Origin of the sequence: Noviherbaspirillum sp. (genome assembly GCF_036563305.1) — a bacterium.
Taxonomy (GTDB): domain Bacteria; phylum Pseudomonadota; class Gammaproteobacteria; order Burkholderiales; family Burkholderiaceae_D; genus Noviherbaspirillum.
Genome location: NZ_DATCMQ010000017.1, coordinates 225,545 through 340,887, shown reverse-complemented (window position 1 = coordinate 340,887; position 115,343 = coordinate 225,545). Strand labels below are relative to the sequence as shown.

The following is a 115,343-nucleotide window of genomic DNA, read 5'->3' as shown; positions in this document are numbered from 1 at the left end:
CGGCGCTGAAGGGCTACACCTATGCCGGTCACCACGATCGGGATGGCAAATATGCCGGTCACGTGTACTTTGTGCCCGGCGACACGCTGACCAGCGTGCACGACGCGCACCGGATCGGCGTGCACGGGGAACACGACCTGTTCGGCGGCGTCGTTCCCCATCCTCACGTCGCAACCAAGACCATCACGCATCCGCTGGCGGGCAACGACGCGGTCGCACCGGCGGGATGGTCGTCGCGATTCGCGGACGCCGTTGCCGGCGTCGTGCTGCCGGGATTCTCCGCCTTTGCCCTTGCCGACGCACGCCTCGCCGGCGCCGCCCTGCTGCAGCAGGGGGCGGTGCGGATCAAGAAGGCCGATGGGATCGGTGGCGCCGGCCAGTCCGTCGCGCGGGATGACGACCAGCTCGAGCAGCAGTTGCAGGAGATCGATGCGGCCGCTGGTTTTGCCGGCGGCGTCGTGCTGGAGCGTAACCTGACCGAGGTGTCGACCCTGAGCGTCGGGCAGGTCCGGCTGGGCGAATACCTGGCGACCTATTATGGCCGGCAGCGGCTGACCCGCAACAACCTGGGCGAGGAGGTGTACGGCGGGTCCGACCTCGTCGTGGTGCGTGGCGGCCACGATGCCCTGCTGCGCCTCGACCTGGCGCCGGAAGTGCGGCTGGCCGTCGAGCAGGCGAACGTCTACCACGCCGCGGCGCTGGCCTGCTATCCGGGGATGTTCGTCTCGCGCAGCAATTACGACATCGCGCAGGGCAGGGATTGCCGGGGTGAGTGGCGTTCCGGCGTGCTGGAGCAGTCCTGGCGCGCGGGCGGCGCGAGCGGCGCCGAGATCGCGGCGCTGGAGGCGTTCTGCCGGGAGCCGGGCCTGCGAGCCGCGCGCGCATCGACGGTGGAAGTCTACGGCGACGGCGAGGCGCCGCCGAAGGATGCAGTCATCTACTTCCGCGGCCATGATGCCGCGGTCGGGCACATCACAAAATACGCGAGGTTGGAGCCCCATGCCCATACATGACGACAAGGTAAGCATCGCCGTAGATGGAGAACATATCGAGGGAACGATCGTGACGCCGGGAACGCGCCTGCCCGGCGTGCTTTTCGTGCACGGCTGGAACGGCAGCCAGGAACAGTACCTGGCGCGCGCGAGGGAAATCGCGGCCCTTGGCTGCATCTGCCTGACTTTCGACCTGCGCGGGCACGCGGGTACGAAGCCGCTGAAGGATACCGTCTCGCGCGAGAACAACCTGCGCGACGTGCTGGCGGCCTACGACCTGCTGGCCGGCCAGCGCCACGTCGATCCGGACGCGATCGCGGTGGTCGGCAGCAGCTACGGCGGCTACCTGGCTGCCATCCTGACGACGCTGCGGCCGGTACGCTGGCTGGCGTTGCGCGTGCCGGCACTCTATATGGACAACAACTGGGAAACGCCCAAGCTCCAGCTGCACAAGGACCAGGATCTGGCCAGCTACCGGCAGTCGCTGGTCAGCGCAAACGACAACCGGGCGCTGCGCGCGTGCGCGGACTACGAGGGCGACGTGCTGGTCGTCGAGTCGGAACGCGACACGGTCATTCCGCACGCGGTGATTTCCAATTATCTCGAAGCATGCGTCAAGCCGCGTTCGCTTACCTACCGGGTGCTCAAGGGGGCTGACCACGGCCTGACCGAGGTGGCAGCGCAGCGCGCCTACACCGCCTTGCTGGTCAACTGGTTCACCGAGATGGTGTTCGGCGAGCGGGAAGGGCAGGGCCACCTCACGCAGACCGCCACCATGCCAGGCACTGCCTTGCCTGAAGCACCGCCGACGCCGGCCTGAAGCGCAGCGCCCGAATAAAAAACGCCGGAGAGCAAGGCCCTCCGGCGTTCATTCTTCCTCGACGCCGCTGGCGCGGCGTGGCGTCGCTCAGGCAGCGTCGCGCTGCAGCAGCTGCACGTTGTCGGTCTTGCCGATCTCGATCTTGCGCGGCTTGAGCGCTTCCGGGATTTCCCGGGCCAGCTCGATGTTCAGCAGGCCGTTGTCGAGACGGGCGCCGACGACACGGACATGATCCGCAAGCTGGAAGCGGTGCTCGAAGTCGCGGGCCGCGATGCCGCGATGCAGGAAGGTGCGCTTGCCTTCTTCCTTCTGCTTGCGGCCGACCACTTTCAGCTGGTCGCGTTCGGTCTCGATCTCCAGTTCCGAGCGGTCGAAGCCGGCGACAGCCATCGTGATCTGGTACTTGTCCTCGCCGACGAGCTCGATGTTGTACGGCGGGTAGCTCGGCTGGGCGTCGCTGCGCAGGGCCTCGTCAAACAGGTGCGCAAGGCGGTCGAAACCGATGGCCGAACGGTAAAGGGGGGTGAAGTCGTAAGTACGCATGGCTATATCCTCACAAGTAAGCGATAAAGTGGTTTCGCGGACCTCCGTTGAGCATCCGCTGATCCGGATATAGGAACGCCGATTTCGGATTTCAAGAGTCCCCGGTTGTGGAAGACGCAGGCTGGCTGGCCGGACAAGATCGCCGACTTTAGTTTCATTCCAGAACTTTTTTGCCGAATCCCGCTCTCAGTCGGTTCATCGGCCCGCGGCGCCGCCGCGATGCCTTTCCACACACCCCTCCGATCTGTAGCAATGCAAAACGACTTTCACTTTCTCGTCGTGGACGATTTTTCAACAATGCGCCGCATCGTGTCGAATCTGTTGCGGGAGATCGGCTACACCAGGATCAGCGAAGCAGACGACGGCCTCAACGCGCTGAAGATCCTGATGGCGGACGACGCGGTGATTCCGCCGAACTTCATCGTGACCGACTGGAACATGCCGAACATGGACGGCTTGACAATGCTGCAGAAAATCCGCGCAACGGAGCGTCTCAAGCATCTTCCCGTGCTGATGGTGACGGCCGAGGCCAAAAAGGAAAACATCATTGCCGCCGCCCAGGCCGGTGCCGACGGCTATATCGTCAAGCCGTTCAATGCCAATACCCTGAAAGAGAAGATCGACAAGATCGTCGCCAAGCGCAAGGCGGGCTGATTGCCCACATTTGCTGTGTGCAATCCTGTGGATAAGGCCGGCGCATGGGTTGTAGGTCTTTGAAGAACAAGGAAATTTTCCGGTTGATGAAAATCAAGGCAGCGCGGCCGGCGCGAGCGGCGCGACATGGGCGGTGTACGCTGGTGGCTGCGGCAGGGAGTCCTGCCTGATCCTGACGCTTCCCGCCATGTCACCGACGATCCGCATCTTCATCATCACGTTCCTGCTTGCCGCCTGTTCCTCTCCCGGTGTGCGCGACGACCCCAGGCGGTTGTACGGCAGCGCTGCCCCCGGAATCGAGGGCCGCCTTATCATCATCCGGCCCGAGACGCGTTACGTGAACGTCGAAGGGGGCGAACTGGTGCGTTTCCAGGTCGACGGGCAAGAATTCGGATGGCACTTTCTCGTCGCCCGCACCGTCCACGCGTTCGATCTGAACGATGTCGCTCCCCAGGGCCTGCTGAAGCACCGGGTGCGTGCCTTCGTGACCCCCGATCCCCGCTACATCGCCAGCCAGTGAAATGGCGCCTCCCTATTTCATGGGAGGCGCGACGCCGCCGGAACGCATAATATTTGCCTTACGGCAACTTGCGGGCGATTTTCTTCCGCGGGCGGGCAGGATCAAACAGGCAGCAGGAACAGCATGCGCAAAGCAGGGTGGTCGAAGGGGATGGAAATAAAATCGTCGCGCCTCGGTATCGAGATGGGGCTGGTGCTCTACCGGGTCTGCCTGGTGCTGATGTTCTCGCTGTTCCTGGTCGCCGCGCACCTGTCCGGCCGCTGGCTTGTCCGGCCAGAGCTGGTAACGCTCGTCGCCGCCTATGCGGCTTCGTCCGTCATCTGGGTGGCAATCGTGCGGCGGCGGCTGCTGCGGCTGAAGTGGCGCGTGCGCTGCACGATTGCGTTCGACCAGAGTGTCATCGCGCTCGCCCTGTGGCTTGGGGGACAAGTCATGGCGCCGGTGTTCTGGGCGCCCATCGCGGTCGCGCTCGGCTGTGGCCTTCTCGCCGGGACCTACTACGCAAAACTCGCGTCCGCGTATGCTGCGGTGGTGCTTGCCGCCGTCTTCTACGCATCGCCGTTCTGGAGCACGATTCCCTTGGTCGCCGCCGGCATCGTGCTCGCGACCGTTCTCATACCATGGCATGCCGCCTTGCTCGCCGACCATATCTCGCGGAGCCGCCGGGACATGCAGCGCAGGGCCGCAGCGTTCGAGCAGGCGTCCAAGACCGACTCGCTGACCGGCGTGCTCAATCGTGCAGGCTTCCTGGCCGCCCTGCAGGAACAACTGGGCAGACGAGCATCGAACGGTGCCGATGCGGTGTTGATGCTGCTCGATCTCGACGGCTTCAAGGCGGTCAACGATGTCGGCGGCCATGCGGGTGGCGATACCGTACTGAAGGAGGTCACGCGCTGCCTGCAGCAGTCGCTCCGCGGCTCGGACAGGATTGGCCGGATCGGCGGAGACGAGTTCGGCATCATTGCGTGCAACCTGGGCAACGGTGGCGATGCCGAGTGGCTGGCCGCCAAGCTGCTGCGGGCCATCGAATCGATCCGGCTGGACGGGCATCCGGGGCTGCGCATCACCGGGAGTATCGGCATCCACCCGCTTGTCGACGAGATGGGGGACGGTATCGATGCGCTTCTGGAATCCGCCGACCGACTGATGTACGAGGCCAAGCGCGCCGGCAAGAACCAGTACCGCAGCGCGTTCGACCGGGAAGATGCGCTCCCGCAGCTATAAGCCAGGTCGATAACACATATCACTACTTGAAAGCGGACACTGCCGGCCGATGCCCTTAAGATTCAAAACGTCTCCTCCAACTCTTCTTGAATTGGATTCAGCCCGCAACCGCAAGGTTTGCGGGCTTTTTTTTTCTGCGGGCATTGTCGGAGGGCCCGTGCCCGTCGCCATCGCGGAACCGCCGCAGGCGAACCGCGCCTAACAGAAGCAAATACACGCGGACCATGCCAGAAGACCTCACCAACCCGAACCCGACCCTTCAGCCCGCCGCCGAGCGCGACATCCAGGACGTGGATGCCGCCCGCTACGTCGAGCAGGCGGGCGCCGCGCTCGTCAAGCTCGAAGGCAGGGTGATGGTGCGCTACGCCGGCATTGCCGATGCCGGCGGCCGCGCCGTTCCGTACGACCTGATTCCTGCGGACGGCGTGCTCGCCAAGGCGTCCAAGTGGCGGAACCTCGGACCGGAAAAACAGTTGCAGCTCGTGACGGAACGCGTGCACGGGCAGGCCATGCAGGCGCTGGACCGGGATGTCGCCGTCTTTGCGTCTGCCTTGCTGGCGCGCGCCGACGAGCACGGGTTGGATCCGGCGCCGTTTCTGGAAAGCCTGGCGCTGAAGGAGTCGGTGCTGCCGGCCCCCTTTGTCTTCGAGCGCATCGAGCAACGCTTCGAACACGCGCTGGAGCGCGCCGAGGAAGCGGCGCACGCCGCCCGCACCCGCGAGAGCATCAACCTGGCGGAATATCCCGATTCTTTCGAGCTGGCGCGGCGCCTGCCGCGGCGCTTCATTGCGCTGCTCGGCCCGACCAATTCCGGCAAGACGCATGAAGCGATGGAAGCGCTGGCCGCGGCCCCCGACGGTGTCTACCTGGCGCCCCTGCGGCTGCTCGCGCTGGAGAACTACGAACGCCTGTCGACGCTGGAAAGGCATGGCGAGGCGCTCAAGGTCAGCCTGGTGACCGGTGAGGAACGGCGCATCGTCGAGGGCGCAACCCATGTCGCCAGCACCGTGGAGATGCTCGACCCGGGACGCCGCGTGGCGGTGGCGGTGATCGATGAGATCCAGATGCTCGGCGACCGCGACCGCGGTGCCGCATGGACCGCGGCAGTGTGCGGCGCACCGGCCGACGTCGTCTACCTGGTTGGGGCCCCGGAGGCGCGGCGCGCGGTCGAAGCGCTGGCGCGCCGTCTCGATTGTCCGCTCGAAGTGCGGATGCTCAGCCGCAAGGCGCCGCTGACGGTGGAGCCGGGCGCGGTGCGCAAGCTGCGCAACCTGCGCCGCGGCGACGCCGTCATCGCGTTCTCGCGGCGGGACGTGCTCATGTGGCGCGACCTGATCACCGAGACCGGGCTGTCAGTGGCCACCGTGTACGGCAATCTTTCTCCTGAAGTGCGGCGGGCACAGGCCGCGCGCTTCCGCGACCGTACGGCCGATATCGTGGTCGGGACCGACGCCATCGCGATGGGACTCAACCTGCCGATCGAGAGAGTGGTGCTGACGACCAGCATCAAGTACAACGGCTACGAAGAAGAGGAACTGTCGCCTGCGCTGGCCAAGCAGATTGCCGGGAGGGCCGGCCGCTACGGCGTGCATGAAGAGGGCTTTGTCGCCGGATACGACGAACACACCCACCATGTGCTGCGCTCGCTGCTGCGCGAGAAGGTGCCGCCGGTCCCCGCACTCGGTTTTTCGGTGGCGCCGACCCTCGCGCATCTGAACCGGATCTCCTCGGTGACCGGCGAGCAGTCGCTGGCCCGGCTGCTCAAGCGGTTCGAGCACAACATCGACGTGCCCGACGGCTTCTTCGTGCCGCGCATCACCGAGGACCAGTCCGAGCGGGCGCTATGGCTGGATACGCTGCCGCTTTCGCTGGCGGAGAAGTTTGCGCTTTCGCTGGTGCCGATCTCCTCGCGCATCCCTGTCCTCCAGGCGGCATGGGAGAAATGGTCGCGCGCGGTGTCGCGTCGCCAGCCGTCGCGCCTCGATACGGTGGCGATCCCGCCATACCGGCAGACGCTGCAGGACGTGGAGGACAGCTGCAAGCTGTACTCCGCGTATGCCTGGCTGAGCTACCGCATGCCGGAATTCTTTCCCGATGGCGAAGCGGCGCAGCAGATGGCGCGCGAGGCGTCCGAACACATCGACGGCATCCTGCGCGCGCAGAACGCGGCCATCCGCAAACGCGGCAACCGGCGCGCGGCCTGAGCACGACAGCTGATCACGACAGGAGGAAGCAGATGCAGACAGAAGACTTGCAGCCTGGCCAGGCATGGACCGGGCCGGTACATCACGAGGACGGCGCGGTGTTCGAATTCTCGAAGGACGGGCCGGAACTCCGGCTGTTCTTCGCCGGCGTGCCACCGGATGCGGTGCGGGAGGTGCAGACAGCGGACTGCCACCTCGGCCTGCTGCGCGCGGGGGACGTCGCGGTCGTACCGTGGAAGATCGGAGAACACATGGCCGGGGATGCCCACTTCCATGTCTTCCTGTATCCGCCGGAATCGCGCCCGACAGACCCGCTGCTCAATGGCGACGCCCGCCTGCCGCTGCGCATCGTCCTGGTCGACCGCGACAACCGGAAGCTGCTCGCGGTGCGCAGGGTCCTGCTGTCGCAATGGCTCAGCCAGGAGCTGGCGGAGGCGGTCGCCTACCAACTGGGCAATCACATCGGGCGCGAGGGCTACGACGCGCAAGTGGCGATCTACCAGAATCAGTATCCCGACGTCCAGGACGCCATCAAGGCCGCCCCGATCTTCGAGCGGGTGGAAGGCTAGCGCGACCGGCGCGGTTCAGGTCCACTGCACCGTGCTGGGCAGCCCGGCGTCGTCCAGTGCCGTGTCGCGGCCTGGTTCCCGCACCGGGGAGGGGGGCCAGACGAGGTCGGGATGCGACCGCGGCGCCTCTCCGTCGTCCAGCCGGTACACCTCCCTGCGGTCGCCGCAAAGGCGCCGCAGTTCGGTCACGCCGATGCCGGAGGTTTCACTGATCCGCAGCAGCAGCGCCGCGCACAGCGGACGTTCGCCGCAGCGGATGCGGAACAGCAGGGAACGACTGATATTGAGGCGGCGCGCGAGCGCGTCATCGCCCTCGAGCTGCAGGCTTCGCAGCAGCGTATCGAAAAGACGGTTGGGATCGTAGGCGGCCTGCGGCCGGACGGACAGGAATTTCCTCATGAGCTGGCGGCTTCTTCGTGCACCACCGTGAGACTGCCGCGGCGGACGGAAAATTCCCCGTCCTGGTGCGCCGTCAATGCCTCCGGCCGGCGCCCGCGTCGCGCACCACCTCGTGCACGAAGCGCAGCTTCTCGATGACCGGCGTGGACAGGGTGAACGGATAGGGATCCGGCATGCCGATGCTGCGGTTGAGGCTGTTCAGGACATAGCTGAGCGAGAACCACTCAGCCATGATGTCCTCGAACGAGGGCACCCGCATCGGCTGGGTCTCGATCGTCAGTTCCGGCTCGCCTGCCTTCTTGGGCCGCAGCGCTACGCCGCAGGCGAAGGCGGTGTCGAGCGTGTCGAGCATGTGCAGGTAGTGCGCCCATGACTCGGCCCAGTCTTCCCATGGATGGGTGCTGGCGTATGCACTGACGTAGTGCTCGTTCCAGTCGGCCGGCGGCCCGTTCTCGTAATGCACACGCAGCGCCTCGCCATAGTCCTGTCGTTCATCCCCGAACAGCGTGCGGAAGGATTCCTCCCAACGCGTGCCGGCGACCAGGCGGTCGAAATAGTAATGGCCGCTCTCATGGCGGAAGTGGCCGAGCAGCGTCCGGTAGGGTTCGCCCATCTGTTCACGCGTGCGCTCGCGGAACGCGGGGTCGGCCTCGGCGATATTGAGCGTGATGAGGCCGTTGGCGTGGCCGGTCATCACCCGGTGCCCGGGGACATCCTCCAGAAACTCGAAGGCCAGGCCGGCCTCCGGGTCGTCGAGCTTGGGCGTCGGCTGGATGCCGAGTTCCCAAAGCGAATACAGCAGGCGCCGCTTGGCAGCTTCCAGTCGCTTCCAGAACAGCCGGTTCTTGTCGGAGGAAAGCGCCGGGATCACCCGCGTCAGCTTGCAGGATGCGCACAGGTCGGACGCTGAATCGGCGGGCAGCATCCAGTTGCAGACATCCTCGCGCGCATAGTTCACGCACTGCTTGTAGAGCAGGCCGGCGTTGGCCGGGTTCAGGCTGCGCCAGCGTCCGTCGCCCGCCGGCTCGAAACTGCTGATTGCATGGTGCTCCGGCTGGTAGCCGAGCGTGCTGCCGCAGTTCTCGCACCGGACATTCTCGAAGAAAACGAGTTGACCGCATTTGTCGCAGTGAAAGGTTTTCATTCCCGCCTGGCGCTCCGTTGTCATGACACGTGGTGTGGAACGGGACGCGCAAAAAACGTTCCCGCTCTTGATCAGCGGCAGCCATTTGCCCTTTCCCGGTGCAACTCCGGGGGAACCAACGCCCCGTTTTTGCCCTCTACAAATTGAAATTTCAATAAGCGGCGCAGGTGGTTCGCGCCGCTGCCTTTCTTTCCTGGAGATTCTTTCTTTATGTGCGGCATTGCCGGAGAAATTCGCTTCGACAAGAAGTTTGCGGATGTACGGGCGGTTGCCGATATGGCCGAGGCGCAGTCGCGCCGCGGTCCCGATGGCGAAGGGGTGTTCAGTCTCGGGTCACGCTGTTTCGGGCACCGCCGCCTCAGCATCATGGACCTGAGCCAGCGCGCTCACCAGCCTTTTGTCGACAACCAGCTTGGCATGGGCATCGTGTTCAACGGTGCCATTTACAACCATCATGAGCTGCGGGCGGAACTGGCGGAAAAAGGCTACCAGTTCACATCGACCGGGGACACCGAGGTCATCATCAAGGCGTGGCACGCCTGGGGCCCGGCAGCGCTCGATCGCTTCTACGGGATGTTCGCCTTCGCCCTCTGGGAGCGCGACAGCGGTATCACCTACCTGGCACGCGACCGCCTTGGCATCAAGCCGCTCTACTACACGATCAACACCGAGCGCCTGCATTTTGCGTCGGCGCTGCCGGCCCTGCTGCATGGCGGCGGGGTCGATACTTCGCTCGATCTCGAGGCCCTCCATCACTACCTGAGCTTCCACGCGGTCGTGCCGGCGCCGCACACCATCCTGCGCGGCGTGCGCAAGCTGCCGCCCGCCAGCTACATGACCGTGCATCCCGACGGCGAGTGCAAGATTCAGCAGTGGTGGCAACTGGACTTCACCCGAGGCGCCGACGAGGAAAAGCGCAGCTTCGAGGATTGGAAGGACCTGGTGCTGGAAACGCTGCAGCGTTCGGTGAAACGGCGCCTCGTGGCCGACGTTCCGGTCGGGGTTCTGCTCTCGGGCGGTCTCGATTCCAGCCTGATCACCGGCCTGTTGTCGGACGCCGGCACCCGCGATCTCCGGACCTACTCGATCGGGTTCGAGGCGGTCGACAGCGAGGCTGGCGACGAATTCCACTACTCCGACCTGGTCGCACGCCATTACGGCACGATCCACGAAAAACTGCACATACCCGCCGCGGACCTGCTGCGCGCGCTGCCGGATGCCATAACCGCGATGGCGGAGCCCATGGTCAGCCATGACTGCGTCGCCTTCTATCTGCTGTCGCAGGCGGTTTCCCGCCACAGCAGGGTGGTGCAGAGCGGACAGGGCGCGGACGAGGTGTTCGGCGGCTATCACTGGTATCCGCCGCTGACGGACGTCAACGATCCGTCGAAGGGGCTCGATGCCTATCGCAAGGTGTTCTTTGATCGCAGCCATGAAGAAATGCTGTCGCTGCTCAGCCCGGACATCCGGCTCGAGGATGCCAGCGGCCATTTCGTTGCGGCTCACTTCGCCCGGCCGGGCGCGGACAGCGTCGTCGACCGCGCGCTCCGGCTCGATACGACCGTGATGCTCGTGGACGACCCCGTCAAGCGGGTCGACAACATGACCATGGCATTCGGCCTCGAAGCCCGGGTTCCCTTCCTCGACCACGAACTGGTGGAGCTCGCGGCGCGCATTCCCGCCCGCCACAAGGTGGCGGAAGGCGGCAAGCACGTGCTGAAGGAAGCCGCACGCAAGGTGATTCCGAAAGAGGTCATCGACCGGCCCAAGGGGTATTTCCCGGTGCCTGCCCTCAAGTACCTGCGCGGCGAGTTCCTCGATTACGTGCGGGGGGCGCTGGACTCCCGGAGGGCGCGCGAGCGCGGCCTGTTCCGGCGCGAAGAGATCGACCGCATGCTCGAGGATCCCGACCGCCACATCACGCCGTTGCGCGGTTCGAAGATCTGGCAGGTGGCGCTGCTTGAATCATGGCTGCAGACGCACGGCCTGTAACCGGCGCGGCGATGGCGCAAGGCCAGGCATTCCACATCTACAAACAGGAACACTGAAATGAACGTCAGCTCACACGAAGCGGCGAGCGTGGCACAGACCCGTCCGCCCTATCTCGACCATGCCGTCGGCGATGCCGACGAGGCGCACTCCTGCCGGCCCAACGCCACCATCGAATGCGGATGGGGACGCCTGCTGTTCGGACCATCGTTCGATTCTCCCCAGCTGTTGGCCCAGACCCTGTTGCAGGAGGCTGACGGCAAGCGCGACATCGCACTGCACGTGGATTCGCCGCAACTGGTGCTGGCGGAAGCGCCGTCGAGGCTGTTCCTCGATCCGTCGCTGATCTTCCGCCGTGCGCTTGCCGGCGTGCCCGAGGAAAGCAGCGCACCCGGCGTCGTGGTGCGCCAGCTGACCACGCGTGCCGATATTGCCGCCATCAATCGCCTGTACAAGATGCGCGGCATGGTGCCGGTGGACCCGCAGGTGGTCTGGCTGCAGCGGCACTCCGATGCGGTGGTGTACCTGGTGGCCGAGGACGAGCGCACCGGGGAGATCATCGGCTCCGCGCTGGGCGTCGATCACTTCGAGGCGTTCGGCGACCCGGAAGGCGGCAGCAGCCTCTGGTGCCTGGTGGTCGATCCGCAGACCGGGCTGTCCGGCGCCGGCCAGGCCCTTGTCAGCCACCTGACCGCGCTGTTTGCCGCGCGCGGCCGCCAGTTCCTCGAGCTGTCGGTGCTGGCCGGGAACGAGCCCGCGATCAGCCTCTACCAGAAGCTCGGATTCGAACAGGTGCCCGGCTTCGTCATCAAGAACAAGAACGCCATCAATGAGAAGCTTTTCATCGAGGAAGCGGACTTCACCGGACTCAATCCCTACGCCCGGCTCATCGTTGACGAGGCGCGCCGGCGTGGCATCAGCGTCGAAGTGATCGACGCGGCGGCCGGGATCTTCAAGCTGCGCCACGCCGGCCACGAGATGCTGTGCCGCGAGTCCCTCACGGAGCTTACCGGCGGCGTCGCCATGACCTGGTGCCAGGACAAGGTGCTGACCTCGCGCCGGCTGGCTTCCATCGGCATACGCGTGCCGCGTCAGCAGACCGCCGGCGATCCTTCCGCCGACGTCGCATTTCTCCACGAGTGCGGCGCGGTTGTCGTCAAGCCGGCACTGGGCGAACAAGGCAAGGGCATCAGCGTCGACGTGCGCACCGAAGAGCACCTGCAGGAAGCGATCCATCGCGCGTCCGCGCAGGGCGGACATGTCGTGATCGAGGAATTCTGCAGCGGCCAGGACCTGCGCGTCGTCGTCATCGGCTACAAGGTGGTTGCCGCCGCCATCCGCCGCCCTGCCGAAGTGGTCGGGGACGGGACATCGACGGTCGGGCAGTTGATCGAGAAGCAGAGCGCGCGCCGCGCGGCCGCGACAGGCGGCGAGAGCCGCATTCCGGTGGACGGGGAGACCGAGCGTTGCCTCGCGGAGCAGGGCCTGTCCTACGACAGCGTGCTCGAGAACGGCAAGGCGGTGAAGGTACGCAAGACGGCCAACCTGCATACCGGCGGCACCATCCACGACGTCACGGCGGAACTGCACCCCGCGTTGCGCGACGTGGCGGAAACCGCCGCACGCGCATTGCGGATCCCGGTCGTCGGGCTGGATTTCCTGGTCCCTTCGCCGTCCTCCGCCGAATACGTGGTGATCGAAGCGAACGAACGGCCCGGCCTGGCCAACCATGAGCCGCAGCCGACGGCCCAGCGCTTCGTCGACCTGCTGTTTCCTGCAACGGCGGCGCACGGATGAGCCGCTCGCGCCATGCCTGGTCCGGAAGGGAGATGCGAAAGCTTCCGATCGATCACGCGTACCTGCGGGGCGTGCTGCTCGAACTGCTCGCCATTCCGAGCCCGGCCGGATTAACCGACAGCATTGTCCATTACATGGGCCGCCAGCTTGACAGCCTTGGCATTGCCTATGAGCTGACACGGCGCGGAACGATACGCGCGGTCCTGCGCAGGAACCTGCCTGAGCGTCGCAAGAGCAGCCCCGCCTGCGCGCTGGTCTCGCACCTGGACACGCTCGGCGCCATGGTGCGGGAAATCAAGCCCAACGGCCGCCTTGCGCTGCAGCCGGTCGGCACCTGGTCGAGCCGCTGGGCGGAGGGTGGCAGGGTCACGCTCTTTACCGAAAACGGCCGTTACCGGGGCTCGGTCCTGCCGCTGCTCGCATCGGGGCACGTCTACAACGAGGCCATCGACACCCAGCCGGTGAACTGGGACCAGCTCGAACTGCGCATCGACGAAGATATTGCCTCTGCCGAGGATGCCCGCCGACTCAACATCCAGATCGGCGATTTCGTCGCCTTCGACGCCAATCCCGAGCTGCTGGAGAACGGCTACATCGTGTCCCGGCACCTGGACGACAAGGCCGGCGTGGCCGCGGTGCTGGCAGCGGCAAAGGCAATCGTCGACGCCGGCGTTCCCGTGCCGATGGATTGCCACATCGTGTTCACGCTGACCGAGGAAGTCGGCTCCGGCGCGCGCGCCGTCATCGAGAGCGACGTCAGCGAAGTGATCGGCATCGACATCGGGCCGGTCGCCGCGGGGCAGGGGGCGAAGGAGAAGGGTGTCACGATTCCATTGATGGATTCCGCCGGCCCGCACGATTATCACCTGACCCGGCGGCTGATGAAGCTCTGCGGCGACCACGGCATACCGTTCAACCGGGACGTGTTCCGCTTCTATCATTCCGATGCGGGTGCGGCCGTGAGCGCCGGCCATGACGTCCGCACCGCGCTGCTGTGCTTCGGGGCGGACGCCTCGCACGGATACGAACGGACCAATCTGTCGGTGCTCGTCAATCTCGCCGAGCTCCTTACCCTGTATATCCAGAGCGGCCCGACGCTGCCGGAGGACCGGCACGAGCGGCTCGATTCTGTGGAACGCTTCTCCCATCAGCTCGACGCAGGGCAGTTGCAACGCGTCGATGCGCCGCAGCCGGATCCCAGCGAGCTGGTGCAGGGCAGGGAGCAGGAAGCCGATCCTGAACCATCGGAATAGCCTGCGCTTCGCTGTACCCGACAGCAGCGCCACCCGGGGCACGCCCCCGGGCGGCGGCCCTGTCCCGCCGGCGTGCCCCGATCCGCCTGCCGACCCTTCTCCGTTCCGGCATGCGAGCGCCGGCCATGCCGCGCCGTCCGATGCCCGGAGGAACAACGCCGGTACGGGGGGCGGATCGGTTTTGCGTCGCCCCGCCGGAAACCGGTCCGCCCGCGGCCGGTCGAAGCCCCTTCAGAAGTCGACATTTTTTCGATCAAAAAAACACGACCGTGCTTTTTATGCGGTATAGTAGCCGTTCCAAAAAAACAAAAGCAGCTTTACATCCCCCGTAGAGACACCTCATCAGACAAGGAAGAGATATGACTGCCGAATACAAGGTCAACGGCGCGGTCGCCGTCATCACGCTCAACAATCCACCGGTGAACGGCCTCGGCCACGCAACCCGCAGCGCCATCGTGGAAGGCATGAAGAAGGCGCTTGACGATGCCGCGGTCAAGGCGGTGGTCATCACCGGCGCAGGCAAGGCATTCTCCGGCGGCGCCGACATCAAGGAATTCAATACGCCGAAGGCGATGCAGGAACCGACCCTGCACACCGTGATCAATGTCGTCGAGAATTCGACCAAGCCGGTGATCGCCGCGATCCACACCGTCTGCATGGGCGGCGGCCTCGAGCTGGCCCTCGGCTGCAACTACCGCGTAGCGCAAAAGGGCGCGCAGATCGCGCTGCCCGAGGTGAAGCTGGGCATCCTGCCGGGCGCCGGCGGCACCCAGCGCCTGCCACGCGTGGTGGGTCTGGAATTCGGCCTGAACATGATCGTCTCCGGCACCCCCGTGCCGTCGGAAAAACTGTCGAAGACGGCGCTGTTTACCGAGGTGGTGGAAGGCGACGTGCTGCAGGCCGCCCTGGCGCTGGCCGAGAAGGTATCCGACGTGCGTCCGCTGCCGCGCGTGCGCGACATCAAGATCGATTACCCGAACCATGAAGCCTTCCTGCAGTTCTCGCGCAATACCGTGAAGGCGATGTCGGGCCCGTTCCCGGCGCCGCTCAAGTGCGTGGATGCGGTCGGCGCGGCCGTCACCATGAAGTTCGACGACGGCATCAAGTACGAGCGCGAACTGTTCGTCGACCTGGTGCAGACCAATGAGTCCAAGGCACTGCGCCATGCCTTCTTCGGCGAGCGCGCCGCGAGCAAGGTGCCCGACGTGCCCGAGGACACCCCGACCCGCGCAATCAAGAGCGCGGCAGTCATCGGCGCCGGCACCATGGGCGGCGGCATTGCGATGAATTTCGCCAACGCCGGCATCCCGGTCAAGATCCTGGAGATGAAGCAGGAAGCGCTCGACAAGGGCCTGGCCACCATCCGCAAGAACTACGAGAACACCCTGAAGAAGGGCAAGCTGACGCAGGAGAAGTTCGACCAGCGCGTCGGCCTGATCACCGGCACCCTGTCGTACGAGGAGATCGGCCAGGCGGACATCGTTGTCGAGGCCGTGTTCGAGGATCTCGGCGTCAAGGAACAGGTGTTCAAGAAGCTGGACGAAGTGATGAAGCAGGGCGCCATCCTCGCCTCCAACACCTCGACGCTGGACGTCAACAAGATCGCCGCCTTCACCAAGCGTCCGCAGGACGTGATCGGCCTGCATTTCTTCAGCCCGGCCAACGTGATGAAACTGCTCGAGATCGTCCGTGGCGAGAAGACCGGCAAGGACGTGCTGGCGACTTCGCTGGCGCTGTCGAAGAAGATCAAGAAGACCGGCGTGGTGTCGGGCGTCTGCGACGGCTTCATCGGCAACCGCATGATCGAGCAGTACAGCCGCCAGGCCGGTTTCCTGCTGGAGGAAGGCGCACTGCCGGAGCAGGTCGACAAGGCAATCGAGAAGTTCGGTTTTGCCATGGGTCCGTTCCGCATGGGCGACCTGGCCGGCAACGACATCGGCTGGTACATCCGCAAGCGCCGCTATGTGGAAAAGCCCGAAGTCACCTATTCCAAGACCGCGGACCTGCTGTGCGAGATGGGACGCTTCGGCCAGAAGACCTCGGCCGGCTGGTATGACTACAAGCCGGGCGACCGCAAGCCGTGTCCGTCGCAGCTGGTCAACGACATGATCGTCAAGCACTCGGCCGACCTCGGCATCGAGCGTCGCAAGATCAGCGACGAGGAGATCGTGCAGCGGCTGGTGTTTGCGCTGGTCAACGAGGGCGCCTACATCCTGGAAGAGGGTATCGCCCAGCGCGCCTCCGACATCGACATGGTCTACCTGACCGGCTACGGCTTCCCGCTGTTCCGCGGCGGCCCGATGTTCTACGCCGACACGGTCGGACTGCAGAACGTCGTGATGACGATGGAGCGCTTCGCCAAGGGTCGCCACGGCGAGGCCTGGAAGCCGGCACCGCTGCTGGCGCGCCTGGCCGCAGAAGGCAAGACCTTCAACTGATCCGCGCCTGAGGCGGCAGGAAAACCCGGCACAGGCCGGGTTTTTTTTCGCCCGTCGCCGTCCCGAAATTGAGAAATATCAACGCCACCTAGTTTCCGATTGGCAATATGAGGGGATCGAGGAGAACAAAACGGGGCAACCCATGCCGGAAAGCAGCACCCGGGCCGCGCGCCCAGAACCCGCGCGCGGACGATGCAGGAAAGATGCAGTACCACCGGGCGCAAGGCAGGATCGTCGCACCGATGACAGCGTTGCCAGGAACGCCGGTGTGGCAAAGGAGGGAGCAGACGCGCGGCCGTCCACCATCCTGATCGTCGACGATGAAGAGCGCAACCGGCGGCTACTGGAAGTCTTCGTCCGCGCCGACGGGTATCGTACCGTCACCGCCGACTGCGGCGAAAACGGCATCGCGCTTGCGCGCAGCGGACGCCCGGACCTGATCCTGCTCGACCTGATGATGCCCGGGCTGGATGGTTTCGACGCTGCGCGGGCGCTCAACGCCGATCCCCGTACCGCTGCCATTCCCGTCGTCATCGTGACGTCGCTCGACGACGCCGGCGCCCGCAGTCGTTCCGCCACGGCTGGCGCCGCCGCGCTGATCGTCAAGCCGGTCGACCGCTGGCAACTGTCGGAGGTGCTGCGGCGCCTGCTGCAACCGCGGGGTGACGGAGGGGATGCGCGTGGATAGGCCGCCGATCGCAAGCCTCGACCGCGCCAACCGTGTCCTGCAGATGCTCAGCCGGATCAATCGCGCGATCGTGCGCGCGGAGTCCCCCGATGCCTTGTACCGGGAAGCCTGCCGCATCGCGGTGGAATCGGGCATGTTCCGCTTCGCCTGGATCGGGCTGATCGATCCGGTGAGCGGCGCAGTACGGCTGATGACCTCCTGCGGCAGGGCCGGCGTGCTGGCAGAGGGGCCGGAGGACGGGATTCGACAGCGGTTGGTGTCGAGCGGCGGTCTTGCCGACATCGTCCGCAGCAACGGTGCGCCGTGCATCTTCAACGACCTGCACGCCCTGCCGCCAGGGCATGACGCCGAAGAATTGCTGGCTGCCGGATTTCGCTCGATGGCCGGCCTGCCGCTGAGGGAAGGGGGCAGGACCTCCGGGATTTTCGTCCTGTATGCCGATGGCACCGGCTGTTTCGACGAGGCGGTGGTCGCGCTGCTTGACGAGGTCGTCGACGATATCGCGTTCTCGGTAGCGCACATGCATGACGAGCAGCGGCGGCTTGCGGCCGAATCCAAGCTTTATTACCTCGCCTTCTACGACGCCCAGACAGGCCTGCCGAACCGTGCGCTGCTGGACGAGCGGCTGCCGTTGCTGGCGGCTGCCGGCAGCCTGGCCCTGTTCGACATCCGCCTTCAGCGCCTCGACAAGGCGGTGCAGATCCACGGGCGCATCGCGACCGACGAAATGCTGCGCATCATTGCCGCCCGCCTCGAAAGCCTGCGCTCCAACGACAGCTTCGTTGCCCAGCTTGCGCAGGACGAGTTTGTGATGGCGGTGCCGGGAATGGATGACGCCACGGTCATGGCCACCTTCGCCGCGCGCCTGCTGCGATCCCTGCAGGCCCCGGTGCGGATCGGCGAAAGCGAAGCCTTTCTTCACCCGTCCGTCGGCGCCGCCGCCTATCCTTCGCAGGAAGCCGACATCGTCCACTTGCTGCGACGCGCGCGCGTCGCCGCCCGGCGGGACAACGGCGAAGCCGGCTTCAGGATCTACAGCAGCACGCTCGATCACGGACTCGAGCTGCGGATGCAAATGGAGGCCGACCTGCACCGCGCGATCGAGCGCGACGAGTTCCGCTTGTACTACCAGCCGCAGCTTGCGCTGGACAGCGGCACGGTGGTCGGCGTGGAGGCCTTGCTCCAGTGGCGGCATCCCCGGCATGGGCACGTATCGCCGGGCGAATTCGTGCCGGTGCTGGAAGAGTGCGGCCTGATGCCCGCGGTCGGCGCCTGGGTGCTGCGGTCCGCCTGCGCGCAGGCACGCGCCTGGGACTGCCAGGGCATGCCGCCCATGCGCATCGGCGTGAACGTCTCGGCGCTCCAGTTCCGGCTCGACTGCCTGGTCAGCACCGTGGTCGAGGCGCTGGAAGCAAGCGGGCTTGCCCCCGGCCGGCTGGAGCTCGAGCTCACGGAGGGACTGATCCTCGAGAACGCCGAACAGACCATCGACGCAATGCACCGGCTCAAGGCGTTGGGCGTCACCTTGTCGCTCGACGATTTCGGTACCGGCTACTCCTCGCTCGGCTACCTGGGCCGCTACCCGGTCGACCGCATCAAGATCGACCGCTCGTTCATCGCCGACATGTCCGCGCATGCGGGCAGCGCCGCGCTGGTGCGCAGCATCCTGGCGATGGCGGGCAACCTCGGCCTGCGCGCGATCGCGGAAGGCGTCGAGACCATCGAACAGTGCAATTACCTGCGCAAGCTGCGCTGCGACGAGATGCAGGGATTCCTGTTCAGCCGCGCGGTGCCGCCGGAGGAAATCGTCCGGTTGCTGGCCAGTGGCCGCGGCCTGGATCCGCCGCCGTCCGCCTCCTGGGCGCGCCGGAGCCTGCTGCTGGTTGATCCGGACCCGGCAACGCTTTCCATGGCGCAGCGCGTCCTCGAGCGCGAACGCTGGACCTTGCTGGTGGCGGGCGGGCCGGAGGACGCGCAGGGGCTGCTGGCATTGCATGACGTCGGCGTCGTTCTCGCCGCGCAGGAGTTCGATGACGGCGACGACAGCACGTTCCTGGAACGGGTGCGCGAGATGTACCCGGAAACGGTACGAATCCTGCTCTGCGGGCGTCCCGATTTCCATCGTCTTGCCGAGGCCGTCAATCGGGCCGGCCCGTACCGCGCGCTGCTCAAGCCGCTGGACGAGATGCAGCTGGTCAAGTCGGTCGACGATGCATTCTTTCTGCTGGCGCGCCGGTCAGCGCCGGTGCCGGCCGGCGACGGTCCGAAACAGGCGGGCCGGCACTGAAGGTGATCAGCCGGCCGCGCGAGGGGTGGATGACGACCCGGCATTGCACCGGCGCGCCGAGATTATCGAGCCCTGCATACTTCCCATGGATCCCGCGTGCATACCACTCCAGCCGACGTCATTGATATCTTGATCGTGGAAGACAGTCCCACCCAGGCGGGCAGGTTGCGCTACCTGCTCGAGCATCACGGCTACCGGGTTCGGGTTGAAACCAACGGCCGGCGTGCGCTGGTCGCGGTCCAGGAGCGGCAACCCGGCCTGGTCCTGTCCGACATCGTGATGCCGGAAATGGACGGCTATGACCTGTGCCATGCCATCAAATCCGATCTCGCGCTGGCAGGCATTCCGGTCATCCTGGTCACTTCGCTGGCCGACCCCCGGGACATCGTGCGCGGCCTCGAGTGCGGCGCCGACAACCTGGTGCGCAAGCCGTACGCCGACGACTACCTGCTGGCCCGCATCGCGCAAACGGTCGCCGCCGCGCGGCGGCGGGGCAGCGGCGAGGGCAGCGATGACATGCTTGTCCTCGACGGCGAGCGGCGCAGGATCCTCGCCGACAAGCAGCAGATGCTTGACTTGCTGGTATCGACCTACGAACAGGCGGTGCACGTCAATGCGCAGCTGCGCGCGCAGGAACGCGAGGTCAACGAACTCAATATCCGACTCGCGCAGCACGCCTTGCAGCTCGAGGCCACCAACAGCGAGATCGCCCGTCAGAACGAAGCGCTCGCGCACGCGAGCCGGATGAAATCCGAGTTCCTGGCGAACATGTCGCATGAGCTGCGCACGCCGCTGAACGCCATCATCGGCTTTTCGGACGCGCTGCGGAGCGGGCTGCTCGGGCCGGTCGCGCCGGAACAGGGTCAGGCGCTCGACGACATCTTCGACAGCGGCAAGCATCTCCTGTCCCTGATCAGCGATATCCTCGACCTGTCCAAGATCGAGGCCGGCAAGATGGAGCTGATGCCGGAACCCACAGATCTGGAACAGCTGCTGCAGGCCTGCGTCAGCATGTCGCGCGAGAAGGCGTCGGCCGCGGGGCTGCAGCTGCGGCTCGAGACGGAAGCGGTGGGCGGGCTTCTCCTGGATCAGCGCAAGATGCGCCAGCTGGTCTTCAACCTCCTTTCCAACGCAATCAAGTTCACGCCCGCGGGAGGTACGGTGATCCTGCGGATGCGACTCGGGAACGGCGTCGAGCTGGAAGGGCGCAGGGTGTTCGGCGGGACGCCTTGCAGGGAAGCGCGCTACGTCGCCATCAGCGTGGCGGATACCGGTATCGGCATCCGGGAGGAGGACCAGCATCGCCTGTTCGCGCCTTTCGTGCAGCTCGACAGCGGCCTCGCGCGCAGGTACGAGGGGACCGGCCTGGGCCTGTCGCTGGTCCGCCAAATGGTGGAGCTGCATGGCGGCGTGGTAACGCTGGAAAGCGCGCCGGACGCCGGCGCCGAGTTCATGATCTGGCTGCCGTTCGCGCCTGTCGGGACGGACCGGCACTGTGCCTGAAGCGGCGCGACCGCAGGCATGCGTATCGTTTCATTCTTGAAATGCCTCGCCGCGCCTCCTATAACGAATGCAGGGAGAAGGCGCCGGACGGCGGCGTGCGGGGGCAGGAATGGGGCTTGATGCAACGCAGATTGCCCGTCGATTGCCCCGGGAGAGGGACGGCCAAACCGTGCGATCCCGTTAAGCTGGCCGTATCGACCGCATGACCCGCCAGACCGCCACGGAGGAAAGCCGCCATGAAACCCGTCTCACAGATCCTGCAAACAAAAAGCGACAACAGCGTGTATGCCGTCGCGCCCGACGCCCGCGTCCACGACGCCTTGCAGCTGATGGCGGAAAAGGGGGTGGGCGCCTTGCTGGTGATGGACGGGCCCGAGGTCCTCGGCATCCTTTCGGAACGCGACTATGCGCGCAAGGTGGAGCTGCGGGGAAGATCATCGCGCGAGACGCCTGTGACCGCCATCATGAGCGCGCCCGTCATCGTGGTGCGGCCCGACCAGAGCAACGAGCAGTGCATGGCGCTGATGACGGAGAACCGGCTGCGCCACTTGCCGGTCGTGGACAACGGCAAGCTGGTCGGCCTGATTTCCATCGGCGACCTGGTCAAGGACATCATCTCCGAGCAGCAGTACATCATCGAACAGTTGCAGCACTATATTCGCGGCGAAGTGAGCGTCGCCGGCGGCGCCTACCAGTAATTCTCGGTGACGAAATGGCCGGGCAGGGCGCGGCGCTGGGGCCGCAGCCCGCGCGCGTGCAGCAGCTTGCGCATGTCCTCGATCATCTCCGGATTCCCGCACATCATCAACCGCGACCTGTCGGCGTCGATCTGCAGTCCGGCCGTCCGCTCGAGTTCGCCTGCGGTCAGCAGGTCGGTGATCCGGCCCCGCAGCGCGTCGGGTGCCGCTTCGCGACTGGTGGCCCGGATCACCTGCAGCGCCGCCGGGCCGGGTGCGGCGGCGCGCAACTCGGCAAGCTCCTCGTGATACACGAATTCGTCGGCATGGCGGACGCCATGCACCAGCACCAGGTTGCGGAACTGGCGCCAGACCGCGGCATCCCGCAGCATTGAGACATACGGGCCGACGCCGGTGCCGGTCGACAGCATCCACAGGTCTTCGCCATCGCTGAAGCGATCCGCCGTCATGAAGCCGTAGGGCTGCTTCTCCACCAGGATGGTGCTGCCGGGCTGGAGCTGCTTCAGGCGGGACGTGAACTGCCCGCCCTCGACGATGACCCCGTAGAACTCCAGCCCCGGCTCGCCCGGCGCGGAGGTCATCGAATAGGCCCGCCAGACGGTCCCCGACGGATCCTGCAGGCCGAGCCGCGCATACTGTCCCGCGGCGAAGGAATATTCCAGCGGACGCGTGGTCGTAAAGGTCAGCAGCCTGTCGTTCCACCAGCGCAGCGCCGTGACGGTTTCCGTACTGGCCTTTTCCGTGATCTTCTGTTCCGAAAGCATGCCCACACCGTCCTGTTCAACATTGCCGGCACGTGCACGCCGGACGGATTTGACGTAAATTCAACCACAAGCATTGTATCTGCATCTTAAATTCGAGGAAGATATGGCTAAAATCGTTCTACTTGAAAAAATCCACGCCAGCGCGGCCGAGCATCTCCGGGCGGCGGGCTTCAGCGACATCGTCCAGATTCCGACCGCGCTCAAGCCGGACGAACTGAAGTCGACCCTGGCCGACGCCGACGCCGTCGGTATCCGCTCCGCCACCCACATCAATGCCGACACCCTCAAGGCATTGCCGCGCCTGAAAGCCATCGGCTGCTTCTGCATCGGCACCAACCAGGTGGATTTGACCGCGGCCGGGACGCTCGGTATCCCGGTTTTCAACGCGCCTTTCTCGAACACCCGCTCGGTCGCGGAACTGGTCATTGCCCAGTCCATCCTGCTGCTGCGACGCATCCCCGAAAAGAACGCACGCACGCACCGGGGAAAGTGGGACAAGTCGGCGCAGGGCGCCTATGAAGTCCGCAACAAGGTGCTCGGCATCGTCGGCTACGGCAATATCGGGTCGCAGGTGGGCATCCTGGCGGAGAGCGTGGGCATGCGGGTCTGCTACTACGATGTCGAGAGCAAGCTGCCCCTCGGAAATGCCCGGCCTGTCGCCAGCCTCGAGCAGCTGATCGAGCAGGCCGACGTCATCACCTTGCATGTCCCCGGCGGCAAGGGGACGGAGAACATGATGACGGCCGAGCGGCTGGCAAGGATGAAATCCACCGCCGTGCTGATCAATGCCTCGCGCGGCGGTGTGGTCGACATCGACGCACTGAACGAGGCCCTGCGGGAGAAGCGCCTGGCAGGTGCGGCGCTCGATGTCTTCCCCACCGAACCACGCAACGACAAGGAAGAGTTCGTTTCGCCCCTGCGCGGCCTGGAAAACGTGATCCTGACCCCGCACATCGGCGGCAGCACCGAGGAAGCGCAGGAGAATATCGGCAACGAGGTCGCGGAGAAGCTCGCTCGCTTCCTGAAGGCCGGGACCACGCGCTGGGCGGTGAATTTCCCGGAAATTCCGCATCTCGAGAAGGAGGCGCTCAGCCGCGTGCTCAACGTGCACCGGAACGAGCCCGGCGTCATCGCCAGGATGAATGCGAAGTTTGCCGAGGCGGGGATCAATATCGTCGCGCAGCATCTGCAGACCCGCGGCGCGCTGGGCTACGTGATCACCGACGTCGACACCGGCATACCGGCCGATCTGCTGCAGAAGCTTTGCGCGGAGCCGGCGACGATACGCTGCGAGCTGATCTGATCCGATTCGACCTGGCCCGGCGGCGGCGGCGGGCGTCGCCGCCGGCCCGCACGCTCAGATGCGCTTGCTGGTGACTACCCGCGCCTCGCCACGTTCGCCGACGGTGTGCAGTGTGACGGGGCGACGCCAGACCCGGCCGATGTATTCCAGCACGCGCTCGGCCCGCCCCAGGTCCAGGCCGCGGCCGTCGCTCTGGTGGTCGTGCAGCAGCTGCAGGCTGCCGTCCAGGTGCATGTGATTTGCCGCGATGCGCGGCGCGCCGTAGTTGAATTTCGGCCCGAGGATGGCCTCGTGCACCGCATGCACGTTGTTTTCCGAGATGCGGATGTCGCCGTCGTCCCGCGCTTCATAGACGAACAGTTCCAGCTTCTCGATGAGGTCCTTGGTCAGGTAGTTGCGGACGAAGCCGAAGTCGTCTTCTTCCTTGACAATGCGACGCGCGGCTTCCAGGCCGTGTTTCTCGATGATGTCTTCCCACATTGAAAAGCCGAGATGGTACGGGTTGACGGCCAGCGCCAGCTGCTTCTCCGCCGCATACGGCCGCACCACGTCGGAGTGCGCCTTGATCGCCGAGAGATACAGGTCCTGAGGCAGGAAATCGGCTTCGCGCAGCAGGCGGGCGTGCCAGTAGGACGCCCAGCCCTCGTTCATGATCTGGCAGGCGAACACCGGATAGAAGTAATAGGACTCCTCGCGCACCGCGAGGAAGATGTCCCGTTCCCAGCCTTCGAGGTCCGGTGCGTAGTGCGCGATGAACCAGAGCAGGTCGTACTCCGGCTGCGGCGGCAGCTGCGGGCGTCGCCCTGTGGGATGCGCATCGACATGCGGCTTTTCCCCGGGAAGGCTGCGGAAGCGCTTCTGGAATGCGTCCGGCGCGGGTTCGTGGACCGGCTTTGCGATGGTCTCCGGATAGAGGTCCCGATGCAGTTCCCGGTTGATGTCGATATGGGGCTCGAGTGCCAGGGCGGCATCCAGCACTGCCTCGACACGTTCCTGCCCGTACTCCTGTATCGCCGTCTCGATCCGGTGTGCGCGCGCCGCCGCCTGTTCGAGGATGTGGCCGCCGGCCATTTCCATGAACTTGGCGAACAGGTGGTTGTTCTTCGAGAAGTCCGCGTGCCCGAGCACATGGGCGGTCACCAGGGTGTTCTCCGGCAGGGTATTGCCATTGACGAGATAGGCCCGGCAGGGATCGCCGGGGAACATCACCTCGAAAATCCGCGAATGCCCCATGCCCTGGCGGATCAGCTGGTGGATGTAGCGCACGCCGAAGGACCAGTGCGGCATCCGCACCGGCAGGCCATAGACGGCGATCTCCATCATGAAGTTGTTCGGCACCAGCTCGAAATCGACCTGGTAGTAGTCGAGTCCCAGATCGCGCGCGAGCTGCTCGATCTGTGTCGAATACTGCTTCAGGCGTTCGATGGTTTCCGGAGAATTGGTGGTGGTGCACATGAGGGCGCCCGTCCTTATTCAGTCTGTTCCTGCACGAAGAACTTGCGGATCGCCTTCCAGACGTCCTCATGGCGGGTCAGGATGCTGCTGCCCACCGGCGCGCCGCTCCGCTCGATCTCGCCGCAGAGCATCTTCATCTCGGTTTCGCTGGTGCGCGGCGAACCCGGCACCGTTTCAACGTACCCGATGTAGTTGAGCAGCTTGCCGAGCCTGGACAGGTAGTCCGTGGCCGCCGCCCGGTCCTCGGTGAAATTCTCGCCGTCCGAGGCATAGAACAGGTAACCGTTGTACTGCGAGGGGTCGTACTCCGCGTCGATCATCTCCAGGGCAAGCTTGAAGGCGGTCGATGCCCCGGTGCCGCCTGTGCCGCTGACGTTGAAGAATTCGTGCTCGTTGAATTCCCACGCCTGGGTGGTGTGGGCGATGAACCGGGTCTCGACCTTGCCGTAGCGGCGCCGTATGCCCTGCAGCACGAAGAAGAAGAAGCTCTTGGCGAGCTTGCGCTCGGCATCGGTCATGCTGGCGGAAACGTCAAGCGCGAAAATCACGACCGCATTGGTGGCCGGCTTGCGCCGGTGCACCAGTTGCTTGAAGCGCAAGTCCTCGTTGGTGAACGGCACCGGGTTCACCTGCGTCGCGCGCCGCTTGACCGCCTCCTTCACCGTCCGGCGGCGATCGAGGCGCGCCCGCGCGCCGTGCTTGTCCCAGCCTTCGCGCACGTACTCGTCATCATTGATGGCGGTGTTGCGCTTGGGCTGCAGGTCGGGCAGTTGCAGCTCTTCCCACAGCCAGTCGATGATGTCGTCGACCTTGAACTCGAGCAGCATCTTGACTTCGCCGTCGTTGTTGCCGCCTTCGCCTTCGTCCCCGCCCATGTCGGGCTGCGCCTGCCGCAGCACGTCCCCCGGCTTGCCCCGGCCCTGGCCCGCGCTGCTCTGGGAAGAGGCGTCGGACAGCCGGAAGCGGGCGTGCTCGAGCAACTTCACCGGCACCTGCACGGTCCTGTCCTGGGAACCGGTGATGACGTCGGGCCCGGCCACCAGGTTGGGAAGATTCTGCTGCACCGCCTCGCGCACCTTCTCGTTGTGCCGAAGCCAGTCGCGCGACCCGCGTGAAAACAGGTCGTACCACGGCGTTTCAACAGAGATCGTGATGTGATGAGTCATAGGAATTGCCTATTCCTGTGCCATCAGCGTGGTGACGTAGTTCAATGCCTCGCGCGCGCTGTGGCTGTCGTAGCCGTATTCATCGGTCAGTCGCTTTTCGACCACGGAGATTTTCTGCCTGACTTCCTCGTCCGGCCGGGTGCTTGAACTCACCAGGCGCAGCACGTCGCGGCGCTGCTCGAACAGGTACTGCTGGACGGCGTTGTGCAACTGGGCGTGGCTGTCGAGCGTGAACTTCTCGCCGCGCTTGTAGGCACCCATCGCCTTGCGCACGACCTCCTGGCGGAACGACTGCTTGCCCGAGTCGGAGATGTGGATCTTTTCCTCGACCGCGCGCAGGAAGCGTTCGTCCGGCCGGCGCTCCTCGTTCGTGATCGGATCCTTGATCTGGCGGTTGTCGAGCATGGCCTCGACTTCGTCCAGGTACTTGTCGAGCAGGTCCTGCGCCTCCTGTTCGAAGGAGACGAACAGCGCTTTGTGGACGTCCTCCTTGACCCAGCGGTTGTAGAAGTCCTTCCTGGCCAGCACCAGGTAGTCGATCCACTTGCGCTTGCGCTTCGGGTCGATGCGCGCGTCGTTGTCGATCGCATCCTTCAAGGCCAGCAGCACGTCCATCGTGGTCAGGCTCCTGGCGTTGTTCTGGATGATCGCATTCGACAGCGCGTTGATCACGAAGCGGGGAGAGATGCCCGACAGGCCTTCCTCCGGCATGCGCTGGCGCAGGCGCTCGGTCTCCGCGTGCGCATAGCCCTCGACTTCCTCGTTGGCGTAGACCCGGACCTTCTTCCCGAGCTCCAGCTCCTTGTCGTCGGCCTCGTGCAGGCGGGTGAGGATCGCGAACACCGCAGCCGCATGCAGTACATGCGGATCGAGGTGAACCTGGCGGAAGGCCGGCGCCGCCGAGGAAATCAGTTTCTTGTAAATTCGGGCCTCATCCTTGTAATTCAGCGTATAGGGCACCTGGATGATCACCATGCGGTCGAGCAGCGCTTCGTTCTCGCTCTCCTGCAGGAACTTGCGGAACTCCGCCAGGTTGGTGTGCGCGAGAATGGTCTCGTCCAGGTAGATCAGCGGGAAGCGCGACACCTTGACATTGCGCTCCTGCGTCAGCGTCAGCAGCAGGTAGAGGAATTCGCGCTTGACCTTCAGGATCTCGATCATCTCGAGCATGCCGCGGCTGGCAGCATAGACGGCGCCGGACCAGGACCAGGCGCGGGGGTCGCCTTCATCTCCGTACTGGGCGACCTTCGAGAGGTCGACCGATCCGACCAGATCGGCGAGGTCCGCGGTGGTCGGGTCGTGCGGGGCGTAGGTGCCGATGCCGACCCGTCCCGCCTCGGAAATGAAGACCCGCTCCACCGGCATGCGCAGGAAGTCCCCGCCGTAATCGTCCTCAAGCCGGGACCGGCAGTACGGGCATACCTCGCCGGTGATCTCGACGCCGTAGGTCTCGCGGAAGCGCGGGCGCAGGGAGTGCGGCACCAGGTGCAGAGGCGATTCATGCACCGGGCAGCCCTGTATCGCATACAGCGCGCCTTCCTCGGTGTGGCTGTACTCCTCGAGTCCGCGCTTGAGCAGGATCACCAGCGTCGATTTGCCGCCGGACGGCGGTCCGAGCAGCAGGAGCAGGCGCCGGCCGACCTCGGACCCGGCGGCCGCGGCCTTGAAGTAGTCGACGACCCGGCCGATCGACTCGTCGACGCCGAACAGCTCCTGGTCGAACAGCTTGCAGCGGAAGTTGCCGCTTTCATCCTCGCCGCCCATCCACCGGATCATGTCCCACATGTACTGATGCGATGTCCGCGCGGCGCCTTGCGGATTCGCGGTCATCACCCGCTCAAGGAAGCTGGAGAGCGTTCCCGACCAGTAGACCGCCCGGTGATCCTTCGTAAATGCCACCAGGCTCTTCAGCAGGTCCTCTTGCTGTTCGGTACGATTGACTTCGCTTTGAGTCGTCATTGCAGATGCTCCCCGTATAGTCATCGAGTGTTCAGGATGGACACCCGAAATCGGATTACGTTTCTCTCGCTGTCAGGCTAAGTATAGGGCGCTCCAAAAAGAACGAATGATGAGGCGTGTCAATCAATGGCCCGTCGCGTGAAGGCGGGGAGTCGCACGGCTATGCCCTTGCATCCGCTGGGTTAGCAAGATGCGTGCACACGCTTGATCGCAATCGCGCCGCCTCACGTCGCAGGCCGGTGATCCTGCCGGCCCGGAATGCGATGCGCCGTCGCTTGTCCTCAATCAAGGGCTTTCGCGGCGCCTGCCGCAGGGAGGCACGGCATCGTGACGGCGGATAAACACGATGACTTTACGTCGGGCATGTCTTCGGCTTCCGGCTTATGCGCGATCAATGCCTCACCGTGGGCGATGCAGCGACAATCGTAGCTTCTGCACCGGACGGCGCCGGCTCGGCGAACGCGTCCGCGCAGGCAGGATTGTTTGACGAAGGAGTGGACGTGATCCCGATACTTTTCGCCATGCCGGGCAACGAGCGCTTTGCGCTCGCACTCGATCGCGCGCTGGGATGTGAGATCGGACGGATGGAGGTGCGCCGCTTCCCGGACGGCGAGTCATATGTCCGCATGCTGTCTCCCGTGCACGGGCGCGACGTGATCCTGGTATGCACGCTCGACAGGCCTGACGAACGCATCATGCAGCTGTACCTCGCGGCCTGCACCGCCCGCGAACACGGCGCCAGGCGGGTAGGTCTGGTTGCGCCCTATCTCTCGTACATGCGGCAGGACGCGCGGTTCAAGGAAGGCGAGGGCGTGACGTCTCGCCATTTTGCCCGCTTCGTGTCGGACTTTTGCGACTGGATGGTCACGGTCGATCCCCACCTGCACAGATACCGCCGGCTGGCCGAGATCTACAGCATCCCGACGCGCAATGTGCACGCCGCGTCCGCCATCGCCGACTGGGTGCGCGAAAACGTCGCGCATCCGCTGATCATCGGCCCTGACGCGGAGAGCGAACAGTGGGCCGGCGCGGTCGCCAAGCGCGTCGGATGCGACTGCACCGTGCTGACGAAGACGCGTTACGGTGACCGGGAAGTCACGGTCTCGTCCCTGTGTGCAAGCAGCGGTGGATGCACGCCTGTGCTTGTCGACGATATCGCCTCCAGCGCACGCACCCTGATTGCCGCCGTCGGCCGCCTGCACGAGGCCGGACTGCGCGAGCCGGTCTGCATCGCGATACACCCGGTATTTGCTGAGGATGCGTATGCGGACCTGCAGGCAGCGGGAGCGGGGCGCATCGTCAGCTGCAATACCATTGCCCATCCGAGCAATGCCATCGATGTATCCGATGCCATCGCGGTGGCGGTCGCCGACATGCTTTCTGCGTCTCCCACCGCGCACTGACGACGGGCTTGTCAGCAGACTGCGCCGTCGAGTGCTCGCGGCGACTTCCCCGCATGGAACGAAGTTTGCATTGCTGCCGACACGACACCGCCGCCAAGGCGTAAGTGGTGTCCACTTGATCTTTTTGCCGTCCATCCACAAACTGCAGGAGAACAAGCGTTTCAGGAGTTTGCAATGACGATCAGTATCGCCCGCTCTCATCCTATCTACAGCATGCAAGCCGTCGAAAGCGCTCAGGAAAGGGCGCGTGCACTGAAATCACCCGAGCTCGAGGCGTTTTACGAAGATATGCTCGAGTTGGGGGCGGAACGTTTTGTGACTACCCCATCATCGACCGGGGCCCTGGAGCCCTTGTACGAAGACTGCCCGAACTTCGGCGAGGTGCTCGATGACCTCAAGCGCTATCTGGGCCTCGCCATCGCCGGTGGAGCGAGTTTCAACCTGATGCCGGTCCTGCTCCTCGGCGACCCTGGCGTGGGCAAGACCCACTTCGGGAAGCGCCTCGCCTCGGTTCTGGGCACCGAATTCGAATTCATCAGCATGAACGCCTTGTCGGCCGGTTTCGTCATCACCGGCAGTTCCTCGACCTGGAAGGGGGCAAAGTGCGGCAAGGTCGCCGAGCGGCTCGTGAAGGGGAAGTTTGCCAACCCGGTGGTCCTGCTCGACGAGGTGGAGAAGGCGACCGGCTCCACACAGTCCGACCCGATGGCCGCGCTGTACCAGTTGCTCGAACCGGAAACCTCGCGCGCGTTCCATGACGAGTTCATCGATGTCGATCTCGACGCCAGCCAGGTGTTCTGGGTCCTCACCGCCAACAGCCTGGAGGGCATTCCCACCGCGCTGCTGTCCCGCATGGCGGTGTACGAGGTCCCCGCCCCAAACAATGAACAGGCGGCGGCCATCGCCCGGCGGGTGTACGCCGGTCTCCTTCGGGAGCTGAACATCAAGCACATCGATGCGGACCTGGCCGATGGCGTGCTCGACAAGCTGTCGGATGTCTCTCCACGGGAAATGCGCAAGGCGCTGCTCGACGGCCTCGGCCACGCCGTTGCTGCCGGGCGGGATGCGCTGGTTCCGGAGGACGTGCGGGTGAAGGCCGACCTGGCGCGCCGTCGGATCGGGTTCTAGGAGAACTTCGCGGCATCACACTCCAGGCCGCCGCAGGTTCCCAGGACGCCGCAGCGATGCAATGCCCGCGCAAACTTTTTGTCCGTTGCCGAAACCGGACACGGCGCAAGCAGTCGTAGTGGACAGGGGCGTTGCTGCGCATGCGGCAACGTATCGGCATGCGCCTGTCGCGCATGCATCCTATGACAATGGAGGTAGCAATGAAAAAAATCATCGCCGTACTCGTGTCCACCCTTGCATTTGCAGCAGCGAGCCAGGCGCAGACCCAGTCGCCGAGCACCGAAATCCGCGAGAGCACCGACCCGGCAAAGGTCGCTGAAGTCGAGCGCCGCGCGGCCGAACTGCAGGCCAGCCAGCAATCACAGGGGACGGGAGCCAGTTCCGGCAGCAGCGATTCGGCTTCCGACCGGCACGGGATGAAAGGCCGCAAGCATCACGGCGCGCGTTCCGGACAGGAATCCGGCAAGAGCGGTGCTTCTGGTTCGGGCAGCAGGTAATCCGCTTCACGGCGGCGAGGCGGTCGTGCACCCATGGCGCCGCTTCGCCGCCCGTTGCAATCGCACACACCAATGAACTCGCACCTACCCGGCATGGCGGCTTTTGCCCTCCGCATCAGGCGTGCCGGCATGAACCAGCCTCCTGCACGGCTGATGAGAGCCTAGTCCGCCAGCCAAAACTGCATGACTTCCTCAGAGGAAAACCAACATGAGCGTCGCCAATGATACCGGCAGGAGCGCGGCGCGCGGCGTTCCGCTGCGCATCATGGTGATTGAAGACAACCGCGACCTTGCAAAGCTGTTTTGCGACCTTCTTGAAGTCATGGGTTGCACCACCCGGGTCGCCTTCAACGGGCGTTCCGCCCTCAGCATGGTGGAAGACGAGGCGCCGGACCTGGTGTTTTGCGACCTGCGTCTCCCCGGCGAAACCAGCGGCTACGATGTTGCCTCCGTACTGCACGCCGACCCCCGTTTTTCGCATATACCCCTGGTCGCCGTCACCGGCTATGACGGTCCGGACGAACACCGCCGTGCGCTCGAGGCCGGCTTTGTCCGGGTTTTCGAGAAGCCGGTGAAGTTTGCGCAGATGATGGAGGTGCTGCACCATTGCGGGGGCGGAAGATGCGCCGGCTGATCCAGGCTTTGTTGCTGCCCCTTTCGTTGATCGCGTCCGGTGCCGCGCAGCCAGCCGAGGCTGCGGAATCCGATGCGCTCGTGGCATGGAATGCGTTGCGGGAGGGCGGCCACGTGGTTCTGATGCGGCATGCGCAGACGGAAGCCGGCATCGGCGATCCACCCGGTTTCGCTCTCGAAGACTGTCGCACGCAGCGCAACCTCTCGGCTGACGGCCGCAAGGATGCGAGGCAGATCGGACAGGCATTTCGCGATCGGGGGATCAATGTCTCACAGGTACGCTCCAGCCGATGGTGCCGGTGCCTGGACACCGCCCGCCTGGCTTTCGCGACAGTCGAGCCGGAACCCGCGCTGGACTCGATGTTCCGCGAGGAGGCGTCGCGCGGCAAGCACAAGCTGGACGCGCTGAAGGCGATCATTGCAGGCCGGCCGGCCCATGGCAATCTCGTGCTGGTTACCCACAGTCAGAACATCATTGCGCTTACCGGCGTGTCCCTCGGGTCAGGAGAGATGCTCGTGGTCAAGCCACTGGCCGCCGGCCTGCAGCAGGTCGGGGTCATCGCGGTGCCACGTTCGCGCTGAGTTCAGGCGGCGACTTCCACGCGCGGCAGGCCGTCGACCACGGTACCGATCTCGGTCGCCTGCGCAAAGCCATCGCGGTGAAAGACGGAGAGAACCTCGTCAACTGCTTCGGGCGCACAGGAGACCAGCAGGCCGCCGGAGGTCTGCGGGTCGGTAAGGATCGATTGCTGCACCGACGTCAGGGTCGCGGCGAGATCGACTTGCGTGCCGTATCCCGCCCAGTTGCGTGCGGAGGCCCCCGTCACGAATCCCTGCGCCGCCAGGCCCGCCACCTGCGGCAGCAGGGGCACGCGTCCCATGTCCAGCCGCACGGTCTTCCCGGCGCCACGGGCGAGTTCGAGTGCATGCCCCAACAGACCGAAACCGGTGACATCGGTAATCGCGTGCACCCCTCTCAGGTCGGACAAGCGTTGCCCTGGCTTGTTGAGCCTCGTGGTGCTCTCGATCATGGTCCGATAGCCGGCATCGTCGAGCGCATTCTTCTTGAGGGCCGCGGACAGGATGCCCACGCCCAGTCCCTTGCCGAGAATCAGGCGATCGCCGGTCCGCGCGTCGGCATTGCGCTTGACCCGGGCCGGATGCACCAGCCCCATCACCACCAGCCCGTAGATCGGTTCCACCGAATCGATGGTGTGTCCCCCGGCCACCGGGATGCCGGCCTCGGCGCAAATCGACTCGCCGCCGCGAAGAATCCGGCCGATGGTATCCAATGGCAGTTTGTTGATCGGCATGCCGACCAGCGCGAGCGCCATGATGGGCGTGCCACCCATCGCGTATACGTCGGAAATTGCGTTTGTCGCGGCGATACGGCCGAAGTCGTACGGATCGTCGACGATGGGCATGAAGAAGTCGGTGGTGGCGACCAGTGCCTGCTCGTCGTTGAGCTTGTACACGGCGGCATCATCCGCGGTTTCTATTCCCACCAACAGTTCCTTCGGCACCGGAAAGCCGCCGGACTGTTTCAGTATGTCCGCCAGCACGCCAGGGGCAATCTTGCAGCCGCAACCGCCGCCGTGCGAGAAGGAGGTGAGCCGGATTTCGGAAGAAGACAGGTCGGTCTGTGTGTTCATGCGGGTCCTGCGCCGTCGGCGCGCGAAGATCGGGAAGCCGGGATTATCCCCCGATCCGTGCCGCCCTGCACGGTGCCGGCATGCATGAACCTTGATGCCGCAGCAGGACGCGGGATGAACTTTCGCTCACAATCTAGCCTCCATAGCCTGCACGACAAGATCGGACGGCCATGTGCCACCTGTCCAATTTCTACCGGATGACGCCATGAATGCCTTGCACCAGCATCGATTCCTTCATCCCGCGACCGACGGCCATCCCGCGGCCGGCGCAGGCGGTTCCCCCGCCGGGCCGGCGGCGCGCCACATCCTTGTCGTCGACGACAACCAGGATGCCGCCGACAGTCTCGCCATGCTGCTCGAATACCTCGGCAGCACGGTCCGCGTCGCCAACAGCGGCCAGGCCGCACTGGACATGCTGCAGGAATTCAAACCGGATGTGATCCTGATGGATATCGGCATGCCTGGCATGGACGGGCTCGAGGTCGCCCGGCGCATCCGGGAACAGAATGCGCTGGCCGGCACGCGTCTGATTGCGCTAAGCGGGTGGGGGCAGGAAGAGGACAAGCGTCGTTCGAGTGAAAGTGGATTCGACCATCACCTCACCAAGCCGATCGACCTCTCCACACTCGAATCCCTGCTGAACCGTCAGCCTGGCGCCTAAAAAAAAGAGCCCCGCCGGCGCGCAGCCGGCGGGGCCTGTTTAGGCACCGACGAGGATCAGGCCGCCTGGCGCGGCAACTCCACCATTTCGGAAAGCAGCGCAAATACTTCGTCCTTCGACAGCACATAGCGCTCGAGCAGGATGCCGGTCAGGGCCGAAATCAGCCCGGTGTATTCCTTCATTGCCTCCAGCGTGCGGGAGTACAGTTCGTCGGCTTTTGCCTCGAGCTGCCGCAGCGCCTCCTCCGGTGCCACGTCGTTCTTCAGCTGCGAGTAGTCAAGCTTGGAGCGGGAGTACATCGACAAGCGGTTCACCATCAGGTCGAGCATCGACGTGACCTTCTGGATGTCGTTCTGGCTGCCGGTGGAAATGCCACGCGCCCCGTAGAACAGCTCCTCGGCAGCGACGCCGCCGTAGAGCTGGACCACGTCCTGTTCCATCTCTTCCAGGGTGCGCAACGACACATCGCTGGCCGCCGAGAGCACATAGCCGAGCGCCCCGATCTTGGACACCGACTCGGTGCTGATCTTGAGCAGATTGGATCGCGCTTTGACCTCGTCCCAGCTCATCCCCTTGCGCAGCAGCGGGTCGATCTGCATGAAGAAGTGGCCGAGCTCATGGCGCGCCACGCGTTCGCGCTCCTTGTCCTTTTCCGCCGTGGTCGCGCGGTCGGTCAGGCCGATCGACGCCCGCTCGAAAGCACGGAACAGCACGTCGGTCGTGATCAGCGATTTCTCCTGGATGGCGATCATGCTGGCGCGGTCGACCACGGTTTCCAGCAGGGCAGGGCTGAGGTTGGCAGTGATGTCGGCGACGTAGTCGAGATTCAGGTCGCTCCAGTCGATGCAGGCGGGATCCTTGCGGGACAGGAAGACGTTGAGCAGGTCGCGGCGTTCGGCGCGGTTGGGAAGACGGAAGTTGATCTTCACCGCGAAGCGGCGCAGCATCGCCTCGTCCATCTGCATGTTGTTGTCGTCGAAGTTGGATGCAACCACCCAGATCACGCCGGCGCCTTCGTCGCTCTTCACGCCGTCGAGCAGGCCGAGCAATGTGTTGGCGGTGTCGTCATCCCACTTCTTGTCCCCGCGCCCGCGCGGCATGAACAAGCTTTGGGCTTCGTCGAGGAAGATGATGCAACGGCCCTGCGCGCTGGCTTTCTTGTAGATGGCGGTGAGGGCCTTCGAACCGCCGCCGACGAAACCGGACTCGAGGCTGGAGCCGGAAGTCTGGATCAGCGGGATGTCGAGCTTCTTGGCGAGGTAGCCGGCGAGCTTGGTCTTGCCGGTGCCGGCGGGCCCCGTCAGCATCACGTTGAACGGCTTGTCGATGTTGTGGGAGCGGTAGATATCGCGATTGCGGATCATCTCTTCGAGGTGGGCGACTTCAGCCTTGATGTCTTCCATCCCGATCAGGTCGTCCATGCTGCCCTTGAGGTTCTCCGGCTTGGTTACCGAGGCGCCGCCGGTCAGCCCCGGCAGGCCCTTGCGCAGCCCGATGGCAAGGAACACCAGCAGGGCAATGCCGATCGCGTTGCGGGCAAGGAAGGCGGCAACCTCCGCCAGCGCGCTCTTCTGGGCTTCGCGGTCGTCGAGGACGCCGCGGTGCGCGGCCAGAAATGCCGGCTGCGCGATCGCGTAGGGGATGGCATTTTTCAGGAGGACTTCACGCTCCAGGTTGGCATGCGTCGAGCTTGGCACCTTGACAACGGTGATCTGTTCCGCGCCCTTGTACTTGAAAACATAGCGGGGGAAATCCGAGAGGGGTTCGGCGATCAGCAGGTATTCCAGCCTGTTCTTGGCACCGGAGGCCAGGCGGGTGATTTCGGAAATGTCATGCGATTGCACGACGGGCGTAGTGCTCGGCATCGTAAGCGGCTTGTAAACCAGTGCAGCAACGGCGGCGAAGGCGAGCAGCACGGTCAGCACCGCGACAACGTAACCATTTTTGAAGGAGTCGTACAGTTTGGAAATGCGGGGCATTCTTGATCCTATGGACGTTCGGTTTGCGTGCATCTGACCGCTCGGACCCGATCTGCGCGCAACGTTTCTGGTAAGCAGTCTTAGGACAAGGGTGTACCGGTTTGGTTGCCTCGCACAAAAAGGAAATCGCGCTTTTTTTCGATCGCCGCGATCGATAGCGCCGATGAATGGCAATTCCTGTCAGTCTTTGCGCTGTCCGGCGTGGCCTGGAAGAAGCATCAGCGTCGCCGGATGGTTTTGTTGACTGGGCGCAATCCTTGACCAAGACCCAGTGCTTTAATGATGGAAGGCACTATCTTGAGGAGCACGCCATGATCTCGATGATTATCTTCCTGCTCGGCCTCGTCCTGGTCGGGCTGATTGCCGGCGTATTCCTGATGGCGCTGATCGAATTACGTCAGATCGACGACGCCGCAGCCGCCCCGGACCTGGCCACGGCGGGGGCCGCCGGACTCTCGGTCCAGGAAAACCAACCATAAATCCCCGGCGGATTCGATTCTCAGTCCGCGGCGATGCGCGCCTGCCAGGACGCATGCGCCCCCGGGGAAGTCCATACGTCGAAGTGCAGCCTTGACAGGGCCAGGGGATCGCTCAGCAACGTCAGGCGCTGGGCTTCGCTGAGCCCCTCCGCCCCCGATTCCAACGCAGTCTTCCGCAGGGCTTCGCGCTGCGCACGCGCCGATTCGGGCAGCGCCGGGTGGGCGCGGGCGGCGCAACATACAAGCGCATTCGCCAAGGGATCGACCACCGCGTCGACGAAATCCGGCAGTGGCGCCGCCTCGGCCGCATACCGTGTGCAATCGGCCAGCTCGGTCGGCGCTTCGCGTTCCTCGGGAATCAGGAACAGCTTCGCGCGGCGCGTCGCCCGGCCGAGCGAAATCCGGCTCGACCACACGGATAGGGGTCCGGACATCAGCAGGCCGCCAGCGATCGGCAGCAACCATGGCAGGAAGGTCGGATTCAGCAGGTAGATGCCCACCAGCCATGCCAGCCCGAGCAGCATCTGTCCGCCATGCCGCAGCAGCGCCTCGATACGCGTGGTCTCCGAGTCGGCGCGCGGCGGCGATTTCCAGTGTATGGCCCAACCGAGGAAGGCTGCCACTACGAAGCGGGTGTGGAACAGCATGCGCACCGGCGCCAGCAGCATCGAGAACAGGATCTCCAGCAGCATGCTTGCAAAGACCCGTGCGAAGCCGCCGAAAGCCCGTGCACCCTGCATGCCGACCGTCAGCACGCTCAGCACCTTGGGCAGGAAGAGCAGGGTGGCGGTCGCGGAAAACAGCGCGAGTGCCTTGTCCGGGTGCCATTGCGGCCATACCGGGAACAGTTGGCGGGGAGCGAAGAAGTATTGCGGCTCGACCAGGGTATGCATGGCCAGGAGCGCCGTGGAGAGCGCAAGAAAGAGGAACCACAGCGGCGCCGACAGATAGGCCATGACGCCGGTGGCGAATACCGCGCGGTGCACCGGGTGCATGCCACGCGCGGTGAACAGCCGGAAGTTCATCAGGTTGCCATGGCACCAGCGGCGGTCGCGCTTCAGTTCGTCGAGCAGGTTGGGCGGCATTTCCTCATAGCTGCCGTCGAGGTCGTAGGCAATCCATACGCCCCATCCCGCGCGCCGCATCAGCGCCGCCTCCACGAAGTCGTGCGACAGGATTTCCCCCGCCAGCGAACCACGGCCGGGCAGGGGGGCCAGCGCGCAATGCCGGATGAATGGCGCCACCCGGATGATGGCATTGTGCCCCCAGTAGTGCGATTCGCCCAGCTGCCAGTAGTGCAGCCCTGCCGTGAACAGGGGACCGTAGACGCGGGTGGAGAACTGCTGGATACGCGCGTACAGCGTGTCGCGTCCTGCGGCGACGGGTGCTGTCTGGATGATGCCGGCGCCGGGGTTCGCTTCCATCAGGCGCACCAGGGTGGCAAGGCAATCGCCGCTCATCACGCTATCGGCGTCCAGCACCACCATGTACCGATACTTCGCGCCCCAGCGACGGCAAAAGTCATCGATATTCCCGCTCTTGCGCTTCACCCTGCGGCGGCGGCGGCGGTAGAAGATGCGGCCAAAGCCGTTCACCGCCCGGCACAAGCCGGCCCATGCCGACACTTCGGCGGCGCAGGTATCGCTCTCGTTGCTGTCGCTGAGGATGAAGAAGTCGAAGCGGTCGAGCTCGCCGGTGCGCTCCAGCGATTCATAGGTGGCGCGCAGGCCGGCAATGACCCGCACCACGTCCTCATTACAGATCGGCATGACGATCGCGGTCCTGGCCTCGGGCGCAATCGGTGCCCGGTCGTCGCGGCTGCGCGAGATGAGGAACCGGTCGGTGCCGCGCAGCATGAGCCAGAAGCCGGCCAGTGCGGTCCAGAACCCGGCCGACACCCAGCAGAACAGGATGGCGAACAGGGCCAGGAGCAGCATCTCGAGCCACGCGGTTCCCTGATACGGCAGGACGCGACTCATGAACCAGGTGCCGGCCATGGTCTGGGCAACCATCAGCAAGAGCAGCGTGATCCGCCGGACATTGCCGGCGAGCTGCCACTTGCCGCGCGGGTCCGGTGCGTCGACCTCGTCTGCATCCTCCGTTACGCCCGATCCGGGGCCGCGCATGCCGGCCACGGTTTGCTCGCGGCCTTTCCGGCGGCCGTCGCCTTGCGCAAGCGCATCGGTCCAGCGCACCAGCGGGTTGAGCGGGGTCCAGGGTTGCGGGACCATCGAGGAGCGCGCAAGGGGAGGGGCGATCGGGGGACAGGCGGCGCGATCCAGGCCAGTGGCGATCTGCGCCCGGCGCGCCACCGAGCGGAGCGCGGGATTGTCGGCGTGCTCGCGGCGCTCGGCGTCGCCGGCGAGCTGCTGCTGCAGGCGGCCCAACGCATCTTCGCCGGCTCCTGCAAGGCTGCCGCGCAACGCATCCCGTAAGGTCGCATCCAGTCCGAGGCGGTCGATGTAGCGATCGCAGCGGTCCGACTGGTCGGGCAGATCCTTCACTCGGGCGGCAGTATGTAGCTCCACGTTTCTGACAATGTAGTGTTGTTATGGCGCAGGTAAGCGCGCAGTTCGACCGGCTTCTTCTCGTCGACGCGGCGCAGGCGGATTGCCGTGCGCCAGCCGCCGCTCGCGTCGTTCGGATAGGTATTCACTTCCAGCAGCTTCGCATTGCCGTCCGCCGTCACCATCCCTTCCAGTTTCGCGTTTTCTTCCAGTTTGCGCAGTGCCGGCCCCTCGAAATCGACAAACAGGGCGATGCTGTCATCGGGCTTGCGCACGTAGCCGTGCCCGCGGCGCGTTTGCGCCACCCATGCAAGGGGAGGCCGGCGGTCCGAGTCCTTCTGCCACAGCATACGGTACTCGAGGTCGAGCGGCGCGCCCGGCTTCGGAGGATTGTCGGGCACCCAATAGGCGACGATATTGTCGTTGGTCTCGTCGGGAGTGGGAATCTGCACCAGTTCCACCCGACCCGGACCCCAGTTCCCCTTCGGCTCGATCCACGCGCTTGGCCGCCGCTGGTAGTTCGCTTCCAGGTCCTCATAGTTGCCGAAATTGCGATCCCGCTGCATCAGCCCGAAGCCGAAAGGATTGTTGCTGGCAAAGGAGGTGATCAGCAGGCGGCGAGGATTCACGAGCGGCCGCCAGATCCATTCGCCGGTGCCGGAATGCACCGACAGCCCATCGGAGTCGTGCACTTCGGGACGGTAATCGTCGATATTCGGCCGGTGGTTTTCGCCGAAGTAGAACATGCTGGTCAATGGTGCGATGCCAAGCTTCGTCACGTTCTCCCGCAGGAAGAGTCGCGACTTGACCTCGACCACGGTGTCGATACCGGGCCGGACGACGAACTGGTAGGCGCCCGTGGCCCGCGGCGAATCCAGCAGGGCAAATACCGTCAGGTCCTTGTCGAGCGGCTTGGGGCGACGCACCCAGAACTCGGTGAACTGCGGGAACTCCTCTCCGGAGGCCAGCGCCGTATCGATGGCGAGTCCGCGCGACGAGAGTCCGTACAACTGCCCCTTGCCGACCGCCCTGAAATAGCTGGCGCCGAGGAACACGATGACCTCATCCTTGTACTTCGGCGTATTGAGCGGGTAGTGCACCCGGAACCCGGCAAAGCCCAGCCCGGCGAGCTCCTTGGCGTTCAGGTTGTTCTTCCCGTAATTGAACAGGGAGGGGTCGAAACGGATTTCCTTGACCGCGGTCCCGACAATCTCATTGATCCTTACCGGGCTGTCGAAGAACAGCCCCTGGTGAAAGAAGGCAAGCTCGAACGGCAAACGTTCCGCGCGCCAGTGCGACTTCGCCGGGTCGAATCGGATATCGCGGTACTGGTCGTACGACAGGGAGGACAGTGCCTTGGGGATGTTCTTCTGGGGCTTGCTGTATGCGCCTGCGGCGAGTTTGCGCGCCTTTCCCGCCACGTCTTCGAAATCGAAGGCATGCGCAGCGGCCGCCAGCAGGCTCAGTATCGCCGCTGCGGCAAACAGTCTGCAGGACCGGCCCACGCCTATTCCTGTTGCTTTCAAATGCGTCACCAATCGGGAAACCATGACAGCCGTCCATGGTGCCAGCATCTGCCCTTATCCTTTTGACACTGGGCAATATTTGATGCGGTTGGATGTGCTGATGCGTGCACCTGCCTGGGTCAGGTGCATCAATCTTGGAAGCGAGTGGGAGAGCAGTTGCCGGAGGAGGATCCGGCAACGCCGCCTGGGCGGCGGCGATCAGACGGAAGAAGGGGGCGTGTCCTTGAGGGGGAGTGCGCGTGAACGGCGGATGGCTGCCTTTCGGGCCTCGGTCACCTCGCGAAGCGCAAGGGCAAGCATTTCCTGCCGTCGTCGCACGGGGACCATATTGCTGGTCACACTGTAGGCGCGCACCGTCCTTTCGAGATTACGAAGGGCGCGCAGTTCTTCGCTGTGTTGCTCGTCAAGCATCATGGTCACGTCTTTCAATTGCAAGCGGGAGTACGTCCTAGACCGCCGATTGAATGAAATGTTCCCTTCAGGAAAAGTTGCGCGCGGCATGGCCGGCTTTCGCCTTGCACGGGGCGCGGCGCTGCCTTTTCTTGTGAGTGGACCGCCATTTGATTGTTCCTGCCGGCGTGCTGCAACCGCCGCGCGCCGGCCATGTCATATGGGTATTAACGGGAGGATGCCGCGATGGATAGCACCAGCATTGCCGGAAGAACGTTCGTCTACTGCCGGGAAAACGCCGCGGGTCTCGCGGACGAACAACTCGCAGCCGTGAATCGTGCCGGCTTCCACATCCAGCCTGGATGCCTCGTGCTCGAGGACGTCCCATGCACGGTTCCCGTCACCCGCAGGAAGCAGTTTTCCGGTCTGCTTGCCATGGTGCGCGAAGGCGATGCGCTGGTGGTCGGTGGACTCGACGCCCTCGGAAGGACGGCCGGTGAGATGCTGCACGTCATGAACCGGCTCGCACAGGCCGGCGTCGCGCTGTATTGCGCGCCTCTTGGCGACCGCGAACTCGCCGCGGGTGACGGTGCGGCGCTGTTTCGCGCCACGCTCGGCGAGGTGGCGACGGCCGAGCGGGAACAGATGCTGGAACGTGCTCAGTCGGGCCGCAGCCGTGCCGGCTCACTCCGGACCGTGCGCACCAGGTTGCCGTCCCCGGCGATGCGAGCGGAAATTGCCGGTCGCCTGGCCACCGGCGTGCCGGTCGCCCAGATCGCACGGGAATACCGCTTGCCTCGCCAGGCTATCATCCGCATGTGCACGGTACGGGCGGCGCCAGAAGAGCGCGTCGTTTCCGTTCCCGCCAAGGGTGCCTCGCGTCACGCGATCGAAGCCCTTGCCATGCTTGCCGGGGACGAAGCCAAGCGCGGCTGAATAGGGAAAGCACGCGCAGTCGGCCGGTGGCAGCGATTCAGCTTGCCGGCCTGCCGGTCGCTGTCCCCATGCAGCGCTCGGCGCCGTCATAGTGAAACAATCCACAATTTCGGTTCTGCGGTCAGCACTATCTCCGGCGTCGTCCTGAAAACTGGCTTCCACGCAAAGCCGTCCGCTTGATCCGGCCACGGCATTCCGTGGCAGCGTCCGCCATGGGTGGTTTTCTCATGAACGTGACAGGCGGGACGCGAGTAACGAGGGGCGTGGCAACGGATGGAAGCCTGTTCTTTCCGACGACTCCACGTCCGTGTAGGATTTTACATAACGTAAATTATGAAATTTCGGTGTGTCAGTAGGCAATGCGGATCTCCGTCCCGTCCGAACCGGATCAGTCGATCCGCCCATGACGACGTCACCGCCCCTCGAGCCTGGTCTCCGCATATTGCGGCAAGCCGTCGTTCAGGCTGATCCATGGCAAGCGACTCCGTACGTAGGTGTGCGACTTTGGCGGATACCGCTCGGGTTCGTCAAGGCTGCAGATGGCGATGTCCACTTCGTCGGGAACGCGTTCATCCGTGAATGTCAGCATGGTTCCGCAGCGCGCGCAGAAGCGCCGCGTAACGCTCGCGCTTGACCGGTAACGCGCAGGATCGCCGCGTACGAGGCGAAACGCCGCCGTCGGAACGGTGAGCCAGGCAACAAACGGTGCTCCGCTGCTGCGCCGGCAATCGGTGCAGTGGCAGTTGGTCTCATGGGAGGCATTGTCCGCTTCGTAACGGACGTCGCCGCATTGGCATCCGCCTTGGATCATGTCAGGCTCCGTTCAGCGATTACCTCTTTTGGACCCGCAGCGGCGCATTTTGTTAGCGCTGGCCGCAGTGATGAGTGGACCGGGCGCCGTACCGCGGCCATGGCGCCTTGTGTCGCGGAAAAAAAACGCCGGCTGGATGCCGGCGTTTCTGGGCTTTTCAACTCTTTCAGGTCATGCCGCGACGGCGACCTTGTCCTCCGCCGGGGCGGTCACGCGGATCAGGTGGTCGAATGCCGACAGTGCCGCCTTCGAGCCCTCGCCCATGGCGATCACGATCTGCTTGTACGGCACCGTCGTCGCGTCGCCCGCGGCAAACACGCCGGCCATCGAGGTACGGCCATGGGCGTCGACCTCGATCTCGCCCCGGGGGCTGAGATCGATGCTGCCCTTCAGCCAGTCGGTGTTCGGGAGCAAGCCGATCTGCACGAAGATGCCCTCGAGTTCGACGTGATGCGACTGCCCGCTGGACCGATCGGTATAGCGCAAGCCATTTACCTTGTTGCCGTCGCCGGTCACTTCCGTCGTCTGCGCCTGCGTGATGACCTTGACGTTCGGCAGGCTGTGCAGCTTGCGCTGCAGCACCGCATCTGCCCGCAGCTTGCTGTCGAATTCCAGCAGCGTCACGTGCGCAACGATGCCGGCCAGATCGATCGCCGCCTCGACGCCGGAGTTGCCGCCGCCGATCACCGCGACGCGCTTGCCCTTGAACAGCGGGCCGTCGCAGTGCGGGCAATACGCCACGCCCTTGTTGCGATACTCATTCTCGCCCGGCACGTTCATCTGCCTCCAGCGTGCGCCGGTGGCGAGCACGACCGTTTTGGCACGAAGGCTGGCGCCGTTCTCGAGCCTGACCTCGATCTGGCCGTCGGCCGGCACCAGGCCCGCCGCCCGCTGCAGGTTCATGATGTCGACATCATAGGTCTTCACATGCTGTTCCAGCGCGGCGGCCAGCTTCGGCCCCTCGGTTTCCTTGACGGAGATGAAGTTCTCGATGCCCATGGTATCGAGGACCTGGCCGCCGAAGCGCTCGGCCACGACACCGGTACGGATCCCCTTCCGCGCGGCATAGATTGCCGCGGAAGCACCCGCCGGTCCGCCGCCGACCACCAGCAGGTCGAATACCTCCTTCTGCGCCAGCTTCGCGGCCTCGCGCTCCGCACTGCCGGTATCGAGCTTGGCGAGGATTTCCTCCAGGCTCATCCGGCCCTGCCCGAAGTTCTGGCCGTTCAGGAAAACGGTCGGAACCGCCATGATCTGGCGTTCGTTGACTTCGTCCTGGTACAGCGCGCCATCGATCATCACGTGATGGATGTTCGGATTCAGCACGGCCATCAGGTTCAGCGCCTGCACGACGTCCGGGCAGTTCTGGCAAGACAGCGAGATGTAGGTCTCGAAGCGGAATTCACCCTGCAGATTACGGATCTGCTCGATGACCGCCGGCTCCGTCTTCGGCGGGTGGCCGCCGACCTGCAGCAGCGCCAGCACCAGGGACGTGAACTCGTGACCCATCGGAATCCCGGCAAAGCGCAGGTCCATTGTGCTGCCGACGCGGTTCAGGGAGAAAGACGGCGTACGCTCGCCGCTGTCCCGCATTTCGCTGAGCTGGACGGCCGGCGACAGGCCGGCAATGTCCTTGAGCAAGTCCAGCATTTCGCGGGATTTGTCGCTGTCGTCCACGTAGGCGATGATCTCGATCGTATGGCTGACCTTCTCGAGATAGGCTTTCAGTTGGTTCTTGAGGTTAGCGTCTAGCATCGTTTTCACTCGCTTCAAAGGGTGGTTTTCGGGTTCGTCAGGGTGAGCAATGCCACCGCCGGATCAGCCATAGCTGCCGCGCGCGTTGATCGGGTGGTGGAACTGCCGGAGCGCGGCATGCGCTCCGGACAGGGCCGCGACCGCGGCCCTTGTGGTCTTAGATCTTGCCGACCAGGTCCAGCGACGGAGCCAGGGTCTCGGCGCCCGGGGTCCACTTGGCGGGGCAGACTTCGCCCGGGTGTGCGGCGACGTACTGCGCTGCCTGCACCTTGCGCAGCAGTTCCTTTGCGTCGCGGCCGATGCCGTTGTCGTGGATTTCGCACAGCTTGATCTGGCCTTCCGGATTGATCACGAAGGTGCCGCGCAGTGCGAGGCCCTCTTCTTCGATCATCACATCGAAGTTGCGGGTGATCGCGCCGGTCGGGTCGGCGATCATCGGATAGCGGATCTTCTTGATCGTCTCCGAAGCGTCATGCCAGGCCTTGTGCGTGAAGTGGGTGTCGGTCGACACGCTGTAGATCTCAACGCCCATCGACTTGAAGGTGTCGTAGTTGTCGGCGAGGTCACCCAGTTCGGTCGGGCACACGAAGGTGAAATCGGCCGGGTAGAACACGACCACGGACCACTTGCCCTTCAGGTCCGCCTCGGTCACGGGCACAAACTTGCCGTTGTGGTATGCGGTGGCGGAGAACGGTTTGACTTCAGTATTAATCAGCGACATACATGCCTCTCGTTTTGGTGGGGTTTGAACACAACTGCATTACGATGTAATGATAGATGGGAGCTATGAAAAAGTGAAATTCATAGTCTCAATCGATATCATAGCAAAAAGCTTATCGGTGCCGTATTCGTCTCCGGGTTGGACACTGCCCTGGCAGGCGTGCCGTGCCTTCCGCTCAGGTGACAATACATTCCCTGCGCCGTTCCCCAATTCTTTCTGCCTGGCGGAACCGGCGACGCCCTCGCCTGCGCGTCCCGCATCCGCTCATTGCCCTGCCGCCCGGCGTCGCCTGCCCCAGAAGTGGCTGAGCATCGGCTTGACGCTGATCCCGTGCACGACAATCGAGAGCGTGATGACGACCAGGGTCAATTGTGTCAGGTCGCGCGCCAGCGCGTGCGGCAGGCCGTGCTGGATCGCATACATCAGGTAATAGATGGATCCGATGCCGCGGACGCCGAACCAGCCCGCGATGCCGCGGATCCGCCAGCTGCTGCTGGTGCCGGCCAGGCCGATCATCACGCTGACCGGGCGGGCTATGCAGAACACGAACACGGCAAGACCGATGGAACGCCAGTTCCAATATCCCAGGGACAGCATTCCCCCCAGCAGCAGCACAAGCATCAGTTCGGACAGGCGCTCGAGATGTTCCTTGAAGACCAGTGCCTCGGCACTGACGATGGGCGGCGGCTCGCCCTCCTCCAGCGTCTCCTTGTGCGCGTGCGCCGGCGTGCTGTCGATCTGTTCTGGCGCAATGCCGGCGGTCGAGGCAAGCCTGAGTTCACCGTGCCGCAGCGCGACACCTGCAAAGAACACGCCGAGGAATCCCCATGCATGGATCAGCAGGCAGAAGCCATAGACGACCGCGATCAGGCCGAGACCGACCAGATCGTCCAGCACCTCGTGTTTCATCTGTTGCCCGCGCAGGCGCCAGCCGAGATGCGCCATGGCCGCACCACCGGCTGCCCCGACGACGATGGCGGCGATTGTCGCCCACAGCACGTCGACCAGGACCCAGCGCATGCCGTGGTCGCCGATCTCGTGCAGCCCGAGCAGGCCAAGGCCCAGCATCACGAATGGAAACGCGGTGCCGTCGTTCATGCCCGCCTCGCAGGTCAGATTGAAGCGCAGTTCGTCCTTGTCCCCCGGATGCCGCGACTGCACGTCGGTGGCGAGTACGGGATCGGTCGGCGCCAGGATGCCGCCGAGCAGGATGCAGGCACCGAGCGGCAGTCCGAGCACCAGCCAGCCGAAAGCCGCGATCATCGCCACGGTGACGGTCATTGATACCCAGGCCAGCATGATCGGCGCGCGCCAGCGCCGCAACATGATCGGCACAGGCATCTTCACACCGGCCGAGAACAGGGAAATGAGCACGGCGATCTCGGTGAGCACTTCCAGCAGCGCCGACTGCTCGAGCGGGTCGAAGTAGAAGATATTGAGCACCGAAGGGCCGACGATGAGCCCTGCGCCGAGATAGATGATGGCCGACGTGAATGGCGAGCGCTGCAGCAGGGTCGAGGTCAGGCCGCGCGCGAGCATCAGAATGCCGATCAGGAGGAACCAGTGTGCCGTGGTCATTTTCTTGTTGGGAAGAAGAATGCGTGGTGGTAGACATCGGGCACGCCGGCTTCGTTGCAGCAAGCGGCGACGCCCGCCTGGCTTTCCTGCCGCCTCCCGGCATCCGGACCCGGACCCGACCTACGAAATATTGCGATCCCGCGCTTGCGTCGGGCCTGAACTATCTGTAGACTTCGCACCCTCAGACGCGGGGTGGAGCAGTCTGGCAGCTCGTCGGGCTCATAACCCGAAGGTCGTAGGTTCAAATCCTGCCCCCGCAACCACTTTCCTCCGGCTTTTTCCAGCGGTATCTTCCCGGCAGCATTCGCAGCCAATACCGCTGGCACGGCACGGGGCAGATGCGGGACAATGCTTCCGCAGGCCACTGCTCCCCAAACGCCTGCTGCTTCTGCCTATTTGGCGCCGACACGCTGCGTCGCTGCCCTCCTTGCATAAAGGGACACGAGCACGGCGGACATCACCATGCCCGACGCGACGTCAATCGCCCAATCGCCAATCGCACCGGTTCTGTAGGGAAGAAAGCTTTGCATCAGCTCGTCGATTGCGCCCATCACAGCAACGCAAGACACCGTCCTGATGCCCCTGGTCCACGCGCTCGCACGAAAGCCGGTGAAAAGCAGGAAGGCAATGGCGGCGTAGGTTACGGCATGCAGCACCAGTCCTGGAAGAAAATGGCCGACTTCATGGCGCGCGCCGGGAATGGCGCCAAGCGTCAGTACGGCGCCGTAAAGCACCAGGGCGGCGTAAAGCCGCGAGCGTTCATGGCCCCACTCCAGGAGCAAGTGCAGAATGCGCATGCGTATCCAGACTATCCAGTGAAGATCGCAGCATATTCCACTGCCTGCAAGCAGGAGTCCGGTTTCCGCAAGGATCGTGATTGCGGCAACGACGGCGGCCCGGCCAAGCCGCTTTTCGGCAGCACAGCCACTGGACGGTCAGCAGGAGGCGCCGGAACGCGCCGCCGCCCCAGGGCGGGGAAGGAACGCCGGCGCAGAAAAACCGGTCCGAACGGCAAAGATTTCCATCCATTCCGCGAAATTGACCAGTCGCCAGGGCGTGAAGCTGAACGGCTTCCGACCGGCAATGATGTCCTCCAGGAGATTGGTCGCGGCAGGACTGAAGAGTCCGTCCCCTACCTCGATGGCATGCCTGATTTTTCCGCGAAAGACGTCCGGCGCCGTTTTTCGCATCCAGACCTCTTCCGGCGTTTCGAATCCCATCTTGTCCGTCCGTGTGCGGATCTTTTCCGGCAGCACGCCGCGCATACCTTCCCGCAAAACCTGCTTCGTCATGCCGTCGGACAGCTTGTATTCGTCCGGCAAACCGAGCACGAACTCCACCAGGCTGTGATCGAGAAATGGCACCCGTGATTCGACCGAATGCGCCATCGAATTCCGGTCTTCCCAGTGCAGCAGGCGCTGCAGATTGGTCCGCGTCAGCTGGGCTTTCGACATGCCGCTGACATTCTCGGTGCTGATCTTGTCCGCATGGACGGGATCCCGCGGCCGGATGCCGAGTGCGTGGAGATTGAGCCAGGCGGGACTGACCGAGTCGCGGCCGGTCCAGGCGCGCAGGGGCTCGCGCAGCAGCGATGGCAGGAGCACGTTGGCAATCAGCATGACCGCCTTCAGTTCGGAATAGCCATGGATACGCTTGGTCTTCCGGACCTCTTGAAAAAGGCGGATCAGCCGGCCGGTCCGCACCAACGAAGCGAAGCGCGTGCCGAAGAAGGCATGGTAACCGGCGAGGAGTTCGTCCGCCCCCTGCCCGTCCAGCATGACCTTCACCTTGTTACCCGCCGCCAGGCGGAACACGTTCCATTGCGCGTAGATGCTCGACGAACCGAAGGGCTCGTCCTGGTGCCAGGTGATGGCGGGCGAATCCGCGAACAGCGCGTCAAACGACGGGTACACGTAGTGCGCGTCCACGCCGGTGGCATCGACCACTTCCGCAATCCATCGTCGTTCGTCGAATCGCTCTTCATGGCTGCAGACCGAGAAGCTGTGCTGCAGCGTGGTCGCCCCGTGCTCCCGAAGCAGCCTGTTGGCTACGCAGACAATGGATGAAGAGTCCAGTCCGCCGGACAGGCAGGAGCCTACCGGCACATCGGCCCGCAAGTGCAGCCGCATGGACGCTTCGAACCGTTCGGCGAACTCCTGCGACGCGTCGCGGAAACTGCCGGCATACGGCCGCCCGCGAAGCGTATACCACTGCCGCACCGGCAGCCTGCCGTCGTGACCGGGGACGAGATCTTGTGCCGGCACTTCCATGCAGTGGCCGGGCAGTAACTGGTAAACCCTGGAAAACATGGTCTCGTCGCCCAGGTCGGCCGCGCCCCAGGCGAGGAAATCATAGGCAGCCTGCGCATTGAGCGTGGCATGCCAGCCCGGGACGGCGGTGAAGGACTTGATCTCGGAGGCGAAACAAAAGGCACCGGACGGGGCCATCCAGTAGTACAGGGGCTTGATGCCGAAGCGGTCACGGGCTAGGAAGAACTGGCGTCGTTGCGTATCGTAGATGGCAAACGCCCACATACCATGGAACCGGTCAAGGCAGCCCGGCCCCCACTCCGCATAGGCATTGAGGATCACTTCAGTATCGCAGTGCGAGCGGAAGCGGTGGCCGAGTCCCGACAGTTCCGCACGCAGTTCGCAGTGGTTGTAGATCTCACCGTTGTGGACGATCCAGTAGCGTCGGTCGTGGGTGCACATGGGTTGGTGCCCCATCGTGCTGAGATCAAGGATCGAGAGCCTGCGATGTCCCATCGCAACCGGAAACGCCGCGTGCACGATCGCGTCGACCGGCCGGGACGGCGCATGGTCGACGGGCGTCGAATAGGCCTCGTCGGGGGTGTCGGGGCCGCCGCATGCGACAGGCGGGGCGTTCCCGGGACCAAAGAAGACGTAACCTTCGTCGTCAGGGCCGCGGTGGCGGACCAGGTCCGTCATGTTGCGAATGATACTCGCCGGCAGGGACGGCGATGAGAGGATTCCCGCTAGACCACACATGCTTGATTTCCTTTCAGATCGGGGGCCCGCCTGTCGCTGCGAGCAGGGAGTCCCCGATGAACGCAACCGACGACTCCTCAAGGTACGGACTCATCGGCAGGCTCAGCACCCGCTCCGCCGCGCGCGAGGCAACAGGACAATGCGCGTCGAGCGAGACAGCGGCATAGGCCGGCTGCTGGGGAATGGGTACCGGATAATGCACGGCCACGGGGATCCCCAGATCGGTCAGGTATTTCCGCACCCTGTCGCGATCGTCCACCATCACCGTGTACTGGGCGAACGCGCTGCTCCGTCCCGGACGAACGCGGACCGTCTCCACCCTGTCTCCCAGGATGACCGCGTAGCGCTCCGCCAGGCGGCGACGCTGTTCAAGTTCCCATTCGAAGCGCGGGAGTTTTGCGAGGACGACCGCGCACTGCAGCGTATCCATCCGTCCGCCCACCCCAACGCGGGTGTGAACATAGCGCCGCGACTGGCCATGCACGCGGATCTCGCGCATTGCGGCCGCCAGCCTTGGATCGCTGGTGAAGATCGCGCCGCCGTCACCGTAGCAGCCGAGCGGCTTGCTCGGGAAGAAGCTGGTGCAGCCGATCGTGGAAAGGTTGCAACTCGACCTTCCCTTGTACGACGCACCCATGCTCTGCGCCCCATCCTCGATGACCACGAGCCCGTATTCCGCGGCGACGGCGTTGATCTGGTCCATGTCGGCGGGCTGCCCGTAAAGCGAAACCGGAATGATCGCCCGGGTCCTGGAGGTCACCGCCTTCGCAATGCCGGCCGCGGAGATATTGCACGTGTCGGGCTCGATGTCGACGAAGACCGGCTTTGCACCCAGCAGAACGATCACCTCCGCCGTGGCGACAAACGAAAACGGCGTCGTGATCACTTCGTCCCCGGGTCGGATGCCGATCGCCATCAGCGCGATCAGCAAGGCCTCGGTGCCGGAAGCCACGGTGATGCAATGCGCGGCGCCCGTAAGGGCGCACAATCGCGACTCCAGCTCTTCCACTTCCGGGCCCATGATGTATTGCCCGTGGTCGAGGACGCGTTGAATCCGTTCGTTGATCTCGTCCTTCAGCTGCAGGTACTGCGTCCGCAGATCGGTGAATTCAATCCGCGGCATCGCCGGCTCGCGCGGCATCGGACTATCGGCATTCGGTACGTAACGCACAGGAACCCTCCTTCAGGACATACTCATCACCGGTATGCGGACATACCGCCCTTCCCTCGCCGCGCAGCGGCAGGTCCAGTCGCTCTCCATGCCTGCTGATCCACCCCACCTGCCGTCCAGGCACGCCGACGATCAGGGCGAAATCGGGGACGTCGCGGAGAACCACGGCGCCGGCGCCGACCAGCGCGTAGGCCCCGATCGTCGCGCCGCAGACGATCGTCGCATTGGCGCCGATGGTCGCGCCGCGGCGGACCAGTGTCCTGCGATATGCATCCTTTCGCACCACTTCCGCGCGCGGGTTGTGCACATTGGTGAAGACCATGCTGGGACCGCAGAAGACGTTGTCTTCCAGCGTCACGCCGTCATACACGGAGACATTGTTCTGAATCTTGACGTTGTTGCCGATGCGTACGCTGCCGGCGACGAAGACGTTCTGACCGAGCGAGCAGCCTTTGCCGATGCGCGCCCCGGTGCTCACGTGGGAAAAATGCCAGACTTTCGTGCTGTCGCCGAGCTCGACGTCGTCGTCAACCACCGCCGTAGGATGGACAAAGGCCGCCATGTCAGTACTCCAGCGGCAAGGAGACCCGCCTGCCATCCCGCGCGGAGAGATAGGTGGCAATGAGGATCTCAAGCGTCTTCAGTCCCTCCCTGCCGTCGGTCTCCGGCAGTGACTCGCCGCGCAGGGTACTGATGACATTGTCGTAGTACTGCACATGGCCGAAACCGTAAACCGAGTTGGTCTGGTAGCTCTCGGCCTTGATCCTTTCGTCCACATCCTCGCGCTGCTCGAACTGCCAGTGCTGAATCTCGTTCAGGGCAACGCCGCCGATGCGCACCGTGCCCTTCTCTCCGAGAACCGTTACGCTTCCTTCCAGGTTCTGCGGATAAGTCAGCATTGTTACGTTGACCGAGCCGAGCGCGCCGTTGCGCCAGCGCACACTCAGGACGCCGGTGTCCTCCACCTCGATGTTCCGTTGCAGCGTCGCCGTGTACGCATGCAGGCTTTCCACCGGTCCAATCAGCCATTCGACCAGGTCGACATAGTGACTCGCCTGGTTCATGAACGCGCCGCCGTCATACTCCCATGTTCCGCGCCACCTGGCGCTGTCATAGTACTCCTGCGGCCTTTGCCAGAAAACGTTCAGCGTCACCATATGGATGCGGCCGAACCGCCCCGCCTCGATGGCTTTCTTCAGGTGCTGCAGCGTCGCATTGCGTCGGTTCTGCTTGACCACGAAAAGGCGGACGCCGGCCGCGTCGCAGGCGGCGACCATCCTCTTCCCGTCCTCCCAGCGCGTCGCCATCGGCTTTTCCGTCACGACGTGGCGTCCGGATTGCGCGACCGCAATCGCCTGGGCGGAATGGAGACCGGAAGGCGTGGTGAGGATGACCGCGTCGGCGTCGCTGCCCTCGAGCATGTGCCCGAGCGATTTGTAGGCGCGGGCGCCGGTCAGCTCCGCGGCCGTCTCCAGCGCCCGCGCGTCGACGTCGCATACCCCGACCAGTTCGCACGACCCAGCATGCTGGCTCAGCGCGCTGAAGTGATTGCGGGAGATGCGCCCGCATCCCGCAAGGGCGAACCTGACGGGACGATCGACCACGCGATGCGCCGCAGGCGATGGCAGATAGCTCATGTTCGCCTCCTGTTCAGGACTTGATGACGTTGGGAAGCGGGTCGAGGTACACGCCGCGCGTGTCGACCAGTGCCTTCGCGTACTTCTGTATGAACTCGTAGTCGAATGCGGAATGGTTTGTCGCCAGCAGGAGCAGGTCCATCGACGCGATCGTCTCCCGCGTCAGCGCCGTGCTCTCCATTTCGAAGTGATGCTCGCGCATGCGCGGGAAGACCGGCACGTGCGGGTCCGAGTAGAACAGTTCGGCGCCGCGATCCCGGAGCATCTCCATCAGCTTCACCGACGGCGACTCGCGCATGTCGTCGACATCCTTCTTGTACGTGATGCCGAGCACCAGGATGCGGCTCCCCTTGATGGAGCGGCCGCGATCGTTGAGCGTGTTGGCGACCTTGCCGATCACCCAGCGCGGCATGTCGTTATTTATCTCGCCCGCCAGTTCGATAAAGCGGGTATGGAGGCCGTACTGCCGCGCCTTCCAGGTCAGGTAGAACGGATCGATCGGGATGCAGTGCCCGCCAAGTCCCGGACCCGGATAGTACGGCGTGAAGCCGAACGGTTTGGTCGCCGCGGCGTTGATGACTTCATGGATGTCGATTCCCATGCGGTCGGCGATGATCTTCATCTCGTTGACCAGGCCGATGTTCACCGCGCGGTAGATGTTCTCGAGGAGCTTGGTCAGCTCTGCCGCCCGGGTCGAACTGACCGGCACCACGCGGTCGATCGCCGCCGCGTACAGCGCGATCCCCGCCTTCTGGCATGCGCTGGTGACGCCTCCCACTACCTTGGGAATCGACCGTGTCTTGAACGTCGGATTGCCCGGATCCTCCCGTTCGGGCGAGAACACCAGGAAGACGTCCTCGCCGACGGTGAAGCCTCGGTCTTCGAGCCGCGGCAACAGTTCTTCCTCGGTGGTGCCGGGATAGGTCGTGCTCTCCAGCGACAGAAGCTGTCCCCTGCGCATGTGCGGGACCAGCATGTCGGCCGTATTCAGGATGAAGCTCAGGTCCGGCTCACGGTAGGCGTTGAGCGGTGTCGGCACACAGATGATCAGGACATCCGGCTCGGAAGCCAGGCTGAAATCGCAGGTCGCGCGGGAGTCGCGGGCAAGGACATCGGTGATCGATTTGGCTGCGATATGCTCGATGTAGCTTTCGCCGCGATTGAGCTTGGCGACCTTGTCGGCATCGATGTCGAATCCCAGGACCCGGAAGCCTGCATAGGAGAAGCGCAACATCAGCGGCAGGCCGACATATCCAAGGCCGACGACACCGATGACGGCGGTGCGGTTCTCGATCTTGGCCAGGAGTTGGTCGAGGTGGGAGAAGTCGGTCTCGGGTATTGCCGTGACAGGCAGGCGAATGGCCGCCGGGAGATTGTTGGTGTATTCCATGTTCGTTCCGTGATGTCAAATGTGTGAGAAAAACAAGCAAGTGCTAACCGGCTTGCGAAGCCGTCGATCCGCGCTGCCCCCGATGGTTATGCATTGCGGCCACGTCACACGCGGGCGAGACGCGGGGAGAATTTCGGCGCCGCCATGGGCAGTTCAACGACACGTTCTTCGCTGGGCGTACGGGGCGTGTACTTGTACTCCTCGACCATGCGCTGCACCAGGAAGCGGATCATCGCCGTGTCGTTGTTGGCGCACGCCACATGGAGATAGGCGATCTGCTGCTCGAGCACAGCGGGTTCGATCACGTACTCCGACGTCGTCATGATCCTCGGATGCCGGCTGGGGACGGCGTCGTTCCCGGCGAACAGCTCCTCGTAGAGCTTCTCGCCCGGCCGCAGGCCGACGAACTGGATTTCGACGTCCCCTGACGGATTTGCCGCGTTCTTTTCCTTGAGGCCGCACATCGCGATCATGGTCCGGGCGAGGTCGACGATCTTCACCGGCTCGCCCATGTCCATCACGAACACGTCGCCACCGGTCGCCATCGCGCCCGCCTGCATCACCAGCTGCGCCGCCTCGGGGATCGACATGAAATAGCGCACGACGTCGGGATGGGTGATGGTGATCGGTCCACCGCGCTCGATCTGGCTCTTGAATAGCGGCACGACCGAGCCTGAGGAGCCGAGCACGTTGCCGAAGCGGACCATGCAGAAGCGCGTGCTCGCGCCGGAAGTGATGGCCGCGGCCTGGAAGATGAGTTCCGCGATGCGCTTGCTGGCGCCCATGATGCTGGTCGGCCGCACCGCCTTGTCGGTCGAGATGAGCACGCAGGTCTTCACGCGGAACTTCGCTGCCGCGTTGGCCACCACTTCCGCACTGAGGATGTTGTTGCGGATGCCCTCCGCGATGTTTTCCTCGACCAGCGGAACATGCTTGTAGGCGGCTGCATGGTAGACGGTCTCGATCCTGTTCTCCCGCATGATGCGCTCGACCAGCCGCGCATCGCAGGCGGACCCGAGATGCGCCCGGATGGTGCGTCCCGGGAAGCGGGCGGAGAGCTCGCTCTCGATGGCGTAGAGCGCGTATTCCGAGTGATCGATGATATGCAGCTCGCGCGGCGTCTGCGTCATGATCTGGCGGCAAAGCTCGCTGCCGATCGAGCCGCCGCCGCCGGTCACGAGGATGTTCTGGTCGTGCACGCAGCGTGCGAAGAGCTCGACCTGCGGCTGGTTCGGCTCACGGCCAAGCAGGTCTTCGATCTTCAGTTCCCTGATGGACCGCGGCGACACTTCCTCGTCCGCGAGTTCCATCAGGTTGCTCAGGATTTTCACCTTCACGCCGGCACGGTTTGCCCGGTACATGATCTCCCGCCGCGCTTCGGGACTGGCGGATGGAATGGCGATGACGACCAGCGTGATACGGAGCATCGACACGATTTCCGGGATCCGCTCCGGCCGAAAGACCTTCAGCCCGGCGACGTTCCTCTTCTCGAGCGCAGCCTTGTCGTCGAAGAAGCACATGGCGCGGTACTTTCCGCTCACCCGCATTGCCAGCGCCAGCTTGGAGCCCGCCTCGCCTGCCCCATAGATGCCGACACTGCACGCGGGCCCGGCCTGGACTGCCGTTGCATGGCCGAGGCGCAGCACGGTCCTGGCGGCGAGCCGCGAGGCGACCACATAGGAGAATGCGATGAACCAGTAGATCGCGAGCGCGCTGTTGGGAAGGTCGGTGTAGTTGACCAGGAGCAGCAGGCCGCAGGTAGCGGCGATCACGACCGCCAGCCCCGCGCCGGCGGCGACGATCAGGCGGTGGTCGATGAAGCGGATCACGGCCGAGTAGAGATGCGTCGCTGCGAAGGCCGGCACCGTGATCACCGCGATGAGCAGGTACGGGGCGACACCGTACTTCATCGTAGGCTCGATGCCCCCGAGCCGGAGTGTCATGGCGGCGAGAAAGCAAAGGGGAAGAGAAATGAGGTCGACGGCGATGATCAGCGCTACTTTGGTCCGTCGGTTCATGGCGACCAGGCGATTGCTGGCACGGGGGAGAAGCGCTTGCCGGTGATTGGACATATGCAGGATCATCTCTTTATGTTTTCGGGACCACGTCGGCGCAAGTGGAGCTGCGCCCCTCCGTTCGCTATTACTTTAGATGCTGCGCTTCTCACACTTAAGTATGAAATGTTGATACGTGAACGTGTCTGGACGGAGAAGCAATGCAGTTTTTCGAAAGGTCGAGAACAATCCGTCGGACGGCGACAGATTGCGCGATGCACGTCGCATGAATCGGCCGGCGACGCGATGATGCGCTGCGCGGCCGCGCCACGCGAATCCGGATAGGGCGGTTTGCATATCCCTGCACGTTCGTACATCTGGGGAGATCGCATTAGCCGTGCAGGTTCCGGATCGGAGAAGACACGCGGGGTCGCGTCGTCACCCAGGAGGGACGGACGAACAAGAAGCGCAGCGGCGTGCCGCGCACCGCCCGATGCAGCACGACAGCGCCTGCAATGGAGACGAGGGTGACGAAAAGAGTGGCGGTGCCGGTGTCGATGGACGGGAGCGAGCGCGCCACGATGGGGCGCGAGAGCGCAAGCGGTATGACAAAGCCGAGATAGACGATGATCGAATGCCTGCCGAGATAGCTGAGCCAGGACATCCACGACCGGTCGACCAGCAGCGCCGACACGAGCATCACGGCGATCGCTCCCGCGTAACCCGTCACCAGCGACATCACGGGCAGCATCGCCAGATCGTAGTGCACCAGCACCGCATTGGCGATGAACCACGCGAGCAGAAGGAGCGCCGCCTCGCGCTTCCGCTCCTGCGCCCACGCTGCCAGACGGAAGATATGCGGCGCGAGGAAATAGCCGGAATAGAAGAAGATGAAATAGTGGGCGAACTTGTCGAGCAGTATGATCCCGGTATCGAAGTCGGCGATCTGCAAGGCTGCTCCCAGTGCAAACACCAGCGGCGCAGGCCAGGTGCGGATGAGCCTCACGACGACGAAAAGCAGCGAAAGGATGTAGATAAACCAGAGCGGCCCGGTCGGCGGCTGCACGAACAGCATCAGGTAGTCGGGAACCAGGCGGCCGATGTCGCCGGCGAGCAGTTGCGAATACTGCATGAAAACAAACTTGATCGTGACCCAGACCGCGTAGAAATAGGCGAAGTAAAGGACCTTGGTATCCAGGTACGAGCGCCAGGTCCGGCCGAGTACGTGCGCGACGAAGAGGCCGGACAGCAAAAAGAAGTCAGGCATCCGGAATGGCTTGGAGAAGTCGACCGCCGCCTGCATCCAGCCGATGTCGTTGGCGATTTGCTGGACATGGTGTGCTGCGTACATCATCACCACTGCGAAGATGCAGATTCCCTTCGCATGGTCGATCCATTCAACGCGGTCCTCCGCGGCAGACGCCTTGAGCTTCCTGAGGATATCTTCACGCATTCCGGCACCCTTGGGCTGGCAGTTGACAGAGAACAGGAAGGATCACGGACAGCCCTGCCGCCGTGGTCCATGCACGCGACTCAGGCAGGCGTACCGCGTATACATCCCGTCCGGGCATTCATCGGAATGCCTGATCTCAGGATAAGCGGCGGCTTCAGAAGAATAAGTAGGAAAGTTTCGTCTCTCCGGCATGCCTGCTTGGCGATCGAATGAATAATTCGATCTTGGCTTGCCGTCCGGATCGGCCAGCGCGCCGCCACCGCGGTTTTTTTCCGCGCAAGCAAAGAAAAAGGGAGCATCGATCGATGCTCCCCTGTGGCTGCAGGCGCAGTGCCGGCAGGACGATGCCGGCGGTCGGCGCTTAGTTGGCGATGCCTACGCCGACGAGCGTCGGCAAGAACATGAAGTTGGAGATGGCCCGGTTCTCCGATCCCGAAGCGTTGCTCAGGCGCGAGTAGCGGGAAGTCATGAAGCTGGATCCGGCCGAATTCTTCGACAGGTCATACAGTTTCGCGCCCAGCTGGCCGATCACCGGGTAGTAGCGGTTCCACGTGATGAAGCCGCCGGTCGGGAAGGTGTCGGTCATCGCGTAGGGCTTCATGCCTTCATCGCAATAGCCGCTGTTGCTGTCGTACACCGCGCCGAACCAACCGTTGGCGCCGCTCCAGTAGTTCTTGAAGAGCGGCTCGGTCTTGCTGCCGTTCCAGACCTTGTTGACCAACGCGGCAGCGAATGCGCGCGGCTGTCCGGTGGACGGCAGCTGGGCCGTGGTGACGCCAAAGCGCGTTTGCAGCGCCTCGCGGTTGCGCGTCAGGCCGTCCATCGCCTGCACCAGACGGCGGGCATGGCTGAAGTCCCAGCTGATGTCCGTCCGCTTCGAGAACGACGAGGTCGAGACCTGCGCATACCCGGACGAGCAGTTGACCGGCTTGGTCGCACCCGCATAGGACGCGTAGGTGTTGGCCGACATGTTGCCCCAGAAGCCGCGGTCGAGATCCGACATGGTCGTGCTTGGGAGCTGGGCGCCAGTGCCCGACTTGAGGTTCGCGGTACGCTTCTTGTACGCGCTCAGGAGAGCGCCAAGGTGCGTGCGCAGCAGCGCGTCGTTCCCGGAGCTGACGGCGATGCCCTGCTTCGCCTGCCATTCGCGCACGCCGGCGAGTTCGGCGTAGACCGTCAGATGCCAGAGGTCGATGTCGGAGAAAAGAAGGAAGGAGTCGTCGTAGGCAACGTCGCTGACGCCGGCGCTGACCATGGTCTGGAGCCGTTCGGTCTGATATTCGTTTGCCCAGCGGACCAGGTGTTCGGTCGTGACCTTGGCGGTTTCGTTGATGAAGTTCTTGTCCTCCGTGGTCAGGGCGGCGCCGGACTTTGCGAGGGCATTGGCGACAAAGCTTGCGACGCCGAGGAACTGGAAGCTGACCAGCTTGACTTCTTCATTGGCGAGGCCGCTGTCGTAGCAAACCGTGCCGGGACCGCCCTTGCATACCCATGCACGGCCGTGCGCGCCGTTCGGTGCGGGGACCAGCTTGGCGTAGGTGCTGCGAATCATGCGGGCAGCTTCCTGCAGCTTGTCGGTCCGGTTGCAGCGTTCCGCCATCGACCACAGGTTCTGCGACTCGATCTGGAAGTCATACAGGCCGTAGACATCGCCCTGCTTGGTCACACGATCCAGATCTCCCTGGATCCAGCTCCGCATGAAGGTGCTGCCGTTCCACATTGCCCAGGCCTCGTTCTCGACACTGCCGCCGCAAGAGAAGCGGTTGCTGACGGCCGCGAGACCGGCATAGGCGTTTCCAGTCACCTCCTCCTCCTCGGGCGCCGGTTCGGTATCGAGAAGAACCTCGTCCTGATCGCCAGCCTGGTCTGCCGCCGCGGTGTCCACTGCATAGTTCTCGGTAGCGCCGGAGCTGGAGGCAGCGATGCTGTCCTGCGCCGCGTCATTCCCGCCTCCGCCGCCACCGCACGCGGCGAGGATCAGCGTGGCGCACGCGCCTGCGATAACGGTCTTGCAAAAGCCTTGAGTCGTTGAAAAAGCCAAAACTAAATCCCCTTACTTGAATACATCGAAAAAATCCCGCAAAAACGAGAATGGTTCGAGATTCCAGAAGGAAAATTAGTTCCTCACAGAATTGTGAAGATGTTAGGAAACGTAACCGTCGGAAACATTTAAATGGCGGTGGTCGCCCGGCAAATACCGTGGGTAGCGGTTTAGGCCGTAGGATGTCGGCACGTAGAGCGTACCTTTAGTAACAACGGAAGTTTGACAAACCAAAGGTATGTATGAGAGAGAAACCGAGACCTGATGGGGACGAACCTGCGGCAGGGTGAGGAAAGGGAACCGGACTGATGGATGGCGAACCCGCGGCACGTCGCGCCGTGGAGGCAACGCGCGGCCCGTGGGGCGAGCGAAAGTGCGCGCCTGGTCCCGGCGGGGGCCGGGACGCCTGCATCAGGAATAAACGTTGACGCGTCGCCCGAGAAGCGACTCCACCGTCTCCTGGGCCCGCTTGAGCAGCCGGTAGCGGCTGTCCCAATTCGGGAACTCCGAGTAGTGCCGCAGCGGGCCGCGCACATAATCGTCGAACTCGTCGACGGTGATGCCGAGCTTCTTGCAGAAATAGCTGATGTCCTTGTCCAGTTCCTGCGCATCGTACAAAGGCTCTTCCAGTTCGGCCAATGCCGCCTCGCGCGTCATCTGGCCAGCCATGATCAGACTGGAAAGATGCGGCCGGCGTTTGTCAAAGCCGAACTTCGCCGGGAGGTAGTAGTTCTGGAAAAGTCGGGTGAACAGCGACTCGCCGTGTTTGCGGCCGTACGCGCGCCAGCCTATCTGCTCCTCCATTTCCTTGATGGCCGCCGCCTTATCGTATGGCATGTAGTTCAGCGGCCGGACAGTGCGCATCTTCTTGACAAACGGGTACCACACGTAGCAGTCGAAGAAGCTGATGGTGCTGAAGCTCTTGAGCGGCATGCTGCCGTAGCGGCGGTGGATTGCCTTCAGGTTGATGGCGTCCATCGCGGCGCCTTCCCAGGCATCGGGAAAGATGCTCTCGGTCGCGATGTTGCCGCCGCTGAGGATATAGCGGATATCGTTGCTGGTAGCGAAATGGTAGAGACTGGCAAAGAACACATGGTCTTGCGGGACGTCCTGGTTCGCCACACCCGCCTTGAGATAGGCCAGCTGCAGATCGCGCATTTCTTCCCAGTCGACGACATGCGTGTGGAGATCGAACCCGCCATGCTTCACGATCTTCTCGATGTTGGCCACTGCGAGCTCGCTGTTCCAGCCCGCGTCGACATGCACAACCAGCGGACGCAGCCCCCACTCCTTGCTCTTGTACGCCAGGTAGGAACTGTCGGCCCCACCGCTCAGGCCCATGATGCAGTCGTATTCCTTGTGCCGCCCCTCGTCCCTGATTCGCGCCACAATTCCTTTCCAGCGTTCCTCGCCCTCCGGCCCCGGGTACCAGTGGTGGCGGGTGACCGCATCGAACTTCCGGCAGTGGTTGCACACGCCGTCGCGGTCGAAGCTGATGTCGGGATCGCTGGTATCCATTACGCATCTGCTGCAGATCCGATAACTGGTATTCATCATGGCGAGATCCTGTTTGTCATGTAGTTCCGTCACAGTGCGCGACGACGGCGCTAGTGCTGCGTTCCCTTGCTGAATTCCCACGACAACATGAGGTAGACCACATAGAGCAAGCCATACCCGATGGCGTAGATTTGTATCGCGCTCGAATAGTCCGGTGTCAACCCCAGGGTGGCAATCGTCATCGTCAGCACGCAGCATTGCCAGCCGAGGTCGACGTGCTGCTTGTTGGCGACATAAAAGACGTAGCTCAGCGGGCTCGCGACGAATCCGAGCGCGAACATCGGCATCAGCCAGGCGGCGAACCGGCCCGACTCCCGCCAGGGTTCGCCGAAGGCCAGCACGAAGAGCGGCTCGGAGAATCCGATGATCACCACGGTGACGGCGATGGAACCGGCGGCGAGCACCTTGAAGGTCCTCCGGTAGTCGTCGCGGCAGTGACCGTATTCCCGAAAGCTGGCGCCGGACGCCCGCCAGAACACATCGAGCACGGCAGTGCCGAGCAGGCTGATCGGGGCTCCCAGCACGCGCATGGTGAGTGCGAGCAAGCCGCTGACCTCGGCGCCAAACCGGTTCGCGAGCATGATCAGGGGCAGCACGGTCGCCACCGCGCTGATGGAATCGGCCGGCAGCGCCAGCAGCGGAAAGCGGCGCCGTACGACAAGGAATTCCCGGATTTCGCGCAACAGGCCGCGGGCGCCGCCCGTCTGGCGCAGGGGGTCGCGGAGCAGGAAGGCGGAAAGCAGGATCGTCACCAGCATGGCGCCGGAATAGGCACACGCCAGCGCAAGTGCGGTAGGCACGAACCAGCCGACTACGATCTGGGCGATGGTGGTCAATGCCGCCTGCCCTACCCGCATGGCCGACAGGGATCGCAGTTCGCCGTTCGCCGCCGCCCACGCCTGCCAGGTCTTGGAGCAGGCAAAAAAGAATGCGGACGGCACCAGCAAGGCCAGGAGCGCGGGCGGATACGGCGCGAGCAGAGATGGCGACGCTGCCCAGGCAACCAGCAATAGCGCCAGGATCGCCAGGGACGACACGAGGCAGGTGGCGAAAGTCGCGCAGGCCGCGGCAAGGCGCGGGCGGCCATCGGCGACGATCGCCAGCGTCATCTCGAAGCGGCCGGTCAGCGCGACGCTGAGGGCCGTCACGATGCCCAGCCAGCTTGCGTATATGCCGAACTCCTGCGGCAGGTAGATGCGGGCTATCGCGAGCGAGCCAATGATCGGGATTGCCTGCGCAAGCACCACGCCGCTGAAGGCGATGCTGACGTTGTGCCAGAAGCGATCCGCGGACGAGGCCATCAGATCCCCTTCATGCGGAAAGCTGCTGCCGTAGCGCATTGCCCATGACATCGCGGAGCGCGGCGCAGGTCTTGTCGAGCTCCGCTTCGGTGATCGTGGGATGCACCAGGAACATGATGCTGGTCTCCCCAAGCTCCCTGGCCACCGGCAGGCGCTGCGCGGGCCGCAGCGCGGTGCCGTCGAATGCGCGTTCGAGGTACACCTCCGGGCATGTCCCCTGGAAGCACGGCACGCCGCGGGCGATGATCTCGTCGACCACCCTGTCGCGCGACCAGCCGGGAGCAAGAAACGACGGGTCGATGAATGCGTAGAACCGGTACCACGCATGCTCGACATGGTCCGGCGCCTGCGGCACGCGGATGCCGGCGATCCGGGCGCAGGCGGCGCGGAGACGGTCGGCGTTCGCCCTCCTGCGCCGCGTCCATTCGCCGACGCAGCGCAGCTGCAGCCGCCCGATCGCCGCCTGCATCTCCAGCATCCGCCAGTTGGTGCCAAAGGAATCATGCAGCCAGCGGAATCCGTGCGGGTGCTCCCGTTCGTAGACGGCTTCCCACGACTTGCCATGGTCCTTGAACGCCCACATGGCCGACCACAGGTTCCTGTCGTTGGTGGTGACCATCCCGCCTTCGCCGCCGGTTGTCATGATCTTGTCCTGGCAGAAGGACCACGCGCCGATGTGCCCGATGCTGCCGACCATGCGCCCCTTGTACCGTGCGCCGTGGGCCTGGGCGCAGTCCTCGATGACAACCAGGTCCCTGGCCTTGGCCAGCTTCATGATCGGGTCCATCTCGCATGGCATGCCGGCGAGATGGACGCAGACAATGCCGCGCGTCCTCGGCGTCAGGACCTCGGCCACGGTGTCGGCGGTGATGTTCTGGGTATTCCGGTCGACGTCCGCGAACACCGGGCGCGCGCCGGCGTTGACGATCGCGCTGACGGAGGCAATGAAGGTGCGGGGCGTCACGACCACCTCGTCGCCCTTGCCCAGTCCAAGCGCCCTCAACGCCAGATCCAGGGCAAGGGTGCCATTGGCGAGCGCAACCGCATAGCCCGTTCCGGTCCACGCCGCGAACTCCCGTTCGAACGCCCGGCATTCGTCACCGGTCCAGTAGTTGACCTTGTTGGAAAGCAGGACCCGTGTGACCGACTCCGCTTCCGATGCCGAGAAACTCGGCCAGGGGGAAAATGGCGTATTGATCATGGCGGCACTTCCAGCTGAAGAAATTGAAACGGCTACGAAAGGAATGCGGGAAAGAAGTCGGGCTGCGGTTGCCAGCCCTGCCCCGTGCCATCGTTGTGCGCGGCGCGTCTCGCTTGCAGCAGCGCGTCGTAAGCATCGCTGTCATGCACGACCTTCCGCGTCTTGAAGGGCAGCATGCCGTCCGGATCGAAGCCATGCTTGAAGCGGTAGATGCCGTCGCCCGGAGTGACGCCGCCGCCCAGCACATAGGAGTGCATGCCCCTTTCCTGTCCCCATCGCATGATTTCGTGCCGCATGACGTCGTTCGGGCGCTTCTGGAACGCGGATTCGTGCGAAGCATTCAGGAACGAGTAGATCTCGCCGCCGCCGAGCAGCAGAAGCTCGGATGCGATGATGTCGTTCCCGTCATGCACATGGACGAACATGATGCCGCCATGCGGGAGCAGGTTCTCCGTCAGGTATTCGAAGCGCGAGCGCGACATGAAGAAGAACTCTGACGCGTTCCGCCTTGTCATGGTCTCGTAGTACAGCGCCAGGAATGCGTCGAGATGACGGCCCTCGCGGTCGAAGGACACCCGCAGGCCGAGGCCGCGCGCATGGCGGATGTTCGACCTCAGTGTTTTCTTGTAGCCGTTCCAGATCTCGTCCTGGCCCCGGTCGAGCCTGGCCACGACGTTCGGCTGCTGCACCGTCAGTTCGCCTGCGGCGCGCATGGCGAGGCGGTCGCCGAACAGGTCCTCGCGGACGAACTCGGACACCACCGACCGCTCCGCGAGCAACTGGTGGAACGACTGCTCGTAACAGCGGGACGCCGCTTCCTTTTGCGCGGGGTCACCCTCGTACAGCGGTCCGCCATACCCGTACGGCGAGACGATATGCCGTTTCGACCCGAGGTGCGCGAAATGCGGCAGCTCGCCCAGTTCGCACCAGAAGAACGGGTATGTGATCCTGGCCGTATCGGAATGGTCGTAGACGACGGCAGCCATCCGATAGTGTTTCGGTCGGACCAGCGCCAGATAGCCAAGGCTGTCATGCGGGCGCCTGTGCCGGCCCTCGCGCCAGAGGCGCTCGTACTCGGCGGCATCCGGCGCTTCGTCAAGGGCAAGCCAACGCAGCCGCCGGGTTCGCGCGGGCATGCCCACGCTGTCTGGAAGGATACAGGTTTCTGCCATTTGTTCTCCACGGTTGGTTCTTCTCGATTCCAACGGAGGCGCCGCGCGACGCGCGCCCCTAAATTGGAAAATCCCTGACCGCGCGGCGCACCAGCGCGGCGACGCGCACCATGTCGGTCTCGTCATACCGGATGTCGCAGTGAATGGACAGCATGGTCCGGCTCAGCTGCCGCTGGTCCTCCGCAACATCATCCAGCACGCTTTCATCAAGCGGCCACAGGATCGCGGTGTACACATTCGCGTCCATGAGGCGCGCCCGGACGAAATCCCGCAGCCGGGGGCTGCTGAACAGGACGATGCAGGACAGCGGGCAGGCAACGAGGACGTCCTCGGGCTGGAGGATCCGTACCTGATCGAGATCAGCCAGTTCCGTGCAGAGTACCCGCCAGTTGTGGCGGCGGATCTGCCGTATCTTCTGGATCGGCAGCGAACGGAGAATGCCGGCGCCCCACGGGGTCATGCCGGAGGCGGCGGAAGTGTCCAGCACGCGCTCCGCACTGCTGTACAGATCGCGGAACGCCTCCTTCGTCACTTGCGCGCCGTCCAGATACATCGACTTCAACAGCATGGCCGCCATCCGGTTCAGCGAGCCGAGCTTGCGGTCGACGGCGATCCGGGCCGCTACGGGAAGCGTGTGCCCGGCGGGCGACCAGAGCACCCCGCCGTCGGGCACCGGCAGCGTCTTGCGCAGCGAAGCCACGCACCAGTCGGCCTCGCTCGAGGTCGCCCAGTCGGACCACGGGTCGTGGGTGTGGTCCTCGATCACCTCGACGTCCGTGCCGCGCAGCGCGGGCAGCAACGGCGCGGTGCGCAAGCCGAAATAGTTCACCAGGAGCAGGACGTCCCCGGCGCGCAGGCTGACAGAGGCAAGCGACGGCGCGTCACAGTCCGGCCCGTCGTCGTAAAGCACCAGGTCGAGCCCGGAGGCTGCGAGGCTGGCCACGACCTTCTGGCAGTAATATCCCGGCACCAGCAGTCGCTTCCATCCGCGCGTCACCCGCCCGAACTGGAGCAAGGCATGAAAGGCGTCGCGCCCGGAAGCGTAGGTGCGATTGCGCCGTTCCCACGGATGCTGGGTGATGTCCTTGCCCGCGCAAACCATGAGATGCAGCTCGGATCCGTGTTCCCACCGTTCACTGATCATTCCGCCCTCCATATTCGCGGCGCAGCAGCGACATGACCAGCACGTCGACGTAGTCTCCGTCCTTGAAGCAGGCCTGCCGCAATACGCCCTCCTGCCGGAAACCGTGCGCAAGATACAGCGCCTTTGCCCTCTCGTTCGTCGCCAGAAGCGAAAGCTCGACGCGGTTCATGTTCAGTTCGTCGAACGCGTAGCGGAGCGCGAACGCGGTAACTGCGCGTCCGGCGCCGATTCCCCAATAATCCTTGTCGCCGATCATGATCCCGTACTCGCAGGAACGCGTCCGGTAATCGATCCGGTACAGCCCGAGATGGCCGATGCAGCGGTTTTTCTCGTAGTCGCGGATCGCGAACAGCACCTCGTCCTTGCGTCCGCTGTGCTGCTGCAGCCACTCGTTCAGGCCGGCCCTCGTATACCCGAACGAGAATCCTCCCAGCAGGCGAGCGACCTCCGGGTCGTTCTTCTGCTCGTACAGCATTTCCAGGTCCTGCTCCTCCGGCAATGCCAGCAGATAGGAATCGACGCGATAGTTCATCCGTTCCTCCGGGCGTCATGCATTTCGCAGCGGTCGCTGAGTCCAAGATCGTCGACGTCCGCCACATCCTGGCCCGAGATCACCCCCGCGCCGCCCGGAATGCGCCAGACGGTCAGGAACAGGATCCTGAGATCAAGCCAGATACTCCAGTTGTTGACATACCAGACGTCGTATTCGAGACGCTTGCTGAATTTGACGGTCTGGCGTCCGTTGACCTGCGCCCAGCCCGTGATGCCGGGTCGCATGCGGTGCCGTCGCGCCTGCTCCGCCGTGTACCGGTCGAGATAGGACATCAGCAGCGGCCTGGGACCGACCAGGCTCATCTCGCCCTTCAGTACATTCAGCAGCCCGGGCAGTTCGTCGATGCTCGTCTTGCGCAGGAAGCGACCGAACGGCGTCAGGCGCAGATGATCCGGCAGCAGTTCGCCGTTGCTGTCCCGGCTGTCGTTCATGCTGCGGAATTTGCAGATATGAAACGGTACGCCGTTCAGGCCGGGACGCTCCTGCCGGAACAGTACCGGCCGACCGAGAAGGAGGCGCACCAGGACGGCGATCGCGAGCAGCAGCGGACTCAGCACGATCAAGCCCGCTGCGGATGCGATGAGATCGAGCAACCGCTTGACCGTGAGACCGGCGCGCCTGCCCGGCGCGATGTCATCCTCCTTGCTTCTCATGTCGCACTCTCGCGGAAAGCGTTCATGCCGACGTTCTCGTCGCGATGTTCCTGGCCGTAGCCGTAGCTGTACTGCGCATGCCTGGACTTGGAGTTGTTCAGGACGACGCCGGTAACCGTGCGTCCGGTCTGGCTGAGCCGCTTCACCGATTCCTCGACTTCGCTGACGGTGCTGACGCCGCCACGGACGACGTTGAGGATGACGCCGGCGATAGGCGCGATCGCCAGCGCGTCGGATACGGCGAGGACCGGCGCCGTATCGATCAGCACGTAGTCATAACGCTCGGCGCACAGCTGCAGGAGATTCTTGAAGCGGGGATGGGCGAGCAACTCCGCCGGCTTCGACGGCAGCGTCCCCGTCGGAAGGAAGTCCAGGCCTTCGGTCGCGTTGCGCCGGATCAGCTTGTCGATATTCGGCTCCCCTTGCAGGGCATCCGCCAGGCCGGCGTCTCGGCCGACGGCGAAATAGCGGTGCAGGTCGCCGGCGCGCAGGTCCGCGTCGATAAGGAGTACCCGCTTGCCGATCGAGGCCAGGATCGAGGCGAGGTTGGCGGAGACGAAGGATTTCCCGACGCCCTTGGTCGGCCCGGTGATCATGATGATGTTGTTCGGCGCGTCGAGCATGGTGAACTGCAGCGCCGCCCGCAGTCCGCGCATGCTCTCGACCGCGCCGTCGGGAGCGTCGTGCGGCAGGACGCCCTGGCGCCCGCCGAAGCGCAGCGCCTGCCGGCGCAGCCGCTCCTGGTTCTCGCTGTGAGGAATCGCGGCGCTGACCGGCAGCCCGAGCGTGTGCTCCAGTTCTTCCGGATCCCCGACGCGGCCGAAGAACATTTTGCGCAGGACGGCGACCGCAATCCCGAGCAGCACGCCGGCAAGGGCGGCCAGGGTGACGATGAGGAGGCGGTGCGGCTTGACTGGCTTCACCGGCAGTGCGGCAGGATCCAGGAGGCGTGCGTTCCCGACTTCGCTGGACGTCGCAAGACGCAGCTGTTGAGCGGTGCTGAGCAGCGTCGTGTAGAGCTCGGTGTTGACCTTGACGTCCCGGCTCAGGCGGAGCATCTCCTGCTCGAGCGCCGGCAGCTCGCGAATGCGCTTGTTCAGAAGCGCGATACGGGAATCCAGCGCGCGTTCCTGGACAGTGATCGCCTGGATGGCCGGGTGGGCCGTCTCATATCGGGTAAGCAATTCCAGCTTCTTCTGGTTCAGCTCGCTCAGCCTGAGCTCGGTCGAGTACGACTGCTGGAGCAGCGTCTTCGCCTCCTCGCTGATGTCGATTGCACCGGTACGGTGCCGGAGTTCCCGGTAACGGTTTTCCGACGTGTCGAGTTCCTGCTTCAGGTCCGGCAGCTGCCGGTCGAGCCAGGCCAGGGATTTCTTGGCCTTCTCGGATTTCCGGTCGAGGTTCTGCTGAATGTATTCCCTGCCGATCTCGTTCAGGATCAAGGCGACCTGCTTTGGATCGGACCCCTGCAGCGTGACGCCGATGATGCCGGACTGCTTGCCGTTCTCGGCGATGCGCAATTGCGTCTGCAACTGCTTCACTGTCTCCAGCCGCGCCATCCGCACCAGGTCGAAACGGGCGCCTGGCTTGGCGGCCAGCCCGCTGACGTCGAGGATGACCTGCCCTCCCTGCACGGGCGCAATCAGGGTCTCGCCCACCGTTCCCACCTGATCGATGCCGCAGTCCTCGCAGCTCAGCCGGTACCGGTTGTCGGCGCCGACCTCGATCATGAAGCGCTTGCCTTCGAGGCGTTCCGGCACATTGAAGCGGGAGATCTGCGCCTGCTCCGCACCCCATGCATAACCGCCGTAACCGAGCAGCCCGGGATCGGACAAGGCATTGTTGTACCGCGCGATGGCGTCGCCGATGACGGGAAAGCGCTGCGGTGCGATGTCGATATAGAGCTTGGCATTCTCGACGGCACGCGCGACCACGGCGCGCGACCGCAGGATTTCGATTTCCGAGGCCGTCGCCGTCCGGATATCGAATGCCCCGGACAGGTCGCCCTGGATATTGCGCGGATTCGCGACCACGGAACCGCCCGCCGCGTTCATGTCTTCCACCTGCACCAGCAGGTTCGATTCATAGAGCGGCGTCGCGGCGAGCGCGTAGAGGATGCCCGCCAGGATGCAGACCATGGTGACGGTGGCGATCAGGCGAAAGCTGCCGGCAAGATAGCCAAGGGTCCGTACTATGCCGGACGTTTCGTTGCGTTCCGGGCCGAATCCTACCTGGCCGGGCGGTGCGGGAAGCATGAGCTGGTTCATTTCGGACTCGAAAAATGAAGTGATGCGTCGGGAATGGGACCCTGCTGCTGTAACGCCAGGGCGGAGGCGCGGCCCGACTCCCTTGCTACCGTGGGTACAACTGATACTTCCGAAGGCCGTTCACCGAACGGCGCAGAAAATGCACGGCGCCGAACAGGTTGCGGTAGTCGCGGAAAGACTTCGGTTCCATCTGCATGATTTCGTCGAACTTCTTCGGCGTCAGTCCGAGTTTCTTGATCACATAGTGCATGTCCTCGAGCTGAAGGTCTTCCCGGTACGGTGGGCGCGCGATCTCGGCGAGCGCCTCCTGCCGCGTCATCTGCCCGGAGTTGATGAGGTCGGAGAGATGGCCGTAGCGCTTGTCGACACCGAACTTGCGCGGCAGGACGTAGCCCTGGTAAAAGCGGGTGTAGATGGACTCGAAGTGCTTGCCGCCATAGTCTTTCCAGCCCAGCTTGTTCTTCAGCAGTTCCTTTGCCTTTTCCTTGTCGTAGTCGACGTAGTTGAGGATCGAGACAATCCTGACCCTGCGGACGAGATTCACATAGAACAGGTAGGGCAGGCTGAAATGCGGATAGGTGCTGAGCCGCACCGTCCCGAAACGGCGGTGCACGTCGCGGATGTAGCGCCAGTCGGAGTGACCGTATGCCCACCCCGGCACGCTGATCGACTCGGTGGCGAAGTTCATCCCGGAGATGATATAGCGCACGCCGCGCCGGGCCGCTTCCCGCCACAGCAGGGCGCTGATCGCGTGGTCGGTCGGGATTTCGCCGTCCGGCGTGGACGCCCGCAGGAAGGCAATCTGTAGATCCCGGAATTCCTCCCAGTCGACGACATGCGTGTATAGCTCGATGTCGAGGTTGCGCAGCACCCGCTCGATGTTGCTGACGGCCAGTTCGGAATCCCAGCCATTGTCGAAGTGCACAGCCAGCGGGCGCAGTCCGTACTGCTTGACGACGTAGGCGACGTACGTGCTGTCGACACCGCCGCTGACGCCGATGATGCAGTCGTAATCGCGTCCCTTCCCTGCCGCCCGGATCCGGGCGGCCATGGCTTCCATCGCCCGCCGCCCCGATTCTCCACGCAGCACCCGTGAGCTGACCAGCTGGTCGTACCGCAGGCAGTGATGGCAGATGCCGCTGTCGTCGACGACGATGTCGGGGTCCGCCACCGTATCCATGATGCAGCGCTTGCACGCCTGGTATCCCGGCCTCGCGTCCAGTGCGATTGACGTCATTTGAAGAGCTCCTCCAGATCCTGGTAGTTCGGATAGGTGATCAGTACGGCCTTGTGCCGGCCATGGAAGACGAACAGGCTTCCGGCCGCCGCTGCCGATGCTCCGCGGTCCACCGCTTCGCGCAGGTGGCTCAGCTTGCCTGCCCCGCCGGCAGCCACGACCGGTATCGACACGGCCTCGGCCACGCGGGAAACCAGGGCAAGATCGAAGCCCTCCATCGTGCCGTCGCGGTCGATTGCGTTAAGCAGTATTTCGCCTGCCCCCAAGCGCTCCATCTCCTGGGCATGCGCGACCGGATCGCGCTTGGTGTCGGTCCGGCCGCCACGCACGCATACCGAGTACCTGCCCATCCAGTTGCGCCGCACGTCGATCGACACGACCACGCCGGAGCTGCCCGCGAGCCCCGCAGCCTGGGACACGATGTCGGGTTGCTCGACGGCGATGGTGTTGAGGATGACCTTCTCGACGCCTAGCGCGTACAGGCGCTTGACGTGATCGATGTTGCGGACGCCGCCGCCGTAGCCGAACGGCATGAAGGCCTCGCTTGCAATGTCGGCCAGCAGGTCGAAGTTCGGTCCGAGCTCGGCTGCCCTGCTGCCGATATCGAGGAAGACCAGCTCGTCGACCTCCTTCTCGTTGAAGATGCGGACCGCGTTGATGGGGTCGCCCACGTAGCGCGCCTCATCGAACCTGACGGTCTTGACCAGTCCGCCGTTGCGCAGCAAAAGACAGGGAATCACTCGGGCGCGTAGCATCACATTTCCACAAAGTTGCGTAACAGGCGCATGCCGAACCGGTGGCTCTTCTCCGGATGAAACTGCACCCCCATCACGTTCCCGCGACGGACGATGGCCACGAACTCGCTGCCGTAGCTGGCCTCGGCGAGCACGTCGATCCGGTCCTCGCACACCAGGTGATAGGAATGCACGAAATAGAAGCGCGACCGGTCGTCGAGCCCCGCCAGCAACGGCGCTCCCTCCTTCCTGATACCGATCTCCTGCCAGCCCATGTGCGGCACCTTCTGCTTGCTGCCCGTCGCGAAATGGAAACGCCGGCAATAGGCGTCGACCAGACCCAGGCCGGTGCGTCTTCCCTCCTCGCTGCCACGGCCGAGCATCTGCATGCCGAGACAGACCCCGAGCAAGGGGATGCCGTCGCCGGCCACCCGGCTTCGGATGGCGTCAGCCAGTCCGCGCTCCTCCAGCGCCGCCATGCCGTGGTCGAATGCGCCCACGCCGGGAAGAATGATCTTGCGGGCGCGCAGGACGGCCTCCGGCGTCGAGGCGAGTTCCACTTTCGCGCCGATCCGGCTGAGCATGTTCTGCATCGAGCCGCGGTTGGCGACGCCATAGTCGACAACGGTGATCATGCCCCCACCTCGCGCATTCCAGGTTGGTTCTTCGCCTGCGGCCGGAACCCGAGCGTCTCGAGGTAGGTGGCCGCCAGCTTCCGGTGCTGTTGCTCCCAGCAGAGTTCGTCGCGGGCGCGCTCAATGGCGGGCAGGAAGCGCTCCCGCGGCGTGCCCATGAGGCTGACCGCGGCGGCCCGGACCGCCTCCGCGGTGCAGGCGGCGGCGACCGCGCCGATCTGGTAGCGCTCGACGAGCGCTCGCTGCTCCATGGTGGGCGATACGATCACCGGCTTGCCTGCCATCGCGTACTCGAACAGCTTGTTCGGCATGCAGAACTCGTGGCTGAGCGAGGTCGGCTCGATGACGGACAGGCCATAGTCGGCGGAGGCGGTGTATGCGGGCAGCTCGGCTGGGGGCACCGCCGGGTGATAAAAGATGTTGTGGTACCGGGCGGTTTGCGACGCGAACCATTGCGCCAGCGGTCCGTAGCCCATGACCACCAGTGCCGCCTTGTCGCCGAGCGCCGAGAATGCGTCCATGAGGATGCGTATGCCCCGGCCCTCGCCGATGACACCCTGGTAGAGGAAGACCGGCGTATCGTCGGCGATGCCGAAGCGGTCGCGAAGGAGACGGGAGCGGCCGGCGTCGGAGCGTACCGGGCAGTTGTACAAGACCGTGGTATTCGCGAGTCCGTACTCCCGCCTGTACCACTGCTCGATCGCATCCCCGACGAAAATGCAGTGATCGGCCTGACCGATCAGCGCCTGTTCGACGACCTTGGTCAGCCGCTTGCGCAATCCACGCAGGCCGTTCGCCTCGGACTCCAGTTCGTGGGCATCGTAGATGATCCGGGCGCCGGTCGCTCTTTTCAGCGCGACGCCGAGCGGCAGTGTGGCAATGCTGTGGCAATTGATGCAAGCGAGCTTCTCGTTGCGGTAGCGGGCAAAGATGGACGCGCTCCAGCCCGCGGTCTGTCCCACCTTGCGTGCGAGCGAGGCACCTGCTCCACGGGTTCCGATGCGCAGTATCCGTATCCCCGGCGCCACCGCCTCCTGCACCGGCAGACCGGGCCTGCCTGCGCCGACCAGGTCGATGCGTTGGAACAGCCCCAGGCTGTTCAGGGAATTCGCCACGCGCAGTATCCGGCTTTCATTCAGAAACGGCGATGGATACAGATGCAGATTGATCATGAGCGGCGTCGATTATCGGGCTGGCTTCGTCGGAGCGGCGGCGGCACAAGGTTCGGAGAATCCGTCCCGGATCTTGTGATCACCCGCCGCTGGTTCACTATGAGTATATGGACCGGCGTCAGGAAAATAAGCATCGAATTTAGATAGCACCGGCCCGCTTCCGGCGTGCTCAATTCATTTTTTCGATGCGCATCCAGGATGCTTCGTCCGGCAGGGCGAGGCCGCCCGGCGCGCCCTGCGCCGCCCGCGAGGACGGTTGAGATGCCTCCGAGCGGCGCCGGCCATCCGGCGCGTCCTTCGCACTGTCGGTGGCCGTCCGATAGCGTGCATAAGCACCGAATGCGGCGGGAAGCGCAAGGTAGGTGAAGTCCTTGACGGTGCACACGAGAAAGAGCGTGACGACGAGCAGGCACAAGGCGGTGGCATACTCCCCGGGCAGCGCGCGATCCTTCTCCCTTGCGAGGTCACGCAAGAGCAGGACGATCGGCACCAGCATGAGGAGCACCAGGTAGAGAAATCCGGGCAGTCCGAGATCGACCCAGGCAGAGAAGATGTTGTGTGCGTAGGACCCGGGTCCGGCAATGATGAAATAACTGGAGTAATCCCCCATCAGCGGGTTGTCGGCGATGGTCCGCTGCGCCAGGTGCAACATGTCGCTGCGGGAGTCCCAGGACGATGAGTTGGAAAGATCAAGCAGTTCCAGTGTCCTGTTGTTCGGGTACATGGCCGCGAGATGCTTGATGTGTGCGCCGAACAGCAGGTAGGTTGCCGCCACGATGAAGCCGATGAGTGGAAGCCTTCGTTTTGCCCGCACGATCTCGATCAGCGCAATCGCGATCACGGCCCCGACAAGCTCGCTGCGCGCGCCATTGAGGAACAGCACCGGAAGACAGACCGCATGCGCAAGCAGGCGAACCAGCGGCGAGTTAATGTGCGGCACCACGACCAGCTGGGCCATCAGGTAGGAACGCGCGAATCCCTGATAGGTGACGATAGTCGCCGTATCGCGGACCGCGACGACATCGGTCAGGTTGAAGAAGCCGTTGGACGACATGCTGAAGACGATGGTCGCCATGCCCGCGAGTCCGAGGAGCACGGCGAACTTCGCGATGTCGCTGCCGAAATGGGCGGAACGGAAGATGATGTAGACGCTGACCCACTGCAGGATCGCCACCATATGCTCGTACACCGGTTCATAGGCGGTATCCGTCGCATAGTTGAACGCGACGACGAAGAAGAAGTAGACCAGAAAGCCAAAGACGGCAAGATCCGTCCCCGAGAAGAAGGATGGATCGCGCCAGAGCCGATAGAGATAGCAGAAGAGCAACGCGGGCAGCATGGCGAGCGCCATCGGCGAAAAGAAACCGCCGAAGACAGCTGGCATGTATCCGATACCGACCGCCGAATGATAGAAGAAGAAACCGGGGAAAAGCACAAGGAAGCCGGCGAGCACGACTAGTGACGCCGGATCGCCGGCAGTCGCGTCATGCTGCTTTGCGAACCGTGTCAGTGTGTGTGCGCTCATGGTGGGCGTGGGCTGCAAAATCTCACCATATCACCGGCGCCCGGGATAAAAAGTAGAGCATTTCGATGCACGTTCCTGGTTCCAGGCGCATTTGCCGGGTGCAATCGATATGTGTCCTCGAGGAATGAACGCCCGTGCGGAACCGCCGCCCTGCCCGCGCCGCTATTCGTACGGGCTCTCCTTGCCCGACAGGTGGAGCGCGGTCTGCACGATCCAGAGCTTGGCGACGCCGGGTTCCGCATGCCACATGAGTACAAACACCAGCACGCCGCCGAGCGACCGCCAGCGTGCCGCAGACGCGTTGCTTATCGACGGCCGGCGGCGCAGCACCGCAAATGCCGCAGCGGCGCCAGCCAACCATCCTCCGACTGTTTCCGACACGCTGTGGTACTCGAAGAAGACAAGGAAGACGCCCATCCCGACGCTTGCCACGGCCCCGCCGAGCCCGCCGGCGGTACGCCTGTCCGCGCGCAGCGCATTCATCAGCATGTAACCGGCCATCGGCAATATCGCGGCGGACAGCATGGCATGCCCGCTCAGCGCATTGAAGGCCAGCGACGGCACGTGCCATCCCCATGCCATGTAGATGACCTTCGACCCGGCCACCAGGAGGCAGGCGGTGGAAAATGCCAGTGTCCAGGTGATGGCGATTTTCCACGCGCCGCAGGCGGCGAGCCAGGCGACGATGGCCATGGCAGCGGGAAGCATGACGGCTGCGTCACCGAGATAGGCGACGATGCTGGTCCAGTGCGGCATCTGTAGGTCCTTGCTGTAGCCGCCGGCGCGGCGGGACGTTGCATCGTTCGAACCGGCAGATCGGTTCGACGGGCATCGTTCTGATTTTGCGATGGATCCGCTCGCATCCCACATGCGGCCGCGGCGTCCCGGGTTGCAGTTTGAATTAGCTCAAGCTCCGCGTATTTGGATTTCGTCAAACTGCACTGGCATTGATGCTTCTACCTGCCCCGTACCGGCACTGCAAGCGCACCCGGCGCATGCAGTGCAGCACCGGATCCGCGCTTCGCTTTGCAACATCGGGACGCACCGTGATGGACGACAGAAAACACCGCCAAGTCCTCCCCGCGATCCTCGCCTGCATTCTTCTGATCGGCGGACCAGGGGCAGCCGCGGCGGAGGACCACGCCGCGGATTTCGCTTGCGGCGGCCGGGTCGAGTCCGAAACATGGGCGCTCTGGGACGACAAGGTGCGCGCCGGCTTCGAACGGGAGATGCTGCGCGAAAGACTCCTGGAACAAGGCGACACCTATGCGCTGTACGACCTCCAGCTCTATTCCCACAGCCTCTGGTCGATGGCCGGGCAGTGCAACAGGGCCGAGCGCCTGCGCGAAGCGGCAGCGCTTGTCCGCGCCGCTTACACCGCACTGCAGCCGGTGCCGGGTGCGGGACGCGGCTGGATCTGCAAGGGCGGAACGATCTGCGCGGAGAACGCGCTCGTCGATACCGAAGTCAAGCTGGTGAGTTTCCAGTTTCTCGGGCTGGCATCGTTCATTGCGAACGCACTGGCCAGGTCGCCGGCCCCCAGGACGCCGGAGGACAGCGCCTTCATCGACGAGACCGTGCGCATCGTCGTTGAACACATGGTGCGCTGGGCAAGCGATTACGAAATGCACCGGCTGCAGATGGTAAGCAATGCCCGGCTTTCCGAGATCAGGAAGGACGACTCTTTCCTGCTTTTCTCCGATCAGGATCTCTGGCAGCTGACCATCTACGCCGAACTCGCCGGCCTGCTCCAGTCGCAGGCGCGCCGCCACAATGCCGGCATCGACGTCGATCCGCGCATCAGGCCGCATCTGAACGCATTGTTGAAAGCGTTTGCCGCACGCGTATCGATGCAGCGGACTTCCGCCGGACGGATGCCGAACGTCGACATGGCCGACCTGGACCGGGGCTACTGGGCGCGCATGTCCGCCAACAGGTTTGCCGGGTACGAAGGCGCCGGCAAACCTGTCGAATGTTCGCCCGTCCCGCGGCTGCGCATGCCGGCGCGCCTGGTGGCGCTGCGCACGGATACGGGCTGGGATTTCAGCCATGCCCGTCGTCTCGTGCAGGCGCTCGATGCGTTCGAGCGCAATCGCGCAGCGATGAAATCGGTCTTCGGGATCAGCGAGTCGCGGATGCCCAGGCCGAACCTGTCCACCGCCTTCGCGGCCACGCTGGTCAACCGCATCTGGAACGGCGACATGGTCCGCCCCCTCTTCGCAAATTACTGGAGCGGTGCGAACGGCTGGTTCGGCGCCCGCTACGACACCGATGCGGCCGCGTGCTCGGAAGGCATGACGCCGTACGCGATGACGGACACCTTTCCGACCGGCGGCTTCATTACCTGGTCACGGCGCATCCCGCTGATCGGCGCGCTCGGCCGCCGGCTGTATGACCTGACCCGCGCATCTGCGCCGGACGAGGCGAAATTCATCGATGACTTCTACCCGACGCTCGGCCGAAAGATCCCCGAGGAGTATCGGGCGCTTCACATGACGATGTTTCTGGCTTCCCTGGTCGGCGCGGCACAGCCGGCCGGCCCCGTTCCCGGCCCGGTCGGCACGACCGGCGGCCTGGCCTCCGTCGAAGGAAAATGATGAAACACGCCTGGATCCTCAACCACTACGCCCTCGCCCCGTCGGACGCCGGCGGCACGCGGCATTACAGCCTTGCCGCCCATCTGCGGTCTTACGGATGGGACGCCACCATCATCGCCGCCAGCGTGGAGCACAACAGCAACCGGCAACGTCTCGCGGCCGCCGAGCGCCAGCGCCACGAGGTACTGGACGGCGTTCCCTTTCTGTGGCTGAAGACGCCCGGCTACAAGGGCAACGGCGTGAGCAGGATGTGCAACATGCTTGCCTACACGGCGAGAGCGTTGTTGCCGCACTCGACCGGCGTCCTGCCCAGGCCGGACGCGATCATCGGTTCCAGTGTCCATCCGTTCGCGGCACTTGCCGGCGCCATCCTCGCGCGGCGCCACCGCGTCCCTTTCGTGTTCGAGGTACGCGACCTCTGGCCGCAAACGCTGATCGACCTCGGACGGCTGGATGAACGCAGCCCGATGACCTTGCTGCTGCGACGGCTGGAGCGCATGCTTTACGTGGAGGCGACGCGCATCGTGACGCTGCTGCCGCATGCGGCTGACTACATCGAAGGTCTCCGGGTCGATCGCCGGAAGGTCGTGTGGATTCCGAACGGGGTGGAATTGTCCGCGCGGGATCCGGCAGCGCCACGGCTGCGCGGGCCCGGCGAGCCGTTCGTGCTGATGTACTTTGGCGCCCACGGCAATGCAAACGGTCTTGAACACGTCGTGCGGGCGGTGGGCGAAGCGGCTTCAAGGCTGCCGCCCGGCGCCCTGCGGCTGCGCCTCATCGGTGACGGCCCGCTGAAGAACGACCTGAAGCAGCTCGCGGCGTCACTGCGCCTCGACAACGTGTCGTTCGAGCCTCCGGTGCCGAAATCCGCGATTCCCCGCCTTGCAGCCGAGGCGGATGCCTTCGTGATATCCGTGCTCGACCGTCCGCGGCTGTACAAGTACGGCATCAGCATGAACAAGCTGTTCGACTACCTGGCCGCGGAACGACCGGTGCTGATTGCGTCCGGCGCGCAGAACAATCCGATTGCCGAAGCGGGCGCGGGCATTTCGGTACCACCCGCCGACATCGATGCCCTCAGTAACGCGATCATCACGATCATCCGCACCCCGGACGAGGAACGGCACCGGATGGGTCGGGCCGGGCGCCATTTCGTGGAGTCCCACCATAGCTTCGGGCACCTTGCCGCCAGGCTCGCGCACACGCTCGACGCCTGCACGAATGAGACCGCAGCTACCGCGCAGCATGCCTGAAGCCCGTCCTGTCGCACGAAGACAAGGACCGCGGAGGCGCCCGCCGGGGCGGCAGATCGGCATGGAGGTCGTGTAGCTCTTGCGGCAGCCGCCTGCCGCCTGCCGCATCCCTGGTATCCCTGAAACCCATGGCGGGACTGCCGCGCGTCTCGGCGCCGAGGCGCGGACAAACGGACGTCCTTGTCACGCCGCATGGCGTGGCGTCACGGCGCGCAACGCGCGTATCTCACCACAATTTCCTCGATTCCTCCCCCTGCCCGCTTGCCAGGAAGATAGAATTTGCTGCCGCCACCGGACAAGCGGTTTGGCGTTCGAACCGCGGCAAGAAGGTCCACATGCGGCGCACGGGATGACGCACCGATTCGTACAGCAGAACACAGGAACATTGCATGCTTAGCACCATCTGGCTCGGTTTTTTCATCATTGCCGGCGCGAGCGCCGCGCTGCGTTGGATGGTTGGGGGGGATCCGGCCGTATTCGCGGCAATGGTCGAGAGCATGTTCGCCATGGCCAAGCTCTCGGTCGAGGTGATGATCCTGCTGTTCGGCACCCTGACCTTGTGGCTGGGCTTCCTGCGCATTGCCGAAAAGGCGGGACTGGTCGACATCCTGGCGCGCCTGCTGACCCCGCTGTTCCGCCGTCTGATGCCCGAGGTGCCCGCGGGTCATCCGGCCCTGGGCCTGATTACCTTGAACTTCACCGCCAATGCACTCGGCCTGGACAATGCGGCGACGCCGATCGGCCTGAAGGCCATGCGCGCCTTGCAGGATCTGAATCCGAAGCCGGACACTGCCAGCAATGCCCAGATCCTGTTCCTGGTGCTGAATGCCTCATCGCTGACGCTATTGCCGGTGTCGATCTTCATGTATCGCGCGCAGCAGGGTGCCGCCGATCCGACGATGGTGTTCCTGCCTATCCTGCTGGCGACGTCCGCCTCGACCCTGGTTGGACTGCTGTCGGTGGCGCTGGTGCAGCGGCTCCGGGTGTGGGATCCGGTCGTGCTTGCCTGGCTTGGCGGCGCCGCAATCATGCTGGGCGGAGTGATGACGGGACTGGCAGGCTTGTCGGCCGCCTCGCTGGCGGCGCTGTCGTCGCTGACAGGCAACCTGGTGATGTTCAGCCTGGTGCTGGGTTTTCTGCTGTTCGGCGTGCTGCGCGGGGTGAAAGTGTACGAAAGCTTCGTCGAAGGGGCGAAGGAAGGGTTCGAGGTCGCCCGCAACCTTCTTCCCTACCTGGTGGCCATGCTATGCGCAGTGGGCGTGCTGCGAGCATCGGGCGCACTCGACTATGCGCTGTCCGGCCTGCGGATGCTGGTCGAGACTGGCGGATGGGACACCCGTTTCATCGAGGCGATGCCGACGGCGCTGGTGAAGCCGTTCTCGGGCAGCGCCGCGCGCGCCATGCTGATCGAGCTGATGAAAACCGCCGGCGTTGACAGCTTTCCCGCCCTGGTCGCCGCCACGATACAAGGCAGTACCGAAACGACCTTTTATGTGCTGGCGGTGTACTTCGGTGCCGTCGGCATACAGCGCGCGCGTCATGCAGTGGGATGCGCGCTGCTGGCCGACGCTGCCGGTGTATTTGCCTCGGTTGCGGTCTGCTACTGGTTCTTTGGCTAGATCCGGCAGTGGCGGCAGCCGGCTGGCATCGCCGCCCGCGCCGTCGATTCAGTGTGCTTTAGACAGGATTACCAGCCAGCGGCGCAGCAGCAGCAGTTCAAGATGGCCCGCCTCGACGCCGGCGCTGCAGTCAATCAGCGGATTGACCCGGTAGTAGCGCTTGCGGAAATCCCGGCACACGAAGATCTCGCGCCGACCGACGCGCAGCAGGAACGAGGTCGGTGCGTACTCGACGCCGAAACGGGAGCCGACGGGTTGGTTCAGGTATGCCATGGCGAATCTCCTTTTCTTCAAACTGGTGGGTACGGGCGTTACTGTACCACAAGTACTGTACAAATCAACAGCATGGTTATCCGTACAGCAAAACACCAGTCCGAAGGCTCCCTCCACCGAAGTCAGTTGCCTCCGCGGTAAATGGACGGGTCCCATGTTTCTGCAGGCCGGGAAGGACGGGCAGGCGCGGGAGCCGGGGCAGGAGCCGGTGCAGGTGCGGCCGCTGGCCATCCGCCGAACAGGCGTTCAAGGAAACTGCGTACCGGACTGACGTCCACCGCTTCCACTGCCTGTCCCGAATTCTGGTATTCCTGGTACATCCAGTCGCCGTCCTGCTGCACCAGTCCGGGCGGCACCGCCCTCTGGACCGGGGGTGTCGCGCGCAGCGCGCCCCGCATGTAATCGATCCACATCGGCAGTGCAACCGTTCCGCCGAATTCGCGTCCGCCGAGCGAACGCGGCTTGTCGTAGCCCATCCAGGCCACGGCCACCGTGTTGCCGCCATAGCCGGCGAACCAGCCGTCCACCGAATCGTTGGTGGTGCCGGTCTTGCCCGCCAGGTCGCGCCGGCCCAGGCGCTGGCTGGCCGCATAGCCGGTGCCGCCGTTCACGACGTCGCGCAGCATGCTGTCCATCACGAAGGCATTGCGCTCGTCGAGCACCCGCTTTTCCTCCCTTGCGGCCTCTTCGGGCAGGTATTCGGTCAGCAGGTTGCCGCGCGCATCGGTCACCTTGCGGATCAGGTTGGGCGTGACCTGGTAGCCGCCATTGGCAAAGACGGCGTAAGCGGCCGCAAGCTGCAGCGGCGTCGTCGCGCCCGTACCCAGGGTGAGCGTGAGGTTCGCCGGATGGCGCGCCGGATCAAACCCGAACCTGCCCAGATATTCCTGGGCATAGGCTGGCGAGATCGCCTGCAGGATGCGGATCGAGACCAGGTTCTTGGACCGCTTGAGGCCGGTGCGCATAGTTACCGGTCCATCGTTGCTGCCGTCGTCGTTCTGCGGCTCCCACGCCTTGCCGCCGGCCTGCGCCGCGTCGACGACAAAGGGAGCGTCATTGACCATCGTCCCTGGCGACATGCCCTTTTCCAGGGCCGCGGAGTAGATGAACGGCTTGATGCTCGACCCCGGCTGGCGCCAGGCCTGGGTCACGTGGTCGAACTGGTTGAGGGTGAAATCGAAGCCGCCGACCAGCGCACGGTAGGAGCCGTCGCGTGCGTCGAGCGCGACGAAGGCCGCCGCGACTTCCGGCAACTGCGTGATCGCCCACCGCTTGCGCGCGTCCTGCACGACCCGGATCACGGATCCCGGCCGTATCCGGTTCTTCGCCTTGGCGCCGAGTGCGGCGGCGGCGAAGCGCAGCCCTTCTCCAGTGACTTCGACTTCCTCGCCCGAAAGCAGCTGCGCCCGCACCAGCTTCGCGGACGCCGCCGTCACCACCGCCGAGCGCAGCTCGTCGCTGTCCGGATGCCGCAGTAGCGCTTCCGAGATTGCCTGCTCACGGTCGTCCGCATCGCCGGTCAATGCGATCTGCGCCTCGGGGCCGCGGTAGCCGTGCCGCCGCTCGTACTCGAGCACGCCCTTGCGCACGGCGGCATAAGCGGCGGCCTGGTGGGCGCTGTCGAGCGTGGTGTAGACATTAAAACCGCGGGTGTAGGTCTCGTCCTTGTACTGCGCATGCATTGCCTGCCGCACCTGTTCGGCGGCGAATTCCGCGTGCGTGCTGAAGCGACGGCCCTCCTTGCGCACCACCAGCTTCTCCTGCGCTGCCTTGTCATACTGGGCCGGCGTGATATAGCCGAGCTCGCGCATGCGCTTGAGGATGTACTGCTGGCGTTGCCGGGCGCGGGTGGGATTGACGACGGGGTTCATGCTGGCCGGCGCCTTGGGCAGTCCCGCCAGCATGGCGGCTTCGGCAACGCTCAGCTGCTGTACCGGCTTGCCGAAGTAGACGCGCGCCGCGCTGCCGAAGCCATAGGCCCGTTCGCCGAGATAGATCTGGTTCATGTACAGCTCGAGGATCTGGTCCTTGCTCAGGCGGCGCTCGATCTCGTAGGAGAGCATGATCTCGTGGATCTTGCGCGCATAGGTCTTTTGGCGGCTGAGATAGAAGGTGCGGGCGACCTGCATCGTGATGGTCGATCCACCCTGGGAGCGGCTGCTGCGCAGGTTGGCGAGGCCGGCGCGGATGATGCTCGAATAATTGACGCCGTCATGCTCGTAGAAATTGTCGTCCTCGATCGCCAGCAGGGCCTTCTTCATGACCGCGGGCATTTCCGCGATCGGCACGAAATCCCGGCGTTCCTCGCCGAATTCGCCGATCAGGACATTGTCGGCGGTGTACACCCTCAGCGGAATCTTCGGGCGGTAATCCGTGAGGGCGTCGAGCGCCGGCAGGCTGGGCGCGACAATCAGGAACGCGTAGCCGAGCAGCAGCACGACCGCGAGCACGCCGGCGCCGACAACGATACCGGCAAATTGCAGCAGGCGCGCCGGCGCGCGCAATGCCTTGGTTTTCCTGGCCTGGGATGACCGCGATTTTCTCGCCACCTGGCTTTCCCCCTCGAGTTGACTTTAGTCCGCAACTGTAACAGGCCACGAATGGTTGCATGTAACGCGTTGTTACGACGCGCCCGACCAGGTGCGGCGGGGACACGTAATTTGTACATGGCGCGCTGTAAAAGCGCCCTGCTTCCGACCCGCTGGAGCGCAGCGTGCGCCTCTCCCGCTTGGCAGGCATCTTGCTGCCTCCGCCGGCCGCGGAGCGTTTGCACATCATGAGCCTGTCGCCAGTCCCCTTCCTCGATCGGCGCGACGCCGGACGCCAGCTTGGCGCGGCGCTGCAATTTCTGCGCGGCGCAGCACCGGTCGTGCTGGCGCTGCCGCGCGGCGGTGTGCCGGTCGGCTTCGAGGTCGCCGCCGCACTGGGCGCCGCGATGGATGTGCTGCTGGTGCGCAAGATCGGCGCCCCCGGCTCGCCGGAGGTCGGGATCGGCGCGCTGGTGGACGGCGACCCGCCGCTGCGGGTGCTCAACGAGCCGGTGATCGCCGCACTCCATCCGCCGGCCGCCTGGCTCGCACTGGAAGAGCGCCGTCAGCTGGACCTGATCGCGAGGCAACGCCATGCCTACTGCGGCGAACGGTCACGCCCGGTCGTGACCGGACGCACCGTCGTCGTCGTCGACGACGGCATCGCCACCGGCAGCACGATGCGCGCGGCACTGCGCGGACTGGCCCAGGAGCGTCCGGCGCAACTGCTGTTCGCGGTGCCGGTCGGACCTGCCGAAGTCGTCCGCTCCCTGTGCGAAGAAGCGGACGAGGGCATCTGCCTGCTGACACCCGCGGCGTTCCGGGCCGTCAGTCCGTACTACGAACGTTTTGACCAGACGTCCGACGAGGAAGTAATCCGTCTGCTGCATGCACTGCCGTCACTGCCCGTGCAGGCAGCAGTTCCCGTTTCATACAGACCAGACAGGAGGACCCCATGAGTACGACGATTTCCGAGATCATGACGCGCAACGTCACCGTTGTCGCGCCGGACGACGACTTGCAGCGCGCGGCGCAGATGATGCGGGACTGGAACGTGGGCGCCCTGCCCGTGTGCGACGGCCGGAAGCTGCGCGGCATGATCACCGACCGCGACATCACGATCCGCGCCACCGCCGACGGACGCGCCCCGCATGACTGCCGCGTGGCGGAAGTGATGAGTCCTGAGGTGCGGTGGTGTTTCGAGGATCAGACGGTGGGGGAAGTGCTGCAGGAAATGGGCGACGAGCAGGTACGCCGCATCCCCGTGGTCAGCCGCGACATGGAACTGGTAGGCATGGTCTCCCTCGGCGATGTCGCCACCCGCGACAACATGAACGTGGACCCCACGCTTGAGGAAATTTCGGCACCGGGCGTGCCGAACAAGGCGTCCGCGGATGAGATGCGGCTGCGCCGCCCGCCCTCGGACCAGGCCGACGGCCGGTTCTGAACTTGCCGCCGCAGCGGCAGTATCCGTAGCGGCGGAAACTGCCGCGCGTTTCACCGTTCCAACCGGAGCGGGCAGCATCCCGTTGCCACAGGACTTTACTAACGACACTTCCGGAGGATGCAATGAAATCGATCACCGACACCTTTTCGCCCACCATCACCAACATGATCCGGATGGACCATACCGCCGTGATGGAGACCTTCCATCAGTACGAGATCGACTCGCGGCCGCAGACGAAGAAAGTGCTGGTCAGCACCGTCTGCCTGGCGCTGGAGATCCACGCCCAGCTGGAAGAGGAAATTTTCTATCCGGCCATGCGCACTGCAGGCGGCGATGCCGGTTTTCTCGACCGGAGCGTGCCGGAGCACTCGGAAATGCGGCGCCTGATCGCAAAGCTGCGGACGATGGAACCAGACAATCCCGACTATGACGATACCTTCATGGAACTGATGCGGGATGTCATGCACCATGTGGCCGACGAGGAAACCACGCTGCTCCCGCAGGCCGAACGCCTGCTCGCCGACCGCCTCGGCGAACTCGGCGCGCAGATGACGAGGCGGCGGGTGCAACTGGCCGCGCCGCGCGCCGGCGAGATCGCCATGAATACCGTGCGCGGATTCCCCACCAGCTCGATGATCGTTGCCGCCGGGGCCGTCCTTGCCGGCACCTATTTTGCAAAACGCGCCATGGGGCCGGCCACCGGGCGCCGTCACTGACTTGCGGAGACGACGCCTATGCAGACGCCGTCCAGCCGCCGCCCCGGACTGTTCGCCATCGCAAAGGAGGCGGTCCGGGACTTTTTCGACGACGACATGACCACCCATGCGTCGGCCCTCGCCTATCAGGTCCTGTTCTCGATTTTTCCCTTTGTTATCTTCCTGATCGCCCTGCTCGGCTTCCTGCACCTGTCGAGTTTCTTCGACTGGCTGCGCGCGCACGCGGAGATGGTGTTTCCGCAGCAGGCGATGCCGCAGGTGAACCAGGTGATCAACGACCTGCAGAAACAGCAGGGGGGCCTGCTTTCGCTCGGCGTGCTCGTCGCGCTGTGGAGCGCGTCCGCCGCGGTGCGCGCGACGATGAATGCTCTCAACGTTGCCTATGACGTGCGCGAGACGCGCCCGGCGTGGAAGCTGTATCCGCTTTCCATTCTCTACACCCTGGGCCTCGCCGTGCTGCTGATCGCGGCGGCAGTCCTGCTCGTCGTCGGCCCCCAGGCGGTGCAGTGGGTGGCACAGCAGGTCGGCCTGGAACAGGTGTTCGTCCTTCTGTGGGCATGGCTGCGCTGGCCGGTGGCCCTGTTTCTGATGGCGCTGGCGCTGGCGCTGATCTACTATGCGGCGCCTAACGTGCGGCACCGGTTCAGGCTGATCACGCCGGGGGCCGTGGTTGCCGTGCTGGTCTGGATCGGGGCATCGCTGGGTTTCGACTATTACGTGCGCAATTTTGCGGACTACAACGCGACCTACGGCAGCATCGGCACCATTGTGATCCTGCTGCTCTACTTCTTCCTGTCGGCAGCGGTATTGCTGTTCGGAGCGGAGGTCAATGCCGTGGTCGAACGGCAGAAGATTGCCTCATCGGAAACATTGCACTGAGACATGAGAGAATGGCGGCTTTCATTTCGCCGCCGTCTCTCGTGTCTCTTGCAGTCGACCGCCGCCTGAGCCTGATCGATGCCATCAAGGCCATCGCCTCCAACCTGATCGTCCTCCACCATCTTGCCTTCTACGGGCCGATGGCGGACCTTGCGCGACCGCTGTTGCCGGACCTGTTCGACTGGCTGGCCGCCGACGCCCGAATCGCGGTGCAGGCGTTCCTGGTCATTGGCGGCTTTCTCGCTGCGCGCTCGCTTTCATCCCGGGCGGCGATCCTGCCGCGCGCGCCGCAACTGCTGCTCAAGCGTTACCTGAAGCTGGCACTGCCGTTCATTGCGGCGATGGCGCTGGCTGCCGGCGCCTCCGCGCTGGCACGGACCTGGATGCAGCATGATTCGATTTCGGCTCCGGCATCGCTGCTTCAGTTTGCCGCGCATGCACTGCTGCTGCATGATGTGCTGGGCTATGAAGCGCTGTCCGCCGGCGCCTGGTACGTCGCCATCGACTTACAGCTGTATGCGCTGATGCTGGCCCTGGTATGCGCCTTCGGTTCGCCGGCCGCCGGCCAGCGCGCGCGATGGCTTGCGCCGCTCATGGTGTCCGCGCTGGCGGCACTGTCGTTATGGCAGTTGAACCTGGATCCGGGATGGGATATATGGGCGCCCTATTTCTTCGGCAGCTATGCTCTCGGCGCCCTCGCCTGGTGGGCCTGCGCGGACGGGTGCAGCAAGCGCGGGGCATGGACACTGACGGGCGTTGTCGTGGTGCTCGCGGGGAGCGCATTGCTGGTGGCGTTCCGCTCGCGGATCGCACTCGCGGGAACAGTGGCGCTGCTGTTGATCGCCGCCTGCCGCCTGCGCCTGTCCATCCCGGGAACGCAGTCCGCGGCGCTGGGCTTTCTCGGCAGGATTTCCTATGCGGTGTTCCTGGTGCACTTCCCGGTCTGCCTGGTGATCAATGCCGCATTCACCCGCTTCGTACCGGCTTCGGCACCTGCCCAATTCGCCGGCGTCGTGCTGGCGTGGCTGGCCAGCCTCGCGGCCGGCTACGCCTTCCATCGCTGGATCGAGATCCCGCTTGGGCGCCAGGAATTCTTCAGGCGCCCCACGCCGCTTCAGGGCAGCATCTCGTCGACCATCCGGTAACCCTTCGCAAAGCCTGCGGCAACCGCGGCCTCCCGGCTCGGGTAGTCGGCATCGTCGCCGGCAGCCGCGTTCAGCTCGCTCCCGGTGCTGCTGTCCTCGCCGGGCCAGCCGACGCGCACCGAGAAGTCCCATTGCCCGCCGTCGCGTGGCAATGGGGTGACATGGACTTCCATGCCTTTGTAGGTTTCGGTTCGCCAGTCCTGCGTGTTTGCCATGTCAGACCCGTCGTGATGATCTCCAGCCCATGGTATCGGCTGCGGCGGGACCGGCGTTGACCCATCTCATGCGGGCCCGGCACCTGCGGCGTCGGCCACTTCCTGCTGCGCGGCCCGCTGGCGGGCAAACTCGACGAAATAGGCGAGGCTGCCCGGGTTGCTCATTGCATCGGGACTCGCGACCTCGTCCACCCGCATCCCGAGCAGCAGCTTCTTCACCGGCAATTCCATCTTCTTGCCGCTGAGCGTCCGCGGAATCTCGGCGACGGCGAAGATCTCGTTCGGCACGTGGCGGGCGGACAGCGCGGTGCGCAGCGAGGCGGCGACCTGCTGGCGCAGCGCATCGTCGAGCACCGCACCCGGACGCAGCACGACGAACAGCGGCATGTAGCTTTCACGGCCGAGGTATTCGAGGTCGACCACCAGGCTGTCCAGCACTTCCGGCAACGCCTCCACTACCCGATAGATCTCGCTGGTCCCCATCCGTACCCCATGGCGGTTGATGGTGGTATCGGAACGGCCGTAGATGATCGCGCCGCCCCGCGGCGTAATGCGCAGCCAGTCGCCGTGCCGCCACCATCCCGGGTAGGTGCTGAAATAGCTGTCGTGGTACCGGCGACCTTCCGGATCGTTCCAGAAATACAGCGGCATCGACGGCATCGGCTTGGTCACCACCAGTTCGCCGACTGCGTCCTGCAATGGGTTTCCCTGCTCATCCATCGCGTAGACCGCGATCCCGAGGCAACGGCACTGCATCTCGCCCGCGTACAACGGCAGGATCGGGCAGCCGGCAACGAAGGCGGCGGCGATGTCGGTGCCGCCGCTGATCGAGGCGAGCAACACCGCCGGGCCGAACTGCCGGTAGATCCAGTCGAAGCCTTCCGCCGGCATCGGCGAACCGGTCGAACCAATCGTGTGCAGGCGGTCCAATCGCGCCAGGCTGCGCGGCTCGATGCCGGCTTTCATGCAGTTGGCGAAATAGGCGGCGCCCGCGCCGAACACGGACAGCCGGGCCTCCTCCGCGAATTTCCAGAGCACGCCGAGATCCGGGTAGCCCGGATTACCGTCGTAGACCGCGATCGTGGCGCCGACAAGCAGGCTGGTGACCTGGCTGTTCCACATGATCCAGCCGGTCGTGGAGAACCACATGAAACGGTCGTCCGGGCCGATGCCGTTGTGCAGGGCATGGCCCTTGAGCGATTCCACCAGGGTGCCGCCCTGGCTATGAACGATCGGCTTCGGCATGCCGGTGGTGCCCGAGGAATACACCACCCACAGCGGGTGGTCGAACGGAAGCTCCTCGAAGCGCACCGCGCTGTCGTGCTCCAGCAGCTCCTGCCAGTTGCGGCTGCCTTCGATGCGGTTTTCCTTGTGCAGGTAGGGCAGCACCACCACCTGCTCCAGCGTCGGCAACGCCTGCTTCAGGCCACGCACGACATCCGTGCGGTCGAAGTCCTTGCCGCCGTAGCGGTAGCCGTCGACCGCAAACAGCACCTTCGGCGCGATCTGGCCGAAGCGGTCGATGACGCTCGGAGTCCCCATGTCTGGCGAGCAGCTCGACCAGATCGCGCCAATGCAGGCGCAGGCGTAGAACGCCACCACCGTCTCGGGAATGTTCGGCAGATAAGACACGACGCGGTCGCCGGGCTGCACGCCCATTGCGCGCAAGGCATTGGCGACACTGCCGACCTGCCGCCGGAGCTCGTCCCAGCTCAACTGCACGGTCGGCCGCAACTCGGACTTGCCGATCACGGCGGCGCGGGCCGCTCCCTCGTCGCCCGCATGGAAGCGGAACATCTGCTGCGCCAGGTTGATCCGCGCGCCGCCGAACCAGCGCGCGCCCGGCATCTTCTCGGCGTCGAGCACCTGGGCATAGGGTGCGAAGGACTGGATCTCGAAATACTGCCACACCGACTCCCAGAAATCCGGCAGGCGGTCCACCGACCACTGCCAGAGCGCGTCGTAGCTGTCGAAACGCAGCTGCTTCTCGCGCTGCAGCCACTGCATGTAGTCGTGCATGCGGCTTGCCGCGATACGTTCGGGGCTGGGGGTCCACAGGGGTACCGGCATGTCTTCCATCTTGCTGTCTCCTTGATTTTGTGACGATTGCAGGAGCCGCTATCGCGGCTTCGTTCTTCTTCTGAGGCCGGCGCTGAACGCCACGGCGACCACCAGCACGCCGGATGCCCCGGCCAGCATCACCCGGCCGGTGCCGATGCGCTCGACCAGCATGCCGGCGACGCCGACCCCGATCGACTGCCCCATGAAAAAGCACGACGCAAAGGCAGAGACGGCCGCGCCGCGGCGCTCCGGCGCCATCTGGGTGGCATGGATCTGCAGGGTATTGTGCAGCATGTAGAAGCCGAGGCCGGCGAGGAAACAGGCCGGCACCGCCCACCACCAGTCGTGGGCCAGGCCGATCGTGCCGAAGGCCAGCGCCAGCACGATGCCGCCCCACAGCGAAAGGCCGGTCTCCCCGAGCCGGCGCACCAGCGTCGCCGAGCCGAGCGCGAACGCGAAACCGCCGAGCCCGAACAGCATGACCATTGCGCCGGCGGCACCAAGCGACAGATTGAACTGATGATGGACATGGGACGCGATAAATGCGAATGCCCCGTACAGGAACGCACCTTCCAGAAAAACCGCAAGCAGCACGCGGCGCGCCCATCCCTGCGACAGCACCTGCCCGAATTCCGACAGCATGCGACGCCAGGCAGGACCTTCTGCCCGCTGAGTGTGCCGGGCGGAGGCCGGCAGGCGCCGGTCCAACCGCAGCAGCGCAATGCCGACGGCCAGGAAGACCAGCGCGACCAGCATGAACGGCAGGCGCCAGTTGCCGGCGTCGGCGGCCAGGCCGCCGACCAGCACGCCGGCCGCGAGGCCGAGGATCTGCCCGATCAGGAAGCGGGCCAGCACTGGCTGGCGCTGGTGGTAGGGAATCACGTCGCCGATCCACGCCATCGAAAGCGGGATGATCGCGGCCGCCGTCGCTCCTGCCAGAAGCCGTGCGCCGAGCAGGGGCCCGAAGCCCGGCGCCAGTGCGCACAGCAGCGCGGTGACCGCGCATGCCAGCGCCGCGCAGCCGATGACGAAGTACTTGCCGTAGCGATCCCCCACCGGGCCGAAAAACAGTTGCGACAGGCCATAGGCAATCGAAAACACGGTGATCACGAGCGAGGCGTCGCCGAGGCTGACGGCGAACCCGGTTGCCAGTTGCGGCAGCATGGGATCGGTCACGCGCAGGGAAACGCCGCTGCCGAAGGCGGCCAGGGACAGGAGGGGAACGGCAATGGCGGGGATCTGCGGAGCGTCGGTGGTTGATGCGGCGGCGGCTGCGTGGTCGGTCATGAGGGCACTGGAACGTCCGTTCCTCGTCCGGCGGGCGAGTTGAACGAATGTCATTCTAGAGGATGTGGAGAAATGCTTCAGGGGGCTGCCGAGCTGGATTTTCGGTGGCCGGATCAATAGAATCGCGGTCTTGCACGCGCGATCCCTGCGCACCTGAACTTCTGCCGTGCGGCGCCGTTCCATCACAAGTGGAACGCGCGCCCCGGCCATTCGCATGCACAAACACGATACCCTGTCCGGCCCCTCCGCCGCCGGCACCAGTCCGCAGCAGTCTACCGACGAGACCGTGCACGGCAAGCCCGCGGAGATTCCGCCGCCTTCATCGCTCTCCCGCCACAGCGCGCTCGAGGACGCACAAGCGCTGTTCACAGGCACCCTGCTGGTGTCGCTTGGCGTCGCCCTGCTTGGCAAGGCCGGGCTCATCACCGGCGGCACCGCCGGCATCGCCTTCCTGCTGCACTATCTGACCGGCGTCAGCTTCGGCAAGCTTTTCTTCATCATCAACCTGCCGTTCTTCCTGCTCGCAGTCAAAAAAATGGGCTGGCGCTTCACGCTCAAGTCCTTTGCGGCGGTGAGCCTGCTGTCGGCCTTTTCCGAACTGCTGCCGCAGGTGTTCCGGCTGGAACTGCTCCATACCATCTACGGATCGGTCATGGGCGGCCTGCTGTGCGGCGTCGGCCTGCTGGTGCTGTTCCGTCACCGCGCCAGCCTGGGAGGCGTCAATGTGCTGGTGCTGTACCTGCAGGAGCGCTACGGCATCCGCGCCGGCCTGGTGCAACTCGGTCTTGACGCGGCGATCCTGCTGCTGGCCATCCCGATGATCTCGTTCCCGGCGGCGATGATCTCGCTGCTCGGCGCGGCCATGCTGAACATGATCCTGGCGATCAACCACAGGCCCGGCCGCTACATGGCGGTCTGAGGCGCAGGGACGGCATCTGCCGTATGATTGCGCTACTTTCGCCGCTCCGGAATGCCATGCCCGCCGCCCCTGCCGCTCCCGCCGCCCATGATGTCCTGCTGGTTCCACGCGATGCCACGGCGCGCGCGGAACGGCCGTTCTCGGTCGTCCTGCCGGCACTGGCGCCGGACGCGGCTGTCTGCCTGGGCCTCGCCATCGACTGGCGCCACCAGGATGCCTTGCGCAGCTACGCGATGCAGCACACGCTCCCTGACGAGCACGCCCGGGCGGCCCGCTTCCCGCAGGCGGAGGACGGCCTGCGCAACCTGCTCGGACGCGCCCTGCTGCGCACCATGGCTGCCCATTACGGCGGCATGGATCCGAACAGCCTCATCCGCGTGAGCACCTGGGGCAAGCCGGAACTGGAAGGCTGCAGCGTGGGATGCAATATCAGCCATGCCGGCAACCAGCTGTGGGTCGCCGTGGCGTCGAGCTCGAGGGTAGGCATCGATGTCGCGTCCGCCTCGGCGGGCCAGGAATACCGGGACATCGCTGCCGGCTTCCACCCCGACGAAGTGGCCGCGCTGCGGCGCGCGACGGACGGCAGGCTGGCGACGATGCGGTGCTGGAACCGGAAGGAAGCCGTCTCGAAAGCCACCGGCCTCGGCCTCTCCCTGCCGCTGCGCGACTATGCGGTCGACTGCGGCGTCACCCCCTCGCACTGGCTGCGGCTGCCGCCGCCGAGGACCGCACGCAGCGACTGGACCACGGTGGACCTGCCGGTCGGCGACGGCTACGTCGGCGCGCTTGCGGTGGCAGGCAGGATTGCACGCGTGGACATTCTTCGGCTGCGGCTGCAGGACTGACCGGCGGGCATCCCGTTAAGGCGAGGCAATGCGGGCGGCCGCTGGCCATTGACCGACCTCAAAGGCACGGGCAAAACCGCGCGGCGGGCTTGTGCTTCCTTGTCCGGCCTCGGCATCCTGAAGCATTCCGCATTGCTTCCGGGATGGACATGACTATCACTCCGCTCGATGAATTCCTGCAGGTTTCCCGCGTCGCCTATTTCTCGATGGAGATCGCCCTCGAATCAGCGATTCCCACCTACAGCGGGGGCCTTGGCGTGCTTGCCGGCGACACGATGCGCTCGGCCGCCGACCTCGATCTGCCGCTGGTCGGCGTGACGCTGGTCAGCCGGGCCGGCTACTTCACGCAGGAGATTACCGATGCCGGCCGCCAGGTCGAGCATGAAAGCGCATGGGACCCTTCGCGCCATGCGCTGCCCTTGCCGGCCAAGGTGGCGCTCGAGATCGAAGGCCGCCAGGTGTGGCTGACCGCATGGCTGTACGTGATCCGGTCCCAGGTCGGCGGCAAGGTCCCCGTGCTGCTGCTGGACGCCGACCTGCCGGAGAACAGCCCCGAGGATCGCCGGCTCACCCATCACCTGTACGGCGGCGACAGCACCTACCGGCTGAAACAGGAGATGCTGCTCGGTCCCGGCGGCATGCGCCTGCTGCGCGCGCTCGGTTTTTCGGTCCAGCGCTATCACCTGAACGAGGGACATGCCGCGCTGCTGTGCCTGGACCTGCTCCGCAGGAGCAACGGAACCGGGGCGCGGCCCGCCGCCGCCATTGCCGCCGCCGCTGCCTACAACGTCGGCGCGGTACGTTCGCAATGCGTCTTCACCACGCACACGCCGGTGGAGGCCGGGCATGACAAGTTTTCGTACGAGCTGGTCTCCCGCGTCCTGGGACCGAACACCGACATCGACCTGCTGCGGGAGCTCGGCGGCGCGCAGCACCTGAACCTGACCCAGATTGCCCTGAACCTCAGCGAGTACGTGAACGGCGTCGCCAAGAGCCACGCCGAGCTGTCGCGACGCATGTTTCCCGGTTACCAGGTGCACGCCATCGGCAATGGCGTCCACCCCTACACCTGGGCCGCCGACAGCATCCGCCGCTTGTACGACAGTCAGTTTCCCCACTGGTGCAATGAGCCGGAGACGCTGATGCGCATCGACCAGGTGGACGGCGAGGCGCTGTGGAGCGCCCACCTCGAAGCCAAGCATGCCCTGCTCGCCCATGTGCGCCAGTCGCGCGGCGTGACACTGCGGCCCGACGTGATGACGATTTGTTTCGCACGCAGAATGACCGGCTACAAGCGGCCGGATCTGCTGTTCACCGACCTCGGGCGCCTGCGCGAGATGGCGCGGCGGCATCCGCTGCAGCTGGTCATTGCCGGCAAGGCGCATCCCCACGACGCCGACGGCAAGCGCCTGATCGAGGCGCTGCATCGCTATCTGGGCGAGCTCGGTGAGGCGGTGCGCGGCGTCTTCCTGCCCGGCTACGACATGGACCTTGCGCGGCTGCTGGTTTCCGGCGCCGACGTCTGGCTGAACACGCCGCTCCCGCCGATGGAGGCGTCCGGCACCAGCGGCATGAAGGCCGCACTGAACGGCGTGCCCAGCCTCAGCGTGCTCGACGGCTGGTGGATGGAAGGCTGCATCGAGGGCGTCACCGGATGGGGAATCGGGCAGGCAACGGCAGGCGAAGATCCAAGGTCGCACGCCTGGGAGTTGTATGACAAGCTGGAGTCGGTAGTCCTGCCGCTCTTCTACGGCAGCCGCGAAGGCTGGCTGCAGATGATGAAAGGCGCGATCGGCCGCAACGCGGTCCTCTTCAATACGCACCGCACCATGCGCCGCTATGCGGCCGAGGCCTACCTGCGCACGCGGTTGTAGGCACGGCCGGAACGCGCATTTGCGTCCGGTCAGTCGGGCCGGCGCATCCTGCAGGAGGTTGGCAGCGCTGTCGCTGCCAGCGGCAGGTAACGCTCGGTCTTGAAACCGAAGCCGCTGCCCTCGTTGTCGAACCGTATCCCGCCGTCCGCGACCTTGCGCATCACCGAGACGTACAGCGGCTGGATCAGCTGATGGTCGTCGGCGCGCATCGTCGCCTGGTGGAAGCCATTGTCGTAGCGCGCGCCTTCCAGCGCCCGGGCCACCGCTGCCGCGTCGGTCCCGCCCGCCTGCCGGATCGCGCCGGCCAGCATCTCGACCATCAGGTGCATGCGCATGTGCACATAGTCGTCCTCAGGCTTGGGATAGCGCTTGCGGAAATCAAGGTAGAAATCGTCGCTTGCGCGGCCCGCGCTTCCCGCGCCCGTATTCGGATGCCACTCCGCCACCGCCCGCACCCGCCCGACGCCCGCGTCGCCGATGGCGGCGGGCGCGCCGAGCCCGTTGCCATAGAAGGTGTAGAACTTGAGGTTCAGTCCCTGCTCGCGTGCCGCCTTCACCAGCAGGGTGAGGTCGTTGCCCCAGTTCCCGGTGATTACGGTATCGGCGCCGCTGGCCTTGATCTTCGCGATGTACGGCGCGAAGTCCTTGACCTTGCCGATCGGATGCAGCTCGTCGCCGACGATCTCGATGTCCGGCCGCTTGGCGGCCAGCTGCGCGCGTGCCGAGCGCGCGAGCTGCTGGCCGAAGCTGTAGTCCTGCCCGATCAGGTAGGCTTTCCTTGCGCCGCTGTCACTCCTGATCACCTCGGTCAGCGCATGCATGCGCATGTCGGCATGGGCGTCGAAGCGGAAGTGCCAGTAGCTGCATTTCTCATTGGTGAGCACCGGGTCGACCGCCGAGTAGTTCAGGAACAGCATGCGCTGCTGCGGCACGCGCTGGTTGTGCTTGTCGACCGCATCGATCAGGGCGGCGGCGACAGCCGAGCTGTTGCCCTGGACGACGAACGCGATCTTCTGGTCGGCGAAATGGCGCAGGCCGACCAGCGCGTCCTCGACGCTTTGCTTGTTGTCGAAGGTCACCAGGGCCAGCGGCCGCGCGCCGCCGGGCAGCGGTACGCCGCCGGCGGCGTTGATCCGTTCAATCGCAAACTGCAGGTTGCGCGCCACGGCCTCGCCGGCATTGGCGAAGGAACCGGACAGACCTTCGATCATGCCGATGCGGATGGGCTCGGCGGCGTGGCCGATGGAGGCGGCCAGCAGCAGGGCCGCCGGCAGGAATAGCTTCTTGATCATGGGGAAGAAACGTCAGGAGGACCGGTGGGTGAGGCCCGCCGGACATCTCACTCGAAATCGAACATGTGGCCAAGCTTCTGCTGCTTGGTGCGCAGATAGCCGATATTGTGCGGTGTATGCGGCGTGATGACGGGCACCCGTTCGTTGACCGTCACACCGTGGTCCGCCAGCTTTTTCATCTTGCGCGGATTGTTGGTCATCAGCCGGATGCTCTTGACGCCGAGATGGGCAAGGATGCGCGCGGCGACCTCGTAATCGCGGGTGTCCACAGGCAGGCCGAGCGCGAGATTGGCTTCCACCGTATCCTGCCCCTGGTCCTGCAACTGGTAGGCGCGAATCTTGTTCGCCAGGCCGATGCCGCGCCCTTCGTGGCCACGGAGGTAAAGCACCATGCCCTGCCCGGCCGCGGCAATCATGGCCATGGCCGCGTCCAGCTGCTCGCCGCAGTCGCAGCGCATCGAGCCCAGCACGTCGCCGGTCAGGCACTCGGAGTGCACCCGCACCAGCACGTTGTCGTGGCCGGCAACCTCGCCCTTGACCAGCGCCACGTGTTCGACCGTCTCGTCCACCGGCTGATAGACGTGGATGCGGAACTCGCCGTGGCGCGTCGGCAGCACCGACGAGGCCACATGGGCGACGATCTTTTCGGAGCCGGCGGCAGCCGTCTTCGGGTCTCCGGTGATGTTCATGCTTTCAATCCTAAAAATGCCAGGGCGGAAGTTTAACTGAAAGACTCCGCCGGTTTCGGTTCGTCAGGCAAAGGAATCCAATCCGTCTCTTCCGGCACCTGGCCGAATTCCTGGGCGCGCCACCGTTCCTTCGCCTGCTGGATCTGTTCCCTGCTGCTGGCGACGAAATTCCACCAGATGAAGCGGTCGCCGTCGATCGGCTCGCCGCCGAGCAGCATCAGGCGCGATGCCGCGCGCGCCTCTATTGTAAGTTCTTGCCCAGCCGGAAGCACGGCCATGTGCCGTTCCGGCTGCGATTGGCCGGCCACGTCGACGGCGCCGTCGACCAGGTACACTGCGCGTTCGGGATACTCGGCAGGCAGGGACAGGCGCGCGCCGGCTTCCATTTCCACCGTCAGATAGAACATGCCGGAGAAAGTCGTGGTCGGCGCCGTCCGGCCGAAGGCGGAACCGGCGATCAGGCGCATCCGCACGCCGGGCAGCGCGATCTCCGGCAGCGTGGCGGCCGGATGGTGCTCGAAACTGGGGGCGACCTGTTCATGCTGTTTTGGCAAGGCGACCCATACCTGTATGCCATGCAGCATGGTCCCCGATTGCCGCAGCCGCTCAGGCGAGCGCTCGGAATGGGCAATGCCGGCGCCGGCCGTCATCCAGTTGACGTCGCCCGGATGGATCTCCAGCACGGTACCGAGCGAGTCCCGGTGCAGGATCGCGCCCTCGAACAGGTAGGTCACCGTCGCCAGGCCGATGTGCGGATGCGGGCGCACGTCGAGGCCCTGCCCCGGCGCGAAGCCGGCCGGCCCCATGTGGTCGAAGAAGATGAAGGGTCCGACCAGCTTGTGCGGATGGCTGGGTAGCAGGCGGCGAACGTTGAAGCCGCCGATATCCTTTTCGTGCGGCCGGATCAGGGCGAATGCGCTCATGGGCTGGTCCTCTGGAGGGGTGAACAGCCCATTATCCGCTCAAGCGCCGGATTGCGTGAATCTGCCCGCCTGGAAATCGGCGATGGCCTGCTCGATCTCTTCCACGGTGTTCATCACGAAGGGACCGTATTGCACCACCGGCTCGCCGAGGGGCCTCGCCGCCAGCAGCAGGAATCGCGCACCCTGCGCGCCGGCGACCACCTCCACCTGCCCGCCGGGCGACAGCACGCCGGCGGCGCGTTCCTTCAGCGGCCTGCCGTCGGCGCCGATCGCCAGGCTGCCTTCGTACGCATAGATGAAGGCGTTGTGGCCGGGGTCGACCGGCTGGCGGTAGCGGGCGCCGGGCGGAAGCTGCACGTCGAGATACAGCGGTTCGGTCGTCAGGCCCTGTATCGGCCCGGGCACCTGCCGGCCATCCGCCTCTGCCGTGCCGGCAATCACCTTGACTGTTCCGCCGCCGGCCAAAGCGGCAACGGGGATGTCCGACGGCGGGATGTCGCGGTAACCCGCCGGCTTCATCTTTTCCCTGGCGGGCAGGTTGATCCAGAGCTGGAAGCCCCGCATCCGACCGTCGGCCTGCTGCGGCATCTCCGAATGCACGATTCCCCGACCGGCGGTCATCCATTGCACGCTGCCGCTGGTCAGTTCGCCAACGTTGCCCAGGTGATCCTGGTGCTGCATGTGGCCGTCGAGCATGTAGGTTACGGTCTCGAATCCCCGGTGCGGATGCGCCGGAAAACCGGCCAGGTAGTCGCCCGGGTTGTCCGAGAAGAATTCGTCGAGCATCAGGAAGGGATCGAGGCGCGTGCCCTGCCCCTGTCCCAGCGTACGGCGCAGCTTGACGCCGGCGCCGTCGGATGTGGCGAGGCCCTGGATCACGCGCTGCAGGGTGCGCGTGGCAGTCTTGCTGACGTTGCTGACACTGGCAGCGCCGCGGGCGGTGGTGGTCATGGCAATCTCCGGCAAATGAAACAGTGTAAGGGGGTCAGGCGGCGGCGCGCAGGGGCTCGGCCAGCAGGCGCACTTCCTCCCGCGCGCGGGCGATGCTGGCCTGCTGGCTTTCCTCGCCGAGCGCCAGCCCTTCCGCATAGACGAACTCGACGTCGCTGATGCCGATGAACGCCAGGATGGTACGCAGCCAGCCGGTCGAGGTGTCCGCCGCGGTGCCCGCGTACTTGCCGCCACGCGCCGCGAATACGTACGCCTTTTTCCCGTTGAGCAGGCCGAGCGGGCCGTTTTCCGTATAGCGGAACGTTACGCCGGCGCGCGTCACATGATCGAAATACGCCTTCAGCACCGACGGTACGTCGAAATTGTAGAGCGGCACGGCCAGGACGATCACGTCGGCATCGCGCAACTCCGCGATCAGGGCATCGGAGAAGTCGACGACCGCCTGCTGTTCCCCGGTGCGCTCTCCCGGCTTGCTCAGGAATGCGGCGAAACGCTGCCCGTCAAGGTGCGGTATCGGGTCGGCCGCGAGATCGCGCACCAGCACCCGGCCCTCCGGGTGGGCATCCTGCCATGCGGCTGCAAACTGGTTGGCCAGGCGCGTGGACTGGCCGTTCTCGCCAAACAGGCTGGAATTGAGTTGAAGAAGTGTCGTCATTGCTGTTCTCCCGAAATGGTGTAGTTGGTGTGTCCATTAAACTATCCATTCAAAAGATAAAAAAGTAGAATGATTAGCGCTTACCTATCTACTCATTCGATGTTATGGAAAACCAGTACATCACCCTGGAACAATGGCGAACGCTGGTCGCCGTGGTCGACAGCGGCGGCTATGCCCAGGCCGCGGACATCCTGCACAAGAGCCAGTCGTCGGTGACGTACGCGGTGCAGAAGATCGAGGCCCTGCTCGGCGTGAAGGCATTCGAGATCCAGGGACGCCGTGCCATGCTGACCCCGACCGGCCAATTCCTGTACCGGCGGGCGCGCACCCTGCTCGAGGAGTCGAATGCGCTCGAACGCGCGGCGCGGCGCCTCTCGGCAGGATGGGAAGCCGAGATACGGATCGCCGCCGAGATCATCTTTCCGTCGTGGCTGATGCTGCAATGCCTGCAGCAGTTCGGCGAGGAGAGCCCACACACCCGGATCGAACTGATCGAGTCGGTCCTCGGGGGCACCGCCGAGGCGCTGCTGGAGGGACGCGTGGACCTGGCGATCGCCAATAGCGTACCGCCCGGCTTTCTCGGGGCGCCGTTGATGCGGGTGCGCTTCATCCCCGTGGCCAGCCCCCGCCACCCGCTGCACCAGCTCGGCCGCGAACTGACGGCGGAGGACCTGCAGAAGCATCGGCATCTCGTGGTACGCGAGTCCGGCGTGCGGCGCGATGCCAAGGTGATCATCGATGCGGCGCAGCGCTGGACCGTCAGCCAGAGCGCTACATCGATCGAGGCCGCAAAACTGGGGTACGGCTTTGCCTGGTTTCCCGAGGAGAAGATTCGCGACGAGCTGCGTGCGGGAAGCCTGAAGCCGCTGCCGGTGCGTGACGGCGGCGAACGTTTCACCGAGCTCTACATGATCGTCGCCGATCCCGACAGCGCCGGCCCGGGCACGCGGCGCCTGGCAGAGATCATCCGTGATGCGATCCCGGGCGCCTGCCAGAAAGTGGCCCAGGAAGCGTTTCAGCCGCCGCCCGGCGCCTGATCGCCGTTGCACCGCGCAGCCACTTCCGCCAGCAGTGTCCGGAAGTCGACCGGCTTCTCCAGGTAGCCGTCGCACCCGGCTGCGAGGATGCGTTCGCGGTCGCCCTTCATCGCCATCGCGGTCACCGCGACCACCGGTATCGCGGCCGTGGCCGGATCGGTCTTGATGGCGCGGGTGGCGGCCATGCCGTCCATGTCGGGCAGATGCATGTCCATCAGGATCAGGTCCGGGCGCATGCGTGCAGCAAGCGCGATGGCGTCGCCCGCAGTCGCCGCCTGCAGCGTTGTATGCCCGGCGCTGGCGAGGATCAGCACCATCAGCTTCATGCTCGCAGGCGTGTCTTCGACCACCAGTATGCTTGCCATGCGTCTGCCTTGCTGCACCGCGGTTAGCGCCGGCAGGAAAGCGGTCGACGGCGCATAATCCGCTTGTCATCCGCATCCCGACGAACGAGTCCGTCATGAACGACCAGCATGCAGATTACCTGATTATCGGCGCAGGCATTGCCGGCGCATCCATCGCGTGGTGGCTGGCGCCGCATGCGCGCGTCATCCTGCTGGAACGCGAAAGCCAGCCCGGCTATCACAGCACCGGACGGTCCGCCGCGCTCTATTTCGAAAGCTACGGCCCGCCCCAGGTACGCGCGCTCACCTGCGCCAGCCGCGACTTCCTTGAACATCCGCCGGCCGGTTTCGGCGACCATCCGATCCTCACGCCGCGCGGCGCCCTGATGGTCGGGGCGCAGGGGCAGCAGGCGCTGCTCGACGCGCACGAGGCGATCGTACGCTCGGTCTCGCAGGACGCCCGGCGGCTCGACGCGGCGGCCGCCTGCGCAATGGTGCCGGTGCTGCGCCGGGAACGCGTCAGCGGTGCGGTGTACGAGCCGGATGCCATGGACATCGATGTGCACGCCCTGCACCAGGGCTTCCTGCGCGGGACGCGTGCGGCGGGCGGCATGGTGGTTTGCGATGCCCCGGTGCAGGCGATGGAACACGACGGCGGGCGGTGGCGGGTGCAGACGGGCGCGGGTGAATTCCGCGCGCCGGTGGTGGTCAATGCGGCCGGCGCCTGGTGCGACGCGATTGCGGCGCTGGCCGGGGTTCCGCCGATCGGCCTGGTGCCGATGCGGCGCTCGGCATTCACCTTCGAGCCGCCGCCCGGCATGCGCACCGCGGACTGGCCGATGTTCATCGGCGTCGACGAAACCTGGTACGTCAAACCGGATGCCGGCCTGCTGCTCGGTTCACCGGCGAACGTCGATCCGGTCGAACCGCATGACGTGCAAGCGGAAGAACTCGATGTGGCGCTGGCCATCGACCGTATCCAGGACATGACCACCCTCGCGATCCGCAGGCCGAAGCACGTATGGGCCGGCTTGCGCTCCTTCGTCCCGGACGGCAGCTTCGTCGGCGGCTTCGACCCCGTCCGGCCGGGCTTTTTCTGGGCAGCGGCGCAGGGCGGCTACGGCATCCAGTCCTGCGCGGCGGCGGGCGAACTGTATGCCGCGCTGCTGCGCGACGTCCCCGCGCCGTCGCGCCTGGCTGACTTTGGCGTACGCCCGGAAGTGCTGGCGCCGGCCCGGCTCAGGGCCGGCTGACCGCGAAGGCGGCGCCTGTCGGCCAGCGCAAGGTCACTGCCCGCCGACCAGCCGCTTCGCCTGCTTCCGCGGCAGGACCGGCCGCGCCGCAGAAGCAGGCCGCGTTTCGCCGGCAAGCGCGGCGGGAGCGACGAAGGCGGGTTCACGCGCCGATGCACGCGGCGCGGGCGAACCGCTCAGGTCGAATGCGGCGACGGTCTGGCCAAGTGCGGCGGCACGGCCCTGCATGGCAGCAGCCGCGGCGGCGGCCTGCTCCACAAGCGCCGCGTTGTGCTGGGTCATTTCATCCATGGTCGCCACTGCGCGGTTCACTTCCTCCAGGCCCACGCTCTGCTCCTGGCTGGCCTCGGTGATCTCGTTCATGATGTCGGCCACATGCTTCACGGCGGCGACGATCTCCTGCATCTGGCGGCCGGCATCGTCGACCAGCGCGTTGCCGCTCTCGACTTTCTTCACCGAGTCGCCGATCAGGTCCTTGATCTCCTTTGCGGCCTGCGCCGAGCGCTGCGCGAGCGTGCGCACCTCGGCCGCGACCACCGCAAAGCCCCGACCCTGCTCGCCCGCGCGCGCGGCCTCGACGGCGGCGTTGAGCGCCAGGATGTTGGTCTGGAACGCGATGCCGTCGATCACGCCGATGATGTCGACGATCTTGCGCGAGCTGTCCTTGATCGAACTCATCGTGTCGACCACGCGGCTCACCACCTCGCCGCCCTTGACCGCGGATTCCGAGGCCGACTGCACCAGGCGGTTGGCCTGTTGCGCGTTCTCGGCGTTGTTGCGTACGGTGGAAGTCAGTTCCTCCATCGAGGAGGCGGTCTCCTGCAGGGCGCTGGCCTGGGCCTCGGTACGGCGCGACAGGTCGGCATTGCCCGCTGAGATTTCATCGGAGGCGGTGCCGATTTCATCCGTACCGTTGCGGACATCGCTGACGATGCGCGACAGGCTGTCGTCCATTTCCTTCAGCGCCAGCAGCAGTTCGCTGGTCTCGTCCTTGCCCGCGACATCGATGCGGGTGCCGAGCTTGCCGGCGGCGACGCGCTTGGCGACGCCGACCGCGTCCTGCAGCGGCCCGATGATGCTGCGTGTCGTCACCAGCGAAAGCACGCCGCCCGTGACGAGCGTGAGCAGGCCCATCAGGATGAGCAGGTAGGTCATGCGGGCGCCGGCGGCCTCGGATGCCGCCAGCAGTTCGTCGACCGACTTCTGCTGGATCCCCACCAGGCGGTCGATCTCGGCGATGGCCTGCTGGTTGAGCGGATCGATGGCGGAGGAGATCAGCTTGCCGGCCGACTCGTTCGCATATTCCTTGACCTTCTGGATCGCCTCCTGGAACGGGGCATCGGTCTTCTTGTAGAGGTCGGCGATCTTGTCGACCATCGCCTTCTCCTCGCCGCTGAGGCCGAGCGCGACGAGCTTGTCCGCCGCTTCCTGGAAACGCTTGCGCTGTGCCTGCGCCTTGGCTTCCTCGCGCTGCATGTCGGGCGTGCTGTACTGCAGCCCGACGTTGCGCATCGCGATGCCGCCTTCGAGCAGGGCGCCGCGCATCGCATTGGCCTGTACGGCCTTGGCATTCGCCCGTTCCAGCCCGGCGTTTTGCGCCTGCCTGGTGCGGGCGCTGATCAGGATGTCGGCCACCAGCACGCCGATCACCAGCAACAGGATGACACCGAAGCCGAGTCCGAGCCTGGTGCCGATCTTCACCGTACGCAAATTCAATCTTGTCTCCTCAACCACGTGAGGCGGTGAAAACCGTGCCGCCGGAGTGTGCTCCGGTCGTCGGTATCGCGTCCTTGCCGCGGCTCTCACCGCCGGGTGCGCCCAAGGCGCCGGCTCCCAGCCCGTGCAGTGTAGCGGAGGCCGCCGGAACTTGCCACAAGACAATGCGCACCCTTCCCTTTGTGTCCGGTGCAGACGCCTTGTCCCTGGCAGCACCGTCAGTCGAGGGCGGCGTACACCAGGTTGCGGAACAGCTGCCGGTAGTGCGTGCGCTGTTCCGGCGCCTGCATCATCAGGATGGCGACCAGCTGTTCCTGCGGATCGACCCAGAAATAGGTGCCGGCTAGTCCGCTCCAGGTGAAGTCGCCGGCCGAGCCGGGGATCGGCGCATCGCCCTCGCCGTTGCGGACGGCAAAGCCGAGGCCGAAGCCGTAGCCGGGTCCGGGCAGGAAGTTCTGTCCGCTGCGCGCGCCCGGCAGGCTGCCGAGATGATCGGCCGTCATCAGCTGGAGGGTCTTGCGGCCGATCAGGCGCGCCCCGTCGAGGGTGCCTCCGTTCGCCAGCATCGCGGCAAAGCGCAGGTAATCGTCGATGGTGGACATCATGCCGCCACCGCCGCCGAGGAATGCCGGACGCCGGCGCGGCTGGTTGAGGCGGACCGCGGCGCCGGTCACCGGGTCGGTTGCGAACGGCTCCGCAATCCGGTGCTGCTGCTCGGGCTCCACCCAGAAGCCGCTGTCGCGCATGCCGAGCGGGGCCAGTATCTTCTGGCGCAGGCACTCGTCGAGCGACTGCCCGCTGATGCGCTCGACCAGCACGCCGAGCACGTCGGTGGCATGGCTGTACTCCCAAACCGTGCCCGGCTGGTACATCAGCGGCAGCTGCCCCAGCGTGCGGATGAATTCATCGCTGCTGGCACGCGGCGTTCCCAGCCCGGCCTGCCGGTACTCCGCCTTGACCAGGGAGTCGCCGAAGATGCCGTAGGTGAACCCGGCGGTATGCCGCAGCAGGTCCTGTACGGTGATCGGCGCACGGGCCGGTTCCAGCGCGAGCACCGGCCTGCCTTCGGCGCCCGGCCGCTCGACCCCGACCCGCAGTCCGGCCAGTTCGGGCAGATACTGCTCCACCGGGTCGGTCAGCAGCAGCCTGCCCTGCTCCACCAGCATCATTGCGGCAACCGAGACGATCGGCTTTGTCATCGAGTAGATGCGGAAGATGGTCTCGGGCGTCATCCGGACGCCACTGTCCGGATCCTGCATCCCGAGTGCCTCGCGATAGACCACCTCGCCGCGATGCGCGACGAGCATGACGACACCCGGTATGCGGCCGGTGTCGATGTCGGTGCGCATGCGGCGCGTCATCGCGTCCAGTCGCTCAGGGATGAAGCGGCGGGCGGCGTATCCGGGAAGTGGCTTGCTCATGCTGTCTCCAAGTTTGTTGTCAGGCGCTGGAAGGGTAGCCGAAAAACCAAAGGCCCGTTTCAGGGCCAGGAATGCCGATCGGCGGGATCGGCCCGACCCGCTCCTGTACGCCAAAAAAAATGGACCGCGTTGCGGTCCATTTTTTTGCCGGCGTCATGCCATTGCTACATCATCTTGCGCTTGGCTGTCGCCTTGACGCGTACCTTGGCGCGGGCGGTCGGCCGCTGGCCCACCTTCACCACGCGTGCCTCGCTGCGCGACACCTTCCGCTGCGCCTCGGCGAACAGCGTCTCGCCATTCAGGAAGCGCTGCACATTCTCGGCATCGGCGATGCGGGAAGCGCTTTCGCGCGCATTGAGCAGCACCATGATCACCTTCTTGCCGGCGGCCTGGAAGCGCATCACGAGGCAGCGCCCTGCCTCGCGGGTGAAGCCGGTCTTCGACAGCATGATGTCCCAGCCGTCGCGGCCCACCAGACGGTTGGTGTTCCGGTACTGGACCAGCCGGCCGTTCATGTCGACCAGGTCGCCGGTCTCGGTGGTGATCTGGCTGATTTCCGGATAGGCGGACGCCGCTGCCGTCATCTTGACCAGGTCCGCCGCGGTCGAGCGGTTGTGCGGCGACAGGCCGGTCGGCTCCTGGATGGAAGTGTCGTGCATCTGGAGCGCCAACAGCTTTTCCCGCACCGCGCGGCCGAAGCCCGCATGTCCGCCGGGGAAAGTGCGCGCCAGCGCGTGGGCCGCGCGGTTGTCCGAGGACATCAGGGCCAGTTCCAGCAATGCCCGGCGCGTCAGCACGACGCCGACCGGCACGCGCGACGAGCTGAACTTCAGCGTGTCGACGTCGCTTTCGTCGATCGCGATTTCCTCATTCATGTCGAGGCGCGCGTCGAGCACGACCATCGCGGTCATCAGCTTGGTGAGCGAGGCGATCGGCACGATTTCATGCGCATTTTTTTCGAGCAGTACCTTGCCCGAATCCTCTTCCAGCACGAGTGCGTGCTGGGAGCTGAACGGGAGGGCAAAGGCGGACGCTGCCGTGCTCAGCAGCAGCGCCATCAGGGTTTTCTTGAGCATGGATAATTGAAACAAAATGTTGACCTGCGACACCAATCATAACGCGTTAATTAGGAGCAACATAGTGACTATCTGCAAGCATCGCGAATATTTTTGTTGATGTTGCGAAGGCGCCTTGCATGGATTTCAAGGGCGCTCCGGCAGCGATCGGCGGGTGCCGCTACAATCGCCTGGCGGCCGGCACGCAGGCGGCACAAGAAAACAGGAGACAGGAAGCAGTGAACGCAACCAGCAAGGACAGGATTCTCATCATCGGGGCCGGCGCGATCGGCAGTTTCTACGGGGCTGCCCTGCAGGCGGGCGGCGCGGAAGTCAGCGCGGTCTGCCGCTCCGACTACGATGCGGTGCGGCGCGACGGCGTCATCGTGGAGAGCGAACGGCTCGGCGAGCGCCACTTCCTGCCGGCGCAGACACTACGGGCGCCCGGCGACTACCAGGGCGGCCCGCCCGACTACCTGGTGCTCAGCGTCAAGGTGATCGAGGGCGTGGACCGTGCCGCGCTGATCCGCGACGCGGTCGGCCCGCAAACGGCGATCGTCCTGATCGAGAACGGCGTCGAGATCGAAGAGGAAATCGCGCAAGCCTTTCCCGACAACGAACTTATCAGCGCGCTCGCCTTCGTCCAGGTCAGTCGCGTAGCGCCGGGCCGGGTGCGCCATTTCGCCTTCGGCGAACTCATGTTCGGCAACTACCCGTCCGGCCTCAGCGAGCGCAGCCGGCGGTTTGCGGCGCTGCTGGAAGCTGGCGGCATCAAGGCGAGGACCAGCGACGCGGTGGTGACCGCGCGCTGGCAGAAATGCGTGTGGAACGCGGCGTTCAACCCGATCTCGGTGCTTGGCGGCGTGCTCGACACCGGCCACATCCTCGGCGCGGAGGGCGGAACCGGCTTCGTGCGCAAGGTGATGGAGGAGATTTGCGCGATCGCGGCGGCGGCCGGGCATCCGCAGCAACAGGGCCTGATAGACCAGTACCTGGAGAATACCGCGAAGGCGCCGCCATACAAGACCAGCATGGCCCTCGACTTCGAGCACGGCAGGCCGATGGAGACCGAGGTCATCCTCGGCAACGCGGTGCGCGCCGGCCGCCGCGAGGGCGTTCACGCACCGTCGCTGGAGACGATGTACGCGCTGATGAAGATGGTCGAGCGCAAGACCGGTCACTAGGCCCGGCCGGCGACCGCCCCGCAGGGTGCCGCCAGGCGGTGCGGGTCAGACGTAGGCCCGCTGCCGCATCCACTTGGTGGCGACCACCTTCACGCCCTTCTCGACCGGCTCGCCGGCATGCAGCGACATCTGGTCGGGCTCGCCGTATTCATCGGTGTTGTTGAAAAAGACAGCGCCGCCCTTCTTGGGCTGCACCTGCAACCCGGCCTTGGGAAACGAGGTGCCGCCGCCCTGCTCCACATCGCTCAGGTACATGACGATCGTGCCGACGCGCTGCCCGCCGCGTTCGAGGTGCTTGCGCGGGCCAGGCGTCGACGGGTCGAACCAGTCGAAGTGCGGCCGGTATTCATTGCCTTTTTCATAGCGCAGCACCTGCAGTCCCTCGCCGCGTTCGGCCGGCCATCCGGTCAGGGCCTCGAGCCGGGCTTCGATGCGGGCGACGAGCGCCGACTCGGCTCGCTGCAGCATGGCGCCGCGGCTGGTGCGATGGGCGTGCACCTGAGTCTTGCCGTCGCTGTCGGCGACGACCGGCGAGCGCTCCAGGCGGCCGGCGCTGTAGGCGATCAGTTCGTCGCATTCCTCGTCGCTCAGCAGGTTGGCGACGACCACCACGCGCGGACTGCGCAGCGACAGCACGATCTCGACGTCGCGATCCAGCGCACGCACGACATTGACGGACGTGTCGATGGTCGGCAGCGGCTGTGCCTGCCGCGCAGGCGCCGCGGCCTCGCGCGGAAACGAGGCGCGCCGGGCCTCCTCGATCGCAGTCCGTGCCAGCATTGCGTCGAAATGCCCGTCGCGCACCATCACCGCCGCCATGGTGTGCGGCTCGCAGCGGCGGGCAAGGTTTTCGTTGATCCAGTGCTGCCATTCCTGCGGCAGGCGGGACAGTGCGGGGGAATTCATCATCTGCGGGCGGCGTTGTCGTTTTGTCCAGGAAGAGGACCAGCATAACGGCGGCCCTCAATATTTCTGTGACGCAAGTCAAACCGAAAAGGTTCCGTCGCCGTGCGGCGATCAGTCCTGCAATGCACGCCAGGGCTTGTCCTTCCGCCAGCGCGCTACCCACGCGTCCGGCAGCACCAGCGTGAAGGCGCCGATATCCGCAACCAGCGAACCCAGTGCCGCCGGCACGATACGCACCCCGGCCGTCAGCGCCGGAAGATGGCTTTCCAGCTCCCGCATGACCAGCGGCTGCAGCCATTCGCCGTGGTGGTGCCAGACACTGCCGCCAATGACGAACAGCCGCAGGTCGAGCGCCGCGGCAAGGTTGTACAGGCCGCGGCCGAGCCAGTGGGCCGCGTACTCGCCGACCTCCCTGGCGAGCGGATCGCCCGCACGCGCCGCCTCGAAAAGGGCCTCGGAGGTCAGGCCGACGCGGTTGGCGAGGTTGCGGCCGGAGATCAGCCCCTCGAGGTCGCCGCGATTGCCGCAGCCGCAGACCGCGTCCTGGTCTTCGTTGAGCAGCATGTGGCCGGCGTGCCCGGCGTTGCCGTTCTTGCCACGCAGGATCCGGCCATCCACGCACAGGCCGAAGCCGACGCCTGTGCTCCAGGTGACATAGGCACAGTCCGGCTCGTCGATGGCGGCGCCGAAGGCGCGCTCCGCGGCGATTGCGGCAACGCAGTCGTTGTCGATCGTGACCCGTTCGTAGTGCTCGCGCAGCACCTGCTCGAGCGGAATCAGGGTCCAGTCGTTGGGCAGGTCCGGCGCATTGCGCCCGCCGCCGCAGATATTGGGCGCCGCCAGCGCAATGAGCCCTTCCTGCTTCACGAAGGGGCCGCAGGAGGCGACGCCCACCGCGCCTACCCGTGCCGGATCGATGCCCGCCTGGGCACAGGCTTCGGCGATCATTTCCACACCCTGCTCCGGCAGCACCCTGTCCCTGCCGGATTTCGGCGTCGGCCGGGTGACGCGCGCGAGCGGTCCCTCGGGACCGGCAACCGCCGCCGCCATCTTGGTGCCGCCAATATCGAGTGCCGCCAGGTAGTCGTATTCCATCTCGCCCATCGCCCCTCCGATTTTCCTTCAGTATGCCTTTTCCCACGGCGTGCTCAGCCGAGCGGCACACTGGATCAGCCCCACCATGCTGTAAGTCTGCGGAAAATTGCCCCACAGCTCGCCGCTGTCGATCGCCACGTCCTCCGCCAGCAGGCCGAGGTGGTTGCACTTGCCGAGCACGTTGGCGAACAGCGCGCGTGCCCTGTCCCGTTCTCCGATCTGCGCCAGCGCGAGTATCCACCAGAAGGTACAGACCAGGAAAGCCGATTCGGGCCGGCCGAAATCGTCTTCCTCGTCGTAGCGCAGCAGGAAGTCGCCGCGGCGCAGATGGCGCTCGATGGCGTGGACGGTCGCAACAAAGCGCGGATCGTCGGCCTCGAGGAAGCGGAATTCCGCCATCAGCAGCAGGCTCGCATCGAGCCGGTCGCCGTGGAAGGTGGACACGAAGCTCGACAGCTTCTCGTTCCATGCCGCCTTGCAGATCTCGGCATGCATGCGGGACGCATGGCCGTTCCAGCAAGCGGCGCGGTCGGCCAGGCCGAGATGCTCGGCGATGACGCCGAGGCGGTGGCAGGCCGCCCAGCACATCATGCTGGAATAGGTGTGGATGCGCTGCGAGCGGCGCAGCTCCCAGATGCCGGCGTCCGGCACGTTGTACAGCTCCACTGCCCGGTCGCCGAGCCGCTCCAGGTTGCGGAAGGTTTCGATCCCGGCCGGCCGCTCCAGGCGGGTGTCGAAGAATGCCTGGGTGCCGGCCAGCACCGCCGAGCCGAAGACGTCGTTCTGCACCTGGAAGTAAGCCTGGTTCCCGACCCTGACCGGGCCCATGCCGCGATAACCGTCGAGCGACGACGCCACGCTTTCCTCGAGCGTGGCCTGGCGGCGGATGCCGTACACCGGCTGCAGCGGCGCGGGCTGCGCGTCGGCGATCACATTGAGGATGTAGTCGAGGTACTTCTCCATGGTGCCGGTCGCGCCAAGCCGGTTGAGTGCGTTGACGACGAAGAAGGCGTCGCGCAGCCAGCAATAGCGATAGTCCCAGTTGCGGCCGCTGTGCGGCGCTTCGGGGATCGACGTCGTGACGGCTGCGGTGATCGCCCCGGTGTCGTCGAAGGCATTCAGTTTCAGCGTGATGGCCGCGCGGATCACCTCCTGCTGCCATTCGAACGGAATGTCGAGGTTGCGCGCCCAGCGATGCCAGTAATTCCTGGTCTTCTCGTAGAACGCCCGCCCGACCTCGTGCACCGCGCCGTTCACCGTCTCATCCGGGCCGAACAGCATGGTGATGCAGTCATGCAGGAAAAACGGCCGTTCTTCCGTCACGTCGGTCACCGAAACATCGGTCGTCAGCCGCATCGCCTGCGTCGCGCCGGTGTAGGAGACATGGTTGGCGCCGCACCGCATGTCCGACGGCGCGCTGCCATAGCCGACCGCAGGCCGGACCCGCAGTACGACGCGCGGCCTTCCCGACACCCGGCGCACGATACGCACCAGCATGGCCGGGGCGAACAGGCGGTCGTGCATGTAGAAGCGCGGCGCGAAATCGATGACTTCGATCGCATTGCCGGCGCCGTCGCTGAAACCGGTGACGAGGATCGCGGAATTTCGCTCGTAGCGCTGTTCCCGCGCGCTGCCGCCTTCGAGCCCGATGCCGATCTCGCCGAACCCGCCGTGCTGGCGGTCCGACTGCAGGAGCGAGCAGCAGATCGGGTCGTCGTCGAAATACGGGTAACACCACCAGACGATGCTGGCGGCCCGGTCGATCAGCGCGCTGGTGCGCGAGTTGCCGACCAGGCCGAGGTCGAGCGTGCTCATGCCGGGCCCCGCAGCCAGTTGCGTACGCCGGCCCGGCGCAGGCGCGCGACGATCTCGTCGAGCAGGCGCACGATGTCGCCGGGATCGGGGAGATACAGCTGTGCGCTGCTGGCCGCCGAATGCTCGATGCGGATCGACAGGATGGCGGGATGCCGCATCCTGAACACGTCTTCGTCGGTGACATCGTCCCCGACATAGATCGCATGCCGGGCGCCGCTGCATTCCATCAGCCGCACCAGTGCCGATCCCTTGTGGCAGCGATCCTCGGCGAGCAGGTTGTAGACGAATTTGCCGGCAACCACCCGGGGCTTCGGCGCCAGCGTCTCGAACAGTTCTTCCAGGCGCCGCGCCGCGAGCAAGGGATCGGCCGCCTCCCGGTAGTGCACCGACAGCGAGTAGCGCTTGTCCTCCAGCAGCAGGCCGTCGTCGATCTGCGGCAGGCTGGAGCGCAGGCGGTCGAGCCAGGCCCGGCAGGCGTCGGCGTGGGCGGCGGTGAGCTGCTCCCAGCCGGGGACACCCTCCAGCCCGTGGTTGCCGACCAGGAAGGCAGGCGCGAAGCCGAGCCTTGGCCGGATGTCGTCGATGCCGCGGCCGGTGATGATGGCGAGCGGCGCGCATTCGGCGAGCTGCAGCAGGCGATCCCGTATGCCGTCCGGCAGGTGGGCGTCGTCGGGCACCGGCACCAGCGGCGCCAGCGTGCCGTCGAAATCGAACGCGCACAGCAGGCGTTCGCCCGTCACGTCCTGCAGGCGCTGCAGGCCTGCCTCGGAAAACATCGGCACCATGCTACACCACCCGCCGTAGCGACTTGCGGCTGTGCGACCGTATCTTCGCCACTATCCGTTCACGCTGGCGCAGGCGAGCCGCGTCGAGGAGCATGCGGCCCGCCCACCGGTAGATGTTGAAGTCCTTGACCAGGGAACGCATGCTGCGCATGCGCTCGCACTGCTCGACCTCCGGCATGGTGACCGCACGGTAGAGCGCCTCGGCGCTCTGCTCGATATGGTAGGGATTGACGACCAGCGCTTCATGCAGCTCGCGCGCGGCGCCGGTGAACTGGCTCAGCACCAGCACGCCGCGGTCGTCGTCGCGCGCCGCAATGAACTCCTTGGCGACCAGGTTCATCCCGTCGTGCAGACTGGTGACCAGGCAGACGTCGGCTGCCCGGTAATAGCGGTTCACCTGCTCGGCGTCATGGTGCTCCGCCTTCAGGATGATCGGCTGGTAATTGCCGCTGGAGAAGCGGGTGTTGATGCGCTGGACCAGCGCCCTCACCCGCGCCTCGAAATTCTGGTACTCGTCGAGCGAGGACCGGGTCGGGGCCGCGATCTGGATCATGGTGAACTTCCCTACCAGCGCGGGATGCATTTCCAGCAGGCGCTCGACCGCCTGGAAGCGCTCGAGGATGCCTTTCGTGTAGTCGAGGCGATCGACGCCGATCGCCAGCAGGTGGTTGTCGGGCAGGCCGTGCTCGCGCCGGATCGCGGAGCGGCACTCGGCAACGCTGGGGTCTTCCGGACGAGGATCGTGCCATGCGATCGAGATCGGATAGTGCTCGACCTGGGTGAGCTTGCCGCCGTAGGAAATGGTGGACGTCTCGTGCTCGATCCGGGTTTCGAGGTAGCGGTCGACCGTCTCCAGGAAGTTCTTGCAGTGGAACTGGGTATGGAAGCCGAGTATGGTGCTGCCGAGCAGGCCCTCCAGGATCTCCTCCCGCCAGGGGCAGATGCCGAAGGATTCGGGGTTGGGCCAGGGAATGTGCCAGAAGGTGATGATGGTGGCCTTGGGCAGCACGTCGCGCACCATCCGCGGCAACAGCGCGAAATGATAGTCCTGGACCAGCACCACCGGGTCGTCGGTGCGCGCCTCGCGGATCACCGCGTCGGCGAATCGCTGGTTCACCAGTTCGTAGTTCTCCCAGTCCGAGGAGCGGAACACCGGCCGCACGTGGGCGATATGGCACAAGGGCCACAGGCCCTCGTTGGCGAACCCGTAGTAGTAGCCGGCCTCCTCTTCCTTGGTCAGCCAGACCCGGCGCAGGGTATAGGCGGGGCTGCCCGGCGGCACAGGCACCCGGTCACTGGCATCCACGGTTTCGCGGTCGGCCGATCCGCTCCCATGCGCGATCCAGGTACCGGAGCATGCCCGCATCACCGGCTCCACCGCGGTCACGAGGCCGCTGGCCGGCCGCTGCACCTCGATTCCCCGGGGCGTGCGGGCGTGGGCATAGGGCTCACGGTTCGATACCACCAGCACCTCGTCGCCGGCCAGTTCCTCGTGCAGCAGGGCCCGCAGCTTTTCCGGCGTCCAGATGTGGGTCGTGTCGTCGCGGGTACGGCGCTCCATGTTGAGGTCGTGCAGCAGGGCCCGCAGGTCGCCTTCCAGCGGCCGCACCTCCGGCGGCGTCCACTGCGGCTGCTCCTGCCGCGGGTTCATCTCGCCCCGGAGGATGCCCTTGACCGAACTGATCCAGTTGCGCCAGCTCAGGTGCGCGACCAGCACCGTGATCAGCGAGATCACCACCGCCATCAGCGCAAACAGCATGATCACGTACTTGCGGGTGTCCTCGCTGCGGCGTTCGATGAAGCTCATGTCATGCACCAGCACCAGCTTGCCGAGATACTGGCCGTCGCGCTCGACGGTATTGCTGCTGACATGGACCGGCCCCTTGGGCAGGCGCACCATGGACTGCGGGGCATCGTTCTTCTGGTCGGGCATGCAGGCCAGCGAAGCGGGATAGGACTCGGTCTTGTAGACCAGCTTGCCGGCCGGGTCGCAGAAGGCCAGCGCATACAGGCGCTCGTCGCGCAGCGCGCGGTCGAACAGCAGCGTAATCCGGCGCTCGGCATTCTGCGTCACGTATTCCGACACCGGTTCCTGCAAGGCATTGGCGAGCGACTGGGAGCGGGCGTCAAGGTCGCGGACGAACCAGCGCAAGGTGAGGTTGTCGACCAGCGGCACCACCGCGTAGGCAAACAGGCCGAGCACCAGCGCCAGCGGCAGGACAAAACGCAGTGACAGGCGGATCAATCTGGATGGCATAACCCCTTTCCTCCGGTGCGCCAGCCTGGCGGCGCAACTGGCCGGCGCGGCCTGGCCGGACGGTTAGATTTGCATTGGGCATTGTTGACCGGAGCGCGGGCTGCGGGCCCGGCGATGGAGAGTGACAGGTCCGACACGAGACCGAATCCGATTGTGTACATCCTGTACGCCGCGGGTGGGACGCGAGACGCGGGTCGGGAAAAACGGCGCTGCGCGCTCCGGTCCTTTTGCTAAAAGATCAAATCTTGCCGGGTAAGTTCCTGCGCTTGCGCCAGCGCAATTCCGTCGGCCGCAAGCGCGGGGCCTACAGGCCGTATCGTTCCTGCAGCAGGCGCTGCACCAGCATCCTGGTCCGCGCCTGCTTGTCCTGGCCTTCCGGATGGTCGAACACGATCGTGTGGCGCGAGCTGCCGATGGACCGGCCTTCCGCACCGACGACCGAGATCACGGCCATCAGCCGGCCCGGCTCCAGTTCCTCCAGCCGCGCCTCCGCCTGCCAGGTCCCGACACGATACGTGAGCGTCTGCATCTGATGTTCTCCCCTTGCTCTGCCATGGTCCGGCGTGAACGCATCGCATGCGTTGCGGTGCCGTGGAAGACCATTGCACCGCAAATCGGAGAGGCGTCCCCTGACTGCGCGCAAGAAAAAGCCTGCCGCGAGGCGCGCGGCGTTCAGCGCCTGACATTTCGCGCCCGATTCTCCGCCACCAGGCCGGAAAGCGCGCCGATGGCCAGCGGCCTGCTGAACAGGAAACCCTGCATCTGGTCACAACCGTTCGCGCGCAGGAAGGCCAGCTGGACCTCGCTGGAAACGCCCTCGGCAATGACCTGCATGCCGAGGCTGTGCCCAAGGGAGATGACGGCGCGCGCGATGATGGCGTCGTTGGGATCGGCACCGATGTCGCGCACGAAGGACTGGTCTATCTTCAGATGATCGACCGGGAAGCGCTGCAGGTAGCTGAGGCTGGAGTAGCCGGTGCCGAAATCGTCGATCGCCAGGTGGACGCCGATATCCTTCAGCTCATGCAGCACGCGCGCCGCTTCCTCCGGATTCTGCATGACCAGGCTTTCCGTCAGCTCCAGCTCAAGGCATTCCGGCGCCAGCCCGCTGCCATGCAGCGCTGCGCGCACCTGCGCAACGATGCCGCCATCGTTGAACTGGCGGGCCGAGATGTTGACCGCGACGCGAATCGGCGGCATGCCGGTCGCCTGCAGCGCCATGATGTCGCGGCAAGCCTGGTTCAGCGCCCAGTCGCCGATGCTGCCGATCATCCCGGTCTCCTCCGCCACCGGGATGAACGTCGACGGACCGACGACCTTGCCGTCCGGCCGGTGCCATCGCAGCAGCGCTTCGGCGCCGACGACGGCGCCGGTCATCAGGTCGACCTTCGGCTGGTACTGCAGGCTGAATTCGTTGCGGTCGATCGCCTGGCGCAA

General features: G+C 64.9%; 98 protein-coding genes and 1 tRNA gene (2 of these 99 running past the window's edge). 39 read left to right on the top strand and 60 right to left on the bottom strand.

All coding sequences use genetic code 11. From position 1 onward, the window contains the following. Positions 1-1,013, top strand: partial view of a DUF3182 family protein gene (locus tag VIM12_RS21225; protein ID WP_331944507.1) — the 3' portion only. Its footprint begins 112 nt before the window's first position; 1,013 of the gene's 1,125 nt are visible here — the last part of the coding sequence; its start codon lies off the left edge, out of view; its stop codon occupies positions 1,011-1,013. Then, entirely contained in the window at positions 1,000-1,812 is an 813-nt protein-coding gene (locus tag VIM12_RS21220) for an alpha/beta hydrolase family protein (RefSeq protein WP_331944505.1), read from the top strand. Before VIM12_RS21225 ends, VIM12_RS21220 begins: the two co-directional genes overlap by 14 nt. A gap of 87 nt (positions 1,813-1,899) precedes the next feature. On the opposite strand, the gene VIM12_RS21215 is transcribed toward VIM12_RS21220, so the two are convergent. Beyond that, complete coding sequence (locus tag VIM12_RS21215) at positions 1,900-2,355, bottom strand: Hsp20 family protein (protein WP_331944503.1); 456 nt, start codon at positions 2,353-2,355, stop codon at positions 1,900-1,902. Positions 2,356-2,607: 252 nt separating this feature from the next. Here VIM12_RS21215 and VIM12_RS21210 point away from each other — a divergent pair, with 252 nt between their 5' ends. The 5 genes from VIM12_RS21210 (at position 2,608) to VIM12_RS21190 (ending at position 7,526) form a co-directional block, all read left to right on the top strand. Then, a complete protein-coding gene (locus VIM12_RS21210; RefSeq protein ID WP_331944537.1) occupies positions 2,608-3,009 on the top strand; it encodes a response regulator in 402 nt (133 codons plus the stop codon). Positions 3,010-3,196: 187 nt separating this feature from the next. Next, positions 3,197-3,529, top strand: coding sequence for a CzcE family metal-binding protein (locus tag VIM12_RS21205; protein WP_331944501.1), 333 nt, complete (start codon positions 3,197-3,199; stop codon positions 3,527-3,529). Between the two features lie 123 nt (positions 3,530-3,652). Then, positions 3,653-4,753, top strand: a complete 1,101-nt coding sequence (locus VIM12_RS21200; RefSeq protein WP_331944499.1) for a GGDEF domain-containing protein — start codon at positions 3,653-3,655, stop codon at positions 4,751-4,753. A gap of 224 nt (positions 4,754-4,977) precedes the next feature. Then, on the top strand, positions 4,978-6,957 hold the full coding sequence (locus VIM12_RS21195) for a helicase-related protein (RefSeq protein WP_414691816.1): 1,980 nt from the start codon (positions 4,978-4,980) through the stop codon (positions 6,955-6,957). 32 nt (positions 6,958-6,989) lie between these two features. Further along, a complete protein-coding gene (locus VIM12_RS21190) occupies positions 6,990-7,526 on the top strand; it encodes a hypothetical protein (protein WP_331944497.1) in 537 nt (178 codons plus the stop codon). Between the two features lie 15 nt (positions 7,527-7,541). Here the strand turns inward: VIM12_RS21190 and VIM12_RS21185 are convergent, their stop codons facing one another. Both VIM12_RS21185 and VIM12_RS21180 read right to left on the bottom strand, forming a co-directional pair. Further along, complete coding sequence (locus tag VIM12_RS21185) at positions 7,542-7,925, bottom strand: hypothetical protein (RefSeq protein WP_331944495.1); 384 nt, start codon at positions 7,923-7,925, stop codon at positions 7,542-7,544. A gap of 73 nt (positions 7,926-7,998) precedes the next feature. Beyond that, positions 7,999-9,069: a zinc-binding metallopeptidase family protein gene (locus VIM12_RS21180; RefSeq protein ID WP_331944493.1), complete on the bottom strand. Its 1,071-nt coding sequence runs from the start codon at positions 9,067-9,069 to the stop codon at positions 7,999-8,001. A 210-nt stretch (positions 9,070-9,279) separates the two neighbouring features. On the opposite strand from VIM12_RS21180, the gene VIM12_RS21175 reads away from it, so the two are divergent. The 8 genes from VIM12_RS21175 (at position 9,280) to VIM12_RS21140 (ending at position 21,722) form a co-directional block, all read left to right on the top strand. Beyond that, entirely contained in the window at positions 9,280-11,061 is a 1,782-nt protein-coding gene (locus VIM12_RS21175; protein WP_331944491.1) for an N-acetylglutaminylglutamine amidotransferase, read from the top strand. A gap of 57 nt (positions 11,062-11,118) precedes the next feature. Further along, complete coding sequence (gene ngg / locus VIM12_RS21170) at positions 11,119-12,855, top strand: N-acetylglutaminylglutamine synthetase (protein WP_331944489.1); 1,737 nt, start codon at positions 11,119-11,121, stop codon at positions 12,853-12,855. Between the two features lie 32 nt (positions 12,856-12,887). Further along, positions 12,888-14,108: an osmoprotectant NAGGN system M42 family peptidase gene (locus VIM12_RS21165; RefSeq protein ID WP_331944487.1), complete on the top strand. Its 1,221-nt coding sequence runs from the start codon at positions 12,888-12,890 to the stop codon at positions 14,106-14,108. Between the two features lie 359 nt (positions 14,109-14,467). Beyond that, on the top strand, positions 14,468-16,546 hold the full coding sequence (locus tag VIM12_RS21160) for a 3-hydroxyacyl-CoA dehydrogenase NAD-binding domain-containing protein (RefSeq protein WP_331944485.1): 2,079 nt from the start codon (positions 14,468-14,470) through the stop codon (positions 16,544-16,546). Positions 16,547-16,814: 268 nt separating this feature from the next. Next, entirely contained in the window at positions 16,815-17,234 is a 420-nt protein-coding gene (locus tag VIM12_RS21155; RefSeq protein WP_331944483.1) for a response regulator, read from the top strand. Continuing rightward, a complete protein-coding gene (locus tag VIM12_RS21150) occupies positions 17,227-19,521 on the top strand; it encodes an EAL domain-containing protein (protein ID WP_331944481.1) in 2,295 nt (764 codons plus the stop codon). The genes VIM12_RS21155 and VIM12_RS21150 overlap by 8 nt, the downstream gene beginning before the upstream one ends. A gap of 96 nt (positions 19,522-19,617) precedes the next feature. Continuing rightward, on the top strand, positions 19,618-21,024 hold the full coding sequence (locus tag VIM12_RS21145; protein WP_331944479.1) for a hybrid sensor histidine kinase/response regulator: 1,407 nt from the start codon (positions 19,618-19,620) through the stop codon (positions 21,022-21,024). A gap of 236 nt (positions 21,025-21,260) precedes the next feature. After that, on the top strand, positions 21,261-21,722 hold the full coding sequence (locus VIM12_RS21140; RefSeq protein ID WP_331944477.1) for a CBS domain-containing protein: 462 nt from the start codon (positions 21,261-21,263) through the stop codon (positions 21,720-21,722). Here VIM12_RS21140 and VIM12_RS21135 read toward each other — a convergent pair. Further along, a complete protein-coding gene (locus VIM12_RS21135) occupies positions 21,713-22,486 on the bottom strand; it encodes a ferredoxin--NADP reductase (protein ID WP_331944475.1) in 774 nt (257 codons plus the stop codon). The genes VIM12_RS21140 and VIM12_RS21135 overlap by 10 nt on opposite strands. Positions 22,487-22,565: 79 nt before the next feature. Between VIM12_RS21135 and serA the strand changes: the two genes are divergently transcribed. Next, positions 22,566-23,789 carry a phosphoglycerate dehydrogenase gene (gene serA / locus VIM12_RS21130; protein ID WP_331944533.1) on the top strand — a complete coding sequence of 408 codons (1,224 nt, stop codon included), beginning with the start codon at positions 22,566-22,568 and terminating at the stop codon, positions 23,787-23,789. A 54-nt stretch (positions 23,790-23,843) separates the two neighbouring features. Here serA and VIM12_RS21125 read toward each other — a convergent pair whose 3' ends face one another. Genes VIM12_RS21125 through VIM12_RS21115 form a run of 3 tightly spaced genes read right to left on the bottom strand, consistent with a single transcriptional unit; the run spans position 23,844 to position 28,369 of the window. Next, a complete protein-coding gene (locus VIM12_RS21125; protein WP_331944473.1) occupies positions 23,844-25,244 on the bottom strand; it encodes a SpoVR family protein in 1,401 nt (466 codons plus the stop codon). 14 nt (positions 25,245-25,258) lie between these two features. Beyond that, entirely contained in the window at positions 25,259-26,410 is a 1,152-nt protein-coding gene (locus tag VIM12_RS21120) for a DUF444 family protein (RefSeq protein WP_331944471.1), read from the bottom strand. 9 nt (positions 26,411-26,419) lie between these two features. After that, positions 26,420-28,369: a serine protein kinase gene (locus tag VIM12_RS21115; protein ID WP_331944469.1), complete on the bottom strand. Its 1,950-nt coding sequence runs from the start codon at positions 28,367-28,369 to the stop codon at positions 26,420-26,422. A gap of 500 nt (positions 28,370-28,869) precedes the next feature. Between VIM12_RS21115 and VIM12_RS21110 the strand changes: the two genes are divergently transcribed. The 5 genes from VIM12_RS21110 (at position 28,870) to VIM12_RS21090 (ending at position 32,612) form a co-directional block, all read left to right on the top strand. Then, the gene (locus tag VIM12_RS21110; RefSeq protein WP_331944467.1) at positions 28,870-29,772 is read left to right on the top strand and encodes a ribose-phosphate pyrophosphokinase; all 903 of its coding nucleotides are present in this window, start codon (positions 28,870-28,872) and stop codon (positions 29,770-29,772) included. A gap of 315 nt (positions 29,773-30,087) precedes the next feature. Beyond that, positions 30,088-30,900 carry an AAA family ATPase gene (locus VIM12_RS21105; RefSeq protein ID WP_331944465.1) on the top strand — a complete coding sequence of 271 codons (813 nt, stop codon included), beginning with the start codon at positions 30,088-30,090 and terminating at the stop codon, positions 30,898-30,900. Positions 30,901-31,040: 140 nt separating this feature from the next. Continuing rightward, entirely contained in the window at positions 31,041-31,397 is a 357-nt protein-coding gene (locus VIM12_RS21100) for a hypothetical protein (RefSeq protein WP_414691820.1), read from the top strand. A 208-nt stretch (positions 31,398-31,605) separates the two neighbouring features. Further along, on the top strand, positions 31,606-32,031 hold the full coding sequence (locus VIM12_RS21095) for a response regulator (protein WP_331944463.1): 426 nt from the start codon (positions 31,606-31,608) through the stop codon (positions 32,029-32,031). Further along, positions 32,019-32,612 carry a histidine phosphatase family protein gene (locus VIM12_RS21090; RefSeq protein WP_331944461.1) on the top strand — a complete coding sequence of 198 codons (594 nt, stop codon included), beginning with the start codon at positions 32,019-32,021 and terminating at the stop codon, positions 32,610-32,612. The genes VIM12_RS21095 and VIM12_RS21090 overlap by 13 nt, the downstream gene beginning before the upstream one ends. A gap of 2 nt (positions 32,613-32,614) precedes the next feature. On the opposite strand, the gene selD is transcribed toward VIM12_RS21090, so the two are convergent. Then, positions 32,615-33,682 (bottom strand): selenide, water dikinase SelD, encoded by a 1,068-nt coding sequence (selD, locus tag VIM12_RS21085; protein WP_331944459.1) that lies wholly within the window; start codon positions 33,680-33,682, stop codon positions 32,615-32,617. Positions 33,683-33,887: 205 nt separating this feature from the next. Between selD and VIM12_RS21080 the strand changes: the two genes are divergently transcribed. Beyond that, on the top strand, positions 33,888-34,343 hold the full coding sequence (locus tag VIM12_RS21080; protein WP_331944457.1) for a response regulator: 456 nt from the start codon (positions 33,888-33,890) through the stop codon (positions 34,341-34,343). Between the two features lie 56 nt (positions 34,344-34,399). Here VIM12_RS21080 and VIM12_RS21075 read toward each other — a convergent pair whose 3' ends face one another. After that, positions 34,400-36,322 carry an AAA family ATPase gene (locus tag VIM12_RS21075; RefSeq protein WP_331944455.1) on the bottom strand — a complete coding sequence of 641 codons (1,923 nt, stop codon included), beginning with the start codon at positions 36,320-36,322 and terminating at the stop codon, positions 34,400-34,402. Positions 36,323-36,633: 311 nt separating this feature from the next. Here VIM12_RS21075 and VIM12_RS21070 point away from each other — a divergent pair, with 311 nt between their 5' ends. Next, on the top strand, positions 36,634-36,801 hold the full coding sequence (locus VIM12_RS21070) for a hypothetical protein (RefSeq protein WP_331944453.1): 168 nt from the start codon (positions 36,634-36,636) through the stop codon (positions 36,799-36,801). A 20-nt stretch (positions 36,802-36,821) separates the two neighbouring features. On the opposite strand, the gene mdoH is transcribed toward VIM12_RS21070, so the two are convergent. The 3 genes from mdoH to VIM12_RS21055 form a co-directional block, all read right to left on the bottom strand. Next, a complete protein-coding gene (gene mdoH / locus VIM12_RS21065; RefSeq protein WP_331944451.1) occupies positions 36,822-39,329 on the bottom strand; it encodes a glucans biosynthesis glucosyltransferase MdoH in 2,508 nt (835 codons plus the stop codon). Continuing rightward, complete coding sequence (locus VIM12_RS21060) at positions 39,302-40,858, bottom strand: glucan biosynthesis protein G (protein ID WP_331944449.1); 1,557 nt, start codon at positions 40,856-40,858, stop codon at positions 39,302-39,304. Before VIM12_RS21060 ends, mdoH begins: the two co-directional genes overlap by 28 nt. Before the next feature lie 174 nt (positions 40,859-41,032). After that, positions 41,033-41,269 carry a hypothetical protein gene (locus VIM12_RS21055; protein WP_331944447.1) on the bottom strand — a complete coding sequence of 79 codons (237 nt, stop codon included), beginning with the start codon at positions 41,267-41,269 and terminating at the stop codon, positions 41,033-41,035. Positions 41,270-41,470: 201 nt separating this feature from the next. Here VIM12_RS21055 and VIM12_RS21050 point away from each other — a divergent pair, with 201 nt between their 5' ends. After that, complete coding sequence (locus tag VIM12_RS21050) at positions 41,471-42,160, top strand: recombinase family protein (RefSeq protein ID WP_331944445.1); 690 nt, start codon at positions 41,471-41,473, stop codon at positions 42,158-42,160. 412 nt (positions 42,161-42,572) lie between these two features. On the opposite strand, the gene VIM12_RS21045 is transcribed toward VIM12_RS21050, so the two are convergent. The 4 genes from VIM12_RS21045 to VIM12_RS21030 all read right to left on the bottom strand — a co-directional run bounded on the left by VIM12_RS21045 (position 42,573) and on the right by VIM12_RS21030 (position 47,025). Continuing rightward, positions 42,573-42,971, bottom strand: coding sequence for a GFA family protein (locus VIM12_RS21045; RefSeq protein ID WP_331944443.1), 399 nt, complete (start codon positions 42,969-42,971; stop codon positions 42,573-42,575). A gap of 171 nt (positions 42,972-43,142) precedes the next feature. Next, positions 43,143-44,726, bottom strand: a complete 1,584-nt coding sequence (ahpF, locus tag VIM12_RS21040) for an alkyl hydroperoxide reductase subunit F (RefSeq protein ID WP_331944441.1) — start codon at positions 44,724-44,726, stop codon at positions 43,143-43,145. A 157-nt stretch (positions 44,727-44,883) separates the two neighbouring features. After that, a complete protein-coding gene (gene ahpC, locus VIM12_RS21035) occupies positions 44,884-45,447 on the bottom strand; it encodes an alkyl hydroperoxide reductase subunit C (protein ID WP_331944439.1) in 564 nt (187 codons plus the stop codon). Positions 45,448-45,711: 264 nt separating this feature from the next. After that, the gene (locus VIM12_RS21030) at positions 45,712-47,025 is read right to left on the bottom strand and encodes a cation:proton antiporter (RefSeq protein WP_331944437.1); all 1,314 of its coding nucleotides are present in this window, start codon (positions 47,023-47,025) and stop codon (positions 45,712-45,714) included. Positions 47,026-47,211: 186 nt separating this feature from the next. On the opposite strand from VIM12_RS21030, the gene VIM12_RS21025 reads away from it, so the two are divergent. Beyond that, positions 47,212-47,288, top strand: a tRNA-Met gene (locus VIM12_RS21025). Between the two features lie 129 nt (positions 47,289-47,417). On the opposite strand, the gene VIM12_RS21020 is transcribed toward VIM12_RS21025, so the two are convergent. From VIM12_RS21020 to VIM12_RS20910, 23 genes are all read right to left on the bottom strand, one after another. Continuing rightward, on the bottom strand, positions 47,418-47,822 hold the full coding sequence (locus VIM12_RS21020) for a VanZ family protein (protein WP_331944435.1): 405 nt from the start codon (positions 47,820-47,822) through the stop codon (positions 47,418-47,420). A 138-nt stretch (positions 47,823-47,960) separates the two neighbouring features. After that, the gene (gene asnB, locus VIM12_RS21015) at positions 47,961-49,973 is read right to left on the bottom strand and encodes an asparagine synthase (glutamine-hydrolyzing) (RefSeq protein WP_414691815.1); all 2,013 of its coding nucleotides are present in this window, start codon (positions 49,971-49,973) and stop codon (positions 47,961-47,963) included. A gap of 73 nt (positions 49,974-50,046) precedes the next feature. Then, entirely contained in the window at positions 50,047-51,147 is a 1,101-nt protein-coding gene (locus VIM12_RS21010; protein WP_331944529.1) for a DegT/DnrJ/EryC1/StrS family aminotransferase, read from the bottom strand. 31 nt (positions 51,148-51,178) lie between these two features. Then, positions 51,179-51,766 carry an acyltransferase gene (locus VIM12_RS21005; protein ID WP_331944431.1) on the bottom strand — a complete coding sequence of 196 codons (588 nt, stop codon included), beginning with the start codon at positions 51,764-51,766 and terminating at the stop codon, positions 51,179-51,181. 1 nt (position 51,767) lies between these two features. Continuing rightward, complete coding sequence (locus tag VIM12_RS21000; protein WP_331944429.1) at positions 51,768-52,841, bottom strand: Gfo/Idh/MocA family oxidoreductase; 1,074 nt, start codon at positions 52,839-52,841, stop codon at positions 51,768-51,770. A gap of 13 nt (positions 52,842-52,854) precedes the next feature. Continuing rightward, positions 52,855-54,231: a nucleotide sugar dehydrogenase gene (locus tag VIM12_RS20995; protein ID WP_331944428.1), complete on the bottom strand. Its 1,377-nt coding sequence runs from the start codon at positions 54,229-54,231 to the stop codon at positions 52,855-52,857. 104 nt (positions 54,232-54,335) lie between these two features. After that, positions 54,336-56,249, bottom strand: coding sequence for a nucleoside-diphosphate sugar epimerase/dehydratase (locus VIM12_RS20990; protein WP_331944426.1), 1,914 nt, complete (start codon positions 56,247-56,249; stop codon positions 54,336-54,338). Positions 56,250-56,616: 367 nt separating this feature from the next. After that, on the bottom strand, positions 56,617-57,678 hold the full coding sequence (locus VIM12_RS20985) for an acyltransferase family protein (protein ID WP_331944424.1): 1,062 nt from the start codon (positions 57,676-57,678) through the stop codon (positions 56,617-56,619). A 361-nt stretch (positions 57,679-58,039) separates the two neighbouring features. Then, positions 58,040-59,719, bottom strand: a complete 1,680-nt coding sequence (locus VIM12_RS20980) for a hypothetical protein (protein ID WP_331944422.1) — start codon at positions 59,717-59,719, stop codon at positions 58,040-58,042. A 411-nt stretch (positions 59,720-60,130) separates the two neighbouring features. Further along, the gene (locus VIM12_RS20975; protein ID WP_331944527.1) at positions 60,131-61,273 is read right to left on the bottom strand and encodes an N-acetyl sugar amidotransferase; all 1,143 of its coding nucleotides are present in this window, start codon (positions 61,271-61,273) and stop codon (positions 60,131-60,133) included. Positions 61,274-61,326: 53 nt separating this feature from the next. Further along, the gene (locus tag VIM12_RS20970; protein WP_331944420.1) at positions 61,327-62,577 is read right to left on the bottom strand and encodes a lipopolysaccharide biosynthesis protein; all 1,251 of its coding nucleotides are present in this window, start codon (positions 62,575-62,577) and stop codon (positions 61,327-61,329) included. Between the two features lie 10 nt (positions 62,578-62,587). Next, positions 62,588-63,778 carry a DegT/DnrJ/EryC1/StrS aminotransferase family protein gene (locus VIM12_RS20965; RefSeq protein ID WP_331944418.1) on the bottom strand — a complete coding sequence of 397 codons (1,191 nt, stop codon included), beginning with the start codon at positions 63,776-63,778 and terminating at the stop codon, positions 62,588-62,590. Positions 63,779-63,810: 32 nt separating this feature from the next. Further along, entirely contained in the window at positions 63,811-64,950 is a 1,140-nt protein-coding gene (locus VIM12_RS20960) for a GNAT family N-acetyltransferase (protein WP_331944416.1), read from the bottom strand. 58 nt (positions 64,951-65,008) lie between these two features. Then, entirely contained in the window at positions 65,009-66,094 is a 1,086-nt protein-coding gene (locus VIM12_RS20955) for a hypothetical protein (protein ID WP_331944414.1), read from the bottom strand. After that, positions 66,084-66,626, bottom strand: a complete 543-nt coding sequence (locus VIM12_RS20950) for a GNAT family protein (protein ID WP_331944412.1) — start codon at positions 66,624-66,626, stop codon at positions 66,084-66,086. The genes VIM12_RS20955 and VIM12_RS20950 overlap by 11 nt, the downstream gene beginning before the upstream one ends. Further along, positions 66,623-67,300 (bottom strand): sugar transferase, encoded by a 678-nt coding sequence (locus VIM12_RS20945; RefSeq protein WP_331944410.1) that lies wholly within the window; start codon positions 67,298-67,300, stop codon positions 66,623-66,625. The genes VIM12_RS20950 and VIM12_RS20945 overlap by 4 nt, the downstream gene beginning before the upstream one ends. After that, a complete protein-coding gene (locus tag VIM12_RS20940; protein ID WP_331944408.1) occupies positions 67,297-69,567 on the bottom strand; it encodes a polysaccharide biosynthesis tyrosine autokinase in 2,271 nt (756 codons plus the stop codon). Before VIM12_RS20940 ends, VIM12_RS20945 begins: the two co-directional genes overlap by 4 nt. An 85-nt stretch (positions 69,568-69,652) precedes the next feature. After that, positions 69,653-70,804 (bottom strand): N-acetyl sugar amidotransferase, encoded by a 1,152-nt coding sequence (locus VIM12_RS20935; RefSeq protein ID WP_331944406.1) that lies wholly within the window; start codon positions 70,802-70,804, stop codon positions 69,653-69,655. Then, positions 70,801-71,559 (bottom strand): AglZ/HisF2 family acetamidino modification protein, encoded by a 759-nt coding sequence (locus VIM12_RS20930; RefSeq protein WP_331944404.1) that lies wholly within the window; start codon positions 71,557-71,559, stop codon positions 70,801-70,803. The genes VIM12_RS20935 and VIM12_RS20930 overlap by 4 nt, the downstream gene beginning before the upstream one ends. Further along, a complete protein-coding gene (gene hisH, locus VIM12_RS20925; protein WP_331944402.1) occupies positions 71,559-72,173 on the bottom strand; it encodes an imidazole glycerol phosphate synthase subunit HisH in 615 nt (204 codons plus the stop codon). Before hisH ends, VIM12_RS20930 begins: the two co-directional genes overlap by 1 nt. Beyond that, entirely contained in the window at positions 72,170-73,288 is a 1,119-nt protein-coding gene (locus VIM12_RS20920; protein WP_331944400.1) for a glycosyltransferase, read from the bottom strand. The genes hisH and VIM12_RS20920 overlap by 4 nt, the downstream gene beginning before the upstream one ends. 226 nt (positions 73,289-73,514) lie before the next feature. Next, positions 73,515-74,870 (bottom strand): hypothetical protein, encoded by a 1,356-nt coding sequence (locus VIM12_RS20915; protein WP_331944398.1) that lies wholly within the window; start codon positions 74,868-74,870, stop codon positions 73,515-73,517. Between the two features lie 162 nt (positions 74,871-75,032). Further along, on the bottom strand, positions 75,033-75,626 hold the full coding sequence (locus tag VIM12_RS20910; protein ID WP_331944396.1) for a hypothetical protein: 594 nt from the start codon (positions 75,624-75,626) through the stop codon (positions 75,033-75,035). 293 nt (positions 75,627-75,919) lie between these two features. Here VIM12_RS20910 and VIM12_RS20905 point away from each other — a divergent pair, with 293 nt between their 5' ends. From VIM12_RS20905 to VIM12_RS20895, 3 genes are all read left to right on the top strand, one after another. Then, positions 75,920-77,467, top strand: coding sequence for a hypothetical protein (locus tag VIM12_RS20905; RefSeq protein WP_331944394.1), 1,548 nt, complete (start codon positions 75,920-75,922; stop codon positions 77,465-77,467). Continuing rightward, positions 77,464-78,720, top strand: a complete 1,257-nt coding sequence (locus VIM12_RS20900; RefSeq protein ID WP_331944392.1) for a glycosyltransferase family 4 protein — start codon at positions 77,464-77,466, stop codon at positions 78,718-78,720. The genes VIM12_RS20905 and VIM12_RS20900 overlap by 4 nt, the downstream gene beginning before the upstream one ends. A 389-nt stretch (positions 78,721-79,109) precedes the next feature. After that, on the top strand, positions 79,110-80,339 hold the full coding sequence (locus VIM12_RS20895) for a nucleoside recognition domain-containing protein (protein WP_331944390.1): 1,230 nt from the start codon (positions 79,110-79,112) through the stop codon (positions 80,337-80,339). Positions 80,340-80,387: 48 nt separating this feature from the next. Here the strand turns inward: VIM12_RS20895 and VIM12_RS20890 are convergent, their stop codons facing one another. Next, positions 80,388-80,612 (bottom strand): hypothetical protein, encoded by a 225-nt coding sequence (locus VIM12_RS20890; RefSeq protein ID WP_331944388.1) that lies wholly within the window; start codon positions 80,610-80,612, stop codon positions 80,388-80,390. A gap of 122 nt (positions 80,613-80,734) precedes the next feature. Beyond that, positions 80,735-83,116, bottom strand: a complete 2,382-nt coding sequence (locus VIM12_RS20885; RefSeq protein WP_414691819.1) for a penicillin-binding protein 1A — start codon at positions 83,114-83,116, stop codon at positions 80,735-80,737. A 272-nt stretch (positions 83,117-83,388) separates the two neighbouring features. On the opposite strand from VIM12_RS20885, the gene VIM12_RS20880 reads away from it, so the two are divergent. The 5 genes from VIM12_RS20880 (at position 83,389) to VIM12_RS20860 (ending at position 87,327) form a co-directional block, all read left to right on the top strand. Next, a complete protein-coding gene (locus VIM12_RS20880; RefSeq protein ID WP_331944386.1) occupies positions 83,389-84,099 on the top strand; it encodes a phosphoribosyltransferase in 711 nt (236 codons plus the stop codon). After that, on the top strand, positions 84,096-84,587 hold the full coding sequence (locus tag VIM12_RS20875) for a CBS domain-containing protein (protein ID WP_331944384.1): 492 nt from the start codon (positions 84,096-84,098) through the stop codon (positions 84,585-84,587). The genes VIM12_RS20880 and VIM12_RS20875 overlap by 4 nt, the downstream gene beginning before the upstream one ends. A 122-nt stretch (positions 84,588-84,709) precedes the next feature. Continuing rightward, on the top strand, positions 84,710-85,303 hold the full coding sequence (locus VIM12_RS20870) for a hemerythrin domain-containing protein (RefSeq protein WP_331944382.1): 594 nt from the start codon (positions 84,710-84,712) through the stop codon (positions 85,301-85,303). Between the two features lie 18 nt (positions 85,304-85,321). Next, entirely contained in the window at positions 85,322-86,182 is an 861-nt protein-coding gene (locus tag VIM12_RS20865; protein ID WP_331944380.1) for a YihY/virulence factor BrkB family protein, read from the top strand. 11 nt (positions 86,183-86,193) lie between these two features. Next, complete coding sequence (locus VIM12_RS20860; protein ID WP_331944378.1) at positions 86,194-87,327, top strand: acyltransferase; 1,134 nt, start codon at positions 86,194-86,196, stop codon at positions 87,325-87,327. Here the strand turns inward: VIM12_RS20860 and VIM12_RS20855 are convergent. The 3 genes from VIM12_RS20855 to VIM12_RS20845 form a co-directional block, all read right to left on the bottom strand. Then, on the bottom strand, positions 87,297-87,542 hold the full coding sequence (locus tag VIM12_RS20855) for a hypothetical protein (protein ID WP_331944376.1): 246 nt from the start codon (positions 87,540-87,542) through the stop codon (positions 87,297-87,299). The genes VIM12_RS20860 and VIM12_RS20855 overlap by 31 nt on opposite strands. 66 nt (positions 87,543-87,608) lie before the next feature. Continuing rightward, positions 87,609-89,621, bottom strand: a complete 2,013-nt coding sequence (locus VIM12_RS20850) for an acetoacetate--CoA ligase (RefSeq protein ID WP_331944374.1) — start codon at positions 89,619-89,621, stop codon at positions 87,609-87,611. Between the two features lie 39 nt (positions 89,622-89,660). Continuing rightward, complete coding sequence (locus VIM12_RS20845; RefSeq protein WP_331944372.1) at positions 89,661-90,890, bottom strand: MFS transporter; 1,230 nt, start codon at positions 90,888-90,890, stop codon at positions 89,661-89,663. Positions 90,891-91,104: 214 nt separating this feature from the next. Here VIM12_RS20845 and VIM12_RS20840 point away from each other — a divergent pair, with 214 nt between their 5' ends. The 3 genes from VIM12_RS20840 (at position 91,105) to glgP (ending at position 94,528) form a co-directional block, all read left to right on the top strand. Then, complete coding sequence (locus VIM12_RS20840) at positions 91,105-91,809, top strand: YitT family protein (protein ID WP_331944370.1); 705 nt, start codon at positions 91,105-91,107, stop codon at positions 91,807-91,809. Between the two features lie 56 nt (positions 91,810-91,865). Next, the gene (locus VIM12_RS20835; RefSeq protein ID WP_331944368.1) at positions 91,866-92,654 is read left to right on the top strand and encodes a 4'-phosphopantetheinyl transferase family protein; all 789 of its coding nucleotides are present in this window, start codon (positions 91,866-91,868) and stop codon (positions 92,652-92,654) included. Between the two features lie 149 nt (positions 92,655-92,803). Further along, positions 92,804-94,528 (top strand): alpha-glucan family phosphorylase, encoded by a 1,725-nt coding sequence (gene glgP / locus VIM12_RS20830; RefSeq protein ID WP_331944366.1) that lies wholly within the window; start codon positions 92,804-92,806, stop codon positions 94,526-94,528. Positions 94,529-94,557: 29 nt separating this feature from the next. On the opposite strand, the gene VIM12_RS20825 is transcribed toward glgP, so the two are convergent. Genes VIM12_RS20825 through VIM12_RS20805 form a run of 5 tightly spaced genes read right to left on the bottom strand, consistent with a single transcriptional unit; the run spans position 94,558 to position 99,038 of the window. Beyond that, positions 94,558-95,820 carry a branched-chain amino acid ABC transporter substrate-binding protein gene (locus VIM12_RS20825; RefSeq protein WP_331944364.1) on the bottom strand — a complete coding sequence of 421 codons (1,263 nt, stop codon included), beginning with the start codon at positions 95,818-95,820 and terminating at the stop codon, positions 94,558-94,560. Positions 95,821-95,867: 47 nt separating this feature from the next. After that, positions 95,868-96,509 (bottom strand): GTP cyclohydrolase II, encoded by a 642-nt coding sequence (gene ribA, locus VIM12_RS20820; RefSeq protein ID WP_331944362.1) that lies wholly within the window; start codon positions 96,507-96,509, stop codon positions 95,868-95,870. 32 nt (positions 96,510-96,541) lie between these two features. Beyond that, positions 96,542-97,432 carry a pirin family protein gene (locus VIM12_RS20815; protein WP_331944360.1) on the bottom strand — a complete coding sequence of 297 codons (891 nt, stop codon included), beginning with the start codon at positions 97,430-97,432 and terminating at the stop codon, positions 96,542-96,544. A 39-nt stretch (positions 97,433-97,471) separates the two neighbouring features. After that, complete coding sequence (locus VIM12_RS20810) at positions 97,472-98,383, bottom strand: pirin family protein (RefSeq protein WP_331944358.1); 912 nt, start codon at positions 98,381-98,383, stop codon at positions 97,472-97,474. Positions 98,384-98,417: 34 nt separating this feature from the next. Beyond that, on the bottom strand, positions 98,418-99,038 hold the full coding sequence (locus VIM12_RS20805) for an FMN-dependent NADH-azoreductase (protein WP_331944356.1): 621 nt from the start codon (positions 99,036-99,038) through the stop codon (positions 98,418-98,420). 104 nt (positions 99,039-99,142) lie between these two features. Here VIM12_RS20805 and VIM12_RS20800 point away from each other — a divergent pair, with 104 nt between their 5' ends. Further along, entirely contained in the window at positions 99,143-100,075 is a 933-nt protein-coding gene (locus tag VIM12_RS20800) for a LysR family transcriptional regulator (protein WP_331944354.1), read from the top strand. Here the strand turns inward: VIM12_RS20800 and VIM12_RS20795 are convergent. Beyond that, a complete protein-coding gene (locus tag VIM12_RS20795) occupies positions 100,054-100,440 on the bottom strand; it encodes a response regulator (RefSeq protein WP_331944352.1) in 387 nt (128 codons plus the stop codon). The two genes, VIM12_RS20800 and VIM12_RS20795, sit on opposite strands and share 22 nt — an antisense overlap. Positions 100,441-100,535: 95 nt before the next feature. Here VIM12_RS20795 and VIM12_RS20790 point away from each other — a divergent pair, with 95 nt between their 5' ends. After that, on the top strand, positions 100,536-101,672 hold the full coding sequence (locus tag VIM12_RS20790) for an FAD-binding oxidoreductase (protein ID WP_331944350.1): 1,137 nt from the start codon (positions 100,536-100,538) through the stop codon (positions 101,670-101,672). A gap of 33 nt (positions 101,673-101,705) precedes the next feature. Here the strand turns inward: VIM12_RS20790 and VIM12_RS20785 are convergent, their stop codons facing one another. From VIM12_RS20785 to VIM12_RS20775, 3 genes are all read right to left on the bottom strand, one after another. Further along, positions 101,706-103,388 carry a methyl-accepting chemotaxis protein gene (locus VIM12_RS20785; RefSeq protein WP_331944348.1) on the bottom strand — a complete coding sequence of 561 codons (1,683 nt, stop codon included), beginning with the start codon at positions 103,386-103,388 and terminating at the stop codon, positions 101,706-101,708. 218 nt (positions 103,389-103,606) lie between these two features. After that, positions 103,607-104,809 (bottom strand): serine hydrolase domain-containing protein, encoded by a 1,203-nt coding sequence (locus VIM12_RS20780; RefSeq protein WP_331944346.1) that lies wholly within the window; start codon positions 104,807-104,809, stop codon positions 103,607-103,609. Positions 104,810-104,973: 164 nt separating this feature from the next. Continuing rightward, on the bottom strand, positions 104,974-105,885 hold the full coding sequence (locus VIM12_RS20775; RefSeq protein ID WP_331944344.1) for a serine hydrolase: 912 nt from the start codon (positions 105,883-105,885) through the stop codon (positions 104,974-104,976). A 218-nt stretch (positions 105,886-106,103) separates the two neighbouring features. Here VIM12_RS20775 and VIM12_RS20770 point away from each other — a divergent pair, with 218 nt between their 5' ends. Further along, on the top strand, positions 106,104-107,048 hold the full coding sequence (locus VIM12_RS20770; RefSeq protein ID WP_331944342.1) for a 2-dehydropantoate 2-reductase: 945 nt from the start codon (positions 106,104-106,106) through the stop codon (positions 107,046-107,048). Positions 107,049-107,093: 45 nt separating this feature from the next. Here the strand turns inward: VIM12_RS20770 and VIM12_RS20765 are convergent, their stop codons facing one another. From VIM12_RS20765 to VIM12_RS20735, 7 genes are all read right to left on the bottom strand, one after another. Continuing rightward, complete coding sequence (locus VIM12_RS20765; protein WP_331944340.1) at positions 107,094-107,957, bottom strand: 2OG-Fe(II) oxygenase; 864 nt, start codon at positions 107,955-107,957, stop codon at positions 107,094-107,096. A gap of 108 nt (positions 107,958-108,065) precedes the next feature. Further along, entirely contained in the window at positions 108,066-109,058 is a 993-nt protein-coding gene (locus VIM12_RS20760) for an ROK family protein (protein ID WP_331944338.1), read from the bottom strand. A gap of 18 nt (positions 109,059-109,076) precedes the next feature. Continuing rightward, positions 109,077-110,864, bottom strand: coding sequence for a glycoside hydrolase family 15 protein (locus VIM12_RS20755; protein ID WP_331944336.1), 1,788 nt, complete (start codon positions 110,862-110,864; stop codon positions 109,077-109,079). Next, on the bottom strand, positions 110,861-111,640 hold the full coding sequence (otsB, locus tag VIM12_RS20750) for a trehalose-phosphatase (protein WP_331944334.1): 780 nt from the start codon (positions 111,638-111,640) through the stop codon (positions 110,861-110,863). The genes VIM12_RS20755 and otsB overlap by 4 nt, the downstream gene beginning before the upstream one ends. 10 nt (positions 111,641-111,650) lie before the next feature. Next, a complete protein-coding gene (locus VIM12_RS20745) occupies positions 111,651-113,906 on the bottom strand; it encodes a trehalose-6-phosphate synthase (RefSeq protein ID WP_331944332.1) in 2,256 nt (751 codons plus the stop codon). A gap of 304 nt (positions 113,907-114,210) precedes the next feature. After that, positions 114,211-114,435, bottom strand: coding sequence for a hypothetical protein (locus VIM12_RS20740; protein ID WP_331944330.1), 225 nt, complete (start codon positions 114,433-114,435; stop codon positions 114,211-114,213). A gap of 143 nt (positions 114,436-114,578) precedes the next feature. Further along, on the bottom strand, positions 114,579-115,343 hold the end of the coding sequence (locus VIM12_RS20735; protein ID WP_331944328.1) for a bifunctional diguanylate cyclase/phosphodiesterase. Its footprint extends 1,908 nt past the window's final position; only the last 765 of its 2,673 coding nucleotides appear in the window; its start codon lies beyond the right edge, outside the window; its stop codon occupies positions 114,579-114,581.

Excerpts from the sequence above, each read along its gene's own strand:
- VIM12_RS21195 (WP_414691816.1), top strand. The coding sequence starts at position 4,978 with ATGCCAGAAGACCTCACCAACCCGAACCCGACCCTTCAGCCCGCCGCC.
- hisH (WP_331944402.1), bottom strand. The coding sequence starts at position 72,173 with ATGATCACCGTTGTCGACTATGGCGTCGCCAACCGCGGCTCGATGCAG.
- VIM12_RS21000 (WP_331944429.1), bottom strand. The coding sequence starts at position 52,841 with ATGAGCTATCTGCCATCGCCTGCGGCGCATCGCGTGGTCGATCGTCCC.
- VIM12_RS21160 (WP_331944485.1), top strand. The coding sequence starts at position 14,468 with ATGACTGCCGAATACAAGGTCAACGGCGCGGTCGCCGTCATCACGCTC.
- VIM12_RS20975 (WP_331944527.1), bottom strand. The coding sequence starts at position 61,273 with ATGAATACCAGTTATCGGATCTGCAGCAGATGCGTAATGGATACCAGC.
- VIM12_RS20880 (WP_331944386.1), top strand. The coding sequence starts at position 83,389 with ATGAGCCTGTCGCCAGTCCCCTTCCTCGATCGGCGCGACGCCGGACGC.
- ngg (WP_331944489.1), top strand. The coding sequence starts at position 11,119 with ATGAACGTCAGCTCACACGAAGCGGCGAGCGTGGCACAGACCCGTCCG.
- VIM12_RS20790 (WP_331944350.1), top strand. The coding sequence starts at position 100,536 with ATGAACGACCAGCATGCAGATTACCTGATTATCGGCGCAGGCATTGCC.
- VIM12_RS21120 (WP_331944471.1), bottom strand. The coding sequence starts at position 26,410 with ATGACTCATCACATCACGATCTCTGTTGAAACGCCGTGGTACGACCTG.
- VIM12_RS20845 (WP_331944372.1), bottom strand. The coding sequence starts at position 90,890 with ATGACCGACCACGCAGCCGCCGCCGCATCAACCACCGACGCTCCGCAG.
- VIM12_RS20780 (WP_331944346.1), bottom strand. The coding sequence starts at position 104,809 with ATGAGCAAGCCACTTCCCGGATACGCCGCCCGCCGCTTCATCCCTGAG.
- VIM12_RS21075 (WP_331944455.1), bottom strand. The coding sequence starts at position 36,322 with ATGCCCCGCATTTCCAAACTGTACGACTCCTTCAAAAATGGTTACGTT.
- VIM12_RS21030 (WP_331944437.1), bottom strand. The coding sequence starts at position 47,025 with ATGACCACGGCACACTGGTTCCTCCTGATCGGCATTCTGATGCTCGCG.
- VIM12_RS20765 (WP_331944340.1), bottom strand. The coding sequence starts at position 107,957 with ATGATGAATTCCCCCGCACTGTCCCGCCTGCCGCAGGAATGGCAGCAC.
- VIM12_RS20760 (WP_331944338.1), bottom strand. The coding sequence starts at position 109,058 with ATGGGCGAGATGGAATACGACTACCTGGCGGCACTCGATATTGGCGGC.
- VIM12_RS21140 (WP_331944477.1), top strand. The coding sequence starts at position 21,261 with ATGAAACCCGTCTCACAGATCCTGCAAACAAAAAGCGACAACAGCGTG.
- VIM12_RS21020 (WP_331944435.1), bottom strand. The coding sequence starts at position 47,822 with ATGCGCATTCTGCACTTGCTCCTGGAGTGGGGCCATGAACGCTCGCGG.
- VIM12_RS21045 (WP_331944443.1), bottom strand. The coding sequence starts at position 42,971 with ATGATCCAAGGCGGATGCCAATGCGGCGACGTCCGTTACGAAGCGGAC.
- VIM12_RS20990 (WP_331944426.1), bottom strand. The coding sequence starts at position 56,249 with ATGAACCGACGGACCAAAGTAGCGCTGATCATCGCCGTCGACCTCATT.
- VIM12_RS21180 (WP_331944493.1), bottom strand. The coding sequence starts at position 9,069 with ATGAAAACCTTTCACTGCGACAAATGCGGTCAACTCGTTTTCTTCGAG.
- VIM12_RS20960 (WP_331944416.1), bottom strand. The coding sequence starts at position 64,950 with ATGGCAGAAACCTGTATCCTTCCAGACAGCGTGGGCATGCCCGCGCGA.
- VIM12_RS21200 (WP_331944499.1), top strand. The coding sequence starts at position 3,653 with ATGCGCAAAGCAGGGTGGTCGAAGGGGATGGAAATAAAATCGTCGCGC.
- VIM12_RS20745 (WP_331944332.1), bottom strand. The coding sequence starts at position 113,906 with ATGCCATCCAGATTGATCCGCCTGTCACTGCGTTTTGTCCTGCCGCTG.
- selD (WP_331944459.1), bottom strand. The coding sequence starts at position 33,682 with ATGAACACACAGACCGACCTGTCTTCTTCCGAAATCCGGCTCACCTCC.
- VIM12_RS20940 (WP_331944408.1), bottom strand. The coding sequence starts at position 69,567 with ATGAACCAGCTCATGCTTCCCGCACCGCCCGGCCAGGTAGGATTCGGC.
- VIM12_RS21115 (WP_331944469.1), bottom strand. The coding sequence starts at position 28,369 with ATGACGACTCAAAGCGAAGTCAATCGTACCGAACAGCAAGAGGACCTG.
- otsB (WP_331944334.1), bottom strand. The coding sequence starts at position 111,640 with ATGTTTTCCGAGGCAGGCCTGCAGCGCCTGCAGGACGTGACGGGCGAA.
- VIM12_RS20795 (WP_331944352.1), bottom strand. The coding sequence starts at position 100,440 with ATGGCAAGCATACTGGTGGTCGAAGACACGCCTGCGAGCATGAAGCTG.
- VIM12_RS21125 (WP_331944473.1), bottom strand. The coding sequence starts at position 25,244 with ATGTGCACCACCACCAATTCTCCGGAAACCATCGAACGCCTGAAGCAG.
- ahpC (WP_331944439.1), bottom strand. The coding sequence starts at position 45,447 with ATGTCGCTGATTAATACTGAAGTCAAACCGTTCTCCGCCACCGCATAC.
- VIM12_RS20840 (WP_331944370.1), top strand. The coding sequence starts at position 91,105 with ATGCACAAACACGATACCCTGTCCGGCCCCTCCGCCGCCGGCACCAGT.
- VIM12_RS20810 (WP_331944358.1), bottom strand. The coding sequence starts at position 98,383 with ATGACCACCACCGCCCGCGGCGCTGCCAGTGTCAGCAACGTCAGCAAG.
- VIM12_RS20775 (WP_331944344.1), bottom strand. The coding sequence starts at position 105,885 with ATGCTCAAGAAAACCCTGATGGCGCTGCTGCTGAGCACGGCAGCGTCC.
- VIM12_RS20860 (WP_331944378.1), top strand. The coding sequence starts at position 86,194 with ATGGCGGCTTTCATTTCGCCGCCGTCTCTCGTGTCTCTTGCAGTCGAC.
- VIM12_RS20805 (WP_331944356.1), bottom strand. The coding sequence starts at position 99,038 with ATGACGACACTTCTTCAACTCAATTCCAGCCTGTTTGGCGAGAACGGC.
- VIM12_RS20800 (WP_331944354.1), top strand. The coding sequence starts at position 99,143 with ATGGAAAACCAGTACATCACCCTGGAACAATGGCGAACGCTGGTCGCC.
- VIM12_RS21060 (WP_331944449.1), bottom strand. The coding sequence starts at position 40,858 with ATGGTTTCCCGATTGGTGACGCATTTGAAAGCAACAGGAATAGGCGTG.
- VIM12_RS20865 (WP_331944380.1), top strand. The coding sequence starts at position 85,322 with ATGCAGACGCCGTCCAGCCGCCGCCCCGGACTGTTCGCCATCGCAAAG.
- VIM12_RS20755 (WP_331944336.1), bottom strand. The coding sequence starts at position 110,864 with ATGAGCACGCTCGACCTCGGCCTGGTCGGCAACTCGCGCACCAGCGCG.
- VIM12_RS20930 (WP_331944404.1), bottom strand. The coding sequence starts at position 71,559 with ATGCTACGCGCCCGAGTGATTCCCTGTCTTTTGCTGCGCAACGGCGGA.
- ribA (WP_331944362.1), bottom strand. The coding sequence starts at position 96,509 with ATGAACATCACCGGAGACCCGAAGACGGCTGCCGCCGGCTCCGAAAAG.
- VIM12_RS20850 (WP_331944374.1), bottom strand. The coding sequence starts at position 89,621 with ATGGAAGACATGCCGGTACCCCTGTGGACCCCCAGCCCCGAACGTATC.
- VIM12_RS20815 (WP_331944360.1), bottom strand. The coding sequence starts at position 97,432 with ATGAGCGCATTCGCCCTGATCCGGCCGCACGAAAAGGATATCGGCGGC.
- VIM12_RS21070 (WP_331944453.1), top strand. The coding sequence starts at position 36,634 with ATGATCTCGATGATTATCTTCCTGCTCGGCCTCGTCCTGGTCGGGCTG.
- VIM12_RS20915 (WP_331944398.1), bottom strand. The coding sequence starts at position 74,870 with ATGAGCGCACACACACTGACACGGTTCGCAAAGCAGCATGACGCGACT.
- VIM12_RS20905 (WP_331944394.1), top strand. The coding sequence starts at position 75,920 with ATGGACGACAGAAAACACCGCCAAGTCCTCCCCGCGATCCTCGCCTGC.
- VIM12_RS21080 (WP_331944457.1), top strand. The coding sequence starts at position 33,888 with ATGAATGCCTTGCACCAGCATCGATTCCTTCATCCCGCGACCGACGGC.
- asnB (WP_414691815.1), bottom strand. The coding sequence starts at position 49,973 with ATGACGGACCTGGTCCGCCACCGCGGCCCTGACGACGAAGGTTACGTC.
- VIM12_RS20950 (WP_331944412.1), bottom strand. The coding sequence starts at position 66,626 with ATGAACTATCGCGTCGATTCCTATCTGCTGGCATTGCCGGAGGAGCAG.
- VIM12_RS21100 (WP_414691820.1), top strand. The coding sequence starts at position 31,041 with ATGCGGCAACGTATCGGCATGCGCCTGTCGCGCATGCATCCTATGACA.
- VIM12_RS21215 (WP_331944503.1), bottom strand. The coding sequence starts at position 2,355 with ATGCGTACTTACGACTTCACCCCCCTTTACCGTTCGGCCATCGGTTTC.
- ahpF (WP_331944441.1), bottom strand. The coding sequence starts at position 44,726 with ATGCTAGACGCTAACCTCAAGAACCAACTGAAAGCCTATCTCGAGAAG.
- VIM12_RS21205 (WP_331944501.1), top strand. The coding sequence starts at position 3,197 with ATGTCACCGACGATCCGCATCTTCATCATCACGTTCCTGCTTGCCGCC.
- VIM12_RS21005 (WP_331944431.1), bottom strand. The coding sequence starts at position 51,766 with ATGGCGGCCTTTGTCCATCCTACGGCGGTGGTTGACGACGACGTCGAG.
- VIM12_RS20955 (WP_331944414.1), bottom strand. The coding sequence starts at position 66,094 with ATGATCAGTGAACGGTGGGAACACGGATCCGAGCTGCATCTCATGGTT.
- VIM12_RS21050 (WP_331944445.1), top strand. The coding sequence starts at position 41,471 with ATGGATAGCACCAGCATTGCCGGAAGAACGTTCGTCTACTGCCGGGAA.
- VIM12_RS21175 (WP_331944491.1), top strand. The coding sequence starts at position 9,280 with ATGTGCGGCATTGCCGGAGAAATTCGCTTCGACAAGAAGTTTGCGGAT.
- VIM12_RS21210 (WP_331944537.1), top strand. The coding sequence starts at position 2,608 with ATGCAAAACGACTTTCACTTTCTCGTCGTGGACGATTTTTCAACAATG.
- VIM12_RS21165 (WP_331944487.1), top strand. The coding sequence starts at position 12,888 with ATGCGAAAGCTTCCGATCGATCACGCGTACCTGCGGGGCGTGCTGCTC.
- VIM12_RS20900 (WP_331944392.1), top strand. The coding sequence starts at position 77,464 with ATGATGAAACACGCCTGGATCCTCAACCACTACGCCCTCGCCCCGTCG.
- VIM12_RS21185 (WP_331944495.1), bottom strand. The coding sequence starts at position 7,925 with ATGAGGAAATTCCTGTCCGTCCGGCCGCAGGCCGCCTACGATCCCAAC.
- VIM12_RS20870 (WP_331944382.1), top strand. The coding sequence starts at position 84,710 with ATGAAATCGATCACCGACACCTTTTCGCCCACCATCACCAACATGATC.
- VIM12_RS20740 (WP_331944330.1), bottom strand. The coding sequence starts at position 114,435 with ATGCAGACGCTCACGTATCGTGTCGGGACCTGGCAGGCGGAGGCGCGG.
- VIM12_RS21220 (WP_331944505.1), top strand. The coding sequence starts at position 1,000 with ATGCCCATACATGACGACAAGGTAAGCATCGCCGTAGATGGAGAACAT.
- VIM12_RS20970 (WP_331944420.1), bottom strand. The coding sequence starts at position 62,577 with ATGGCCTCGTCCGCGGATCGCTTCTGGCACAACGTCAGCATCGCCTTC.
- VIM12_RS20835 (WP_331944368.1), top strand. The coding sequence starts at position 91,866 with ATGCCCGCCGCCCCTGCCGCTCCCGCCGCCCATGATGTCCTGCTGGTT.
- VIM12_RS20895 (WP_331944390.1), top strand. The coding sequence starts at position 79,110 with ATGCTTAGCACCATCTGGCTCGGTTTTTTCATCATTGCCGGCGCGAGC.
- VIM12_RS21095 (WP_331944463.1), top strand. The coding sequence starts at position 31,606 with ATGAGCGTCGCCAATGATACCGGCAGGAGCGCGGCGCGCGGCGTTCCG.
- VIM12_RS20965 (WP_331944418.1), bottom strand. The coding sequence starts at position 63,778 with ATGATCAATACGCCATTTTCCCCCTGGCCGAGTTTCTCGGCATCGGAA.
- VIM12_RS20910 (WP_331944396.1), bottom strand. The coding sequence starts at position 75,626 with ATGCCGCACTGGACCAGCATCGTCGCCTATCTCGGTGACGCAGCCGTC.
- VIM12_RS20945 (WP_331944410.1), bottom strand. The coding sequence starts at position 67,300 with ATGAGAAGCAAGGAGGATGACATCGCGCCGGGCAGGCGCGCCGGTCTC.
- VIM12_RS20875 (WP_331944384.1), top strand. The coding sequence starts at position 84,096 with ATGAGTACGACGATTTCCGAGATCATGACGCGCAACGTCACCGTTGTC.
- VIM12_RS20995 (WP_331944428.1), bottom strand. The coding sequence starts at position 54,231 with ATGGAATACACCAACAATCTCCCGGCGGCCATTCGCCTGCCTGTCACG.
- VIM12_RS21190 (WP_331944497.1), top strand. The coding sequence starts at position 6,990 with ATGCAGACAGAAGACTTGCAGCCTGGCCAGGCATGGACCGGGCCGGTA.
- VIM12_RS20855 (WP_331944376.1), bottom strand. The coding sequence starts at position 87,542 with ATGGCAAACACGCAGGACTGGCGAACCGAAACCTACAAAGGCATGGAA.
- VIM12_RS20985 (WP_331944424.1), bottom strand. The coding sequence starts at position 57,678 with ATGCGTGAAGATATCCTCAGGAAGCTCAAGGCGTCTGCCGCGGAGGAC.
- VIM12_RS20935 (WP_331944406.1), bottom strand. The coding sequence starts at position 70,804 with ATGACGTCAATCGCACTGGACGCGAGGCCGGGATACCAGGCGTGCAAG.
- VIM12_RS21090 (WP_331944461.1), top strand. The coding sequence starts at position 32,019 with ATGCGCCGGCTGATCCAGGCTTTGTTGCTGCCCCTTTCGTTGATCGCG.
- glgP (WP_331944366.1), top strand. The coding sequence starts at position 92,804 with ATGACTATCACTCCGCTCGATGAATTCCTGCAGGTTTCCCGCGTCGCC.
- VIM12_RS21135 (WP_331944475.1), bottom strand. The coding sequence starts at position 22,486 with ATGCTTTCGGAACAGAAGATCACGGAAAAGGCCAGTACGGAAACCGTC.
- VIM12_RS20890 (WP_331944388.1), bottom strand. The coding sequence starts at position 80,612 with ATGGCATACCTGAACCAACCCGTCGGCTCCCGTTTCGGCGTCGAGTAC.
- VIM12_RS20825 (WP_331944364.1), bottom strand. The coding sequence starts at position 95,820 with ATGATCAAGAAGCTATTCCTGCCGGCGGCCCTGCTGCTGGCCGCCTCC.